109 protein-coding genes, 1 other RNA gene and 1 pseudogene (1 of these 111 only partly in view) are annotated in these 110,031 nt (G+C 69.7%); 52 read left to right on the forward strand and 59 right to left on the reverse strand.

Features of this window, described 5'->3' with window-relative positions; genetic code table 11:
* Positions 1-705 (reverse strand): histidine kinase dimerization/phosphoacceptor domain -containing protein (locus tag E8A49_RS07830; protein WP_293378607.1); only part of this gene is annotated, 705 nt, incomplete at its 3' end.
* Between the two features lie 593 nt (positions 706-1,298).
* Between E8A49_RS07830 and E8A49_RS07835 the strand changes: the two genes are divergently transcribed.
* From E8A49_RS07835 to E8A49_RS07855, 5 genes are all read left to right on the forward strand, one after another.
* Positions 1,299-1,784, forward strand: a complete 486-nt coding sequence (locus tag E8A49_RS07835) for a response regulator (protein ID WP_293378610.1) — start codon at positions 1,299-1,301, stop codon at positions 1,782-1,784.
* Between the two features lie 148 nt (positions 1,785-1,932).
* Positions 1,933-3,189 (forward strand): GSCFA domain-containing protein, encoded by a 1,257-nt coding sequence (locus E8A49_RS07840; protein ID WP_293378613.1) that lies wholly within the window; start codon positions 1,933-1,935, stop codon positions 3,187-3,189.
* On the forward strand, positions 3,186-3,938 hold the full coding sequence (locus tag E8A49_RS07845; RefSeq protein WP_293378616.1) for a hypothetical protein: 753 nt from the start codon (positions 3,186-3,188) through the stop codon (positions 3,936-3,938). Before E8A49_RS07840 ends, E8A49_RS07845 begins: the two co-directional genes overlap by 4 nt.
* Positions 3,939-3,957: 19 nt before the next feature.
* Positions 3,958-5,595 (forward strand): long-chain fatty acid--CoA ligase, encoded by a 1,638-nt coding sequence (locus tag E8A49_RS07850; protein WP_293378619.1) that lies wholly within the window; start codon positions 3,958-3,960, stop codon positions 5,593-5,595.
* Between the two features lie 93 nt (positions 5,596-5,688).
* Positions 5,689-6,621, forward strand: a complete 933-nt coding sequence (locus tag E8A49_RS07855) for an alpha/beta hydrolase (protein WP_293378622.1) — start codon at positions 5,689-5,691, stop codon at positions 6,619-6,621.
* Here the strand turns inward: E8A49_RS07855 and chrA are convergent.
* Positions 6,618-7,823: a chromate efflux transporter gene (chrA, locus tag E8A49_RS07860; protein ID WP_293378625.1), complete on the reverse strand. Its 1,206-nt coding sequence runs from the start codon at positions 7,821-7,823 to the stop codon at positions 6,618-6,620. The two genes, E8A49_RS07855 and chrA, sit on opposite strands and share 4 nt — an antisense overlap.
* A gap of 178 nt (positions 7,824-8,001) precedes the next feature.
* Here chrA and E8A49_RS07865 point away from each other — a divergent pair, with 178 nt between their 5' ends.
* On the forward strand, positions 8,002-9,087 hold the full coding sequence (locus tag E8A49_RS07865) for a Zn-dependent alcohol dehydrogenase (protein ID WP_293378628.1): 1,086 nt from the start codon (positions 8,002-8,004) through the stop codon (positions 9,085-9,087).
* 190 nt (positions 9,088-9,277) lie between these two features.
* Here E8A49_RS07865 and E8A49_RS07870 read toward each other — a convergent pair whose 3' ends face one another.
* The 5 genes from E8A49_RS07870 to E8A49_RS07890 form a co-directional block, all read right to left on the reverse strand.
* Entirely contained in the window at positions 9,278-10,090 is an 813-nt protein-coding gene (locus E8A49_RS07870; RefSeq protein WP_293378631.1) for a hypothetical protein, read from the reverse strand.
* Positions 10,091-10,103: 13 nt separating this feature from the next.
* Entirely contained in the window at positions 10,104-11,453 is a 1,350-nt protein-coding gene (locus E8A49_RS07875; RefSeq protein WP_293378634.1) for a M23 family metallopeptidase, read from the reverse strand.
* Between the two features lie 148 nt (positions 11,454-11,601).
* On the reverse strand, positions 11,602-11,952 hold the full coding sequence (gene arsC / locus E8A49_RS07880; protein WP_293378637.1) for an arsenate reductase (glutaredoxin): 351 nt from the start codon (positions 11,950-11,952) through the stop codon (positions 11,602-11,604).
* A 40-nt stretch (positions 11,953-11,992) separates the two neighbouring features.
* The gene (locus tag E8A49_RS07885) at positions 11,993-14,377 is read right to left on the reverse strand and encodes a M20/M25/M40 family metallo-hydrolase (protein WP_293378640.1); all 2,385 of its coding nucleotides are present in this window, start codon (positions 14,375-14,377) and stop codon (positions 11,993-11,995) included.
* Between the two features lie 81 nt (positions 14,378-14,458).
* Complete coding sequence (locus tag E8A49_RS07890) at positions 14,459-14,839, reverse strand: response regulator (RefSeq protein WP_293378642.1); 381 nt, start codon at positions 14,837-14,839, stop codon at positions 14,459-14,461.
* Positions 14,840-15,300: 461 nt separating this feature from the next.
* Here E8A49_RS07890 and E8A49_RS07895 point away from each other — a divergent pair, with 461 nt between their 5' ends.
* Both E8A49_RS07895 and fixJ read left to right on the forward strand, forming a co-directional pair.
* Positions 15,301-17,811, forward strand: a complete 2,511-nt coding sequence (locus tag E8A49_RS07895; protein ID WP_293378645.1) for a PAS domain S-box protein — start codon at positions 15,301-15,303, stop codon at positions 17,809-17,811.
* On the forward strand, positions 17,795-18,403 hold the full coding sequence (fixJ, locus tag E8A49_RS07900) for a response regulator FixJ (protein ID WP_293378648.1): 609 nt from the start codon (positions 17,795-17,797) through the stop codon (positions 18,401-18,403). Before E8A49_RS07895 ends, fixJ begins: the two co-directional genes overlap by 17 nt.
* 89 nt (positions 18,404-18,492) lie before the next feature.
* Here the strand turns inward: fixJ and ctrA are convergent, their stop codons facing one another.
* Entirely contained in the window at positions 18,493-19,194 is a 702-nt protein-coding gene (gene ctrA / locus E8A49_RS07905; protein ID WP_293378651.1) for a response regulator transcription factor CtrA, read from the reverse strand.
* A gap of 341 nt (positions 19,195-19,535) precedes the next feature.
* Here ctrA and E8A49_RS07910 point away from each other — a divergent pair, with 341 nt between their 5' ends.
* From E8A49_RS07910 to E8A49_RS07920, 3 genes are read left to right on the forward strand one after another with little or no spacing between them, the layout of a single operon-like run.
* Positions 19,536-20,318: an SDR family NAD(P)-dependent oxidoreductase gene (locus tag E8A49_RS07910; protein ID WP_293378654.1), complete on the forward strand. Its 783-nt coding sequence runs from the start codon at positions 19,536-19,538 to the stop codon at positions 20,316-20,318.
* 60 nt (positions 20,319-20,378) lie between these two features.
* On the forward strand, positions 20,379-21,716 hold the full coding sequence (gene fliI / locus E8A49_RS07915; protein ID WP_293378657.1) for a flagellar protein export ATPase FliI: 1,338 nt from the start codon (positions 20,379-20,381) through the stop codon (positions 21,714-21,716).
* Positions 21,713-22,129: a flagellar FliJ family protein gene (locus E8A49_RS07920; RefSeq protein ID WP_293378660.1), complete on the forward strand. Its 417-nt coding sequence runs from the start codon at positions 21,713-21,715 to the stop codon at positions 22,127-22,129. Before fliI ends, E8A49_RS07920 begins: the two co-directional genes overlap by 4 nt.
* Here E8A49_RS07920 and E8A49_RS07925 read toward each other — a convergent pair.
* The 13 genes from E8A49_RS07925 to ssrA all read right to left on the reverse strand — a co-directional run bounded on the left by E8A49_RS07925 (position 22,126) and on the right by ssrA (position 35,488).
* Positions 22,126-22,488, reverse strand: a complete 363-nt coding sequence (locus E8A49_RS07925; protein WP_293378663.1) for a DUF4282 domain-containing protein — start codon at positions 22,486-22,488, stop codon at positions 22,126-22,128. The genes E8A49_RS07920 and E8A49_RS07925 overlap by 4 nt on opposite strands.
* Positions 22,489-22,574: 86 nt before the next feature.
* Positions 22,575-23,474 (reverse strand): sulfite exporter TauE/SafE family protein, encoded by a 900-nt coding sequence (locus E8A49_RS07930; RefSeq protein ID WP_293378666.1) that lies wholly within the window; start codon positions 23,472-23,474, stop codon positions 22,575-22,577.
* Positions 23,475-23,565: 91 nt separating this feature from the next.
* The gene (flhA, locus tag E8A49_RS07935) at positions 23,566-25,662 is read right to left on the reverse strand and encodes a flagellar biosynthesis protein FlhA (protein WP_293378669.1); all 2,097 of its coding nucleotides are present in this window, start codon (positions 25,660-25,662) and stop codon (positions 23,566-23,568) included.
* A 12-nt stretch (positions 25,663-25,674) separates the two neighbouring features.
* Positions 25,675-27,045 (reverse strand): sigma-54 dependent transcriptional regulator, encoded by a 1,371-nt coding sequence (locus E8A49_RS07940; RefSeq protein WP_293378672.1) that lies wholly within the window; start codon positions 27,043-27,045, stop codon positions 25,675-25,677.
* Between the two features lie 26 nt (positions 27,046-27,071).
* Positions 27,072-27,422 (reverse strand): flagellar motor switch protein FliN, encoded by a 351-nt coding sequence (fliN, locus tag E8A49_RS07945; RefSeq protein WP_293378675.1) that lies wholly within the window; start codon positions 27,420-27,422, stop codon positions 27,072-27,074.
* 8 nt (positions 27,423-27,430) lie between these two features.
* Positions 27,431-28,099, reverse strand: coding sequence for a flagellar assembly protein FliH (locus tag E8A49_RS07950; protein WP_293378678.1), 669 nt, complete (start codon positions 28,097-28,099; stop codon positions 27,431-27,433).
* Positions 28,099-29,112 (reverse strand): flagellar motor switch protein FliG, encoded by a 1,014-nt coding sequence (fliG, locus tag E8A49_RS07955; protein WP_293379075.1) that lies wholly within the window; start codon positions 29,110-29,112, stop codon positions 28,099-28,101. Before fliG ends, E8A49_RS07950 begins: the two co-directional genes overlap by 1 nt.
* A gap of 17 nt (positions 29,113-29,129) precedes the next feature.
* Positions 29,130-30,782, reverse strand: a complete 1,653-nt coding sequence (gene fliF / locus E8A49_RS07960) for a flagellar basal-body MS-ring/collar protein FliF (RefSeq protein ID WP_293378680.1) — start codon at positions 30,780-30,782, stop codon at positions 29,130-29,132.
* Between the two features lie 125 nt (positions 30,783-30,907).
* Positions 30,908-33,187: a serine hydrolase gene (locus tag E8A49_RS07965; RefSeq protein ID WP_293378683.1), complete on the reverse strand. Its 2,280-nt coding sequence runs from the start codon at positions 33,185-33,187 to the stop codon at positions 30,908-30,910.
* 96 nt (positions 33,188-33,283) lie between these two features.
* Positions 33,284-34,069, reverse strand: coding sequence for a C13 family peptidase (locus tag E8A49_RS07970; RefSeq protein ID WP_293378686.1), 786 nt, complete (start codon positions 34,067-34,069; stop codon positions 33,284-33,286).
* 3 nt (positions 34,070-34,072) lie between these two features.
* A complete protein-coding gene (locus E8A49_RS07975) occupies positions 34,073-34,543 on the reverse strand; it encodes a PaaI family thioesterase (protein WP_293379078.1) in 471 nt (156 codons plus the stop codon).
* An 11-nt stretch (positions 34,544-34,554) separates the two neighbouring features.
* The gene (locus tag E8A49_RS07980) at positions 34,555-35,046 is read right to left on the reverse strand and encodes an SspB family protein (RefSeq protein WP_293378688.1); all 492 of its coding nucleotides are present in this window, start codon (positions 35,044-35,046) and stop codon (positions 34,555-34,557) included.
* Between the two features lie 81 nt (positions 35,047-35,127).
* Positions 35,128-35,488: a transfer-messenger RNA gene (gene ssrA, locus E8A49_RS07985) on the reverse strand.
* Positions 35,489-35,616: 128 nt separating this feature from the next.
* Between ssrA and E8A49_RS07990 the strand changes: the two genes are divergently transcribed.
* Positions 35,617-36,216, forward strand: a complete 600-nt coding sequence (locus E8A49_RS07990) for a septation protein IspZ (RefSeq protein ID WP_293378691.1) — start codon at positions 35,617-35,619, stop codon at positions 36,214-36,216.
* Here E8A49_RS07990 and ilvN read toward each other — a convergent pair.
* Positions 36,213-36,761, reverse strand: a complete 549-nt coding sequence (gene ilvN / locus E8A49_RS07995; RefSeq protein ID WP_293378694.1) for an acetolactate synthase small subunit — start codon at positions 36,759-36,761, stop codon at positions 36,213-36,215. The two genes, E8A49_RS07990 and ilvN, sit on opposite strands and share 4 nt — an antisense overlap.
* A 140-nt stretch (positions 36,762-36,901) precedes the next feature.
* Between ilvN and E8A49_RS08000 the strand changes: the two genes are divergently transcribed.
* A complete protein-coding gene (locus E8A49_RS08000; protein WP_293378697.1) occupies positions 36,902-37,270 on the forward strand; it encodes a nuclear transport factor 2 family protein in 369 nt (122 codons plus the stop codon).
* A gap of 14 nt (positions 37,271-37,284) precedes the next feature.
* Positions 37,285-37,647, forward strand: coding sequence for a DUF6665 family protein (locus tag E8A49_RS08005; RefSeq protein WP_293378700.1), 363 nt, complete (start codon positions 37,285-37,287; stop codon positions 37,645-37,647).
* Here E8A49_RS08005 and ybaK read toward each other — a convergent pair.
* From ybaK to miaA, 3 genes are all read right to left on the reverse strand, one after another.
* Entirely contained in the window at positions 37,644-38,117 is a 474-nt protein-coding gene (gene ybaK, locus E8A49_RS08010) for a Cys-tRNA(Pro) deacylase (protein WP_293378703.1), read from the reverse strand. The genes E8A49_RS08005 and ybaK overlap by 4 nt on opposite strands.
* Positions 38,114-39,907, reverse strand: a complete 1,794-nt coding sequence (locus E8A49_RS08015) for an acetolactate synthase 3 large subunit (protein WP_293378706.1) — start codon at positions 39,905-39,907, stop codon at positions 38,114-38,116. Before E8A49_RS08015 ends, ybaK begins: the two co-directional genes overlap by 4 nt.
* Before the next feature lie 168 nt (positions 39,908-40,075).
* Positions 40,076-41,005 (reverse strand): tRNA (adenosine(37)-N6)-dimethylallyltransferase MiaA, encoded by a 930-nt coding sequence (gene miaA, locus E8A49_RS08020; RefSeq protein ID WP_293378709.1) that lies wholly within the window; start codon positions 41,003-41,005, stop codon positions 40,076-40,078.
* Here miaA and serB point away from each other — a divergent pair.
* Positions 41,004-41,900 carry a phosphoserine phosphatase SerB gene (serB, locus tag E8A49_RS08025; protein WP_366928802.1) on the forward strand — a complete coding sequence of 299 codons (897 nt, stop codon included), beginning with the start codon at positions 41,004-41,006 and terminating at the stop codon, positions 41,898-41,900. The two genes, miaA and serB, sit on opposite strands and share 2 nt — an antisense overlap.
* A gap of 2 nt (positions 41,901-41,902) precedes the next feature.
* Positions 41,903-42,580 (forward strand): HAD family phosphatase, encoded by a 678-nt coding sequence (locus tag E8A49_RS08030; RefSeq protein ID WP_293378712.1) that lies wholly within the window; start codon positions 41,903-41,905, stop codon positions 42,578-42,580.
* Here the strand turns inward: E8A49_RS08030 and E8A49_RS08035 are convergent.
* Genes E8A49_RS08035 through hflK form a run of 3 tightly spaced genes read right to left on the reverse strand, consistent with a single transcriptional unit; the run spans position 42,559 to position 45,264 of the window.
* Positions 42,559-43,101 carry a GNAT family N-acetyltransferase gene (locus E8A49_RS08035; protein WP_293378715.1) on the reverse strand — a complete coding sequence of 181 codons (543 nt, stop codon included), beginning with the start codon at positions 43,099-43,101 and terminating at the stop codon, positions 42,559-42,561. The two genes, E8A49_RS08030 and E8A49_RS08035, sit on opposite strands and share 22 nt — an antisense overlap.
* A 4-nt stretch (positions 43,102-43,105) precedes the next feature.
* A complete protein-coding gene (locus tag E8A49_RS08040) occupies positions 43,106-44,029 on the reverse strand; it encodes a protease modulator HflC (RefSeq protein ID WP_293378718.1) in 924 nt (307 codons plus the stop codon).
* The gene (hflK, locus tag E8A49_RS08045) at positions 44,026-45,264 is read right to left on the reverse strand and encodes an FtsH protease activity modulator HflK (RefSeq protein ID WP_293378721.1); all 1,239 of its coding nucleotides are present in this window, start codon (positions 45,262-45,264) and stop codon (positions 44,026-44,028) included. Before hflK ends, E8A49_RS08040 begins: the two co-directional genes overlap by 4 nt.
* Before the next feature lie 119 nt (positions 45,265-45,383).
* Here hflK and E8A49_RS08050 point away from each other — a divergent pair, with 119 nt between their 5' ends.
* A complete protein-coding gene (locus tag E8A49_RS08050; RefSeq protein WP_293378724.1) occupies positions 45,384-46,496 on the forward strand; it encodes an Mrp/NBP35 family ATP-binding protein in 1,113 nt (370 codons plus the stop codon).
* A 3-nt stretch (positions 46,497-46,499) separates the two neighbouring features.
* Here the strand turns inward: E8A49_RS08050 and E8A49_RS08055 are convergent, their stop codons facing one another.
* The 7 genes from E8A49_RS08055 to E8A49_RS08085 form a co-directional block, all read right to left on the reverse strand.
* Positions 46,500-47,888, reverse strand: coding sequence for an MFS transporter (locus E8A49_RS08055; RefSeq protein ID WP_293378727.1), 1,389 nt, complete (start codon positions 47,886-47,888; stop codon positions 46,500-46,502).
* 153 nt (positions 47,889-48,041) lie between these two features.
* Positions 48,042-49,475 carry an MFS transporter gene (locus E8A49_RS08060; RefSeq protein ID WP_293378729.1) on the reverse strand — a complete coding sequence of 478 codons (1,434 nt, stop codon included), beginning with the start codon at positions 49,473-49,475 and terminating at the stop codon, positions 48,042-48,044.
* Positions 49,476-49,609: 134 nt separating this feature from the next.
* Positions 49,610-50,512 (reverse strand): SDR family NAD(P)-dependent oxidoreductase, encoded by a 903-nt coding sequence (locus E8A49_RS08065; RefSeq protein ID WP_293378732.1) that lies wholly within the window; start codon positions 50,510-50,512, stop codon positions 49,610-49,612.
* A gap of 181 nt (positions 50,513-50,693) precedes the next feature.
* A complete protein-coding gene (locus E8A49_RS08070) occupies positions 50,694-51,668 on the reverse strand; it encodes an efflux RND transporter periplasmic adaptor subunit (protein WP_293378735.1) in 975 nt (324 codons plus the stop codon).
* 10 nt (positions 51,669-51,678) lie between these two features.
* Positions 51,679-52,434, reverse strand: a complete 756-nt coding sequence (locus E8A49_RS08075) for an ABC transporter ATP-binding protein (RefSeq protein ID WP_293378738.1) — start codon at positions 52,432-52,434, stop codon at positions 51,679-51,681.
* On the reverse strand, positions 52,431-53,573 hold the full coding sequence (locus E8A49_RS08080) for an ABC transporter permease (protein ID WP_293378741.1): 1,143 nt from the start codon (positions 53,571-53,573) through the stop codon (positions 52,431-52,433). The genes E8A49_RS08075 and E8A49_RS08080 overlap by 4 nt, the downstream gene beginning before the upstream one ends.
* 198 nt (positions 53,574-53,771) lie before the next feature.
* On the reverse strand, positions 53,772-54,875 hold the full coding sequence (locus tag E8A49_RS08085) for a hypothetical protein (protein ID WP_293378744.1): 1,104 nt from the start codon (positions 54,873-54,875) through the stop codon (positions 53,772-53,774).
* Between the two features lie 182 nt (positions 54,876-55,057).
* Between E8A49_RS08085 and E8A49_RS08090 the strand changes: the two genes are divergently transcribed.
* Together E8A49_RS08090 and E8A49_RS08095 are read left to right on the forward strand one after the other, a co-directional pair.
* Positions 55,058-56,341, forward strand: a complete 1,284-nt coding sequence (locus tag E8A49_RS08090) for a nucleoside transporter C-terminal domain-containing protein (RefSeq protein ID WP_293378747.1) — start codon at positions 55,058-55,060, stop codon at positions 56,339-56,341.
* Between the two features lie 14 nt (positions 56,342-56,355).
* Positions 56,356-56,967: a glutathione S-transferase gene (locus tag E8A49_RS08095; RefSeq protein ID WP_293378750.1), complete on the forward strand. Its 612-nt coding sequence runs from the start codon at positions 56,356-56,358 to the stop codon at positions 56,965-56,967.
* Between the two features lie 22 nt (positions 56,968-56,989).
* On the opposite strand, the gene E8A49_RS08100 is transcribed toward E8A49_RS08095, so the two are convergent.
* The 4 genes and pseudogenes from E8A49_RS08100 to E8A49_RS08110 all read right to left on the reverse strand — a co-directional run bounded on the left by E8A49_RS08100 (position 56,990) and on the right by E8A49_RS08110 (position 59,841).
* A complete protein-coding gene (locus E8A49_RS08100; protein WP_293378753.1) occupies positions 56,990-57,916 on the reverse strand; it encodes an MBL fold metallo-hydrolase in 927 nt (308 codons plus the stop codon).
* A 28-nt stretch (positions 57,917-57,944) separates the two neighbouring features.
* Positions 57,945-58,922: pseudogene (locus E8A49_RS23160) on the reverse strand (MsnO8 family LLM class oxidoreductase); the annotation flags it as partial.
* 4 nt (positions 58,923-58,926) lie between these two features.
* Positions 58,927-59,283 (reverse strand): GFA family protein, encoded by a 357-nt coding sequence (locus tag E8A49_RS08105; protein ID WP_293378756.1) that lies wholly within the window; start codon positions 59,281-59,283, stop codon positions 58,927-58,929.
* A 66-nt stretch (positions 59,284-59,349) separates the two neighbouring features.
* Positions 59,350-59,841, reverse strand: a complete 492-nt coding sequence (locus E8A49_RS08110; RefSeq protein ID WP_293378759.1) for a PaaI family thioesterase — start codon at positions 59,839-59,841, stop codon at positions 59,350-59,352.
* A 136-nt stretch (positions 59,842-59,977) separates the two neighbouring features.
* Here E8A49_RS08110 and E8A49_RS08115 point away from each other — a divergent pair, with 136 nt between their 5' ends.
* The 6 genes from E8A49_RS08115 to E8A49_RS08140 all read left to right on the forward strand — a co-directional run bounded on the left by E8A49_RS08115 (position 59,978) and on the right by E8A49_RS08140 (position 65,666).
* A complete protein-coding gene (locus E8A49_RS08115; protein ID WP_293378762.1) occupies positions 59,978-60,691 on the forward strand; it encodes a hypothetical protein in 714 nt (237 codons plus the stop codon).
* 75 nt (positions 60,692-60,766) lie between these two features.
* Entirely contained in the window at positions 60,767-61,963 is a 1,197-nt protein-coding gene (locus E8A49_RS08120; protein ID WP_293378765.1) for an acetyl-CoA C-acetyltransferase, read from the forward strand.
* Positions 61,964-61,966: 3 nt separating this feature from the next.
* Positions 61,967-63,115, forward strand: a complete 1,149-nt coding sequence (locus E8A49_RS08125) for an acyl-CoA dehydrogenase family protein (protein WP_293378768.1) — start codon at positions 61,967-61,969, stop codon at positions 63,113-63,115.
* Entirely contained in the window at positions 63,115-63,435 is a 321-nt protein-coding gene (locus tag E8A49_RS08130; protein ID WP_293378770.1) for a DUF3253 domain-containing protein, read from the forward strand. Before E8A49_RS08125 ends, E8A49_RS08130 begins: the two co-directional genes overlap by 1 nt.
* A gap of 46 nt (positions 63,436-63,481) precedes the next feature.
* The gene (locus E8A49_RS08135) at positions 63,482-64,510 is read left to right on the forward strand and encodes an alpha/beta fold hydrolase (RefSeq protein WP_293378773.1); all 1,029 of its coding nucleotides are present in this window, start codon (positions 63,482-63,484) and stop codon (positions 64,508-64,510) included.
* 79 nt (positions 64,511-64,589) lie between these two features.
* Positions 64,590-65,666, forward strand: a complete 1,077-nt coding sequence (locus tag E8A49_RS08140; RefSeq protein ID WP_293378776.1) for a Glu/Leu/Phe/Val dehydrogenase dimerization domain-containing protein — start codon at positions 64,590-64,592, stop codon at positions 65,664-65,666.
* On the opposite strand, the gene E8A49_RS08145 is transcribed toward E8A49_RS08140, so the two are convergent.
* The 6 genes from E8A49_RS08145 to E8A49_RS08170 all read right to left on the reverse strand — a co-directional run bounded on the left by E8A49_RS08145 (position 65,663) and on the right by E8A49_RS08170 (position 71,909).
* Positions 65,663-66,982, reverse strand: a complete 1,320-nt coding sequence (locus E8A49_RS08145; RefSeq protein ID WP_293378779.1) for an MFS transporter — start codon at positions 66,980-66,982, stop codon at positions 65,663-65,665. The genes E8A49_RS08140 and E8A49_RS08145 overlap by 4 nt on opposite strands.
* 149 nt (positions 66,983-67,131) lie before the next feature.
* The gene (locus E8A49_RS08150) at positions 67,132-67,758 is read right to left on the reverse strand and encodes a DUF6134 family protein (protein WP_293378782.1); all 627 of its coding nucleotides are present in this window, start codon (positions 67,756-67,758) and stop codon (positions 67,132-67,134) included.
* A gap of 150 nt (positions 67,759-67,908) precedes the next feature.
* On the reverse strand, positions 67,909-68,061 hold the full coding sequence (locus E8A49_RS08155; protein WP_293378785.1) for a hypothetical protein: 153 nt from the start codon (positions 68,059-68,061) through the stop codon (positions 67,909-67,911).
* Between the two features lie 47 nt (positions 68,062-68,108).
* Positions 68,109-68,987 carry a transglutaminase family protein gene (locus E8A49_RS08160; RefSeq protein WP_293378788.1) on the reverse strand — a complete coding sequence of 293 codons (879 nt, stop codon included), beginning with the start codon at positions 68,985-68,987 and terminating at the stop codon, positions 68,109-68,111.
* A 42-nt stretch (positions 68,988-69,029) separates the two neighbouring features.
* The gene (locus E8A49_RS08165) at positions 69,030-69,737 is read right to left on the reverse strand and encodes a glutathione S-transferase family protein (RefSeq protein WP_293378791.1); all 708 of its coding nucleotides are present in this window, start codon (positions 69,735-69,737) and stop codon (positions 69,030-69,032) included.
* 81 nt (positions 69,738-69,818) lie between these two features.
* On the reverse strand, positions 69,819-71,909 hold the full coding sequence (locus E8A49_RS08170; protein WP_293378794.1) for a prolyl oligopeptidase family serine peptidase: 2,091 nt from the start codon (positions 71,907-71,909) through the stop codon (positions 69,819-69,821).
* Between the two features lie 120 nt (positions 71,910-72,029).
* Here E8A49_RS08170 and E8A49_RS08175 point away from each other — a divergent pair, with 120 nt between their 5' ends.
* Together E8A49_RS08175 and E8A49_RS08180 are read left to right on the forward strand one after the other, a co-directional pair.
* Positions 72,030-73,265 (forward strand): putative DNA modification/repair radical SAM protein, encoded by a 1,236-nt coding sequence (locus E8A49_RS08175; RefSeq protein ID WP_293378797.1) that lies wholly within the window; start codon positions 72,030-72,032, stop codon positions 73,263-73,265.
* A complete protein-coding gene (locus E8A49_RS08180; RefSeq protein ID WP_293378800.1) occupies positions 73,265-74,710 on the forward strand; it encodes a UdgX family uracil-DNA binding protein in 1,446 nt (481 codons plus the stop codon). Before E8A49_RS08175 ends, E8A49_RS08180 begins: the two co-directional genes overlap by 1 nt.
* A 102-nt stretch (positions 74,711-74,812) precedes the next feature.
* Here the strand turns inward: E8A49_RS08180 and E8A49_RS08185 are convergent, their stop codons facing one another.
* From E8A49_RS08185 to E8A49_RS08195, 3 genes are all read right to left on the reverse strand, one after another.
* Entirely contained in the window at positions 74,813-75,475 is a 663-nt protein-coding gene (locus tag E8A49_RS08185; protein ID WP_293378803.1) for a TetR/AcrR family transcriptional regulator, read from the reverse strand.
* A gap of 10 nt (positions 75,476-75,485) precedes the next feature.
* Complete coding sequence (locus E8A49_RS08190) at positions 75,486-76,670, reverse strand: VWA domain-containing protein (RefSeq protein WP_293378806.1); 1,185 nt, start codon at positions 76,668-76,670, stop codon at positions 75,486-75,488.
* A 127-nt stretch (positions 76,671-76,797) separates the two neighbouring features.
* Positions 76,798-77,253, reverse strand: a complete 456-nt coding sequence (locus tag E8A49_RS08195) for a DUF3617 family protein (protein WP_293378809.1) — start codon at positions 77,251-77,253, stop codon at positions 76,798-76,800.
* A gap of 147 nt (positions 77,254-77,400) precedes the next feature.
* Here E8A49_RS08195 and E8A49_RS08200 point away from each other — a divergent pair, with 147 nt between their 5' ends.
* Positions 77,401-78,306, forward strand: coding sequence for a LysR family transcriptional regulator (locus E8A49_RS08200; RefSeq protein WP_293378812.1), 906 nt, complete (start codon positions 77,401-77,403; stop codon positions 78,304-78,306).
* 42 nt (positions 78,307-78,348) lie between these two features.
* Positions 78,349-79,464 carry a CapA family protein gene (locus E8A49_RS08205; protein ID WP_293378815.1) on the forward strand — a complete coding sequence of 372 codons (1,116 nt, stop codon included), beginning with the start codon at positions 78,349-78,351 and terminating at the stop codon, positions 79,462-79,464.
* Here E8A49_RS08205 and E8A49_RS08210 read toward each other — a convergent pair.
* A complete protein-coding gene (locus E8A49_RS08210; RefSeq protein ID WP_293378818.1) occupies positions 79,461-80,078 on the reverse strand; it encodes a TetR/AcrR family transcriptional regulator in 618 nt (205 codons plus the stop codon). The genes E8A49_RS08205 and E8A49_RS08210 overlap by 4 nt on opposite strands.
* Before the next feature lie 105 nt (positions 80,079-80,183).
* Here E8A49_RS08210 and E8A49_RS08215 point away from each other — a divergent pair, with 105 nt between their 5' ends.
* The 3 genes from E8A49_RS08215 to E8A49_RS08225 are packed head-to-tail and all read left to right on the forward strand — an operon-like array spanning position 80,184 to position 84,417.
* A complete protein-coding gene (locus E8A49_RS08215) occupies positions 80,184-81,605 on the forward strand; it encodes an efflux transporter outer membrane subunit (protein ID WP_293378821.1) in 1,422 nt (473 codons plus the stop codon).
* Positions 81,606-81,659: 54 nt separating this feature from the next.
* Positions 81,660-82,793, forward strand: a complete 1,134-nt coding sequence (locus tag E8A49_RS08220) for an HlyD family efflux transporter periplasmic adaptor subunit (protein ID WP_293378824.1) — start codon at positions 81,660-81,662, stop codon at positions 82,791-82,793.
* Positions 82,794-82,818: 25 nt separating this feature from the next.
* Positions 82,819-84,417: a DHA2 family efflux MFS transporter permease subunit gene (locus E8A49_RS08225; protein ID WP_293378827.1), complete on the forward strand. Its 1,599-nt coding sequence runs from the start codon at positions 82,819-82,821 to the stop codon at positions 84,415-84,417.
* A gap of 11 nt (positions 84,418-84,428) precedes the next feature.
* On the opposite strand, the gene E8A49_RS08230 is transcribed toward E8A49_RS08225, so the two are convergent.
* From E8A49_RS08230 to E8A49_RS08240, 3 genes are all read right to left on the reverse strand, one after another.
* Positions 84,429-84,803 carry a YciI family protein gene (locus E8A49_RS08230; protein ID WP_293378830.1) on the reverse strand — a complete coding sequence of 125 codons (375 nt, stop codon included), beginning with the start codon at positions 84,801-84,803 and terminating at the stop codon, positions 84,429-84,431.
* A 120-nt stretch (positions 84,804-84,923) separates the two neighbouring features.
* Positions 84,924-85,424 (reverse strand): recombinase family protein, encoded by a 501-nt coding sequence (locus E8A49_RS08235; protein WP_293378833.1) that lies wholly within the window; start codon positions 85,422-85,424, stop codon positions 84,924-84,926.
* Between the two features lie 140 nt (positions 85,425-85,564).
* Complete coding sequence (locus E8A49_RS08240) at positions 85,565-86,137, reverse strand: GNAT family N-acetyltransferase (protein ID WP_293378836.1); 573 nt, start codon at positions 86,135-86,137, stop codon at positions 85,565-85,567.
* A gap of 33 nt (positions 86,138-86,170) precedes the next feature.
* On the opposite strand from E8A49_RS08240, the gene E8A49_RS08245 reads away from it, so the two are divergent.
* Genes E8A49_RS08245 through dxs form a run of 5 tightly spaced genes read left to right on the forward strand, consistent with a single transcriptional unit; the run spans position 86,171 to position 90,873 of the window.
* Positions 86,171-87,094, forward strand: coding sequence for a histone deacetylase family protein (locus E8A49_RS08245; protein WP_293378839.1), 924 nt, complete (start codon positions 86,171-86,173; stop codon positions 87,092-87,094).
* 54 nt (positions 87,095-87,148) lie between these two features.
* Positions 87,149-87,769, forward strand: a complete 621-nt coding sequence (locus E8A49_RS08250; RefSeq protein ID WP_293378842.1) for a histidine phosphatase family protein — start codon at positions 87,149-87,151, stop codon at positions 87,767-87,769.
* Between the two features lie 9 nt (positions 87,770-87,778).
* Complete coding sequence (locus E8A49_RS08255; RefSeq protein WP_293378845.1) at positions 87,779-88,021, forward strand: exodeoxyribonuclease VII small subunit; 243 nt, start codon at positions 87,779-87,781, stop codon at positions 88,019-88,021.
* Positions 88,021-88,932 carry a polyprenyl synthetase family protein gene (locus E8A49_RS08260; RefSeq protein WP_293378848.1) on the forward strand — a complete coding sequence of 304 codons (912 nt, stop codon included), beginning with the start codon at positions 88,021-88,023 and terminating at the stop codon, positions 88,930-88,932. Before E8A49_RS08255 ends, E8A49_RS08260 begins: the two co-directional genes overlap by 1 nt.
* 27 nt (positions 88,933-88,959) lie before the next feature.
* On the forward strand, positions 88,960-90,873 hold the full coding sequence (gene dxs, locus E8A49_RS08265; protein WP_293378851.1) for a 1-deoxy-D-xylulose-5-phosphate synthase: 1,914 nt from the start codon (positions 88,960-88,962) through the stop codon (positions 90,871-90,873).
* A 102-nt stretch (positions 90,874-90,975) separates the two neighbouring features.
* Here dxs and E8A49_RS08270 read toward each other — a convergent pair whose 3' ends face one another.
* The 5 genes from E8A49_RS08270 to E8A49_RS08290 form a co-directional block, all read right to left on the reverse strand.
* The gene (locus E8A49_RS08270) at positions 90,976-91,434 is read right to left on the reverse strand and encodes a hypothetical protein (protein ID WP_293378854.1); all 459 of its coding nucleotides are present in this window, start codon (positions 91,432-91,434) and stop codon (positions 90,976-90,978) included.
* A gap of 21 nt (positions 91,435-91,455) precedes the next feature.
* Entirely contained in the window at positions 91,456-92,154 is a 699-nt protein-coding gene (flgH, locus tag E8A49_RS08275) for a flagellar basal body L-ring protein FlgH (RefSeq protein WP_293379081.1), read from the reverse strand.
* A gap of 74 nt (positions 92,155-92,228) precedes the next feature.
* Complete coding sequence (gene flgA, locus E8A49_RS08280; RefSeq protein ID WP_293378857.1) at positions 92,229-93,023, reverse strand: flagellar basal body P-ring formation chaperone FlgA; 795 nt, start codon at positions 93,021-93,023, stop codon at positions 92,229-92,231.
* A gap of 3 nt (positions 93,024-93,026) precedes the next feature.
* Positions 93,027-93,815 carry a flagellar basal-body rod protein FlgG gene (gene flgG, locus E8A49_RS08285; RefSeq protein ID WP_293378860.1) on the reverse strand — a complete coding sequence of 263 codons (789 nt, stop codon included), beginning with the start codon at positions 93,813-93,815 and terminating at the stop codon, positions 93,027-93,029.
* A gap of 12 nt (positions 93,816-93,827) precedes the next feature.
* A complete protein-coding gene (locus E8A49_RS08290; RefSeq protein ID WP_293378863.1) occupies positions 93,828-94,577 on the reverse strand; it encodes a flagellar hook-basal body complex protein in 750 nt (249 codons plus the stop codon).
* A 221-nt stretch (positions 94,578-94,798) separates the two neighbouring features.
* On the opposite strand from E8A49_RS08290, the gene E8A49_RS08295 reads away from it, so the two are divergent.
* The 7 genes from E8A49_RS08295 (at position 94,799) to E8A49_RS08325 (ending at position 103,731) form a co-directional block, all read left to right on the forward strand.
* Positions 94,799-95,389, forward strand: coding sequence for a flagellar basal body-associated FliL family protein (locus tag E8A49_RS08295; RefSeq protein ID WP_293378866.1), 591 nt, complete (start codon positions 94,799-94,801; stop codon positions 95,387-95,389).
* Positions 95,390-95,432: 43 nt separating this feature from the next.
* Positions 95,433-96,503: a flagellar motor switch protein FliM gene (gene fliM / locus E8A49_RS08300; RefSeq protein WP_293378870.1), complete on the forward strand. Its 1,071-nt coding sequence runs from the start codon at positions 95,433-95,435 to the stop codon at positions 96,501-96,503.
* Positions 96,500-97,069, forward strand: a complete 570-nt coding sequence (locus tag E8A49_RS08305) for a DUF6468 domain-containing protein (protein WP_293378873.1) — start codon at positions 96,500-96,502, stop codon at positions 97,067-97,069. Before fliM ends, E8A49_RS08305 begins: the two co-directional genes overlap by 4 nt.
* A 5-nt stretch (positions 97,070-97,074) precedes the next feature.
* Positions 97,075-98,049, forward strand: coding sequence for a hypothetical protein (locus E8A49_RS08310; protein ID WP_366928803.1), 975 nt, complete (start codon positions 97,075-97,077; stop codon positions 98,047-98,049).
* Positions 98,050-98,053: 4 nt separating this feature from the next.
* Complete coding sequence (locus tag E8A49_RS08315; protein WP_293378879.1) at positions 98,054-100,981, forward strand: endoglucanase; 2,928 nt, start codon at positions 98,054-98,056, stop codon at positions 100,979-100,981.
* 226 nt (positions 100,982-101,207) lie between these two features.
* Positions 101,208-103,172, forward strand: a complete 1,965-nt coding sequence (locus tag E8A49_RS08320) for a redoxin domain-containing protein (protein ID WP_293378882.1) — start codon at positions 101,208-101,210, stop codon at positions 103,170-103,172.
* A 79-nt stretch (positions 103,173-103,251) separates the two neighbouring features.
* Positions 103,252-103,731, forward strand: coding sequence for a hypothetical protein (locus E8A49_RS08325; protein ID WP_293378885.1), 480 nt, complete (start codon positions 103,252-103,254; stop codon positions 103,729-103,731).
* Between the two features lie 12 nt (positions 103,732-103,743).
* Here E8A49_RS08325 and fliP read toward each other — a convergent pair whose 3' ends face one another.
* Both fliP and E8A49_RS08335 read right to left on the reverse strand, forming a co-directional pair.
* Complete coding sequence (gene fliP, locus E8A49_RS08330) at positions 103,744-104,541, reverse strand: flagellar type III secretion system pore protein FliP (RefSeq protein ID WP_293379084.1); 798 nt, start codon at positions 104,539-104,541, stop codon at positions 103,744-103,746.
* Entirely contained in the window at positions 104,538-104,813 is a 276-nt protein-coding gene (locus tag E8A49_RS08335) for a flagellar biosynthetic protein FliO (RefSeq protein ID WP_293378888.1), read from the reverse strand. Before E8A49_RS08335 ends, fliP begins: the two co-directional genes overlap by 4 nt.
* Before the next feature lie 91 nt (positions 104,814-104,904).
* Here E8A49_RS08335 and E8A49_RS08340 point away from each other — a divergent pair, with 91 nt between their 5' ends.
* The 8 genes from E8A49_RS08340 to flhB form a co-directional block, all read left to right on the forward strand.
* Positions 104,905-105,336, forward strand: a complete 432-nt coding sequence (locus E8A49_RS08340; RefSeq protein WP_293378891.1) for a flagellar basal body protein — start codon at positions 104,905-104,907, stop codon at positions 105,334-105,336.
* An 18-nt stretch (positions 105,337-105,354) separates the two neighbouring features.
* Positions 105,355-105,777, forward strand: a complete 423-nt coding sequence (flgC, locus tag E8A49_RS08345) for a flagellar basal body rod protein FlgC (RefSeq protein WP_293378894.1) — start codon at positions 105,355-105,357, stop codon at positions 105,775-105,777.
* A gap of 11 nt (positions 105,778-105,788) precedes the next feature.
* Complete coding sequence (locus E8A49_RS08350; protein ID WP_293378897.1) at positions 105,789-106,106, forward strand: flagellar hook-basal body complex protein FliE; 318 nt, start codon at positions 105,789-105,791, stop codon at positions 106,104-106,106.
* 21 nt (positions 106,107-106,127) lie between these two features.
* Positions 106,128-106,901, forward strand: a complete 774-nt coding sequence (locus E8A49_RS08355) for an ATP-binding cassette domain-containing protein (protein ID WP_293378900.1) — start codon at positions 106,128-106,130, stop codon at positions 106,899-106,901.
* Positions 106,898-108,457 carry an ABC transporter permease/substrate-binding protein gene (locus tag E8A49_RS08360; RefSeq protein ID WP_293378903.1) on the forward strand — a complete coding sequence of 520 codons (1,560 nt, stop codon included), beginning with the start codon at positions 106,898-106,900 and terminating at the stop codon, positions 108,455-108,457. The genes E8A49_RS08355 and E8A49_RS08360 overlap by 4 nt, the downstream gene beginning before the upstream one ends.
* Positions 108,458-108,535: 78 nt before the next feature.
* Positions 108,536-108,799 carry a flagellar biosynthesis protein FliQ gene (fliQ, locus tag E8A49_RS08365; protein WP_293378906.1) on the forward strand — a complete coding sequence of 88 codons (264 nt, stop codon included), beginning with the start codon at positions 108,536-108,538 and terminating at the stop codon, positions 108,797-108,799.
* Between the two features lie 19 nt (positions 108,800-108,818).
* Positions 108,819-109,574, forward strand: a complete 756-nt coding sequence (gene fliR, locus E8A49_RS08370) for a flagellar biosynthetic protein FliR (protein WP_293378909.1) — start codon at positions 108,819-108,821, stop codon at positions 109,572-109,574.
* Between the two features lie 4 nt (positions 109,575-109,578).
* Positions 109,579-110,031, forward strand: the start of a protein-coding gene (flhB, locus tag E8A49_RS08375) for a flagellar biosynthesis protein FlhB (protein WP_293378912.1). Its footprint extends 633 nt past the window's final position; only the first 453 of its 1,086 coding nucleotides appear in the window; its start codon is at positions 109,579-109,581; its stop codon lies beyond the right edge, outside the window.

The following is a 110,031-nucleotide window of genomic DNA, read 5'->3' on the forward strand; positions in this document are numbered from 1 at the left end:
GGTCACGTCCAGGGAGAGCTGTTCGGGGTCGTGAATCATCGAGGCGCCAAGGCTCTGACAAAGCTGTTTGAAGTAAGGCCGAAGTTCAACCTCATTGAGTGTCGAGGCCACCAATTGCTGCTGTACCGCCGCGACCGACATGACCCGCTCGTGCGCCTCATGCAGATGGGCGCGGACTTCTTCCGACTCCACCTTGCGGGCATTTTGCAGGATCACGCTGGAGATGATCTGGAGGCTGTTGGCGACCCGATGCTGAAGCTCTTGAAGGAGGATGGCCTTCTCGCGGATCAGGTCGTCTTTGACCCTCTCCGCATGGCGCGCGTCGGTGACGTCCGCCACTGTTAACAGCAGGCGAATCTGGTCGGCGTCATAGGCGAGGGCCTGCGCCTTGAGCACCAGCCGGCGAGGTTCGCGGCCTTCCGCTTCGAGGTCCATTTCGTAGGCTTCGACCGAGGCGTGCCCGGTGATCGTCGCGGTAAGCAGGGAGCGGAGCCGGCGCGCATTCCATTCCCCCTTGCCAAGGGAGAATACCGACTGGCCTGCGACGCTTGCCGGATCGATGTGGAAGGCTCCGCAGAACGAAGCGCTCGCCGCGACCACATTCAGGTCGCCGTCCAGCAGAAGCAATGGGACATCGGACGACGCCACGAGCGCCATGGCCAGTGTGAGCGCCACTTCAGGATGGGCAGGAGGCTGGGCGGTCATAGCCACCCCTTCCATGGGTTCCGGAGGCTCGCGAAGCGAAAGCCGTACCCGACAGAGGTCTCGAGGGAGGAAAGCGATCCAGGTTAGGGGCTCCGTCCTCGTTTGGCGATCCTATCACACAACGGGCTCATCGGAGCGCCTATCTCGGCGACGAGACGTCATATTGAACCGTCATCGCCACTGCAACAGTGGATTTTCGTCAATACCCATACCGATAAAATTTGATCACTTTTAATGGAACACATGTAAATCCGTCGAAATTGGTGGCGATTTCGAAATGAATATCGGAACTATATCGGACTCAACGCGCTCTATGTGCAGAGGGTACCCGTATGGATATTATAAATGTCACGATATGCCAGGAATCGAATGGTTGGTTTGTGACGGCTTACAATCGAATGGGGCCTTACAACTGCCGGGAGCAAGCCTCTGATATCGCCAACGGAATGGTTGGCGCCATCCGAATGTCGGGCGGCGAAGCCCAACTCTTCGTTCTGGACAGCAAGGCGATCCACCCGCTCGCCGCGGCTGCGGCTTTGCCGTTGGCGCCTCTCGGCTGGCGCAGCCCTTCGGCGCCGGGACCTCAGTCCTCGATGTCCGGGTATTCCGGGGATGACGCCGCGCTTCCTATCCAGAGCCAGGCGTTGCGGGTGCTCTGCGCGGAGGACAATCCGACCAACCAGAAGGTGCTGAAGGTCTTCCTGGAGATGGCCGGCCTGACCTGCACCATGGTCGAGAACGGCGCGGAGGCGGTGGCGGCTTGGCGGCGCGAGACCTGGGACATCGTCCTGATGGACATCCAGATGCCGGTGATGGACGGCCTGACCGCCACCCAGCACATCCGGGCGCTGGAGTCCGAGACCGGCCGCGCCCGCACGCCCATCCTGGCGGTCACCGCGAACGACGCGCCCGACCGGGTCGCGGCCTATCTGGCGGCGGGCATCGACGCCATCGTCAGCAAGCCCCTCACGGCCACGACGCTCCTGGCCGAAATGGGCGCCGCGCTCGATACGCCCGTCGACCTGTTCGCCAGGAACGCCACGCTCGCGGAGGCGCGGCTCGCGCCCGTCCAAGGCTGATCGCGCGCTGTCCGTCGCTCCGGCGATGTGAGGGCTACACAACCGCTGAGTTTTCCGCTTCATCCAGCCGGCGCGGGCTGCGCGGCCGCCGGACAGGGTGTTCAAGGCGCGGATGGCGGCTTAGCCTGCGGCGGCGCGAAAGACACCGATGGCGGATACGAACTACTACGGCGACAAACCGCTTTCCCTGCCCAGGCTGGCCTATCGCCGCTTGGCGAAGGGCGTGCAGGAGACTCCGGACCGGCGGGCCGAGTTGCTGGCGGCCGCGGCCGCCGAGCTGAACGGCGCTCCGGGCGACTTGCGGAAGATGAAGTTCGTCTTGCCGGACTATCTGCGACGGCTCCTGACCGCGGAAGAAGCCGCCAACCTTGAGGCCGGGATCGCGGCGCGGCACGCTCAGGCCCAGCGGTTGAAGATGGCCTTCCCGCACGCCAGCGACGAGTTCAGCCTGAAGTCAGAGTTCCTGGGAACGGTGCTCGACCTCAGCGGCGGCCCAAGCCTGCGCGGCGGCGGGCGTTTCTTCACCATCGGCTCCTGTTTCGCCCGGAACATAGCCAAGTACCTGACCTCGCGCGGCTATGAGGCCCAGGCCTTTCAAATGGCGGAGGACCTCAACTCACCCATATCCAACGCCGTGATCTTAGACCTGCTGCAGCGGCCCGAGGCCGAGCGCGGCGGGCTGATTGCCGACTGGGTCGGCCGGCTGTTCCCGGAGGCGGACGCGGCTCAGCATTCGGCGGCGGCGGAGGGCCTCCTGCGTCAGATCGGCGAGCTTGCCGTGTCCCTCGCCACGGCCGACTGCGTGGTCATGACCTTGGGCAACCTCGTCGACTTCTTCAGCGCCGATGGCGATGCGAGCCAACCGCTGCTTGAGAGAGTGTTCCCCAAGTTCGTGGCCGTCACCGCCATCGAGAACCTGGAGAGCGCGGCGAACGCGGCGGCCCGGCTGAAGCGCCTGGGCGCGGTCCTGAGGCTCGCGACGCACGACGAGGCCGAGGAGGCCATCGGGCTCTGCGTCGCCGGTGTCCGCTCGGTCACCAGCGCGCCGCTGGTGATCACCCTGTCGCCGGTGCCGGTCGACAACGTCATGGGCCTGGCCGGTCCGCTCCGCAGCGCCATCGAGATCGACGCCGTCAGCAAGGGCCGCCTGCGTTCCGCCCTGGACGAGGCCTGGCCGGCGCTCGAGGCGGCGCACGCGCCGCTGGCCTACTATCCCTCCTTCGAGATTGTCCGCTGGATCGCGCCGATGGTGACGACGCCCATCTTCGGGCGGGAGGACGGCGCGGCGCGGCATGTCTCGGCGTCGATCCTCGACGCCGTCTGCGGCCTCTTCGTCGATCGATTCGTCGCCTGGACCCCGGACGCGGCCGCGCCGGAGCCCGCTCGAGTTCTGGACGCCACATGAATCAGATCGCCCCCAAGGTGTCGGAGACAGATCCCGTCGAGCGGGAGACGCTCTACAACCTCATGAACGCGCCGATCCGGCCGTATCCCTATCCGCATTTCTACGCGCAGAACGTGCTGCCGCCCGGGTTCTACGACGAGGTCCAGGCCAACATCCCGCGCCACGAGGCCATGGCCCCGATCAGCGAGGTCCGGCCGGTCAGGGGCTATAAGGACCGCTTCGTCATGCAGCTGGGCGGGCCGCTGGAGCAGCTCCAAGGGCCTCAGCGGACGTTCTGGGAAGGCGTCGGCGCCTGGATGCTCTCGGGCCGGCTGCGCGAGCACCTGCTGGCCAAGTTCCGGCCCTTGGTGGCGCACCGCTTCAGCGGCGTGGAGGGGATCGCCTTCTATGACGAGGCGATGCTGGTGGAGGACCTCACCAACTACGCGCTGGGGCCGCACACCGATGCGATGAGCAAGGTCATCACCTTGTTGCTCTACCTGCCTCAGGACGACTCCCAGGCCCGTTATGGCACCTCGATCTACGCGCCTAAGGACCCGGCGCGCCGGTGCCCGGGCGGACCGCACTACGACCGTTCGGAGTTCGACCGCGTGACCACCATGCCGTTCACGCCGAACAGCGCCTTCGGCTTCGTGAAGTCCGACGATACCTGGCACGGGGTCGAGCCGGTGACCGAGCCGGACGTCCGGCGCTGGCTCTTGCTCTACGACATCAAGGTCAGGCGGATGCCGCCGGCCGAGACGGCCTGAGGACAGGGAGGTCGGCGCCATGCTGGGTCTGATGATGGATCGGGCGCTGACCCTGCCCTCGATCCTGGAGTACGCCGCGCAGTACCATCCGGACCGCCAGGTGGTGGCCCGCACGGTCGAGGGGCCGATCCATCGGTATGGCTATGCTCAGGCGATGGCGCGGACCAAGCGGATGGCCAATGCGCTGATCGCCATGGGGGTGCGGCCGGGCGACCGGGTGGCGACGCTGGCCTGGTCGACGCACCGGCACTTCGAGCTCTATTTCGCGGTGACCGGGATCGGGGCGGTGCTGCACACCATCAACCCGCGCCTGCACGCCGACCAGATCGTCTGGGTGGCCAACCACGCCGAGGACGCCTTCCTATTCTTCGACATCAGCTTCGCGGCCCAGGTCGAGGACCTGAAGGCCCGGCTGCCGCTGGTGAGGCGCTACGTGGCCATGACCGACCTGGCCCACCTGCCCGCCGACGGGCCGCCCGAGGCGCGGGTCTACGAGGACCTGATCGCCAGCCATTCGCCGGAATTCGATTGGCCGGAGCTCGACGAGCGGCAGGCCTCGGGGCTCTGCTACACCTCCGGCACCACGGGCAATCCCAAGGGGGTGCTCTATTCGCACCGCTCCACGGTGCTGCACGCCATAGCGCTGGGCCTGCCGGACGCCTTCGACCTCTCGGCGCGCGACGTGGTGATGCCGTGCGCGCAGATGTACCACGCCAACGCCTGGTGCACGCCCTACGCGGCCCCGCTGGTGGGCGCGAGCCTGGTGCTGCCGGGCCGGGCGCTGGACGGGGCCGGCATCGCCGGGCTGATCCAGCGCGAGGGCGTCACCTTCCTGCTGGGCGTGCCGACCATCTGGGTGGGCGTCGCCGACCACCTGGACCAGGCCGGCGAGCGCCTGACGTCTGTGAAGACCATCGCCATCGGCGGCTCCGCGCCGACCGCGGCGCTCGTCAGCCGCATCGAGCACCGGCTGGGCGGCCAGGTGCGCCAGATCTGGGGCATGACCGAGACCAGCCCGCTGGGGGTCATCAACACGCCGCTGCCGGAACATGCCGGCGAGGGCGCGGGGGCCGTTCTGCAGCGCAAGCTGAAGCAGGGCCGCGGGCTCTACGGCGTGGACCTGCGGATCGTGGGCGAGGACGGCGCCATCCTGCCGCGCGACGGCAGGAGCGCCGGGCGGCTGCAGGTGCGCGGGCCCTGGGTCGCCAGCGCCTATTTCAAGCAGGATGGCGGCGAGGTGTTCACCGAGGACGGCTGGTTCGACACCGGCGACATCGCCACCCTCGACGCCGAGGGCTATCTGCGTCTCACCGACCGGGCCAAGGACGTGATCAAGTCCGGCGGCGAGTGGATCTCCACCCTCGACCTGGAGGACGCGGTCTGCTCGCACCCCGCCGTCGCCATGGCCGCGGCGGTGGGCGTGCCGCACCCGAAGTGGGACGAGCGGCCGCTGCTGCTGGTCACCCTGCGCCCCGGCCAGACGGCGGACCCGGAGGACCTCAAGGCCCATGTGGCGGCGCGGGTGGCCAAGTGGTGGACACCGGACGAGGTGCGCATCGTCGACGCCCTGCCGATCGGGCCCACGGGCAAGGTGCTGAAGCGCGAATTGCGTGACCAGTTGGCCACGCCGGCGGCGGTTCCGGCTTCAGAAAGCTGAACAACACCGAACCAAGCCTTTCAGACGGCGTTCCACACACCCAGGTGACAGTTGGCAGGTGACCTTCGCCACCCACCTGAGGAGACCGGGAACATGCCGCGTAAAAGACCCAAGGGTGTCCTGGCCATGGGCTGGGCCAGCTTCGAGAGCGCCGCCCTGGGCCGCACCGAGCATGCGCCGACCTCCGCCGACTATCCCGAAAGCGTCGTCAGCCGCACCAGCTTCACGGCCGGCGGCGGCCTGGGCTGGCGCATCTCGGCGCTGGAGACCCCGCGGACAACGCCGGCGCCCTGGAAGATCGTGGTGATCACCGGCGCGCCGTCCTGGGCCGAGTACTGGGCTGAGACGCTGGCCGAGCTGCCGCAGGACCGCGAGATGATCGTGGTCGACCGGCCGGGCTATGGCGCCTCCGAGCCCGCCGAGCCGGTGAAGGACATCCGCACCCAGGCCCAGGCGCTGGCGCCGGTGCTGGAGGCCGCCAGGGGCCAGAAGGTGATGCTGGTCGGCCAGAGCTATGGCGCGGCGATCGCGACCCTGATGGCCGAGGCCAATCCCGGCAAGGTGCAGAGCCTGGTGCTGCTCTCCGGCTTCTTCGGCGAGACGGGCCCCACCTCGCGCTGGCTGATCGACGTCGGCCTGAAGGCGGTGAAGATGATCCCGCGCGACCTGCGCCACGCGGTGCTGGAGGCCTCCGGCCAACGCCCGCAGTTGGCCTACGCCAAGCGCGCCCTGGCCCGGCTGACCATCCCGATCCACATGGTGCATGGGGACAAGGACGACTTCGCCCCCATCGAGGCCGCCGAGCGGCTGGCGGCCGAAACGGTCACGCGCCATCCGATCCAGTTCCACCGGGTGGCCGACGCCAACCACTTCCTGAACGACGGGCCGGCCGAGGCGCTGATCGCGGCGCTGGAGGTCTGCATCCCGGCGACCAAGCGCTGGACCTTCCGCTGGCCGAGGCTGCCAGCCTTCGACCTGCCGCGGGCGCTGGGCCTGGGCGGTTCGAGGCAGGCGGCGGGCGCTTAACGGCTGACCACGCCCACGAAGGCCGCGAAGCCCAGCACGACCGTCCACGGCGGCAGCTTGGCGACCTGCAGGAAGACGAAGGCGATGGCCGCCAGCGCCCAGTCGCTGGGCCGGCGGATGGCGGTGGTCAGGACCGGATTCCACAGCGCCGCGGCCAGCACGCCCACGACCACCGCATTCAGGCCCGCCATGGCCCCGCGCGCGGCAGGCGCGGTCTTGAGGCGGTCCCAGAACGGCAGGACGCCCAGGATCAGGAGCAGGCTCGGCAGGAAGATGGCGCCGAGCGCCACGAGGCCGCCGCGCCAGCCGCCGGGCGCCACGGTCTGCGCCGCGCCCACGAAGCCCGCGAAGCTGAACAGCGGGCCGGGCAGGGCCTGCGCCGCCCCGTAGCCGCCCAGGAAGCTGTCGAGGTCGAGCCAGCCGCGGTTGACCACCTCGCCCTGCAGCAGGGGCAGCACCACGTGGCCGCCGCCGAACACCAGGGCGCCGGCCCGGTAGAAGACGCTGGCGAGGCCGAGGCTCGGGCTGTCCAGCCATGCGGCCAGGACCGGCAGCAGGCCCAGGAGCAGGACGAAGAGCGCCAGGGCCGCGCCGGAGACCGCAGGCGCCACCCTGTGCATCGCCGGGTCGTCCGGCGCCGTGGCGCCTGGCGGCTCGCGCAGGAGAGCCAGGCCGAAGAGCCCGCCGGCCGCCAGGGTCATCGCCTGGACCATCGGCCCGTGGGCGATCAAGAGGCCCGCCGCGCCGCCGATGGCGATGCCCGCGCGGATAGGCCCGACCGCCAGGGTGCGGGCCATGGCGACGAGCGCCTGCAGCACCACGGCCGCCGCAGCGATCTGCAGGCCATGCAGCACGCCTTCGCCCAGGCCGCCCTCGATGCGCGGCGCGACATAGCCCAGCGCGATCATCGCCGCGCCCGCCGGCAGGGTGAAGCCCAGCCATGCGGCGAACAGGCCCAGATAGCCCGCGCGGCGCAGGCCGATGGCCATGCCGAGCTGGCTGGACGCGGGCCCGGGCAGGAACTGCGCCAACGCCAGCAGGTCGGCGAAGGCGTCCTCGGTGAGCCAGGCGCGGCGCTCGACGAACTCGCGGCGGAAATAGCCGATGTGGGCGACCGGTCCGCCGAAGGCGGTGAGGCCCTGGGCCAGGAAGGCGGCGAACACCTCCCCGACGCGGCTTGCCGGCGGCGCGCGCTCGTCCATCAGGTCTTGTCTTGCGGCGCTCCGCAGCACGTGTCGATTCCTTATGCGGACAAGGAAGCCGGGCTTTTGGGCGGGCTCAGGGCGAAAGCCCCTTGGCCGGGCAAGCTGATCGGCGATAAGGCTTTGCCCCGAAAGCCCGGGCCGCGGGCTCATCCCAGGGATCAGCGAGAGGAACGTCATGAAGGCCGCCGTGCTGCGCGAAGTGGGCAAGCCGCTTCAGATCGAACAGGTGCAGATCAACAAGCCCGGCCCGCATGAGGTGCTGATCCGCACCGCCGCGGCCGGCCTCTGCCACTCCGACCTGCACTTCATGCAGGGCTCCTATCCGCATCCGCTGCCGGCGGTGCTGGGCCACGAGAGCGCCGGCATCGTCGAGCAGGTGGGCTCGGAAGTGCGCACGGTGAAGCCGGGCGATCATGTGATCACCTGCCTGTCGGCCTTCTGCGGCCACTGCGAGTTCTGCCTGCAGGGCCACATGAGCCTGTGCGTCTCGCCGGAGACCCGGCGCGGCAAGGAAGACGAACCGCGCCTCTCGGCCGAGACCGGGCCGATGATGCAGTTCCTGAACCTCAGCTCCTTCGCCGAGCACATGCTGATCCACGAGCACGCCTGTGTGGCGATCCGCAAGGACATGCCGCTGGACCGCGCCGCCCTGATCGGCTGTTCGGTGACCACCGGAGTCGGCGCGGCGATCCACACCTCCAACGTGCGCCCGGGCGAAACGGTCGCGGTGATCGGCTGCGGCGGCGTGGGCCTCTCGGCGATCAACGGCGCGGCGATCGCCGGCGCGGGCCGGATCATCGCCATCGACATGGTCTCGTCGAAGGGCAACCTCGCCATGGAGTTCGGGGCCACCGACTTCATCGACGCTTCCCAGACCGACGCGGTCAAGGAAGTGATCGAGATGACCAAGGGCGGCGTGCACCACGCCTTCGAGGCCATCGGCCTCGCCAAGACCGCCGAGCAGGCCTTCAACATGCTGCGCCGCGGCGGCACGGCCAACATCATCGGCATGATCCCGATCGGCCAGATGGTCAGCGTGATGGGCGCGGCCTTCCTGGGCGAGAAGAAGCTGCAGGGCTCGCTGATGGGGTCGAACCGCTTCCCGGTCGACATGCCGCGCTTCGTCGACATGTACATGGCCGGCAAGCTGAAGCTCGACCAGATGATCTCCCAGCGCATCAAGCTGGAGGACGTCAACGAGGGCTTCGAGGAGATGAAGAAGGGCGAACTGGCCCGCTCGGTCATCGTGTTCGACACCTGAGGTCTGGTCTGATCGTTCCTCCTCCCCTGCTGGGAGGAGGTGGCCCGCGGAGCGGGTCGGAGGTGGGGTTTCTCAGGCGTCGCAGCAGCGGCGGAAGCTTCGTATCGCGGAGAGGTGAGCGCGACCCCACCTCCGTCAGCCTTCGGCCGACGCCTCCTCCCATAAGGGGAGGAGGAGCAGCGCGTACTGCTCAGGCGTTGGGCGTCTTCGGCGTCATCACTAGCCACGGCGTCGGACGTATGCGCCATTCCCAGACCGCCAGCAGCTGGTCGAGGTGCGCGAAGGACTTCAGCCAATCCGGCATGTCGAAGGTCTTCGGCTGTTGGTCGACGCGGACGATGTCGTGGGTCGGCGAGAACCGCTGCAGCAACGTCGCCATGGCGCCAGGCCGGTAGAGGTCGTGGGTCTCGACGATCACGTGCATGCCGCCGAGCGCCGGGCTCAGCGCCGGCTGCAGGATGTCGACCTCCGCGCCCTCGGCGTCGACCAGCACCAGCGCGCGGCGGCCGGCGAAGGCCTCGAAGCCGTCCGGCTTGAACTCCGCGCCGACCCGCACCCGGTCGCCCACCCCGTTGCGCCGGGCGAGGTCGGCGCAGGCGGCGCGCGCCTTCTCGTCGATGTCATAGGCGTGGACGGTGGCGTCCGGCATCAGCCGCGCCAGGCCCACGGCGTAGTAGCCCTCGGCGCAGCCCACATCGATCACGTCGTCCACCGCGCCGATCAGGGCGGCGAAATGCGGATGCAGCTCCGATTCGTAGGTCCCCAGCAGCTTGGGGATCAGCGCGCCCTCGGTGGAGGACTCCACAAAGTCCATGCCGGCGAACGGACCGCCCCAGATACGGGGGCCGTGGTGGGAGATGTAAGTCCTGGCGAGGGCTCCGGACCGCCAGCGGGCGGCCAGGCGCAGGAGGTTGTTCAGGTGGTCGATATCAGGCTCAGGCGGCCAGCCGGCCACCATCTGGCGCACCAGGCCGGCGGCACGCGCCGTGAAGGGGCCGGCCACGGCGCGGCGGTCCTCAGCGGTCCAGGCGGACGGGGCCGGAAGCCGCGGCGGAGGCGAGCGTCGGGCCCGGCCGTTCGGCGCGGGCCAGCAAGAGGCCGTCGATGCGGGCCTTCTCGCCGTTGAAACGGGTGAGGTCGCCGCCCGCCAGCACAGAGCCCTGCGGCACCTTGGCGCCGATGGGGTTCACCCGCTCGCCGTTCTTCCAGATCTCGTAGTGCAGGTGCGGACCGGTCGCGAGGCCCGTGGCGCCGACATAGGCCACCACCTCGCCCTGGCGGACGTGGACGCCCGAATGGATGCCGGCGGCGAAACGGGAGATGTGGCCGTAGCCGGTGTCCCAGCCCTCGGAATGGCGGATGCGCAGCCAGTTGCCGTAGCCGCCCCAGGGCCCGGCCTGGGCGACCACGCCATCGCCCGCCGCCAGGATCGGCGTGCCCATGCCGGCGCCGAAGTCGATGCCCTGGTGGGCGCGGGTGTAGCCCAGGATCGGATGCTTGCGCATGCCGAACAGCGAGGTGATGTGCGCCCCGTCGACTGGCGTCTTCAGCAGGAAGCCTTTGATGTTCTTGCCGAACTCATCGAAGTACTCGACGTCGTCGCCGCGCGCGAAGCGGTAGAACTTGACCCCGTGCAGCTCGGCGTACTGCAGGTCGCCGGCCTCGACCGTACGGCCGGCCTCGGTGACCTTGCGGTCGAACACCAGCTTGAAATCGTCGCCCGGCTGCAGGTCGCGCTGGAAGTCGAGCTTGTGGGAGAACAGCTTGACCACCTCCGCGGTGATCTGCGGCGTGGCGCCGATGCGCTCGGCGCTCTCGTAGAGCGAGCCGGTGATGGCGCCGTCGGCGACGGTGGTCTCATCGCGCAGCTTCTCGTCCAGCTCGCGCAGGCGAAGCGCCCCGTCGAAGCTGCGCGAGAGGGTGATGGCGGTGGCCGGGCCGGTGCGCAGGGATAGGCCGATCAGCTTGGCGTCGCCGGCGCTGGGCTGGGCGATGGCGGTCTGGATCAGCATCCCGGCCTTCAGGTGGACCGTGTCCATGGCCTTGGACAGCATCTCCACCGCGAGCTGGGCCTCGGCGGGGCCGACGCCGGCGCGGCGCACGGCGCCCTCCAGGGTCTCGCCGCGCTGCAGCTTGACCGGCACATTCTGCGGCGCAGCCAGGCCCGGCTGGACCTGGGCGCGGGTGAAGGCGGCGTTCTGCAGGGCGGCGACGGCGGTGGGATCGAGCGGCGGCGGGGCCTTGGGCGCGCCGTGGGTCAGGAGAGCCCCGGCGCCAACGCCGGCGGCGATCATGACGGCCGCGCCAGCGGTCAGGAGGGCCGGAACCGGCCGAATGAGGAGCCGCCGCAGATCGAGTTGTCGCATCACGCCCCCACGCTGGATCAGTCTGGTTAAGGCCTCGTCGCCGTGAAGCCAAGTCTTCCGCAGCCCTAAGCCATCGCCGCGTCGGCGCCGAAAAGAAGGCGCGGCGGGCGAGAAGCTCCGTCCTCGGTCGATTTGCCGCGCGGCGGCGTCAGATCAGGCTGAGCACCAGCTCCGCGGGCCGGCAGAGGGCCGCGCCCCTGGGCGTGGTCACGATCGGCCGCTCGACCAGCGCCGGCTGCAGGATCATCGCCGCGATCAGCATCTCGTCGGACGCGTTGGGGTCGGTGAGCCCAAGCTCATGGGCCTCGGTGCCGCGCACGCGCAGCACCTCATGAGCGGTTTTGCCCAGGCGTTTGAACAGGTCCTGAAGCTGCGGCCGGGTCCAGCCGACCTTCAGGTATTCCACCACGGTGGGCTCGATCCCGCGCTCGCGCAGCAGGGCCAGCGTGTTGCGGGAGGTCCCGCAGTTGGGGTTGTGGAAGATCGTGACGTCGCTCATGGCGGGCTGGCTTAGCGCGGCTTCCGGCAAGGGAAAAGCGTCACCAGGAAAAGCTCCGCGTTCCGGTCAGGACGGTGGAGTCGGAGGTGTCGAACGCCATGACGTCCGCCGGCCGGCGCGGCAGGGGCGGCGCGGCGGCGGGCCACTGCTCGACGGTGGCGGCATAGGCGACGGTCAGCCTGCCGGGGCCGGCCGGGCGCAGGATCAGATCGAAGCCATCGGGAGCCGCCGACCAGTTCACCCCGGCCGACTTGCCGGGCGGGATCGCCAGATGCACGGCCGCGCCGCCCACCGAGGTGACGGTGGCCACGGTGTTGCTGGTCAGGCGAAGCCCGATGGTCCGCGCGCCCGGCGGCGGGACCACATGCAGGACGAGGTCGCCGTCCGCGCCCCTGGCCAGCGACATCTGCGGGCCGGGCAGGTCGAGGTAGGGCGCGCTGGCCGCGTCCATCGGCCTGGTGAAACGCCAGTTGGAAAATTTGGTCAGGCTCGCCCCGCCGGTCTTCAGCACGCCCGCCGACCAGGGATCGAGCCCAGGCGTCACACTGACCCGCCAGGCGCTGCGGGCGTCCTGGTCGATCTGGTAGACGACGTCGGTGGCCAGCGGATGGCGCGCATCATAGGGGTGGTTCAGGCGTACGGCCGCGGTCAGCGCCAGGCCCGCGACCAGCAGGATCGGTCCGACCAGCCGGGCGGGCGGCGCGCCCTCGTCAGGCTGGGCCAGCGGCCAGATCACCGGCAGGGCGATCAGCAGCGGCAGGGCGAGCAGCTCGGGCAGGTCGAGGCTGAGGTAGGACGAATGTGCGAAGCCGGCGGCGAAGGCCAGGCCCACCGCGCCCAGGATCCCCAGGACGATCAGGCTGGCCGGGCCCCGGCGGGCGGCCAGGGCGGTGGCGGCGGCGCCCAAGGCGCCTAGCGTCAGCGGCCAGGCGAGCACGAAGGCGGCGGGCGGGGCCAGCGCCTGGGCGACGGCGCCCAAGACGAGCAGCAGGACCATCGCGCCGGCCCAGGCGCCCGCGCGGCTGACCGGGCGGCCATAGGCCAGCGCCCCGACCACGGCGGCCGCGGCGGCGATCTCCAGGGCCAGGACGTCGAGGCCGCCGGCCAGGCAGCTCAGGAGGGCCGCCAGCAGCGGCAGCAGGATCACCCGGCGCCGCCCGCGGGCCGCCTCGGCGATGGCCAGGAGCAGCATGCCGAGGCCGGTCAGGACCAGGGCCGCCTCCCAGCGCGGCGCCTGGGCCAGCAGGAACCGCTGCGCCAGGAAGCCGAACGCGGCGCCGGTGGCGCGGCGGGTGAAGTGCATCAGGACGACGGCGCTCAGGACCGCGAACAGGGCCGCGCCGGCCCCGCGCGCCAGGTCGAGCCACGGGAAGGCCTCGACCCGCCGGGCGCGCATGACGCCCCAGGCCAGCAGGGCCGCGGAGACCGCCAGCACCAGCCAGCCCACGGCCGGCGGATAGGCCAGGGTCAGGCCTCCCGGCGTCTGGCCGAAGACCACGTCCGGCGCGCGGGCCGGCAGGACGGGCGAGAAGGCCACGGCGGCGGCGCTCGCCAGCACCTGCTGGCCGAGGTCCTGCAGGGTCCCGCGGTCGGTGGTGGCCGGCGTCGAAGAGGGCGAGTGGTAGTCGAACTGATGGCCGATGAAGGCGTAGTTCATCCCCGCCACGCCGGCCTTCCGCGACACCGTGAAGTCCGTGTCGTTGGGCATGTGCTGGTAGACGAAGCCGGTCAGCGACGAGGCCTGCGGCCTTACGGCGGTGCGCTGCAGCAAGGCCACGGTCTGGCCGTTGTCCTGGCCGGTCTGGAACATCTGCGCCCGGCCCGCCGAGCCGCGGGCCTCGAGGTTGATGAGGAAGCCGATGCGCTTCGCCGACGGGTCACTGGCGAAGAAGGCGTTGGCGCCCAGCAGGCCGGCCTCTTCGCCGTCGGTCAGCAGCACCATGACGTCGCGGGCCGGGACGCCGCGCGCCTGGATCGCGCGCACGGTCTCCAGCACGGCGGCCACGCCCGCCGCGTCGTCGGCGGAGCCCGGCGAGGCCGGCACGCTGTCGTAGTGGGCCATGAGCGCCAGCGCCGGCAGGCTGCGGTCCTTGCCGGGCAAGACGCCCACGATGTTGTCGACGAAACCGCCGGCGGCGCGGGTGGGGTCGAAGCGGGAAACCTCGACGCCGGCGCCGCGCCGCACCTGCGGATCCAGGCCCATGGCGGCCATGCGTTGGACCAGCACGTCGCGGGCCGCGCGGTCGGCGGGCGAGCCTATCGGATGCGGGACCGAGGCGATGGCGCCGATGTCGGCCATCGCCCGCTCGGCGGAGAAGTCGGCGGCCGCGGCGGCAGCCGGCGCGGGCGCAGGCGTGCGCGCGTCCGCCCAGGCGATCAGGGCCGCGGCGATCAGGGCTGCGGCCAGCGCAAGCAGTCGTCCCAAGGCGTCCCTCCGACGCGATTTTGCGCGGGAGCCTAGCCTCAGGGCCGGAAAACGGAAGCGTGCTTCGCCGACGGGCGAAAATCAGTGGCCGAGCAACTCGCGGATGCAGGCTGGCAACTCGCCGCCCAGCAGGGGCTTTTCCAGGATCCGCGCGCCGAGCGCCTCGGCCTGGCTGCGCACCGCCGGCTTGGGCTGGGTGGTGATCAGGATGGCGGGGCAGGTCAGGCCGCGGCGGCGCAGCTCCGCCAGGGCCTCGACGCCCGTGCTCCCCGGCAGGTGCTGGTCCAGCACCAGACAAGCGGCGGCCAGCGGCCCGCAGCGGTCCAGCAGGGTCTCCGCCCGGTCGTGAACCTCGACGGCGAACCCCTCGATCTTCAAGGCGAATGTCAGGGCTTCGCGGACGGAGAGATCGTCCTCGACCAGCAGGATCAACGGTGCGGGCAGATCGCGAGCAGGCTCCATCGTCTCCACCGTGGGCCCGCGATGCGCTTCGGATCCCGACCGCTTTCCATGGGCGTCTTCGACGGCGTTCGGCCGCCCTGAGGTCGCGTACTGCGCCCTTTAGCCCTCGGTAGCACCTGCCCGGGGCGGTCCAAATTTGGGACCGATCCCTAGGGAAATCTACGTACCGGGACCCGCGGGGTACTCGAATTGCCCAGAGATATCATTGGTTTGCGGCTTCCAATTCCAGCGCGGAAAAGCAAGATTCCGCTCGACAAAAGGCCGCATCGGCTTAGGGAAGCAAAGAGAGATTATTCAACCCTGGGGGGAAATAGGCAACTGGGTGGCGTGACATGTGATCAAGTCGTCCTGATGCGTCGGCCATTGGGGCGCGTCGGCCTTCGGCTCCGCCGGTTTTCGGCGGGCGCCGACGTGGGCCGAGTTGTGCGTTCTCCAGCCGCCGACCATCGCGGAGGGTCGGCATGAACGACATCCACCGGACAAGTCGGTGGGCCTCGCGCTTGCTGCTGACCCTTGCCGTCATCCTGATCGCGGCGGGGGCGGCGATCCGGGTGCATGCCTGGAACGACAGCGACCGCGCCCTGCAGTCCGCCGTGCGGACCTTCCGGACCATGGACAGCGCCGAGGAACTGGCGATGCACCTGGTGCTGGCGCGGGCCGCCGGCCGCGGCGGGGCCGGTTTCGGCGACGACGTCCGCCAGGTCCGATCGCACGAGGCCGCGCTGGTCCGCCTGACGAAGAGCCAGCCGGCGCAGGCGGCGCGGGCCGCCCGCGCCACCGCCCTGGCCGAACAGGAGATCGCCGACCTTACCCGCGGCGCGCCGGTGGCGGACTCGGCCGCGGCGGCGCGGGCCGCCGGGGACATCGTCGAGGCCGAGCGGGCCAAGGCCGGCGCCTACAGCGGCCAGTTCCGCGCCCAATGGGTCCAGACCATCCTGGCCTTGGCGGCGATCTGCGGCGGTTTGGCGGCCGGCTTCGCGGCTCTGCTGCTGTTCCTGCGCCGCATCGACCGCCAGGAGAACGCCCTCGCCCAGGCGGCGGAGGACCTGTCGGTCGCCGGCCGCGAGGCCCAACGCAACGCCGCCTTCCTGGAGGGCGTCGGCGCGGCGACGCCGGACGTCATCTACGCCAAGGACCGCGACCTGCGCTTCGTCTACGCCAATCCCGCCGCCGCCGCGGCCATCGGCCATCCGCTGAGCGAGATCCTGGGCCGCCGGTCCGGCGAGCTGGCGACCGACCTGATCGAGCTGGAGGACCATGAGGCCGCCGATCTCGAGGTGCTGCAGACCGGCCGCCGGCGCGCGGTGGAGGGCCGGTTCACCGGGCCGGACGGGACCGTGCGGTTCCTGCGCTCGACCAAGTTCGCCCTGCGCGACCCGGCGGGCGCGATCACCGGCGTCGCCGGCCTGACCATCGACGTCACCGAGTCCTACGCCTTCCGCGAGGCCCTGGTGGAGTCGGAGGCCAAGTACCGTTCGGTCGCCAACGCCATGCCGGCGCTGGTCTGGTCGTCGGACGCCGAGGGCGAGCGAGACTTCTACAACGACCGCTGGCGCCAGTTCTTTGGCGAGGACCCTGAGGTCACCATGGGCTGGCGGTGGCTCTCCAAGGTGCATCCCGACGACCGCGCGCGGGTCGAGGCCCACGCGCGCGACAGCATCGCCGCGCGCGAGCCCTATGACATCGAGTACCGCCTGGTGGGCTCGAACGGCCCACGCTGGTTCCTGGAGCGGGCGGTGCCGGTGCGCAATGAGGACGGCCACGTCCATCTCTGGAAGGGCGCCTGCATCGACATCGAGGAACTGGTCCAGAGCCGCCGGGCCAAGGAGCAGGCCTTCGCCGACCTGCAGGCGCGCGAGGCCCACCTGCAATCGATCCTGGGCGCGGTGCCCGACGCCATGATCGTCATCGACGACCGCGGGGAGGTGCAGTCGTTCAGCGCCGCGGCGGAACGCCAGTTCGGCTGGTCCGCGGCCGAGGCCATCGGCCGGAACGTCAGCTTCCTGATGCCCAGCCCCTACCGCGAGGGACACGACGGCTATCTGGCGCGTTACCTCGTAACCGGCGAGCGCAAGGTGATCGGCATCGGCCGGGTGGTGGTGGGCTTGCGCAAGGACGGCTCGACCTTCCCGATGGAGCTGTCCGTGGGCGAGATGCAGTCGGGCGAGCGGCGGTTCTTCACCGGCTTCGTCCGCGACCTGACTGAGCGCCAGGCGGCCGAGCGCCGCTTCCAGGACGTGCAGGCCGAACTGGCCCACGTCTCGCGCCTGTCGGCCATGGGCGAAATGGCCTCGGCCCTGGCGCACGAGCTCAACCAGCCCTTGTCGGCGACCGCCAACTACATCCAGGGATCGCTGCGCCTCCTGAGGGAGGACCCTGTCGACGTCGTCATTGTCACAGAGGCGCTCACCGTCGCCGGCGAACAGATGTTCCGGGCCGGCGATATCATCCGCCGGCTGCGGGATTTCGTCTCCAAGGGTGAGACCGAGCGACAGATCGAAAACCTGCCGCAATTGCTGGAGGAGGCCGGCGCGTTGGCCATGGTCGGCGCCAAGGACCGCGGTGTGCGCCTGACCTATGACATTTCGCCCAAGATCGACCTGGTGATGGTCGACAAGGTGCAGATTCAGCAGGTGGTGCTGAACCTGATGCGCAACGCCGTCGAGGCGATGGCCGACAGCGAGCGCCGCGAACTGGTCGTGGCCGCCGGCTCGGCGCCCGACGACATGGTGCTGGTCTCGGTCAGAGACACCGGCAGCGGCCTCAACCCCGAGGTCGCCGCCCAACTGTTCCAACCCTTCGTGACCACCAAGCAGCAGGGCATGGGCGTGGGTCTGTCGATCTCGCGCACCATCGTCGAGGCGCACGGCGGCCGCATCTGGGCCGACAGCGAGCCCGGGCAGGGCACCACATTCCATTTCACGGTGCGAGCCGTGCGTGAGGAGGAGATGGCCGATGGCGAACTCGTCTGAGGTCTATGTCGTGGACGACGATGAGGCGATACGCCGGTCGCTGGCCTTCCTGTTGCGAACGGCGGGAATCACGTCGCACACCTATGAGAGCGCCGAGATCTTCCTGGCGCAGGCGCGGGACCTTCCGCCGGGATGCGTGGTCACCGACGTGCGCATGCCTGGCGTCGACGGCATCGAGCTGGTCCGCCGCCTGGGCGAGGAGAAGCTGCCGCTCTCCACCATCGTCATGACCGGCCACGGCGACATCGCGCTCGCGGTCGAGGCGATGAAGGCCGGCGCTGTGGACTTCATCGAAAAGCCTTTCAAGGACGAGGTGATGCTGGGCGCGGTGCAGAAGGCCCTGGTGGTCGACGGCCGCACCGCGCAGGACGACAGCGCCAAGCAGGCCTATCAGCAGGCCTTCGTCACCCTGTCGCGCCGCGAGCGGGAGGTGCTGGAGCAGGTGGTGGCCGGCAAGACCAGCAAGGTCATCGCCTACGACCTGGGCATCAGCCCGCGCACCGTGGAGGTCTACCGGGCCGGGATGATGATGAAGACCGGCGCCAAGAGCCTGTCGGAGCTGGTGCGCATGGCGTTGTTGGCCGGGATCTGACCGCGCCCGCAGGGTGGGAGCCCAGATAGCGAAAGGGCGCCCCGCTTGCGCGGGACGCCCTTTCATTCAGCGACAGGTGTTGGCGGGCTTCAAGCCGCCGCGACGGCGCCGATTTCCTGCGGGTCGCGCAGCACGTAGCCGCGGCCCCAGACGGTTTCGATGTGATGCTTGCCCTCGGCGGCGGCGGCCAGCTTCTTGCGCAGCTTGCAGATGAAGACGTCGATGATCTTCAGCTCCGGCTCGTCCATGCCGCCATAGAGGTGGTTGAGGAACATTTCCTTGGTGAGCGTCGTGCCCTTCCGCAGGGAGAGCAGCTCCAGCATCTGGTATTCCTTGCCGGTCAGGTGCACCCGCAGGCCGTTCACTTCGACGGTCTTGGCGTCGAGGTTGACCAGGATGTCGCCGGTCTTGATCACCGACTGGGCGTGGCCCTTGGAGCGGCGGACCACGGCGTGGATGCGCGCCACCAGCTCGTCCTTGTGGAACGGCTTGGTCATGTAGTCGTCGGCGCCGCCCGAGAAGGTCTTCACCTTCGTGTCGATCTCGGCCGAGCCGGACAGGATCATGATCGGGGTGTTGATCTTGCCGACGCGCAGGGTGCGCAGGACGTCCATGCCGCTCATGTCGGGCAGGTTCAGATCCAGCAGGATCAGGTCGTAGTCGTAAATTTTGCCAAGATCGACGCCTTCCTCACCGAGATCGGTGGTGTAGACGTTGAAGCCCTCCGACTTGAGCATCAGTTCGATGCTCTGCGCGGTGGCGCTGTCGTCTTCTATCAACAGTACCCGCATATCGCTCTCCCAGTGCGTCCCCGCGTGGCCCGCGAATTCAGAGAATCCGCCCCAAACCTCGCCGTTAACCTGCCCAAGAGTTAATTTAAGACTGGTTAATCGGGAGTATCGGCCCAGGAAGAATCGTTAATCCGATGCGGATTCGGCAGCAAGAGTCGCAGGGTAGCCAACGAGTCGCAGGGGCGTTGAATCTTTTGTGATTGGACAGTTAGGCCGAACCGGCGGGTTTGCGGGCGCCGCCGGAACAGGGCTTGGCCCGCAGCCGTTTGATCCCCAGATTCAAGCTGTCGGCGATGTCGGGAGGATGCATGCGCGGTGGGTTCAAGCCCCTGGAAGGGCAAGTGATTATCGTTACCGGAGCAGCGTCCGGCCTGGGCCTTGAGGCCGCGCGGCTGGCGGCCAAGGCGGGCGCGGCCGTCGTGCTGGCGGCTGGCGACGACCAGGCGGTGCGCGCAGTCTGCGCCGAGCTTGGCCAGTCCGGCGGCCGGGTCCATCCGGTGGCGGCCGACGCGGCGTCCGAGGCGGGCTGCGACCGTGTGGCGCGTGCGACCGCGGCGCGGTTCGGGCGCATCGACAGCTGGATCGAGGCCGGCGGCGGGGAAGCCGCCCTGGCTCACGCCGCCAAGGCGCTCTCTCTGCACCTGGGCGAACGCGACGAGCCGACCGCCCTCGTGGGCTTCGGCCGGCGCATGGGCCGTGCGGCGCGCGGCGAGCTGCGCCAGGCCAAGGGCCGTATCGCCGCGACCCTGATCCGCCTGCCGCGGGACTGGCGGCCCGACAGCCCGGCCAAGGCCGCGGCCCAAGCGGCGCTGCACGCGGTCGCCAGGCCGATGGGCTCCATGGCCGTGGCCGCCAAAGGCCAGCGGCTGAGCACTGTCACCGCGGCGCGCAAGCATCCCGGCGTGATGGCGGGGCTGGGCGTCGGCGTCCTGGCCCTGGCCGGCGTGGCGTTGTGGCTCGGGCGGGGACGGCTGTCCGGTGCGGCGGAGGCGGTGCGTCCGCGGGTGGCGCGCGCGGTGCGGCCGGCGGTGCTGGGCGCGGTGCGCCGCAGGCCACTGCAGGCGGCGAAGCTGGCGGCGAAACACCCCCGTCAGGCGCTGAAAATCGCCCGGGCGCTGCGCTGATCTTCATGACGCCTTAATCACGTTTGGGCGATGCTGCGGCCCTCAAGTCGAGGGCTGTTCGTGAAGAGTCTGGTGGCCGCGGTCGAGCGGCTCGATCCCCTGACCGTCGCCGGCCGCGTGGCCGCGGTGAACGGCCTCCTGATCGAGGCCCGGGGCGGACTGACCAGGCTCGCCGTCGGCGCCCGCGCCGAGATCGACCGCCTGGGCGAACGCCCGGTCGCCGCCGAGGTGGTGGGCTTCCGCGACACCCGCGCGCTCCTGATGCCCTTCGGCTCCGTCGAGGGCGTGGCGCCGGGCGCGGAAATCCGTATCGAGCCGCAGGGCTCGGCGGTGCGCCCCACCAAGGCCTGGCTCGGCCGCATCGTCGACGCCTTTGGCCACCCCATCGACGGCAAGGGCCCGCTGACCCAGGGGCTCGCCGCCTATCCGCTGCGCGCATCGCCGCCCAGCGCGCACGCCCGCGCCCGGGTGGGCGAGCGGCTGGACCTGGGCGTCCGCGCCATGAACGTCTTCACCACCTGCTGCCGCGGCCAGCGCCTGGGCGTCTTCGCCGGCTCCGGCGTCGGCAAGTCGGTGCTGCTTTCCATGCTGGCCAAGAACGCCGACTGCGACGCGGTCGTGGTGGGGCTGATCGGCGAGCGGGGCCGCGAGGTCCGCGAGTTCATCGAGGAGACCCTGGGCGAAGAAGGCCTGAAGCGCGCCATCGTGGTGGTCGCCACCTCCGACGAGCCGGCGCTGAAGCGCAGGCAGGCCGCCTACATGACCATGGCCATCGCCGAGTACCTGCGCGACCAGGACATGGAGGTCCTGTGCCTGATGGACTCGGTCACCCGCTTCGCGATGGCGCAGCGCGAGATCGGTCTGGCCGCCGGCGAACCGCCAACGACCAAGGGCTATACGCCGACCGTCTTCACCGAATTGCCGAAACTGCTGGAGCGGGCCGGCCCCGGGCCGATCCGGCCGGACGGCACGCGGGCCGGGCCGATCACCGGCATCTTCACGGTGCTGGTGGACGGCGACGACCACAACGAGCCGATCGCCGACGCGGTGCGCGGCATCCTCGACGGCCACATCGTCATGGAGCGCGCCATCGCCGAGCGCGGCCGCTTCCCGGCGATCAATGTCCTGAAGTCGATCAGCCGGACCATGCCCGGCTGCCATAACCCGCAGGAGCGCGAGATCGTCAAGAACGCCCGCCAGACCTTGTCGGCCTACGCCAACATGGAGGAGCTGATCCGCATCGGCGCCTATCGCACCGGGGCCGACCCGCAGGTCGACCGCGCCATCAAGCTGAACCCGGCCCTGGAAGCCTTCCTGGGCCAGGACAAGGATGAGGTCACCAGCCTCTCCGCCGGCTTCGAGCGCCTGCACGGCATCCTGAACAGCGTGGCCGCATGAGCTGGGCCGACTCCTTGATCAAGCTCTCCACCTATGAAGTCGAGAACCGTCAGCTCCGCCTGACCGAGATCGCCCGCAAGCGCGCTGACGCCGAGACCCGGCTGCGGGTGCTGATCGCCGAGGGCGAGGCGGAGAGCAAGCGCGCGACCCAGGACGCCGAGGCCGGCTGGTACCACGCGGGCTTCGCCGCGGGCCTGAAGGTCCGCAAGGCCGCCATCCAGGCCGAGATCGACGCCCTGGAGGCCGAGGAGCGTGGGGCGCGCGAGGCCCTGGCGGAGGCCTTCGAGGAGCAGAAGAAGTACGAGCAGGTGGCCGAGAACATGCGGGTCGCCCAGGTCAAGGAAACCAACCGCCGCGAGAACGCCGAGCTCGACGAGGTCGGCATGCGCGCGGCGAGGCGCCAGGCGAGCTAGGGCGCGGTGCGCTTGCGCTCGGCGTCGACGTCGGCGCGCAGGACGGCGAGGTCCTCGCTGATCTTGAAGATCGCCACGTAGAACTCGCAGAACGAGCGCCACAGCAGGACCAGCGCGCCCATCACCAGCAGGCCGCCGATCACCACCGGGACGGCCAGCAGCAGGCCGAACGGGAACGGGTCGCGGATCGCCACGCCCACCGCGGCCCCGATGGTGCCGAAGGCGCCCAGCGCGATCAGCGAGAGGCCCGCCCAATAGATCACGTGGATCACCTGGCTGGTCATCAGGTGCTCGAAGGTGAGCAGGTCCCAGAGGACCGCGGAGCCCGCGCCTTTTGGTCGGTTGAGAGGTCGCCGCATCCGTTTCCCAAGACTCGTCCGGAGCTTCGCGCGGCTCCGGCTCGCACCGCTACCAGCCTGGGCGGGCGGCGGCAATGGCGGCCGGTTCAGCCCGGCAGCTTGACGCCGGCCTCTTCGGAGAGTGGGTCAGCCGCGGCCGGGCTGCGGGCGACAGCCGCCCGCAGCATCACCGCGCCGGCGTAGGTGACCACCACGACCACGCCCCAGCGGAGCCACTCCAGCGGCAGGGACTTCACGACCAGCGCGGCGATCAGCACCGCCGGGATACCGCCGAGCGCCATGCCAAGGACGAGGCGAAGGTCGAGCGGCCGGGCCGAGACGATCCTCGCGCCGCTGGTCACCATCAGCAGCGCCGCCGAACCCATCATGATCGGGAAGGCCGCCCGCGGGTCCATGCCCAAGAGGCTGACCAGGATCAGGGTCGGCGCGAAGTTGCCGACGCCCAGGTTCATGAGGCTCCCGAACACGAAGCTCGCGGCGACCACCAGGGCGAAGGCGAGCGGCGGCAGGCTGGTGGCGACGCCGCCGTGCGGCATCAGGCCCAGGTTGGAAAGCGTGAAGCTGGCTGCGGCGATCAGCAAGCCAAGGCCCATGGTCGCGCGGATCGGGGTGATCGGCAGGCGCGCCCCCACCGAGACGCCCAGCACCGCGCCAGCCACGGAGGCGCCGATGGAGAGGCCGAGCAGCAGCGGATCCACCTGCACCGAGGTGATGAACACGAACCCTTCCGTGGCCGCGGCCAGGGCGTAGCCGGAGATCATGGTCGCCGGGATCAGCTCATCCGGCACGCGGCGGCGGAACTTGAAATAGGCGGTGGTGGGCGCGAAGCAGCCGATGCCGAGGGCGTCGAAGAAGCTGGTCACCGCGCTTAAGGCCACGCCCTCCAGCGACGGCGCGGCCGGACGGCGGCGCAACGCCAGCCCGAGCGCCACGGCGAAGACCGCGCTGGCCACGCCCAGGGCGGTGAGGAGGAGGATCAGGATCATGCCGGCTCTTCGGGCCCCCGCGCGGCGCAAGCCTCGACGGTAGCCTAAGGCTGGATGTCCGCACGGGATTTCTTGCGGGGCCGCGCCGGCGTCAGATCTGGCCGACGGTCTTCAGCTTGGCGCGGGGATGGACCTCGTTCTGGCTCATCACCGGGGTCTGGCCGCGGAAGCGCTCGATGATCGAACGGACATAGGGGCGGATGGTCGGGCTGGTCAGCAGCACCGGGCTGTCGCCGGAGAGGGCGGCGCGTTCGAACACCTCGCGGATGCCGCGCACGAAGTCCTGCAGGCGCGAGGGGGCGAGCGCCAGCTGCTTGTCGTCGCCCTGGCCCACAAGGCTGTCGGCGAAGGCGTTCTCCCACTCCGGCGTCAGGGTGACGATGGGCAGGGCGCCGTCGTCGCCGCGGTAGGCGAAGGAGAGCTGGCGGGCCAGGCGCGCGCGCACCTGCTCGACCAGCATGGTCACCGAGGTGGTGTGCGGCGCGGCCTCGCCGATGCCTTCCAGAATGGCCGGCAGGTCGCGGATCGAGACGCGCTCGCGCAGCAGCGACTGCAGCACGCGCTGGATGGTGGTGGCCGTGACCACCGCGGGGACCAGGTCGTCCACCAGCTTCTTCTGCTCGGCGGGCAGGTCCTTCAGGAGTTTCTGGACTTCCGCATAGGAGAGCAGGTCCGGCATGTTCTCCTTGAGGATCTCGGTCAGATGGGTGGTCAGGACCGTGGCCGGATCGACGATGGTGTAGCCGCGGAAGGTGGCTTCCTCGCGCAGGTTCTCGTCCACCCAGGTGGCGGGCAGGCCGAAGGCGGGCTCCTTCACGTGCTCGCCGGGCAGGTCCACCTGGCCGCCGCGCGGGTCCATGGCCATCATGTGGCCCAGGCGCACCTCGCCGGCCCCGGCCTCCATCTCCTTGATGCGGATGCAGTAGCCCTGCGAGGGCAGGCGCATGTTGTCGAGGATCCGCACGCTCGGCATGACGAAGCCGTAGTCGGCGGCCAGCGTCTTGCGCAGCGCCTTGATCTGGTCGGTGAGCCGGCGGCCCTCCAAGTCGTTGATCAGGCCCAGCAGGCCATAGCCCAGCTCGATCTTGATCTCGTCGATGGCCAGCGTCTGGGTGATCGGCTCGTCGGCCGGCGCCGCCTCGGCGGGCTTCATCTCGACCGGCGGCGGCTCCTTGGACTTCTGCGAGCGCCGCCAGGCCAGGGTCCCCGCGCCCAGCGAGATGGCGGCGAACGGGATGATCGGCATGCCCGGCACGACAGCGATGACACCGGCGGCGGCGGCCACCATGCCCAACGCCACCGGGTTCATGGCCAGCTGGGTGACCAGCGCCTTGTCCGCCGAGCCCTCGACCCCGGACTTGGAGACCAGGAAGCCCGCGGCGATGGAGATGATCAGCGCCGGGATCTGGCTCACCAGGCCGTCGCCGATGGTCATGATGGTGTAGGTCGAAGCCGCCGTGGCGATCGGCACGTGATGCTGCAGCACCCCGATCAGGATGCCGCCGATGATGTTGATGGCCACGATGATCAGGCCGGCGACCGCGTCGCCGCGCACGAATTTCGACGCGCCGTCCATGGCGCCGAAGAAGGTCGACTCCTGCTCGAGGTCCTTGCGGCGCTGCTTGGCCGTGGTCTCGTCGATCAGACCGGCCGACAGGTCGGCGTCGATGGCCATCTGCTTGCCCGGCATGGAGTCCAGGGTGAAGCGCGCCGCCACTTCCGCGATCCGGCCGGAGCCCTTGGTGATGACCACGAAGTTCACGATCACCAGGATCGCGAAGACGATGATGCCGATGACGTAGTTGCCGCCCATCATCAGGCGGCCGAAGGATTCGATGATGTGGCCAGCCCCGTGCACGCCCTCGTGGCCATGGCCGAGGATCAGGCGGGTCGAGGCGATGCCCAGCGCCAGTCGATAGAGGGTGGTGACCAGCAGCACCATCGGGAAGCCGGTGAACTCCAGCGGCTTCTTGATGAGCAGCGAGGTCATCAGGATCAGCACGGCGCTGGTGATCGAGATCGACAGCAGCAGGTCCAGCAGGAACGCCGGGATCGGCAGGATCAACAGGACGACGATGCCGACGACGCCCAGCGCGAGCGCCACCTCGCCGCGCGCGACCCAACCCAGCATCTCGCGGGCGCTGGGGGCCTCGCCAGGCCTGGACGAAGGAAGGGACGCGTCAGCCATCGTGCTCAGTCACTAGGCCGCGGAGGCCGCGCCCATCTGGGGCGGAGGCACGGCGATGCCGGCGTCGGTGTATTCCTTCAGCTTGTTGCGCAGCGTCCGGATGGAGATGCCCAGGATGTTGGCCGCGTGGGTGCGGTTGCCCAGGCAGTGCTCCAGGGTGTCGATGATCAGCTGCTGTTCGACGGCGGCCACGGTCTGGCCGACGTAGGAGCGGCTGGCGGTCTCGGCGGCGAGGCTCGCGACCTGGGCGGCGCGCGCGCCGGGGTCGACGGAGGATAGCGGCTGGCCGTCCGGCAGGCGGATGGCGTCTTCCTCGATCTCCGGGCCGCTGGCCATCAACACCGCGCGGTGCATGGCGTTCTCCAGCTCGCGGACGTTGCCGGGCCAGCGGTGGACGGCAAGGCGCCGCTTGGCCTCGGCCGACAGCGGCCGCTCGGGCATGCCGTTAGCCCGGGCGTATTTCTTGATGAAGAACTCGGCCAGCGCCAGGACGTCGCCCGGCCGGTCGCGCAGCGAGGGGATGCGCAGGTTCACGACGTTCAGGCGGTAGAGCAGGTCCTCGCGGAACACGCCGTCGCGCACGGCCTGGGCCAGATCGCGGTTGGAGGTGGCCAGGATGCGGATGTCGACCTTCACCGGCTTCATGCCGCCGACCCGGTCGATCTCGCGCTCCTGGATGGCGCGCAGCAGCTTGGCCTGCAGGCGGGCGTCCATTTCGCTGATTTCGTCCAGCAGCAGGGTGCCGCCGTTGGCTTCCTCGAACTTGCCGATGCGCCGGGCCACGGCGCCGGTGAAGGCGCCCTTCTCGTGGCCGAACAACTCGCTTTCGAGCAGGTTCTCCGGGATGGCCGCGCAGTTCACGCTGATGAACGGGCGCGCCGCGCGGCGCGACTTCTGGTGGACGTGGCGGGCGATGACTTCCTTGCCCACGCCGCTCTCGCCGGTGATCAGGATCGAGGCGTCGGAGGGGGCGATCTGGTCGGCCATGGCGATCACCGCCTGCATGGACGGGTCGCGCACCACCATCGGCCGGTTGTCGTCGGCCACCGCGGCCAGGACCGCGGCGATCAGCTCGGCGTCCGGCGGCAGGGGGATGAATTCCTTGGCGCCGGCCTTGATGGCCGCCGCCGCGCGGGCGGCGTCTGCGCCCACGCCGCAGGCCACCACCGGCACGCGGATCCGTTCGGCCTCGTTGGTGGCGATCAGCATGGCGATGTCGAGCTCGTAGTCGACCATCATCAGGTCGGCCCCCTGGCCCGCGCGGAGCGCGTGGGTCGCCGCCGCGATCGTCTCCACGTGACTGACCTTCGCGCCCGCGCTCATCGCCATCTTCACGGCGGTAGAGAGCTGCCCGTTCAATTTACCGACCACCAGTAGCCGCATGGCTCTTCTCCCTCAGACGGCGGCTCTTAAGCCTGCGCGTCGCCGTCCTTGATGATTTCCGTCATGGTCACGCCCAGCCGCTCGTCGACGATCACGACCTCGCCGCGCGCCACCAGGCGGTTGTTCACATAGATGTCGATGGCCTCGCCGACCTTGCGGTCGAGCTCCAGCACGCTGCCTTGGCCGAGCTGCAGCAGCTGGGCGACCGACAGGCTGGCGCGGCCGAGGACCGCGGAGATGTTCACCGGCACGTCGAAGACCGGCGCCAGGTCGGTGGCGGTCTTTTCCTCGTCGCCCAGGATTTCGGGCAGGGCGCCGTCGCCGGCGGCGAACTCGTCGAGCTTCAGCTCTTCGGTTGTGTCGGGGGTTTCGGACATGGCGGCTCTTAGCTTCCTTGGGCGTCAGGGGCAGGCGCGCCCGGGATCAGGGGTTCGGCGTGCAGGCCCTCGGCGGCCAGGGCCGCGTGCAGGGCCTGGGAGACGCGCTCGGCGGCGGCGGCGGGGTCGAAGCTCGCCGAGCCGTCGCCGAAGTCGAGGGTGAAGGCGTTGGCGCCCAGGGCCGGGCTCACGCGCACCTGCACGGCACCGGGGAAGCCGATGGCCTGGGCGGTCTCGTCCAGAGCCGCCTGCAGGCCCTGGGCCAGCTCGGCGTCGGCGGAGACGATCAGGCGCGGGGCGGCCTCGATCTCGCGAGCCAGGGCCTCGAGGGCTGCGCGGACCGGGGCCTGGGGAGCGGCGTCGAGGGCGGCGCCGGCGATGGCGCGGCCGCAGGCGAGCGCCAGCTCCGCGGAGCCGACGCGGTGGTCATGGGCGACGCCGGCCAGGCTGGGCAGGGCCTGCTGGACCACGTGGGCGATGACGGCCAGGGCCTCGGCCTGGCGGTTGGCGACGCTGGCCATGGCGCGGGCCTCGCCGGCCGCCTCGGAGGCGCGGCGGATCTGCTCGACCTCGTCGGTGGTGTAGGTGCGCTTGGGCCGCGGCGCGGCCGCGATCACCCGCCCGGTGGCCTCGAACACCGTGTCGAACTTGAATTTCTCGAGGGGCTCACCGGTCATCAGTACACCAGCTCGTCATCGTCGCCGCCGGCGCCGACCAGGACGATCTCGCCCTTGTTGGCCAGGTCCTTGGCGGCCTGCACCATGGCCATCTGCGCCTGCTCGACCTCGCGCAGGCGGACCGGGCCCATGGTCTCCATGTCCTCGCGCATGATCTTGGCGGCGCGCTCGCTCATGTTGGAGAAGAACATGTCGCGCAGCCCGTCGGAGGCGCCCTTCAGCGCCAGCGCCAGCTGGTCCTTCTCCACCGTGCGCAGCAGGGTCTGCACGCCGCCCGGATCGAGCTTGTTGAGGTCCTCGAAGACGAACATCAGGGCCCGGATGCGCTCGGCGGCCTCGCGGTTGCGCTCTTCCAGGGCGGTGATGAAGCGGGTCTCGGTTTGGCGGTCGAAGGCGTTGAAGATGTCGGCCATCATCTCGTGGCTGTCGCGCTTCGACGTGCGCGCCAGGTTCGACATGAATTCGGTGCGCAGGGTCTGTTCGATCTTGTCGAGGATCTCGCGCTGCACCGGCTCCATGCGCAGCATGCGGGTGACGCACTCCAGCGCGAAGTCCTCGGGCAGGCAGGTGAGCACGCGCGCGGCGTGCTCGGATTTGATCTTCGACAGCACCACCGCGACGGTCTGCGGGTATTCGTTCTTCAGGTAGTTGGCGAGCACGGCCTCGTTCACGTTGCCGAGCTTGTCCCACATGGTGCGACCCGCCGGACCGCGGATCTCCTCCATCAGGCTGTCGACCTTGTCGCCGGGCATGATCGAGGCCAGCAGCTTCTGGGTCAGCTCCACCGAGCCGGTGATCGCGCCGCCGCCCATGCCGGAGACGAACTCGACCAGCAGGTCCTCCACCACCGCGGCGGTGACCTGGCCGAGGCCGGCCATGGCCTGGGAGATCACCTTGATCTCCTCCTCCTCCAGGCCGCGCCAGACGCTGGCGTGGTCCTCGCCCAGCGCCAACAGCACCACCGCGGCCTTTTCGGGTCCGGTCAGCTTGGCGGCGTCGGCGACGCCTTTCATCTTAGGAGCGGCCATGGTCAGGCGGACTCATGCAGCCAGCCGCGGATGATCGCGACGGACTCATCGGGGTGCTTGTCGACGAACTCGGCGACGCGCTTGACGGAGCTGGCCTTCACCTGGCCCTCGATGCGGGCGATGTCGATCTTCTGCTCCAGGCCCTCGTTGACCGGGGCGGGCAGGGCCATCTGCTGGCCGGTGACCGGATCGACGCTGATCTGCATCGGCTGGCCGTCGGGGCTGGTGACGATGCGGGTCGCGCCGCCGCCGGCCAGGGCCAGCGGATTGCCGCCGCCGCCCGTCGCGCCCTTCAGGAGCGGGCGCACGATGAACAGCATCATCAGGATCGCGACGATGGCCATCACGCCCAGTTCGGCGGCGCGCATGATGTCGTTCTTGTCGAAGCCCATCAGCGGGTTGGCGGCGGTGACGCCCTCGGCGTCATCGGCGGTGGGGAACTTGACGTTGACCACGGTCACCTGGTCGCCGCGGTCCTTGTCGTAGCCGACGGCGGTCTGCACCAGGGACTGGATCTGGGCCATCTCAGCGGCCGAGCGGGCGGAGTAGGCGCCGGGCTTGCCGGTCTTCTTGTCGGCCGGGCCATAGGCGCCGTCGACGGCGACCGCGACCGCGATCTTCTTCACGGCGCCAGGCTCGCGCACCTCGGTCGTGGTGGTCTTGGAGATCTCGTAGTTGGTCGTCGACTCCTGTTTGCCGCTGGCGTTGGAGGAGTCACCGCCAGGGTCGACGGACGAGCCGCCGGGGATCTTGGCCGCGGCCGAGGACTGGGTCGTGCCGCCGCTGGAGCCTTCCTTGGAGTTCTCGTCGGTGGTGCTCTCCGAGCGGACCACCTGGCCGTCCGGGTCGAAGCTTTCCTTCTGTGTGGTGATGTGGGCCAGGTCGACGTCGGCGGTGACGTTCACCCGCGCCTTGCCGGCGCCCACAACGCCTTCGACCAGGGTCTTCACCTGCTTGGCGATGCGCTGCTCGACCTCGCTCTTGCGGCCATCGGCCTCGGCGGCCATGCCGGTGTCGCCGCCGGAGAGCGTCTTGGCGTGCTGGTCGATGACGGTGACGCGGTCGGGCTTCAGGTTGGGGACGGCGCCGGCCACCAGGTTCTGCACACCGCGCACCTGGTCGGGGCCGGGCTCGCGCCCGCCGACGCCCAGGGTGACGGAGGCCGACGGCTGCTCGGCGTCGTCCTCGAACAACTGACGCTTGGGCAGCACCAGGTGGACGCGCACGGAGGTGATGCCGTCCAGGCCGCGGATGGTGCGGCCGAGCTCGCCTTCCAGGGCGCGCTGGCGGTTCAGCTGCTGGACGAAGTCCGTCTGGCCCATGGCCGAGGAGTTGTCGAAGATCTCGTAGCCGACCGAGCCCGCGGTCGGCAGGCCCTTGGACGAGAGCATCAGGCGGGTGGAGGCGACCTGGTCGCGGTTGACCAGGATGGTCGAGCCGTCGCCCTTGACCTCGTACTTGATGCCGCCCTGGTCGAGGGCCTGGGTGATGGTCCCGGCTTCCTTCAGGTCGAGGTTGGAATAGAGCAGGGCCTTGGGCTGGCCCAGGCCCATGGTCACGGCGAACAGGGCCGCGGCCACGCCGGCGCCGATGCCGAGGATGGCGGCCAGGCGGCCGATCCCGAACCTCTGAAGCGCAGCCAGGATCTGGTTCAACGCCGGCGTCCTTCCAAAACCAATTCGCGGCCGGGCGTGCGGTTCTTGCCTAGCGCTAGGCAGGATTTACCCAGTGCTTGGTAAACGCGAGGTTTAGGCGGAGCCGTTTCGGCGGGGCTGGAGGGTCAGCCGCTCCAGGGGCTGAGCGCGCCCCAAAGGGCCAGGTCCGCCGAGAAGGCGGCGTAGATCAGCACCGTCGCCGTGAAGAAGGCTTTCCGCAGGTGCGACCAACTGTCCACCCGCCGGCCGCCGCGCCAGATGGAGGGGACGACGAGGACGGTCGTGGCGGTGAGGCCCGCGGCCACCAGGGCGCAGGCCGAGGCGGTGATCATCAGGATCCCTGGCCAACGGTACATGACCTGGGCCTGGTCGCCGCTCTTCGAGGACCAGAAGCCGAAGAGGACGAGGGCCAGGAGCCAGAGCACCGCCTGGATGTTCTGCACCAGGCTGGCGCGGCTCTGGATCTGGTTCTCGCGGAACTCCCGGCGGTTGCGGGCCGCGACGCCGGCCAGGGTCGCGACGGCGGCGGCGGCGGTGAAGGCGGCCAGCAGGGCCAGCATCCGCGGCTCGCGCCAGATGGGCGCGCGGATGAAGGCCTGGGTGCCGTTGGCGACGTGGAAGGCCCGGGCGCGGCCGTCGGCCAGGTCGAAGGCGATGCGCTCGGCGCCCTGGGTGCGGATGAAGCGGCCCTCGGCGGGATCGCCCTCCGGCGCCCAGGCGGCCATGCCGGAGCTGTCGCTGGTCACCAGATGGCCGTCGCGGCTGACGTCGACGCTGGCTCCGCCCTGCAGGGCGTCCACGAAGCCCTCGAGCCCCGAATAGGTCCGCCGAGTGGTCAGGTAGTAGCCGGCGTAGTCGCTTCGCCGTTGGGCGAGGTCGGGCGAGCCGGGGCGCGGGAACAGGTCGGGCGCGGCGTAGAAGCGCTGCACGATCCGCTCCGGCAGGCGGTTCACCAGCGACCGCCCGGTGTCGGTGTTGGTGGAGACGAAAATCCCCAGGTTCAGGTCGGGGACCACCACCATGTTGGAGAAGAAGGACAGCGTCGCCCCGCCGTGACCGTAGCCGCGGTGGCCGCCGGGCAGGTCGAAGACCATGAAGCCGTGCGCCCAGCCGTTGATCCCGATCGGCGTCTGGCGCAGCGGCGTGCGGAAGGCTTGCGCGGTCGTCGGGCCATAGACGGTGACGCCGCTGAGCTGTCCGCCGCCCAGTTGCATCAGCATGTAGCGGGCCATGTCGCCGGCGGTGGACGACCCGGCGCCGGCCGGCGCGATCTGCTCGATGAACTCATAGTCGCGGCGCTGGAAGCCGCCCGGCGTCCAGCGGTAGCCGTCGGAGACGTCCGCCGCCAGGGCGGGGCTCATGGGCGCCGGCAGGCCCGCCTTCGGATCGTGCGGCTCGCGGAAGGTGGTGTGGGCCATGCCCAGCGGGTTGATGATCTCATCTTCGACCAGCCGTTCGTAGGGCTTGCCGGCGACATAGCTCGCCGCTTCGCCGGCCAGGGCCGCGCCGTAGTTGGAGTAGGACGAGACCACGCCCGGCGCATGCACCCGCTTGGGCCGCTCCTGGCGCAGGTAGAGGTCGAGCGGCCGCACCCGGTCGAACTTGCGTTCGAAGAGCTGGCCCAGCGCCCGGTCCTCGAAGCCCGCCGAATGGTCCATCAGGTTGGCGACCCGCACCGGCTGGTCGTAGCCCTGGTCCTTCACCTGCGCCTTTTCCGGCAGGTAGAGGTTCACGGGCTGGTTCAGGCGCAGGCGGCCGGCCTCGACCTCCTTCATCACCGCGATCCAGGTGAAGGTCTTGGAGATCGAGCCCACGCGGAACAGGGTGCGGTCCGGGTCGACCGGCCGCTGCGGGTTGAGGTTGGAAAAGCCGTAGCCCTTCTTGAGCAGCACCTGGCCATTCTGCACCACCGAGACCGTGGCGCCGGCGATGTGCTCGCGGGCCATGGCGTCGTTCATCACCCCGTCGACGAAGGCTTCCAGCTCGGCGGCCGGCAGGGGCTGGCCCGGCGCGAGGCGGGCGCTGGGCGCTGGCGGCCCAGGCGGCGGCGCGGCGGGCGGGGATGCCACTGGCGCGGGCGGCGGCGCGGCGTCCGGCTGGGCGGCGTCGACGTCGGGCGCCGGAGCAGAGATGACCGGCTTCGGGGCCGCAGCGGCTGGAGGCGCGGGCTTGGGCGTCGTGGGCGGCGGCTTGGGACTGCCGGCGCTCGCCTGGGCATCCGCCGGTTTAGGTTTCGGCTTGGCGGGCTTGGCGTTCAGCTTGGCGTAGGGGATCGGCCGTTTGGGCAGGGCGGGCGCGTCGGCCTGATGCGCCGGTTTGGCCGTGTCATCCTGGGCAAGCGCAATCGTCTGCGGAAGGAGCAGCAGCGCCAGGGCGGCGGCGGCGAAGACGGCGGATCGGATCAACAGGAAACCCAGCGGCGAGCGGAACGCTGCAACCTTGTAGGGCGCCCTGCCGAGTCATTCCAAGTGTCGCTGGCCAAGCGCGGCGGAGACTGACGGTCAGTTTCGTGGCGGCGGCGCGGCCAGGGGATAGAAGGGCAGCATCGGCCTGAGCCCCGCGCCGATGAACAGCTGCGGCTCCGAGGCGGGCTTCAGGCCCTCCCGGGTCTCCCGCGCCGCGACACAGGCCTGCGCCGCCGTCCCGAGCGCCGCGAAGTCGGGGGCGTGCGGCAGGCTCTCCAGGATGCACTGGTCGAAGTAGGGGTACTTGTCGGCCTCGCCGCAGCCGAAGGACGAGCGGTCGGGCCGCGCGGCGGTCAGCACCATGCGGTTGGAGCCGGCCAGCGGCGGGACGAAGACGCCGGAGAAGCAGGCCGAGATGATCACGACGGTCGGGCGCTTGCCGCAGGTGGTGTCGACCATGTTGGCCAGCACGCCGGGCGGCAGGAACTGCTGGTCGACCACCACGCCCATCGGCGCGCCATGCGAGCTGAAATAGATCAGGCAGCCGCCCCTGGCCTTGGCCGTCAGGTCGGAGAGCGCGTCATAGATGCCCTGCGGCGCGGACTTCTCCGGATGGGCGTCGGGATAGCGCTCGGGGCGGACGGAGAACTGCTTGAGGTTGGCCGCGTCGAAGCCCGCGTCCTCGAAGGCCCGGATCACGTCGCGGCGGGTGTTGTCGAAGGCCTCCGACGGGCCGCCGGAGTGGGCGTGCCAGTCGCCGGCCACCACCACCCAGCTCCAGTCGGCGAAGGGCGAGGCGGCGGCCTCGGCGGTGCGGACGGCGCCGGCGGCGGCCATCAGCAGCGCGCCGATCAGCCAGGCCAGACGCGCGACCGACCGCACGGCTTACTTCTTGTAGGTCTGGAACGGCGTCGGGATGGCCGTGCCTGTGGCCTTGGCCAGGAGCCGGCCCTCCGCGTCGTAGAGCTCGCCCTCGGTGAAGGCCACCTGGCGGCCCCACTTGGCCACCCGGCCGACGCCGCGCAGCTTCCCCGGCAGGCCGGGGCGGAAGAAGCTGGTCTTCATCTCCAGGGTGGGCGCGACGGCGGTCATGCCCGAGGCCACCATGCAGGCCACGCTCATGCACTCGTCCAGCATGGCGCAGATGTAGCCGCCCTGGATCTGCTTCATCGGATTGAGCAGGAACTCGGCCCGGGCCTCGAACTCCACCTCGACGGTCTTGGTCGCCTGGCTCACCGACAGCATCCTGAAGCCCAGGGTCTGGGAGCCGGTGGGCGGGTTCTTGGCGTTCAGGAACCGCTGCAGGATGGCGTCGTCGGTCAGGCTCACGGGCTCAGCGGCGGCGACATCATCCATCGGCGGCAGGCTCACTTCTTCCGGAATTGGTCCAGGGAGACGATCTTGGCCTCGCCGTCGCCGCCGCCTTCGGGCGGTTCGCGGTCGGTCTCGTCGGCCGGGTCGGGCTCCGGCGTCCTGGCCTCGGCGGCCGGCGGCTCGAACTGCAGCAGGAACTGCACGCTCGGATCGTAGAAACGGGTCACCGCGGCGTAGGGCACCGACAGCCGCTTGGGCTGGCCGCCGAACTGCAGGGTCACCGAGAAGAAGGTCTCGCCCGGCGCCAGGTCCCAGTACTGGTGCTGCAGGACGATGGTCATCTCGTCCGGGTACTTGCCCAGAAGGTCGATCGGGCCGGAGACGCCCGGGGCGTCGGTCTTGAAGGTGATGTAGAAATGGTGCGCGCCGGGCAGGCCCTCGGGCGCGGCCGCCCGCTTCAGCGCCGTCTTCACGACCCCGCGCAGGGCGTCCTGGGCCATGGCCTCGTAGCGCATCAAGTCCTGGGCCGGCGGGTCCTGGGCCATGGGGTCTCCAACGAACAGGGCGCGAACGTAACGCCTGGACCGCCGGGCGCAAAGCGCTTGATGCAGGGCCGCGATGGGGAAAGTGGGAGGCTTCTGTTGGCAGGCGCCTCCCGGGCCCCGCCTAAGGATCTGAACCCCTAGGACTTAGGTGAGACTAGTCGCACCGCTTACGCGGCGAGACGGATGTCTCCAGCGAAGTTATCGTTCGCAGTTAGTTTAAAACCCGGAACGGTGGGTCAGGCCGAGAGAAAGCAACACCTTTAGACGTCTGTCGATGCTGATCGGCCCCATACCGTCTGGCGATAACCCAGGCTGGAAAATGGTGGAGCCGCCGGGAATCGCACCCGGGTCCAGTCCGCTTATTACGTGCGCGTTTATCTCCATAGACAGGGCGAACCCTGACCCGTGCAATATAGACCGGAAGGGTTCAAAAAAGAAGAAGCGTCCGTTCGCGAAGCGTGGACGGCGGGGCGTTTTCCGCCAATCGCCGCCGTGGCTTCGTGAGCGGCCTGGGGCGGCGAGGAGCGCGGCGATAGGGTTGCAGGCATAAGATTTTACTGGAGAAATTCGATGAAAGACCTGCTCTTCGCCATCCGGCCGCTGGTGTCGGACTTCTTCCCCACCATCGTGTTCGCGATCCTGATGGCCCTGCACGTGGATGTGCGCCTGGCCACCGGAGTGGCGCTGTTGATCGGGGTCGGCCAGGTGATCTTCCAGAAGGCGACCCATCGGCCGGTGGAGCTTCTTCAGTGGGCCTCGCTGGGTCTGGTGATCGTGTTCGGCAGCGTCGCTATGGCCACCAACGACCCGCGCTTCCTGATGATCAAGCCCAGCATCATCTACCTCGCCATCGGCGCGGTGATGCTGCGCCGCGGCTGGATGCTGCGCTACCTGCCGGCGGATGCGGTGGAGCTGGTCAGCGACCTGCAGATCCGCTGGGGCTACGCCTGGTCGGCGTTGATGTTCGCCACCGGGATCGCCAACGGCGTGATCGCCTGGAAGGCGCCCGCCTACTGGCCCGCCTTCATCGCCATCGTCCCGCTGGCCTCGAAGATCGCCCTGTTCGCCGTGCACTTCGGCAGCGTCCGCTACATCGGCTACCGCCGCCACGCCCGCCTCCAGCAGGAAGCGGCGGCGGAGGCGTCGATCGGGGAAGCCCAGGCCGCCTAGAACACCTCGACGCCGCGCTGGATGGAGAGCACCCCGGTGCGGGAGATCTCCACCAGCCCGAGCGGGCGCATCAGGTCGGCGAACTTGTCGATCTTCGACGGCGCGCCGGTCAGCTCGAAGACGAAGCTCTCGTGGGTGGTGTCGATCACCTTGGCGCGGAAGATGTCGGCGACACGCAGGGCCTCGACCCGCTCGGGGCCCGAGCCGCGCACCTTCACCAGCGCCAGCTCGCGCTCCAGGCCATTGGGATCGCGGGTCACGTCCTGCACGTGGCGGGTCGAGACCATCTTGGTCAGCTGGGCCTCGATCTGGCCCAGCACATGCGGGGTGCCGCGGGTGACAATGGTGACGCGGCTGGTGTGCGCGTTGTGGTCGGTCTCGGCGACCGTCAGGCTCTCGATGTTGTAGCCGCGCGCCGCGAACAGCCCGACCAGCCGGTGCAGCACGCCCGGCTCGTTGTCCACCAGGACGGCGAAGGTGGCCAGGTTCTCGGCCTCCTCAGTGCGGGCGAGGTCGTAGACGGAGGCGGGCTGGGCGTCGGTCATGGGGGGCCTTTCGTGGCGGGCCTTATAGCCTCGCCCGCGCCGCTGCTGCCAGCACGCTGTCACGATGAGGGTCCAGAAGGGGCGATGTCGCAGCCGCGCCCACCGGCGCGTCTTCCAGGCGGGACAACAAGGAGATCGTCATGACCACCACCCTCGATATCGCCAATGACCTCGTCGCGCTCTGCAAGGCCGGCAAGTTCGCCGAATGCGGCGAGAAGTACTGGGCCCCGGACGTGATCAGCGTCGAGGCCGGCGCGCCTCCCGGCGGCGATCCGGTCAGCCGCGGCCTCAGCGAGGTGCGCGGGAAGGGCCAGTGGTGGGCCGCCAACCACGAGGTCCACAGCGTCGAGGTCGAAGGCCCCTACGCCAACGGCGACCAGTTCGTGGTCCGCTTCAAGATGGAGGTCACGCCCAAGGCCAGCGGCCAGCGCATGACCATGGACGAGATGGCCGTCTACACGCTGAAGGACGGCAAGATCGCCGAGGAGCGGTTCTTCTACAACATGTAGCTTTCGCGGGGTCCGTGAGCAGGCCTCGCTTGCGCGGCGGCGGCTGGGCGCCGACATTGGCGGCCATGTCGTCGTTCCGCATGCCCCAGAGCCTGAATGCCCGCCTCGGCGTCGAGACCGGCGAGACAGTGCTGCGCCACGAGATCATCCAGGAGCAGGCCGCCTCCCTGGCGCGCATGGGAGAGAAGACGGAAAAGGCGCTGGCGGCCCTGCGCAACCATCAGGGCGAGGGCCGCGCCGAGGTGCTGAAGGCCGCCGCCGACACGGTCTGGTGCTTCCTGGTGCAGCGCGAGGTCATGGGCCTGCGCGACCGCGCCCGGGTGGTGGCCGACTACGACATCCCCAAGGAGGTGATGGTGCGGCTGGGCGCGCGCTAGGCGGCGATCTCCGCCACCGCCGCCTCCAGCACCCGCACCAGGTCCGCCGGCGCCAGACGCGCCTGCAGGCCGCGCTGGCCGCCGTTGACATAGGCTTGCGGCAGGGCGGCCGCGGCCGCGTCGATCACGGTCGGCAGGCGCTTCTTCTGGCCGAAGGGGCTGACGCCGCCGACGCGGTAGCCGGTGGTCCGCTCGGCCTCGGCGACGGGCGCCATCTCGCAGGCCTTGGCGCCCAGGGCCGCCGCCAGCTTCTTCATGGAGACCTCGCGGTCGGAGGCCAGGACCACGCAGGCGAACCGGCCGTCGGCCTTGACGATGAGGGTCTTCAGCACCTCGGACGCGGGCGCGCCCAGGGCCTCGGCCGCCGCCAGGCCGATGCGGTCGGCGGCGGGGTCGTAGGCGTAGGTCGCCAGCGTATGGGCGACGCCGGCGCGGTCCAGCGTCAGGGTGGCCGGGGTGGTCCGGCTCACACCAGCCGTTTCCCCGCCTCGTCGATGATCGTGCCCAGGTCGCGGGCTTCCTCGGCCATGATCATCTCGTTGTGGGCCTTGCCGGAGGGGATCATCGGGAAGCAGTTCTCTTCCTTGGTCACCCGGCAGTCGAAGATCACCGGCTTGTCGACGGCGATCATCGCGCGGATCTTGTCGTCGAGTTCGTCGGGATGCTCGGCGCGGAAGCCGACGCCGCCGTAGGCCTCGGCCAGCTTCACGAAGTCGGGCAGGCTGGCGGAGTAGGAGTGCGAATAGCGCTCCCCGTGCAGCAGCTGCTGCCATTGGCGCACCATGCCCATCCACTCGTTGTTGAGGATGAAGATCTTGATCGGCAGGCCGTACTGCACGGCCGTCGACATCTCCTGCATGGTCATCTGGATGGAGGCGTCGCCGGCGATGTCGATGACCAGGCTCTTGGGGTGCGCCATCTGCACGCCCACGGCGGCGGGCAGGCCATAGCCCATGGTGCCGAGGCCCCCGGAGGTCATCCAGCGGTTGGGCTCCTCGAAGCGGTAGAACTGGGCGGCCCACATCTGGTGCTGGCCGACCTCGGTGGTGATGTAGACATCCCTGTCCTTGGTCAGCTCGTAGAGCCGCTGGATGGCGTGCTGCGGCTTGATCAGCTTGGCGTCGGGCCGGTAGCGGAAGCTGTCGCGGGCGCGCCAGGCGTCGATCTGCTTCCACCAGTCGGCCAGGGCCGTTTGATCCACTCCGTAGCGCTTGGCCTTCCAGACCTCGATCAGGTCGGCCAGCACCGAGCCCGCGTCGCCGACGATGCCGATGTCGGCGCGCACGTTCTTGCCGATCGAGCTGGCGTCGATATCGACATGGATCTTGCGCGAGCCGGGCGCGAAGGCGTCCAGGCGGCCGGTCACCCGGTCGTCGAACCGCGCGCCGATGGCCACCATGACGTCGCAGTCGTGCATGGCGTTGTTGGCCTCGAAGGAGCCGTGCATCCCCAGCATGCCCAGCCACTGCGGGCTGGAGGCCGGGAAGGCGCCCAGGCCCATCAGCGTCGAGGTGACCGGCGCGCCGGTCAGCGCCGCGAACTCGCGCAGCAGCTCGGCCGCCTTGGGCCCGGCGTTGATCACGCCGCCGCCGGTATAGAGGATCGGCCGCTTGGCCTTGGCGATCATCGCCGCAGCCTCGGCGATGCGGCTGGGGTCGCCCTTGGTGCGCGGATTGTAGTTGTGGACGTGCTTGACCTCGGCGGGGCCGCGGTAGGCGCCCTTGGCGAACTGCACGTCCTTCGGGACGTCGATGACCACCGGGCCGGGCCGGCCGGAGGTGGCGATGTGGAAGGCCTCGTGCAGCACGCGGGGCAGGTCGGCCACGTCCTTCACCAGGTAGTTGTGCTTGGTGCAGGGCCTGGTGATGCCGATGGTGTCACATTCCTGGAAGGCGTCGGTGCCGATCAGGTGGGTGGCGACTTGGCCGGTGATGACGATCAGCGGAATGGAGTCCATCAAGGCGTCGACGATGCCGGTCACCGCATTGGTGGCGCCGGGGCCGGAGGTGACCAGCACCACCCCGGGCTTGCCGGTAGAGCGGGCGTAGCCCTCCGCCGCATGGGTCGCGCCCTGCTCGTGGCGCACCAGCACGTGGGTCAGGCGCGGCTCGGCGAAGAGGGCGTCGTAGATCGGCAGCACCGCGCCGCCCGGATAGCCGAACAGCACCTCGACGCCCTGATCCACAAGCGCGCGCACCACCATCTCGGCGCCGGAGAGGGTGACGGTTTCGGCTTCGATGGTCGGCGTATGGGCGGTCATGGCTGGGCTCGGGTTCGGGACAATAAAAAAGGCCCGCGAGGGGCCTGGGGCAAGCGACCGTTGACGGGCTGAACCAAGTCAGTCCGCGGCGGGCCGCCTGCCGAGTACAAGAATGATGCGCACGAGAATTCCTCAGAATTGTCGGATCAGGCGTTTCGCATGGCGCGCCTAGGGCGTCAAGCCGGGGCGTAGCGCAAGAAACTGCCTCCATTGGCCATTTGCGCCGATTTCGGAGAGCCGTGGCCAGTCCGCCATCTGGCCGCGCATCCAGGTCACCTGGCGTTTGACGTAGCGGCGGGTCTCCTGCTGGGCGGCGGCCAGGGCGTCGGCGAGGTCCGTCTCGCCGCGCAGATGGGCGGAGAACTCGCGGAAGCCCACGGCCTTCATCAGCGGCAGGGCCGGGTCGAGGGCGCGGGCGGCGAGGGCGGCCACTTCATCGAGCACGCCGGCGTCCAGCATGGCGGCCAGGCGGGCGTCGCAGCGGTCGTAGAGCGCCTCGCGCGGCGGATCGAGGGCGACGGCGGCCCAGGACCCGGCGGACAGGGCCAGGCGGCTGTCGGCCTGCCAGTCGGAGAGCGCCCGGCCGGTGGCGGCGAACACCTCCCAGGCCCGCGTCAGGCGCTGGCGGTCGGCGGCGGGAATGCGCGCGGCGGCGAGCGGGTCGGCGACGGCCAGGCGGGCGTGGAAGGCCTCGGCGCCCAGGGCCTCGAGTTCGGCGGCGGCGGCGCGGCGGGCCTCGGCGGGGATCGGCGGCACCTCGGCCAGGCCGTGGGTCAGGGCGCGGAAGTAGAGGCCGGTGCCGCCGACCACGACGGCGGGGCGGCCGCGCGCGGCGATGGCTTCGAGGGTCTCGTGCGCCGCCCTCAGCCAGCGGCCGACCGACCAGCCGTCGGCCGCGTCGACGGTCCCGAACAGGTGATGCGGCGCCTTGGCCTCGTCCTTAGGCGAGGGGCGCGCGGTCAGGATACGCAGGTCCGCATAGAGCTGCATGGAGTCGGCGTTGACGATTTCCGCGCCCAGGACCTCGGCCAGCCGCAGGGCCAATGCCGACTTGCCGCTTGCCGTGGGTCCGGCGATCAGCCAGATGCGGGGCGCCATGGAGCTTGTCCTTACCGTCGTGGCCCCGCCCGGCGTGGGGGCCGTCTCGCTGAACCTGCGCGATGTCTTCGCGAGCGTTGGCGCGCGAGGCAAGGAGTCTCGCAAGCTGGAGGCGGGCGACAGCGGCGTCACCGACGTGATCCTGGAGGCCGAGGACCTGGCCGCCGTGCGCGCCGCGCTGGCGCCGGCCATCGAGGGCCAGGGCGTCGACTGGTGCCTGCAGCCCACTGCGGGGCGGCGCAAGGCGCTGCTGGTGGCCGATATGGATTCCACCATCATCAACGTCGAATGCCTGGACGAGCTGGCCGACTTCGCGGGCCTGAAGGCGGAGATCTCGGCGATCACCGAGCGGGCCATGCGCGGCGAGCTACCCTTCGAGGCGGCCCTGCGCGAGCGCGTGGCCATGCTGAAGGGCCTGCCGGTCGCGGCCCTGCAGCAGGCCTATGACGAGCGGGTGCGGCTGAACCCGGGCGCACGGACCCTGGTACGCACCATGGCCGCCAATGGCGCGCGCTGCGTGCTGGTCTCCGGCGGCTTTTCCTTCTTTACAGCCCGCGTGGCGCAGGCGGCCCTGTTCCATGCCCACCGCGCCAACAGCCTGATCGAGGCGGATGGCCTGCTCGTGGGCGAGGTGGGCGAACCGATCATGGGCCGCGAGGCCAAGCTGGCGGCGCTGACGCAAGAGGCCGCAGCCCTGCGGCTGCCGCTCTCGGCCACGGTGGCCCTGGGCGACGGGGCCAACGACCTGGCGATGATCGAGGCCGCCGGCCTGGGCGTCGCCTACCGCGCCAAGCCCATCGTCGCGGCCCAGGCCGATGCGCGCATCGACCACAGCGACCTGACCAGCCTGCTCTACTTCCAGGGCTATGAGGCCGACGCCTTCGTGACGGACTGACGATGAGCCTGCCGCGCCCCGTCAAAGCCGTCGTTTTCGACATGGACGGCCTGTTGGTCGACACCGAGACGGTGGTGTTCGCCGCCATGCGCCATGCCGCCGCGGCGATCGGCGGGGAGATCCCATTCGCCACCTTCCAGCGGATGGTGGGCCTGACGCACGCCTCCAGCGACCTGATCCTGGCGGAGCACTTCGGCGAGGGCTTCGACCTGGAGGCCTTTTCCGCGGCGGTCAGCGGCTATTTCCGCCAGGAGCAGGCCGCCGGCATCGCGCTCAAGGCGGGTGTCGTGGAGATCCTGGACGAACTGGACCGTTTGGGGCTGCCGCGCGCGGTGGCGACCTCTTCCAGCCGTTACGCCGTGGAGCAGAGCCTTGGACCGCACGGCCTCCTGGGCCGCTTCGACGCCATCGTCCCGCGCGAGATGCAGGACCACGGCAAGCCGCACCCCGACCCCTTCCTGAAGGCCGCCGCGGCCCTGGGCGTCACGCCAGAGGACTGCCTGGCCCTGGAGGACAGCCACAACGGCGTCCGCGCCGCCCACGCCGCCGGCATGATGACCATCATGGTCCCCGACATGCTCGACCCGACCGAGGAGATGCAGACGCTCACCGTGCGCATCGCCGCCGATCTGCACGAGGTGCGGGAACTGCTGGCCGATCAGCGAAGCGCGATCCAGTAGCGCCGACCGCGCAGGCCTTCGATCCACGGATGGTCGACCTCGTCGCGGACGGCCCCGCCGTTCTTCTCGATCACCCGCATGGAGGCGGGGTTGTCGAGGTGAACAGTCAGCGTCACCCGATCCAGCGGCAGGGTCTCGCCGATGTGGTCCAGCATGGCGGCCAGCATGGCGCTGGCGTGGCCCTGGCCGCGCGCCGAGGGACGCACCGTGTAGCCCACGTGGCCGCCCCAGGCTTCCAGCGCCTCGTCCAGCTTGGGGCGGACGCTGATCGAGCCCAGGAAGGTCTCGCCCTCGACGTACCAGAGTTCAGTCTCGGGCGTGCGTTCGCCGAGGCTGCCGTCGGAGAGCACGACGTGGTGCGGCGGCTGGGCGAGGAGGCGGACGAACCACTCCGCCTGGCGTTCGATCTGGTCGATGATCGGCGGCGTCTCGGGCTGCAGAGGGTCGCGCGTATAGCCCTCGCGCAACGCCTCGACATAGCTCGGCATGAAGGCCATCGCCGGCCGCACAAGCCGTGGCATCGGCTCAGCGCTTGGCCGGGCCGCCGCCCCCGGCGCCCGCGTTCGGCCCCTGTTCGAAATACTTGAAGAAGGCGCTGTCGGGGGAAAGCACGAGGGTGGTGTCGCCCTGGCCCAAACCCGTCTCATAGGCCTGCATGGAGCGGTAGAAGGCCGCGAAGCTCGGGTCCTTGCCGAAGGCCTCGCCGAAGATGCGGGTCCGCTGGGCGTCGCCCTGGCCCTTGGTGGTCTCGCCCTCCTGGCGGGCGGTGGCGAGCGTGATGGCCACTTCCTTGTCGGCGGAGGCGATGATCTCGCGCTTCTGCTGCTCGCCCTGGGCGCGGTACTGGGCCGCGATCTGGGCGCGCTGGGTCTGCATGCGGCGGAACACCGAGGCCTGGTTGGCGGCGGGCAGGTCGGCGCGCTTGATGCGCAGGTCGATGACCTCGATGCCGAGGTTGGATTCCTTGGCGCGGCGGGTCACGTCGACCTTCGACTGCTGCATGAGCTGGTCACGGCGGAGCGAGATGATGTCGTCGGTGCTGGCCGAGCCCAGCACCTGGCGCAGGGAGGAGTTCACCAGCCGCTCCAGCCGGTCCTGCGCCGTGCGGTCGTCGCGCAGGGTGCGGTAGTACTGCAGCGGGTCGGAGATGCGGTAGCGGAGGAAGGCGTCGACCACCAGCCGCTGCTGGTTGCCGTCGACGATCTCTTCCTGGTCGGCCTCCATCGCCTGGTTGCGGCGGTCGAAGAGGATGACGTTCTCGACGAAGGGCTCTTTCAGGTGCAGGCCGGCGCCGGGCTGGCCGGGAGCGTGGATCACCCGCTCGGGCTGGCCGAAGCGCAGGACGATGGCCTCCTCGCGCTGCTCGACGACGAACAGGGAATTGTAGAGGGTCAGGAGGGCGGCGAAGGCCACGATGGCCCAGACCACAAGGACGGTGGAGCGGCTCATTGTTGCGCTCCCGGCGATTGCACCTGCGGTTGCGCCTGGCCCTGGCTCTGCGCCTGGGGCTGCGGGCTGGGCGTCGCGGTCTGCGGCTGGACGGTCTCGGCGTTGCGTGGCCGGAAGACGTCGGGCGGCAGGATCACCGGGGCGGTGATGCCCTTGCCGGAAATCACCACCTTGTTGGAGCGGGCCAGCACGCGTTCCATGGTCTCCAGATAGAGGCGGTCGCGGGTGGCTTGCGGCGCGCGCTTGTACTCGGCGTAGATCGAATTGAAGCGGGCGGCGTCGCCGGTGGCGGTGAGCACCGCCTGCTGGCGGTAGCCCTCGGCGTACTGGACGATCCGCGCCGCGTCGCCCTTGGCCTCGTTGACCACCCGGTTGCGGTAGGCGTCGGCCTCGTTGACCGCGGAGTCGCGGTCCTGCTCGGCGCTCTGCACGTCGCGGAAGGCGGCGACCACATCCTGCGGCGGGTTCACCGAGCGGATCTGCACCTCGACGATGCGGACGCCGGCGCCCCAGCTGTCGAGGGTCTTCTGCATCAGGTCGGCGGTCTCCAGCTGCACCTGGCCGCGGCCGTTGGTGAGGATCGGGTCGAGCTGGGTCTTGCCGATGACCTCGCGCATGGCGCTCTCGGCCACGGCCTTCACCGCCTCGTCGGGGCTGCGGGTGGAGAAGACGTAGCGCGCGGCGTCCGAGACCCGCCAGGTGACGCTGAAGGTCAGGTCGACGATGTTCTCGTCGCTGGTCAGCATCAGGCTTTCCTGCGGGATGTCGCTGTCGGTGGTGCCGCCGCCGCCGATGTCGATGCGGTTCAGGCTGGTGACCGGCACCTTCTCGGCGTGCTCGATGGGCCAGGGCAGGTGGTAGCGCAGGCCCGGCGCCTCGTCGCGGGAATAGGCCCCAAAGGTGGTGACCACCGCCTCCTCGTTGGGCTGCACCTGGTAGATGCCGGAGAGCGCCCAGAGCAGGAAGACCGCGCCGGCGACGGCGAGGAGCACGCCGGGACGCACGCCGCCGCCGCCCGATCCGCTGAATGCGTTGCGAAGGCGCTGGCGCAGCTGGTCCATGCCGGCGCCCAGGTCCGGGCCCGGGCCGCCGGGACGGCCGGGTCCGCGCCCGCCGCCATTGCCGCCGCCCCCGCCGCCTTGCGGGCGGCGCGGCGGGTCCTTGCGTCCATCGTCGCCACCCCCGGAAGGGGGCGAGCCCCACGGGCCGGGGTTGGCGTTGTCGTTCCAGGGCATGTGCCGGGTCGGCCTTGGTTTTGAGCTTGGTTGTTGTCGATCCAGCCGGCGGGGCCATGTAAACCGCGCCGTTCATCGGATATGAGACCCAACACCCCTCAAAGCAAGCTTAAGGCGCCATGAGCGAAACGCCCGTCCCCGACCGCGACGCCCTGATGACCGCCCTCGACGGCGTCGCCGACCCGAAGTCGGGGCGCGGGCTGGCGGCGGCGGGCCTGGTGCGGGGCCTGACGATCCGCGGCGACCGGGTGGGCTTCATGCTGGAGATCCCCGCGGCCGAGGCCGACCTCTATGCGCCGGTGCGTGACGCCGCCGAGCGCGTCCTGGCCGCCCAGCCCGGGGTCGCCGCCGCCCAGGTGGTGCTGACCGCCGAGGCCACAGGCCCGCAGCTTTCGGTCGCGCCCCGCCGCAAGCCGGCCCCGCGCGTGCAGGAGGACCCGCAGGCCAAGCTCGCGCCCATGGCCGAGGCCGAGCGGCCGCCCTTCGTCGGCAAGGTGATCGCGGTGGCCAGCGGCAAGGGCGGGGTCGGCAAGTCCACCGTCGCGGTGAACCTGGCCTGCGCCTTCGCCCGCCTGGGCCTGAAGGCCGGCCTGCTGGACGCCGACATCTACGGCCCCTCGGCGCCGCACATGATGGGGATCAAGGACGAACCCACCTTCGACGAGGACAAGCGGCTGATCCCGCTGATGGCCTGGGGCGTGAAGGTAATGTCCATCGGCTTCATCGTCGAGGACGGGACGGCCAACATCTGGCGCGGGCCGATGGCGTCCTCGGCGCTGCGCACCCTGATGAACAGCGTCTGGGGCACGGAGGCGGAACCGCTCGACGTGCTGGTCATCGACCTGCCGCCCGGCACCGGCGACATCCAGCTGACCCTGGTCCAGCGGCTGCAGCTCGACGGAGTGGTGATCGTCTCCACGCCGCAGGAGATCGCGCTGATCGACGCGCGCCGCGCGGCCACCATGTTCCGCAAGACCGGGACGGCGATCCTGGGGGTGGTGGAGAACATGGCCTGGTTCCCCGACCCGGCCACCGGCGCGCGCATCCCGATCTTCGGCGAGGGCGGCGCGGCGCGGGAGGCCCAGCGGCTGGGCGTGCCGCTGCTGGGTCAGGCGCCCATCGACATGGCGCTGCGCCAGGCCTGCGACGATGGCGAGCCCCTGGTGGCGGCCAAGCCCGAAAGCCCGGCCGCCCAGGTGTTCATGGACGTGGCGCGCCGGCTGATCGACTAGGCCTCAGCTGGCGCGCGCCGCGATGTTCTCCCCGGGGCCGCCCAGCACCTCGATCCCGGCCGCGTAGTCCCGCGATTCCAGCGCCTCGAGCTCCTGGCGGATCTCACTCTGCCGCTGGGCGGTGAGCTTGTAGCCGATCAGGCAGGCCGACCCGATGACCACCAGGATGATCGGGGCGAAGACGTAGCACATCTCCAGCCCCCGGATGGCTTCGGGCGTGTTGTGATAGCCGGGCTTGGCGACGAAGCCGACCATGTCGAGGATCGGATAGATGATGGTCACCGCCAGGGACGACCCCAGCTTCTGGGTCAGGGTGACCAGGGCGTAGAGGACGCCGGCCCGCTCCTGGCCGGTCTCCAGCCGAAGCTGGTCGGCCACGTCGGCGACCATGGCGCGGATCAGGACGATGAAGGCCGACCCGCAGAAGCCGACCGAGAACATGCTGACGAAGGTCGGCCAGAACAGGCCCGCCGGGATCAGCATCAGGATGGTCTGGGTGATCGCATAGCCGAGGCCGGCCAGTTGCACGGTGCGGTGCTTGCCCAGGCGCTGGGCGACCTTGGCCCAGACCGGCGCGCCGACGATGCCGGACGCGCCGTAGGGGATCAGGAGGATGCTCACCAGCCCGAGCTCGAAGCCCTTCGCCTCGTGGAAGAAGAACAGGTAGATCGGCGCGCTGGCGCCGGGCCCCAGGATCAGGAACAGGTCGGCCAGGACCAGGCGGAACATCGAGGGATTGGTGATGACCGCCAGATAGTCCTTCAGCGTCGTGCGATCCTTGCGGGCCACCGGCGCCGTGCGTTCCGGCGTCGACAACAGCGTGATCAGGACGGCGACGGTGGCCGCCACGATGATGATCCAGCCGATGGTCGGGATGCTGTTGGGGTCCGCCGGCTTGATCTTGCCGTGGGTGATCAGCGGCAGGGCGCTAATCATCGAGGAGCCGAAGACGCCGATGCCCAGCATCCAGCCGAACATCCGCGAGCGCTCGTTGTACTTGCCGCTCAGCGCCGCCGCCCAGGCCGAGTGGCCAAGCACCAGCATCGAGTAGGCGATGTAGAGCAGGATGTACCAAGTGAAGAGGTAGCTGGCGTCCACGCCCGTCGGCGGGTTGAACACCTTGTAGACCGCCACCCACAGCACCGGCAGGCCGGCGACGAACCACGGGCGATAGCGGCCGAACGGCGTCTTGGTGATGTCCATGAGCCAGCCGAGGAAGAGGTCGACGCCCAGGTCGGCCAGCCGCAGCGCCCCGATGGTCAGGCCGATGGCGGTCAGCGAGATGCCCATCTTGCCGGCGTAGAAGGGCGGCAGGTAGGTCGAGAGCATGCCGACGAGGAGGTAGGCCGGGATGCTGCCGGCGGAAAATGCGAGCAAACGCGGAAGGGGCATGCGGCCGTCGGCCGTTCCGGAACGGACTGTCCCCGAATGTAGGGTCACTGAACGTCTCCCTAAATCAATGGTCACCCTCTTTTGGGGTGCTTATGTGAGCAGGAGAGACCACAGACTGCCGGACGCGCAAGGGCTTTCGGACCGGGCGGGCGGTCACGGACCGGTGACAAGGGTCTCGCCCGGCGAGGCCGAAAGGCTCTCCACCACGGGGCTTTCGCCATAGACGGCGTCGCGGGCGTCGAGCTGGCGGCGGATGTCGGCGTGGCGCTCGGCGGAGAGTTTGTAGCCCACGAAGCAGGCCCCCGCGATCATCACGAAGACGATCGGGCCGATGGTGTAGGCGAGCTCCAGGCCCAGGATCTGGCGGGGGCCGTTCACCGCGTGCTCGGCGGGATTGTAGCCGACCAGGGACAGGACCCAGAAGGTCAGGGTGACGGCCAGGGCGCCGGCCATCTTGCTGGAGCCGCTGGTCAGCGCATAGAGCAGGCCGATCTGCTGCTGGCCGTTCTCCAGCCGGATCTCGTCGCCCACGTCGGCGGTGATCGAGCGGATCATCACGATGGAGCCTGCGGCGAACGCGCCCGCCACCAGCATCGTCGGGGCGGCGATCCAGAAGCTGGCCCTGGGCGACAGGAAGATCACGATCAGCATCAGCGAATAGCCGGTGGTGGTGACCATCAGCGCGCGGTGCTTGTTGATGCGGTTGGCGAGCCAGGCGGTCAGCGGCGCGCCGATCAGGCCGGCCGCCAGGTAGATCACCAGCAGGCCATTGGCTGCTGAGGTGGAGAAGCCGCGGCTGTCGGTGAAGAAGAACAGGTAGAGCGCGCTCATCCAGCCGGGGCCCAGGATGACGAAGAAGTCGGCCGCCAGGATGCGCAGCACATTGGGCCGAGCCAGCAGGCGCGCGTAGTCGCTGAGCCGCACCTGGGCCTCGGGCGCGCGCCCCACCGGCTCCGGCGTGCGCAGGGTGACGAGCGCGATGACCAGGGGCGACATGATCACCAGGAACCAGCCCACCGCCTGGATGCCCTGGGCGTCGGTCTTGTGCTGCAATTGGGCGGTGAGGATCGGGATCACCAGGACGGCGACGGCGCCAAGGGTGCCCAGGCCCTGCAGGGCGCCGAAGATCCGCGAGCGCTGGGTGTAGCTGGCGGCCAGCATCGCCGCCCAGGCGTTGGCCGCCAGCAACAGGAACGACATGCCGAGGTACATGATCAGCAGCCAGACCAGCAGGTAGGTCCCGCTCGCGCCCACCGGCGCCTCGTACATCATGTAGATGGCGACCATCAGCACCGGCGCGCCCAGCATCATCCACGGCCGGTAGCGGCCGAGCGGCGTGCGCGTGCGGTCCATCACCAGGCCCAGCAAGGGGTCCAGCGGGATGTCGATCAGCCGCACCAGGCCGAACACCGCCCCGACCGCCAGGCCCAGGCCGATGTGGCGGGCGAAGTAGTTCGGCACCTGCACCGCGACGGAGGTGTTGAGCGCGGCGAACGGCAGGTAGCAGCAGGCGAAGGTCAGGACCGAGGCCAGCGACAGCTCACCGGGCGCCGCGGATTTCCCCGTGGGCGATGGGGCCTGGGACAACGCGATCCTCCTGGTCCGCCACGCCTCTGGCGGGCGCGATCAGGAGGCAAGGTTAGCCGTTCCTCCTTGCGGGGGCGCAAGTTGATTCGGCGTAATGCGGATATCCTCCCCCCCTCGGAGGGGGAGGATTTGGTTCAGCCGCCCATCAGGCGGAAGAACTTGGCGCTCTGCTCGCCGCCGGCCTGGTAGGCCTGCTGGCCGGCCGGGTCGGTGATCTTGGCCCAGTTGTCGCGGACCTCTTCGACGGACAGGCCGCCTTCGCCCAGGTAGACGCCCTCGGTCTCGACGATGCGGGCCAGGGCGAAGGCGCCTGCGCCGGCGGTCAGGATGCAACCGGTGGGCGCCTCGTCCGAGCAGAGGAAGACCACGCCAGGGGTCACGTACTCCGGCTTCAGCCGCTCCAGGATGGCGGGCGGCATCAGGTTCTCGGTCATCCGGGTGGCGGCCACCGGAGCGATGGCGTTGACGTGGATGTTGTTCTTCTGGCCCTCGAGCTTCAGCGTGTTCATGAAGCCGATGATGCCGAGCTTGGCCGCGCCGTAGTTCGACTGGCCGAAGTTGCCGTAGAGGCCGGACGACGACGTCGTGCAGACGATGCGGCCGTAATTCTGTTCGCGCATGATCTCCCAGACCGCCTTGGCGGGCTTCACCGTGCCCATCAGGTGGACGCCGAGCACGAACTCGAAGTCGGCGATCTCCATCTTGGCGAAGGTCTTGTCGCGCAGCACCCCGGCGTTGGCGACCAGGACGTCGATGCGGCCCCAGGCGTCCATGGCCTGCTTGACCATCAGGGCGACGCCGGCGTCGTCGGTGACCGAGCTGCCGTTGGCGATGGCCTCGCCGCCCAGGGCCTTGATCTCGTCGACGACCCTGTGGCTGGCCTCCGAGCCGCCGCCGGAGCCGTCCATGGAGCCGCCCAGGTCGTTGACCACCACCTTGGCCCCGCGCCGGGCGAGCTCGAGCGCATGCTGGCGGCCGAGGCCCCCGCCAGCGCCGGTGACGATGGCCACTTTGCCGTCGAAGCGGATGTCCGCCATGAGAAGTCCTCTCTGGATAAGCCCGCGGGCCCGCGCAGATGCGGGGCCTCGAATTCGGCGGCGGTTTTGCGGGCTCACGGCAGAGGCGTCAAGGCGCGGCTGGCGTTGCTCGCCGCCCCGAAACCCAGAGTGGGCCTCCTCCGCCCGCTGGCGGAAGGCGGAGGAGGCCAGCGGACCTAGCCTATCCCACTGCAGGCGGGGTGGTTTGCGCCTGCTGCTGGGTCCGCATGAATTTGACCAGCACCCGCTGGCCGATCAGGAAGGGCGCGTCGGTGGCGCCGACCACCACCTCGACGACGCGCTCGTCGGTCTTTTCGGTCGGGTCGTCCGACTGCAGCTTGCGCGCCCCGAACACCTCGGCCCGGCGCAGCACCTTGCCGGTGAAGACCCGCGTCGGGTCGGCTTCCGGCGAGAGCTGCACGGTCTGGCCGATCTCGACGAAGGGCAGGGAGCTCTCGGTGATCTCGGCGCGCACGATGCGGCTGGACTTGGGCTCGAGGTCGAACATGTTGGAGACGTTCAGCGTCGAGGCGCCGGCGCCGGGGTTGGCGTAGCGGCGCACGATCCGCCCGTCGGCCGGGGCGCGGATGATGGTGAGTTCCTGGTTGTACTTGGCCTGGCTGAGCTTGGCCTGGGCGGTGGCGATGGCGGCGTTCTGCGCCTCCAGGCTGGCCTCGGCGCCGCGGATGGCGTCCTGCGCCTGATCCACCGACTGGCGGGAGATGAACTGCTTGTCGATCAGGCCCTGGACGCGGCCGAATTCGCGCTTGGCGGTGGAGATCTGCACCTGCAGCAGGGCGACCTGGGCCTGGGCCTGGCGCAGTTCGGCCTCGGCCTCCATGGCCTGCAGGCGAGGCTGCTCGTCCTCCAGGCGGGCCAGCACCTGGCCCTTCTTCACGTCGTCGCCTTCCTGGACGTTGACGTCCTCGACCACGCCGGAGGTGCGGGCGGCGACCTGGATCATGCCGCCTTCCACGTCGGCCTTGCCGTTGGCGATGGCGACGTAGGGGCTCTTGGGCGCGGACGCGGCGGCGGCCTTGGCCTGCTCGGCCTTCTTGGCGTTGGCCTGGTGCGACATGAAGAGGCCGCCGCCGGCCGCGAGCGCGACGAGCACGACGGCGATCCAGACGAAACGGTTGCGGAGAAAGGCGAACATGACGGTGTCCTCAGGCCTCGACGAGTTCGGGGCGGTGGTGAAGGGGATCGGCGGGGGCCTCGGCGCGGTCGACCCGGTGGTCGTCCAGGATGTGGCCGTCCTCAATGTGGATGATGCGGTCGGCGTAGGCCTCCAGCCGCGGGTCGTGGGTCACGCAGATCACGGCCGCGCCATGGCTCTTGGCGGCGCGCTGCAGGAGACGGATGACGATCTGGCCGTTTTCGCCGTCGAGCGCGCTGGTGGGCTCGTCGGCGAACAGGAGCTGGGGCTGTTTGGCCAGGGCCCGGGCGATGGCGACGCGCTGCTTCTCGCCGCCCGACATCTCGGCGGGGCGCGAGTTCATGCGCATCTCCAGGCCCACTTCGGCCAGGGCGTCAGCGGCGCGGCGGCGGGCGTCGCGCTTAGGGACGCCCTGGTACTTGAGCACGATCTCCACCTGCTGCAGGGCGGTGAGGGCCGAGAACAGGTTGAAGCCCTGGAAGATGAAGCCGCAGTGGTCGAGCCGGAAGCGGTCGATGCGGTTCTGGCGCAGGCCCCAGAGGTCCTGGCCCAGCGCGCTCACCTGGCCCTCGTCGGGCTTCAGGAGGCCCGACAGCGCCGCGACCAGGGTCGACTTGCCCGAGCCCGAGGGGCCCATGACCATGGTCACGTCGCCGTGCAGGGCGTCGAAGTCGACCCGCTTCAGCACCTCGATATGGGTGCGGCCGGTCTTGAAGCGCTTGTAGAGGCCGTGCGCCTTGATGGCGTGTTCGCTGGCAGAGCTCATCGCAGCAGGTCCGCAGGTTGGCTTCTCTTCAGCACGCCCAGGGAGAACAGTCCCGACAGGACGGAGATGACGAGGAGGAGCACGGTGACGGTGATGATCCAGGGCATGGGGAAGCCCATCGGCATGCCCAGGCTCTGGCCCAGCATGTAGACGCCGAAGGTGAAGAGCGCCGTGGCCAGGAGGCCCGCGACGCCCACCCAGAGCGCCAGCTCCAGGACGATGCGGCTGAGCGAGCCCATAGAGACGCCGAGCGCCCGCAGGCTGGCGAATTCCTTGATGCTGGCCAGGATCGCGCCGCGCAGGGTCTGCGAGGTGATGCCGACCCCGATCAGCAGGCCCAGGAACAGGGAGAAGCCCAGGAAGATGCCGATGATCTGCTCGCCCATCAGGGCGCTCTCATTGGCCTTCGAGAGGTCCTCGCGGGTCCAGGCGCGGTAGAGGCCGCCGGACACCTTGTTGAGCTGCTCCACCACCTGGCGCGCCTGGGTCGGATCGCGCAGGCGCACCATCAGGGGGCCGGTCTTGCCGCCCTTCGCGCCCATGCCCAGGAGATGCATGGTGTCCCGCGACATGTAGACCGAGGGCTGGTCGACGTTGGGATAGTTCTCCAGCACGCCGCGCACATGGACGGTCTTGCCGCTCAGGGACGCGGTCGCCCCGAGACTGGTGCCCAGCCGGGGCAGGGCGGTCTTGTCGATCACCACCGCGTAGGGCTCCATCAGCGCCAGGCGGATGGATTCTGGAAAGTCGGTCGGCAGGGTCACCGAGCCGGGGCGCGGATCGACGTCGAAGGTGTTGACGTAGGTGGTGACGGCCTTCTTGCCGGGCGCGGGCGTGTTGACCCAGCGCGCGCCATCGCCGTCGAGGCTTTCGACCTCGGCCACCTGCGGGTTCAGGTAGAGCAAGGGCTCGACCCGCTCGGGCAGGGAGTCCGGCCCGGCGTTGATCATGCTCTCGTTCTTGGGCGCCAGGACCATGATGTCGGCGCGGCTGCGGTCGATGGTGGCGGTGGCGGCCTGGACGATGCCGGTGAACATGCCGACCTGGGCCAGGATCAGCAGGCCGGAAAAGGCCAGCGCGACCATGGCGGCACTGTAGCGCTTCCATTCGAACAGCAGCGTGGCGAGAGCCAGCGACATAACCACCTCCGGGTTGAGCGCGGGAATGTCGCCGACCTGCCCGGAGGAGCCAGTTAAATCCCGGTAAGGGAGATCGCCCGGCAAACCCCGCGCAGCCGCAGCCCACGCTCACTTGCAAGGAGACGCGAGGCGCTACGCCCGGATGCGGCGGGCGGGATTAAACCTTCGTAATCCGGGCGGCGGCGAGCCGAAGCGCGGTTATTCGCCGCCTTTGGACTTCTCGGGGATCGGTGTGCCGAAGATGCCGGGGCCCATGGTGGGCTTGATTCCCTGGGCCTCCTGCTGGCGCGCGCCGCCCAGGATGCCGGCCATGGCGTAGTTGCCTTCGTGGCAGGCGTATTCGAACACCCGGTCCTTGCGCCCGTTCAGGCTCTCCTCGGCCTTCCAGGTCTGGGTGTAGTAGACCGGGTCCTCGACCTGGAACTGGTAGAAGATCTGGGTCGGCGAGGTGCGGGTGAAGCGCTCAGTGACCCGCGCCTTCTCGGAGAGGTAGATCGGCCCGGTCCGGCCCTCTTCCGGGTTCACGTTGACGGTGTCGACCACCAGGGTCTCGCCCTCCCACCAGCCGACGCTGTCGCCGAGCCAGGCGGTCATCACCGCGGGGCGGTGGTGGGCGAGCGCCGTCGCCTTGTCCTTGAACAGCGGGATGACCCGGGCGTCGTGGACCATCTCCACCTCGATCACCACGGCGTCAGGCGTCTCCACGATCTGATAGTTGTTGTTGTAGATGGTGTTCAGCATGCCCGGCCCGCCGGCGCCGGTGAAGCCGATCAGGCACCGCTCGGACACCGGCAGGTACTCCGGCCCCGCGAACAGGTTCTTGGCCCGGTCGCTGCGGTAGTCGGCCAGCAGCGTCTTGCCGGCGTCGGACAACGGCAGCTGGCCGTTGGCCGGCTCGACGATCCAGGACGTGCGGAACTCGCCCTTCACGTTGGCCAGGCTCATGCCCGGGTCGATCCAGAAGGTGTTGTAGCCGCGGTCGCTGTTGCCGTCCTTCAGGAGGTTGTCGTTGAAGTTAGAAGGACCTTCCTCGGCCGCGGCCAGCTTCTCGAAGGGGCTGTCCTTGGCGAGCTTGGCGGCCTCGTCCTTGTCCACCACCAGCTTCGCGACGCCGGGGCTGCGGGTGAGGTTGGTCACAGAGGCGTTGGACCAGACGCCGGTGAGGTCCGGCCGGCCGTAGCCGGTGCGCGGCGCGAGATAGGGCTTGGCCTTGGCGGGCTGCGCCGGCGGGTCGGCGGCCTGGGCCGCGCCCACGATCCCCAAAGCCAACGCCCATACGACAACGGAGACGCCGTTCCTCATCGTCCTGCTCCCTGTTGCGGGCGTCCTGACGGTTAGGCCGGCGCCCGTCGTTTTGAGAGAGGGAGTCTAGCAGAACCGGCGCCTTGGCGCAGGCTGCAAACTTGCGCCACCGCCCCAACTGCTCCTCTATCGGCGGCGGGGGCCGCGAGGGGGAATCGCGGCCGGCGGGGATTAGGTCGTCGATGTTCGGTCTTCAGAACGCGCAGAGCCTGGTGGGCGTCGCGCTGACCATCGGAATCTGCTGGGCGCTGTCGGAGAACCGCCGGGCCTTCCCTTGGAAGCTGGCGATCGGGGCGGTGCTGGTGCAGGCGGCGCTGGTGCTGGCGTTGTTCGGGGTCGCGCCGCTGCGGGCCGGGCTGGTGGGCGTCGGCCATGCGGTGGACGGCCTGGCCGCCAGCACCCAGGCGGGCGTCGCCTTCGTGTTCGGCTTCCTGGCCGGGACGCCGGACCAGCCCTACGCGCTGACCAATCCCGGCGGCCTGTTCATCCTGGCCTTCCGCGTCCTGCCGGTGATCCTGGTGGTCTGCGCCCTGGCGGCCCTGCTCTGGCACTGGCGAATCCTGAAGTGGATCACCCAGGGCTTCGGCCTGCTCTTCGAGAAGACCATGGGGCTGCGCGGGCCGCCGGCGCTCGCCACCGCCGCCACGGTGTTCATGGGCCAGGTGGAGGGTCCGATCTTCATCCGCAGCTACCTGCCGCGCCTGTCGCGCTCGGAGCTGTTCATGCTGCTCGGGGTGGGGATGAGCTGCGTCTCCGGCTCGACCATGGTGGCCTATGCGACGATCCTGAAGGACGTCCTGCCGAACGCCGCCAGCCACGTGCTGACCGCCTCGATCATCTCCGCCCCGGCCGGGGTGCTGCTGGCCCGCATCCTGGTGCCGCGCCAGCCGCAGGACGAGGTCTCCGAGCCGCTGAGCGAGGAAGAGGACAAGGTCTACGAAAGCTCCATCGACGCCCTGATCAAGGGCACGTCGGACGGGCTATCCATCGTGCTGAACGTCGCCGCGACCCTGATCGTCTTCGTGGCCCTGGTGGCGATGCTGAACGGGCTCCTGGGCCTGGCGGGCAGCGTCGGCGGTGCCCCGATCTCCGTGGAGCGGATGCTGGGGGTGATCTTCGCGCCGCTCGCCTGGGCGTTGGGCATCCGCTGGGCCGACGCGCCGACCGCGGGCTCGCTCTTAGGCGTAAAGCTGGTGCTGACCGAGTTCACCGCCTTCATCCGCCTGGGCACCCTGCCGGCCGGGACCATCGACGAGCGCACCCGGGTGATCATGACCTATGCGCTCTGCGGCTTCGCCAACATCGCCTCGGTCGGCATCAACGTCGCCGGTTACTCCGTGCTGGTCCCGGAGCGGCGCGCGGAGATCATGGGCATGGTCTGGAAGGCGATGATGGCCGGCTTCCTGGCCACCTGCTTGACCGCTTCGGTGGTGGGCGTCATGCCCTCCATCCTGTTCGGCCACTGACCGGAGCCTCCGCCATGAAGCTCTACGACGCCCCCGTCGCGCCCAACCCCCGCAGGGTCCGCTGGGTGATGGCCGAGAAAGGCATCACCGATATCGAGGTCGTGCAGGTCTCGATCCCGGACAGCGAGCACAAGTCTGCGGACTACCTGGCCAAGGCCGGCCTGCCGCAGTTGCCGATGCTGGAGATGGACGACGGCGCGGCGGTCACCGAGTCTCTGGCCATCTGCCGCTATCTGGAAAGCCGATATCCCGAGCCCAATCTGTTCGGCCGCACGCCGGAGGAGACCGCGGTCATCGAGATGTGGACCCGCCGCGCCGAGATGCTGGTGGCCACGCCCTTCATGCTGGGCGTCCGTCTGGCGCATCCCGCCTTCGCGCCGCTGGAGACGCCGGCGCCCGAAGTCGCCGAATGGAACCAGAAGACTGCCATGAACGCGCTGAAGGTGCTGGACCGGCGGCTGGGCGAGAGCGCTTTCCTGGCCACCGAGAGGATCACCATCGCCGACATCGTGGCCGTGATCGGCATCGACTTCGCCCGCATCGTGCGCCTGCGGCCGCCGGAAGAACTCGCCCACCTCAATCGCTGGCTGGCCGCCATGCGCGAGCGGCCGGCCGCTGGAGTCTGAGAGCCTCGGGCCCGATCGGGCGTCAGCCGCCCGGCTTCGAGGAGGGCGGGTCCGGCGGCCGGGGCGGTACGGGGGAGACGATGAAGTCGTCGTGGACGTCGCGCGCGACGCTGTCGCCCATTCGGTGCAGCGCCGCCTGCAGCTCCAGCAGATCGGAATAAGGCAGCTCCAGCACATGTTCGTTCGGATGCGCCGGCGCGGCCTGCGGATAGTCCTTGCCGGACGTGGCGGTCATCTCGATGTGGGCGCCCAGGATGTGGCTGACGTGGCGGTCCTTGGTGAAGCCCGCCACCCGGTCGATGCTGTCGCGGTAGTCGGTGAAGAGGTTCAGCGGCACATAGAGCCGGCCCGGATAGAGGCTGTCGCCGGAGAGCAGCAGCCGCGTCTTCGGGTCGAAGATCATGATGTGCGACGGATGGTGGCCGGGCGCCGGGATGACGGTCAGGGCGCGGCCGCCCAGGTCGAAGGTGACGATGTCGCGCGGCCAGGCGGCGATCTTGAAGAAGGTCGCGACGTCGCGGGCGGTCCAGCCCACCACGACGGTGTCCGGCCGGTCCTTGAACTCCGGGTCGCCGGCGGTGTGGTCGCCGTGGCTGTGGCTGTGGGCGACCACCAGCGGGATCGAGGCGCGGTGGTGCGCGGCCAGCCAGTCGGCGATCACCCCGTCGACGGTCGGGCGCACCTTGAGGCCGCCCGCGCCGGTGTCGAGCAGCAGGGCGCGGTCCTTGCCGAACAGCAGGTAGAGGAAGGGCGCCTCGAAGTCGGTCTTCACCGACTGGCGGATGACGAAGGTGTCGGCGTCGTAGCGCTGCACTTGCATCTGCGGCTCGCTGGCCGCCGTCCCGTCGATCCAGGGGGCGAACAGCGGCTTGGCCAGGGCCGTAGCGGGGAGGGCGGCGGCGGGGAAGGCCAGGACCAGGGCCGCGGCGATCAGACCGGCGAGCTTCATGTGCGCGGCTCCGGTGGGCGTCGGCGATCAGTTCAAGGGAGCGGATTCGGGCGTCGAGGGAAGGCCCGACCGCCATGACGAAGACCTCGTCGGCATGGGCCTCGCTAGCCTTGTCCACGAGCCGCGCGTGGACGGCGGGGGCGTCGGCGGCGATGGTGCGCGTCTCCACCAGGGTCCGCACCGGCGTGCTCGCGAACTCCGCCAGGAAGGTCTCGGCGCTCTCCAGGTCGAGGAAGCGGCGCCGGCGGCCGGCCAGCATGGAGACGTTGGCCGCGCGGCGCAGGGCGTCCTCGCGCCAAGCCTGCTCGGCGGTGTCGGCGGCGTAGGCGACCAACGCGATCCCGGACCAGGGCCCGCTGCGGAATTGCGACGGCTGGAAGGCCGCGCGGTAGGCCGCCACCGCCGGCCCGCCGTCGGTCCGAGCGATGAACTCGGCGAACACCATGCCGACGCCCATCTGGCCGGCGAAGGCGGCGCTCTCCTCCGAGGTGCAGAGCACGAAGACGTCCGGGTGCGAGGGCCCGGCGGGATTGGCGTGGATGTCGTGCAGCGGATGGTCGTCGCCGATCGGCGCCTTGCCCGAGGCGTCGAGCAGCCAGGTGGTCAGGAGGTGGAAATACTGCGGGAACGCCTCCGAGCCCACGGAGCGAAGCGCGCCGCCGGTGCGCGCGTCGGCGCCGAGCGCGCGGCCCAGGCCCAGGTCGATGCGGCCCGGCGCCAGGGCCTCCAACGCCATGAACACCTCCGCCACCTTCAGCGGCGAATAATTGACCAGCATGACGCCGCCGGAGCCCAGCCGCAGGGTGGTGGTCGCCTGGGTCAGGGCCGCGATCAGGATCTCCGGCGCGGCCGAGCCCAGGCCCGCGATGCTGTGGTGCTCGGACAGCCAGAGCCGATGATAGCCGAGGCGCTCGACGGCTCGGGCGATCTCGATCGTCTCGCGCACCGCCTGCGCCTGGGTGGCCTCGCCGGTCACCGGCGACAGGTCGAGGGCCGACAGGATCACCGGCTCACTCGTCCAGATACTTCCAGGTGTCGGCGCCGTCGAAGGGGCGGACGCGCGTGTTGGGCCAGTCGATGGCGTCCATCAGCCGCGCGTTGATCCCCATGCGGTCGCGGGCGCCGTCGAGGCTCTGCCAGTGGGTGGTGACGCCGCAGGTCTTGCAGCGGTGGAAGGCCAGCATCCGGTCGCCCCAGACATAGGGCTGGGTCGAGCCGGCCTTTGGCATCCCAACCTCCGATTGCTTGTAGTAGGCCCAGCGCGCCGCGAGCTTGCGGCAGATCGAACAGTTGCATTCGGTGACGGCTTCCGGCGGCTCGGGCGCGGTCAGGCGCACGGCTCCGCAGTGGCAGGCGGCCTCGATCATCGGCGGCGGCTCCCTATGGTCGCTCTTTGTTTGGACGGGGCCGCTTGGCCTGTCCCTCACGCCTACTTAGGAACCCAGTCCTGTCTTTTTGAGCACCCCGGTCTTTTTGAGCACCGAGGAGAAACTCATCATCGGGGCGCCGTCCCGCGACGCATTGGAGATGATCCCGCGCACGAAGACCATGGAGCGCGCGGCCTTCACCACCTCGCCGCGGCATTCCACGAGGTCGCCGATCCCCGCCGAGCCGACGAACTCGCCGTTGAAGGTGGCTGTGACGCTGTTCGTGCCGTCGATGGCCTCGCGGGCGATCCAGAACAGGCAGAAGTCGGCGAAGGTCATGACGCAGCCACCGTGCATGAACATCCCGCCGTTCATGTGTTTGCGCTCGGCGCGGAAGGCGCAGACCCGCGCGCCCGCTTCGTCGATCCGGCAGTAGAACGGCCCCGCCAGGTCCTCGAATGGGTCGCCGCCCGGATACGAGCTCCAGCCCGCCCACTCGCCCTCGGTCACGACCCGCAGCTTCGAGGCGTAGTTGTTGTCTTCGGCCGCGCCGTCCATGTTCCCAATCTGTTCCAGTTGAGCTAGAGGTCATATCCTCAAAGCATGGGGGAGATGCATGGGAAAGGGTGGGTTGTTTGGATTCCTGGGTCGCGGGCGCACAGCGCCGCTTACGATCGAGGAGTTCAGGGGTCGCGTGATCGCAGAGGTCTCCAGACGGGACCCGAGCGTCAAAGCGGAGACCGATGGTGAGGCCGCACTGGTCCGAGAGAACGGCGATTGGACCACGGTGACGCATCCGTATCACTTGTATCGACAACATCCGCGCGCGTTGGATTCGCTCGTGGAACAGGCTGCGAATTTCTTTTTCGACAAACCGGTTTCGGCGACGCCCGAAGGTCTCGTTGTCGTCGTGCGTTCGACGGACAGCTCAGCTGAGGACTATCAAGCCAATGACAGAGGCTTGGCTCGACCCATCTTGGGAAATCTCATCGCCATCGCTGTGATGGACACGCCAGAGCGGAGCGCATTCCTCAGAGCGAGCGTGTTGCGAAATCAGCTTGGAATGGATGACGCCGCGATTTGGGCGCGAGCTTTGGGGAATCTTCGAACCCGTGTGAAAATGGTCCCGCCCATACTAGAGCCGGGACGCGTGGCCACCCTGGCTACGAAGGTCGGACTGGCCTCCAGCCTTCTTGCGGATGACGCCTTCTGGAACCATTCCAATCTGGCGGGCGCCGGCGATCTGGTGGTTTCTCCCATCGAACTCGACAAGCTCATTGTCGCCAAAGTGAGCGAGGGCGAACTCATCCAAACCCTGAGGCGCGTCGCTGAGGGCTATAGGACGGCGAACTTCCTCAGCGACCGCCTGCTGCTTCGTCGGAATGGCGTCTGGGAGGAATTCGAATAGGGCGCGCCGAAGGGTTTGCTGCGGGCGGGTTCAAACACTAGTTTGCCGGCGCTCCAACGCCTGCGAGGACCTGTCATGAAGCGCGCCGCCATCGTCTCTCCCATCCGCACCGCCGTCGGCAAATACATGGGCGCGCTGTCGGACATGACCGCCGGCGACCTGGGTGCGGTGGTGCTGAAGGCGTTGGTGGAGCGCACGGGCGTCGATCCGGGCAGGATCGACGACGTGATCTTCGCCCAGGGCTACGGCTCGGGCGAGGCGCCGTGCATCGCGCGGTGGTCGGCGCTGGCGGCGGGCCTGCCGATCGAGGTGCCGGGCTACCAGCTCGACCGCCGTTGCGGATCGGGCCTGCAGGCGGTGGTGGACGCCGCGATGATGGTGCAGACCGGCGTCGCCGACGTGGTGGTGGCCGGCGGCGTCGAGAGCATGAGCAACGTCGAGTACTACACCACCGACATGCGCAAGGGCGCGCGGGCCGGGTCGGTGACCATGCACGACCGCCTGGCGCGCGGGCGGGTGATGAGCCAGCCCATCGAGCGCTTCGGGGTGATCAGCGGTATGATCGAGACCGCCGACAACCTGGCGCGCGACTACCAGATCAGCCGCGAGGCCTCGGACGAATACGCCGCCGAGAGCCACAAGCGCGCCGCAGCCGCTTGGGCGGACGGCAAGTTCGACGATGAGGTCGTGCCGGTCTCGGTGCCCCAGAAGAAGGGCGATCCGATCGTCTTCGCCAAGGATGAGGGCGTGCGGCCCGACGCGACGGCGGAGAGCCTCGGCAAGCTGCGCCCCATCGAGAAGGACGGCGTGGTCACCGCCGGCAACGCCAGCCAGCAGAATGACGCCGCCGCCGCCTGCCTGGTGGTCGCCGAGGACAAGCTGGAGGAGCTCGGCCTGGAGCCCATGGGCTATTTCGTGAGCTGGGCGGCGGCGGGCTGCGACCCCTCGCGCATGGGCATCGGCCCGGTGCCGGCGGTGAAGCGCCTGTTCGAACGCACCGGCCTCTCCTGGGACGACATCGACCTCGTGGAGTTGAACGAGGCCTTCGCGCCGCAGGTGTTGGCGGTGCTCAAGGGCTGGGGCTGGGACGAGCGCGACCGGCTGAACGTCAACGGTTCCGGCATCTCGCTCGGCCACCCGATCGGCGCCACCGGCGGACGCATCCTCGCCAACCTGCTGCGCGAGCTGCAGCGGCGTGACGGCAAGTATGGCCTGGAGACCATGTGCATCGGCGGCGGCCAGGGCATCGCCGCCATCTTCGAGCGCGCCTGACCCATGGCGCTGGATCCCGAAACCCGCGAACAGCTGATCGACACCGTCGCCCGCTTCGTCGCCGAACGCTTGCGGCCTTTGGAGGCGAAGGTGTCGGAAGACGACGCCATCTCGCCGGAGGTGATCGAGGAGATGAAGGGCCTGGGGCTCTTCGGCCTGTCGATCCCCGAAGCCTATGGCGGCCTGGACCTCTCGATGGAGGACGAGTGCCTGGTGGCCGTGGAGCTCGGCCGCACAAGCCCGGCCTTCCGCTCGGCCTTCGGCACCAACGTCGGCATCGGCAGCCAGGGGCTGGTGATGTTCGGCACCGAGGATCAGAAGCAGAAGTACCTGCCGGGCATCGCCTCGGGCGAGATCATCACCTCCTTCGCGCTCACCGAACCCGAGGCGGGGTCGGACAGCGCCAACGTCCAGACCCGCGCCATCCTGGACGGCGACCACTATGTGCTGAACGGGTCGAAGCGGTACATCACCAACGCCAACAAGGCCGACCTTTTCACGGTCATGGCGCGGTCCGATCCCGACAAGCCCGGCGCGGGCGGCGTCTCGGCCTTCCTGGTGGAGCGCAATCTGCCCGGCCTGTCGGTGGGCAAGCCCGAGAAGAAGATGGGCCAACAGGGCGCCCACATCTGCGACGTGATCTTCGACAATGTCCGCGTGCCCGTGGAGAACCGCCTGGGACGCGAAGGCGAAGGCTTCAAGGTCGCCATGCAGGTGCTGGACCGCGGCCGGCTGCACATCTCGGCGGTCTGCATCGGCGTCGCCGAGCGGCTGATCAAGGACTGCGTGGCCTACATGGGCGAGCGCAAGCAGTTCGGCCAGGCGCTGTCGAACTTCCAGCTGCTGCAGGGGATGATCGCCGACTCCAAGACCGAGAGCCTGGCGGCTAAGGCGCTCACCATGGAGACCGCCCGCAAGCGCGACGCCGGCCAGAACATTACGATGGAGGCCGCGGCCGCGAAGTATTTTGCTTCGGAAATGGTGGGGCGGGTGGCGGACCGGGCGGTGCAGATCTTCGGCGGCGCCGGCTATGTCGCTGATTACGGCATAGAGCGGTTCTACCGCGACGTGCGCATCTTCCGTATCTACGAGGGCGCCAGCCAGATCCAGCAGGTGGTCATCGCCCGCGAGACCCTGAAGCGGGGCGGCTGATGAGCGAGGTCCTGGAGACCGCGATCTTCGACCTCCTGGCGAAGGTCGCGCCGGGCAAATCGGTGTCGCCGGAGGAGGTGGCCCGCGCCGCCGATCCGGAGGGTTGGCGTCGCACCCTGGGCCACGTCCGCGCCGTGGCCCGCGGGCTGGCGCGGCAGGGCAAGCTCGTGATCCTGCGGCACAACAAGGCGGCCGACCCGGACGACTTCAAGGGCGTCTACCGCCTGCGCCTGCCGCTGGCGGGCGAGGGCGTGGTCGAGGAGGGCTCAGAGGGCGACCCTGGGGGCGACCTTGAGGCGGATGGCGGCGCTGCGACCTGAAGGCGCCTCGAAACCGCCGGACCGATATGGCATTGCGAAGCCGACGATGACGCATTTCGCCGCCCTGATCCTAGCCGCCCTGATGCTCGGGGCCTGCACCCCGCTCATGGTGCAGCAGGCCGGCAATCCGCCGATGGGGTTCTCAGGCCCTCGCATCGAGGCCACCGACATCGTCAGCTTCGACGGCGCCAAGCTCGGCCTGTCGGAATGGGACGCTACAAGCGGCGATCCCTGGGCGGTGATCGTCGGCGTCCACGGCATGAACGACTACGCCAACGCCTTCCACATGGCCGCGCCCTGGTGGGCCGAGCAGGGCGTCACCACCATCGCCTACGACCAGCGCGGCTTCGGCCGCTCGCCGGGCCGCGGCATCTGGGCCGGCGACGACCTGATGGTCGAGGACCTGCGCACCGTCGCCGCGCTGGCCCGCGCCAAGTATCCGCGCGCCCTCATCGTGGTGGCCGGCGAGAGCCTGGGCGGGGCGGTGGCGGCGGAAGCCTTCGCCTCCGACCGGCCGCCCACCGCCGACCGGCTGGTGCTGCTGTCGCCGGCCGTCTGGGGCTGGCGCGAGCAGCCGCTGCCCTACAAGACCCTGCTCTGGCTGGCCGCCAACTTCACCGGCCCCAAGGTCTACACCCCGCCGAGCTGGCTCACCTCGCACGTCACGCCGTCGGACAACATCGACGAGCTGATCGCCATGGGCCGCGATCCCCTGATGATCTGGGGCGCGCGCTCGGACACCCTCTATGGCCTGGTCACCACCATGGGCAAAGCGGCCGACGACGTGGGCAAGGCCAGCCTGCCGACGCTCTACCTCTATGGCGCCCACGACCAGATCATCCCCAAGGACGCGGCCTTCAAGGCGGCGAAGCAGCTGAAGCCCACCGACCGCTCGGCCTACTATGCCCACGGCTATCACCTGATGATGCGTGACTACGAAGGCCCGATGGTCTGGAAGGACATCCTGGCCTTCATCCGCGACCCGAAAGGGGCCTTGCCCTCCGGCGCGCCGAAGATCCCCACCGCGCCTTCAGCCCCGCCCGCCCCGCAGGTCCAGGCGCGCGCCGGGTCCTGAATCCGGGTTGTTCCCTTAACCGGTCAGGCGTAGAGGCTGGCCCCGCAAATCCTTCCCCAGCACCAGTGAAGTCCGCGGCATGACCTTGTTCGATTCCCCCGCCTTCGAGGGCCACGAAGGCGTCCACGCCTTCTTCGACGAAAAAACTGGCCTGAAATGCATCATCGCCGTGCATTCCACGGCCCGCGGCCCGGCCGCCGGCGGCTGCCGCATGTGGCCCTACGCCAGCGCCGAGCTGGCGCTGGAGGACGCGCTCAGGCTCTCGCGGGCCATGTCCTACAAGAACGCCATGGCCGACCTCGAGCTGGGCGGCGGCAAGGCCGTGATCATCGGCGACAGCCGCACCATGAAGACGCCGGCGCTGTTCGAGGCCTTTGGCCGCGCGGTCGAGGATGTGGGCGGCAAGTACTGGACCGCCGAGGACGTCGGCGTCTCGCCCGCCGACCTGATGCACGCGCGCAGGTCCACCCGCTATGTGGCCGGCCTGACCGGCCACGCCGCGGCCTCCGGCGATCCCAGCCCGGTGACCGCCGAGGGCGTGTTCCGGGGTGTGAAGCTGGGCGTCGAGCGGGCGCTGGGCCGCGGCCTCGCCGGCGTCACCGTGGCGATCCAGGGCGTCGGCCACGTGGGCGGCTTCCTGGCCGAGAAGCTGCACGCCGCGGGCGCGAAGCTGATCGTCACCGACGTGAACCAGGACGCCCTGCGCGAGATCGCCGACAAGACCGGCGCCCAGGTCGTCGCGCCGAATATGATCTTCGACGCCGAGGCCGACGTCTTCGCCCCTTGTGCGCTCGGTGGGGCGGTCAACGCCGACACCCTGCCGCGCCTGCGCTGCAAGGTGATCGCCGGCGGGGCCAACAACCAGCTCTCCGACCCGGAGATCGGCCGCGCCGTCTATGACCGCGGGATGCTCTACCTGCCGGACTACGTCATCAACGGCGGCGGCATCATCAATGTGGCCGGCGAGATCCGTGCGCTCGACCGCACCGAGGCTTTCGATCCCAACTGGGTGGCCGGCAAGCTCGACCGGCTGATGGAGACCCTGGCCGAGGTGCTGGACCGCTCCAAGGCCGAGCACCGCCCGACCCACGAAGTCGCCAACGAAATGGCCAAGGCCCGCATCACCCTGGCGGCGGAACAGAAGGCGGCGGCCTAGAGCGCCGCCAGCCGGCCGCCGCGCGGCTCCTTGACGGCCAGCAGCAGGATCAGCAGCCCGGCGCTGAGCATGCCGACCGAGGCGCCGAAGACGAAGCTGTAGCCAAACAGGTCGGCCATCCAGCCGCCGAGCAGCGGCCCGGCCGTGGCGGTGATGCTCTCGGCGGTGGCCGAGACCGCGATGCGCATGGGTAGGTCGTCGCGGTGGCCGAACTCCAGGATCATGGTCTGGGTCGACATCAGGTAGCCGGCTTGCGCCGCGCCCAGGCCGAAGAAGGCCAGGTAGATCGCCGGCAGGGTGTGCAACTCCAGCAACAGCACCGTGGCCGCCAGCCAGGTGACGATCGCGAACAGGAGGACCAGGCGGAATCCTGTCTTGTCGCCGAGGTTGCCCCAGATGAGGTTCGACAGCATGTCGGCGACCAGCAGGGTCGTGGTCAACGAGCCGATCAGAGTCCCGGTCAGCGGCATCAGCTTGCCGACATAAAGGATGTAAAACGGCGTCGCGATCCGCGCCGAGCTCGACATCATCTGCACCACGAGGAAGAAGGCGTACCCGCGATCCTGGGCGATGAGCTGTGGGAAGTCCCGCAGCCGCTCGCGGAAGCGCGCCTGCGGCCGGGTGGTCGGCGGTTCCGGTTCGCGTAGCAGGATCTGCAGGGCCGAGAGCCCCAGACTGGTGAGGATGAAGGCGAAGACGAAGGTCGTGGAGTAGCCGTTGCCGAACAGGTTGTGGCCGATGAAGTACTTCCCCGCCACCCAGGCCAGGACCGCGGCGATCAGACTCCCGGTGAAGCTGCGCCAGGCCTGCAGGCGCCCGCGCCGGCTGAGCGGTATCACCTTGGAGAGCAGCAGCGAGAACACCACCCGCTGGGCGCCCATGAAGAGGCCGAACATGGCGATGAAGAACAACAGCGCCGCGGTCAGCGCCGGGCCTTTCAGCACCCAGCCGGAGATCGCGATGCATAGGATGGCGATCCGGCCCAGGCCGCCCATCCACATGGCCGCCGGCATCACCTTCTTGCGGTGCTCCACCTGCGATCCGGCGAAGATCGGCGCCAGCACCCCGCCCAACTGCTGCAGCGCCAGGCCCAGGCCCACGATGGTGTTGGAACCCGACACCTGGTGCAGGTAGGCCGGCAGGAAGGTCGGCGCATTAACCAGCCTGAAGCCGGTCATCCCCAGCATGCCGTGCAGGTAGTTGCCGAGGTAGTTCCGCTTCAGGTTGTCCCAGACGAACTTCTCGTAGGCCGCTTCACGCTCGGCGAGGTCGCCTTCGGCGGCGACGGGCTCGAGGGGGTCAATCTTGGCGCTCAAATGATCCACGCCGCTCGCGGCCGTCAGGCGACCGGCGCCGGCGCCCTTCGGCAAAGGCGGGACTGCAATGCGTCCGGTCTAACAGAGTCCGGGAGGCTGGCGAAAGGGCGTAGGCGCCGCTGCCTAGAGAACCGGGCCACAAGCGCCGCCTAGATGCGGCGGTATTCCACCGTCGAGCCGTCGTCGGCCCTGGCCTTGGCGGCCAGCCAGGCGCCGGCGTCGTCGTAGGTGTCTTCCATCTCGACCTCGCCGTGGATCGCCCAGCGGTTGGGGGCGACCTTGGCGACGCGCACCTTCAGGAGCTTGCCGGTCTGCGGGTTGAACACCGGCCCGGCGAAGATCTGCTCGTTCCAGTGGGTCAGCGGGTTGGTGTCGGCGCTGAGGGTCGTCTTGCCGCTGGGGCAGTCGACCCGCACCGCGCCGCCCTCCCGCTCGGCGACCACGTGCTCGGCCCTGCCGTTGGTGGTGGTGGAGGTCTCCAGCGAGGCAAAGGCGCCGTCCTTGTGGGTCTCCACCGCATGGTGGTGATAGCGGAACACCGGCACGGGCCCGATCTTGACGTTCATGATCGCATCGGTGGTGGCGGTGAAGGCCGCGCCGTCGCCGGTGAAGGTGATGTGATGCTCGCCGATGTGGGAGTCGTTGCGGAACACCGCGAAGGTCAGGTTCCGCGGAACGGGGCCCGCCGCGAAGGTCAGGCGCGGCGCCAGCGGCAACAGGAGGCCGCCGGCCAGGACGGCGCGGCGGGACGTCAGCAGGGCAGGGCGTTCGAACATCGCAGACCTCGTCGTCGGCTTCCCTCTACGCCGACTTGCGCGGGAATACGAAACCCGAACCGCTAAGGATGCGCTAGGGTTGCGGACGGCGTCGCCGCGGGGCGCGTTGTCGCGGCCGAGGCGGGCGCTCAATCCGTGAGGATGGCGGGGTCAGTGCCCGGGGCGCGGCTCGAACGAGCGCGACGGACGCGCGGGCTTGGCGGCGCTGGCACGGTCGGGTTTCTGGCCGTGCTGCGGCGTCGGCGCGGACTTCGGGAAGTTGAAGTTCAGGCCGGGGTCCTGTTGCTGGAAGCCCTGCGTCATCGCGGCGTCTCCCTTCCTTGTTTTTGGCCCCCCGCGACAGTTTTGACTCACGCGGCGGCGGGAAGCGACTCGGCGGGCCGCACGTCTACGTGAACGGTGAGTTCGGATTGGCCACCGTCGCCGTAGATGGCGCCGGAGACCGGGGCCGCTTCTGCCGGCGTGCGGGTGACGGCGACAGGGATCAGGTCCGGGCTCTCGGCCAGCGCGTTGGTGGGATCGAACTCGGTCCAGCCCAGCTCGGGCAGGAAGACCTCGCACCAGGCGTGGGTCGCGCCGGCTCCGCGCACGGCGGCGTGGCGCGGCGAATAGAGATAGCCGGTGACGAAGCGCGCGGCGTAGCCCAGCCGGCGCAGCGCCTCTACCATCAGCCAGGCGAAGTCGCGGCATGTGCCCGAGCCCACGGTGACCGTGTGGCCGGGCTCCTGCGCCGCGCCCTGGTCGCGGCCGCGGTATTCGAAGCTGGCGTGGATCGTGCGGTTGAGCCGCAGGAGGAAGTCCAGCGCCGGCTCCTTGGGATTCTCGACCTGGTCGCGCAGCCAGGCCAGCAGCCGGCCGTCGGCGTCCTCGCTGGCCGGGTCCATGAAAGGCGCGAGCACGGCGCGGTCGCCGGCGGAATAGACGATCGGGGTCGCGGTCTGCGGGTCGGCCACGTCGCGGCGGGTCAGCGAGGCGGGATAGCGCTCGATGGTCAGGTCGCTGACGATCGACAGCGCCCGGCCTTCGCCCTGCGGCTGGAAGCAGCACACCGAGTTGCCCATGGCGTCATAGAGCCAGCGGGTGTCGCCGGGCGGCGAGAGCGTCAGGTGGGCGTCGATCACCCGGGTCGCGTGCGTGTCGCGCGGGCGCACCAGCAGGCGATGGCCCGCGAAACGGACGGGACGCTCATAGGTATAGAGCGTCTCGTGGCGGATGCTGAGGCGGACCATGACGCCTCAACAGGTAAGCGCCCGCGAGGTTCCCGCAACGCCTCAAGCCGCCCGGGCCCTCGCCATCTGCGGATAGAACCGCGCCATCATCCGGTCCCGGTAGGCGATGAGGTTCGGATGCTGCAGGACGGCGTCGCGCACCGGGCTGTCGAAATGCGGCGCGGCGGCCGCGGCGACGCCGGCGAACAGGCTGGCGTCGGCGCCGCCCATGGTCTTGCCTGCCAGGTAGGGCCCCTCCCCCAGCAGCAGTGCGGCGGCGGCGAATGACCGGCCGGCGAGATCGGCGACCTCCTCCAGGCTGTGGCGCCCGAAGCCCTGGCCGTGCAGCACCTGGCCCATGCGCTCGAAGGCGGCCTCGCGTACTTCCTCCGGCGCGCCGGCGAAGAAGATCGATGGGCCCTTGTCGAAGTTCTCCCGGACCGCCCAGCGGGCGTAGACGATGGCCCAATAGACGTGGTCCTCCATCATCCGCTCGACCGTCCAGCCCAGCGCGCGTTCGCGCGGCGACAGGCCGGCGTCCAGGTCGATCCCATAGGTCCACTGCAGGTGGTCGCGGATGAACACCGAGTCGCCGATCTTCTCCGGGCCGTCGACGATGAAGGGGACCTTGCCCTTCGGGCCTTCGGTCGGCCGCCAGCGCTCTGTGCGGTAGGCGAGGCCCGACATCTTCAGCTGAACCTCGGTCTTGATGACGAAGGGGCTAGGATCGGGCACGCCCCACAGGGGGCCGAAGGTGGACAGGACGATCATGGGAGCCTCCAGAATTCGAGGCTCGCATCGTGACGCGGGCCTGCTGACAGCCTGTTGTCAGCAAGCGTCGCTAGAGCACCATCAGGGCGTATCCGCCGCCGGCGGCCGCCCGGCGAAGGCGTCGGCCAGGAAGGCGATCATCCGGCGGCGCACGTCGTCGCCATGCCAGGGCTCGCGGGTGGATTCCGCGGCGAAGCCCCGGCCCAGGGTGGCGTGGGTCTCGCGCGGATAGGTCACCAGCACCACTGGCGCGCCGGCCTGCCGCATGGCGCGGTACATCTCCTTGGACTGGCCGAGCGGATCGGTGGGGTCGTCCTCGCCCTGGATCAGCAGCAGCGGGGTCTTGGCCTGGCCGACCTTGGCCAGCGCGCTCTGCCGCCAGGCGTCGGCGAACCGCTCCCAGGGCTTGCCGAAGTACCAGCGGTCGTAGAACGACCCGTCCTCGGTGCCGTATTCGCTGAACTGGTCGATCACCGGCGCGCCGGAGACAAGCGCCTTGAAGCGGTTGGTGCGCCCCTCGACGAAGGCCGCCATCTCGCCGCCGTAGCTGTAGCCGATCAGGCCCATGCGCTGCGGGTCGACCGGGTACTTGGCCAGCGCCGCGTCGACGCCGGTCATGATGTCGGCGTAGTCGCCGCCGCCCAGGTCGTTCTTGTTGGCCGCCTCGAAGGCCGCGCCATAGCCCTGGCTGCCGCGCGGGTTGGTCTCCAGCACCGCCCAGCCCTGGGCGACCAGCAGGTTCACCTGGTTGGAATAGCGGTCCTGGAAGAGGCCGGTCGGGCCCCCGTGAACGATCACCACCAGCGGGACCTTGGCCGCCGCCGAGACGCCCTTCGGCAGATAGATCAGGCCCTCGACGTCGAGCTTGCCGTTCTTCCAATGGACGGTCTCGCTGGGGGTCATCGGCCAGCCGGCGGGGACCATGGCGGGGCCGGCGAGGCGGGTCCCGAGGTCGCCCAGGCGTCCGGCTACGAAGACCGCACGCGGTTGCAGCGGCCCGCTGGCGATCATCGCCCAGGCGGTCTCGTTGGGATTGGTCTGGATGCTCGCCACGACCGGCAACGGGACGTCGATCCAGCTCAGCGCGCCGGTGGCGAGGTCGATGCGCGCCAGCCGCTGGCGCACGCCCGCCTCGATCGGCGTCACCAGGGTCTTGCCGCCCTTCTCGACCACCAGGTTCTCGGAGAGCGTGCCCTTCAGCCCCTTGGTCAGGCCGCGCGCCGCGCCGGCCGCGAAATCGTAGGCGTAGAGCTCTGCGCACCCCGGCGGCGCGTCCTCCTCGCATTGGGCCAGCCACACCGCGCCGGCGGCGGTCCAGAGGGCCTCGCGCACGGTGTTTGGCGCGGCGGCGATCAGGGTCGCCTGGCCGTCGGCGGCGCGCACCCGCCACAGCCGCGCGGCGGGGCCGAGGTCCTCGTCCTGCGGCGCGGTGATCACCAGGAGTTCGTCGGAGCCGGGGCTCCAGCGGGCCTGTCGGACATTGTCGGGCAGGTCGATCTCGCGCGCCTGGCCGGTGGCGGCGTCGGCCAGGTAGAGCCGGACGGTCTTGCGGTCGTCGTGGCCGACCCGGACCGCGTCGTCCTTCTTCTTGACCTCGGCCTCGCGCGCCGCGGTCTCGCCGTCGGCGGCGACCAGGGCGATCCACTTGTTGTCCGGCGAGATGTCGTAGGCGCTGGGCGCGACGTCGGCGGCGTCCTCGACCTTCAGGTTCCAGCCCGACTTCAACGCGCCGGTCGCCGGGCGGGCCAGGGTCAGGGCCTCGGCCTCGCCGCCGGCCATGGGCAGCCGGTAGAGCCGGTCGGCCTTGCCCCGCTTGGCCAGGAAGAAGAGGCCCCGGCCATCCTTCGACCACGCCGGACCGCGCTCGCCGGGATCGGCTTCGGCGCCGGTGAAGGTCGCCTGCCGCGCAGCCTTGCCGTCGGCGGAGAGCAGCCAGATGTGGGTCTTGCCGCCGTCGGCCGTGGAGTCGGCGATCGGCGCGGCCACCAGGGTCCCGTCGGGCGATAGCACCGCCTCGCGCACGTCGCGCACCTCGCGGACGCTGGCGTTCAGCGGCGGCTGGGGCGGTGCGGGCTTGGCGGTGGAAGGCGCCTCGGCCGGGGCGGCCATCGCCGGGGCGGCGGCCAGGCTGAGGACCGCCGCCGCGGCGGAGACCAGGATCGTTCGGCGCATGCGTTCCCCCCGGAAGCTGAGGCGTCCCGGATCGCCCGGCGCGGCGCGTCCGTCAACCAGGGGCGGACAATCGCCATGGCGCCGCTTGCGTGAACAAAAAGAGAACAATAGGGTCGGCGCATGCCCACTCTCGACCTGAAGCGTAAGCTCGAAATCCTGTCCGACGCCGCCAAGTACGACGCCTCCTGCGCCTCGTCCGGCGGGACCAGGCGCGATAGCCGGGGCGGCCGCGGCCTGGGCTCGGTGGAGGGCGGGATGGGCATCTGCCACGCCTATGCGCCGGACGGGCGCTGCATCAGCCTGCTCAAGATCCTGCTGACCAACTTCTGCGTCTACGACTGCGCCTATTGCGTGAACCGGGTCAGCTCCAACACGCCGCGCGCACGGTTCAGCGTCGAGGAGGTCTGCGACCTGACGCTGGGCTTCTACCGGCGCAACTACATCGAGGGCCTGTTCCTGTCCTCGGGCATCATCCGCTCGTCGGACTACACCATGGAGGAACTGGTCCGGGTGGCGCGCACCCTGCGCGAGGTCCACGACTTCCGCGGCTACATCCACCTGAAGGTGATCCCCGAGGCGTCGCCGGCGCTGATCGACGAGGCGGCGCGCTACGCCGACCGGGTGTCGATCAACATCGAGCTGCCGCGCGACGAGAGCCTGACCGCCCTGGCCCCGGAGAAGGAGATCGCCAGCATCAAGAAGGCCATGGGCGCGGTGCGCCTGGGCGTCGAGGCCAGCCAGGAGAAGGGCCGCAAGGCGCGGCCGGCGAACTACGCGCCCGCCGGCCAGTCGACCCAGATGATCGTCGGCGCCGACACGGCCCCCGACGGAGAGATCCTCAAGCGCAGCGAGACGCTCTATAGCGCCTATGGGTTGAAGCGGGTCTATTACTCCGCCTTCTCGCCGATCCCGGACGCCACCGCACGCCTGCCGCTGGAGCGGCCGCCGCTGGCGCGGGAGCACCGGCTCTACCAGGCCGACTGGCTGATGCGGGTCTACGGCTTCGCGCGCGCCGAGATCATCGGCGAACACGAGGACCTGGAGCTGGAGATCGACCCCAAGCTCGCCTGGGCGCTGAAGAACCGTGGCGGGTTTCCGGTCGACCTCAACACCGCCGATCGCGAACAGATGCTGCGCGTGCCGGGCCTGGGCGTGCGGGTGGCCGACAAGATGATCGCGGTGCGACGGCTGAAAGCGCTGCGGCTGCAGGACGTGGCGCGGCTGACGCGGGCGGTGGAGCGGCTGAAGCCGTTCATCGTCACCCTCGACTGGCGGCCGGGCGGCCCCACCGACACCGACCGGGCCGACCTGCGTGCGCGGCTGGCGCCGCCGCCCGAGCAGATGGCGCTGTTCTGATGGAGGTGGTGCGCCTGGCCTCGGAGACGGACGTCGCCGGCTGGCGTCGCGCGGCGCGGGCGTTACGGGCCGGCGGCGTGGCGCCGGAGCAGACGCTGTGGACGGTCGACGGCTCCGGCGGCGATCTCCTGGCGGGCTCGGCGATGGGCGAGGGCGGGCCGACCGGCGCAGGCCAGGCCTTCACCGTGCCCCGGGCCTTCATCGAGCTGGCGGACCTGGTGGCGCTGCACCGTTCGGACGAGCGGTTCGCCCTGCTCTACAGCCTGCTCTGGCGGCTGGGGCATGAGCCGCGGCTGCTGGAGGACGCTTCCGATCCGCAGGTCCAGCGGGCTCACCGGCTCGCCAAGGCGGTTAGCCTGGCGGCGCACAAGATGAAGGCCTTCGTCCGCTTCCGGCAGACGAGGGATGAGGCGGGCGACGAGCGCTACGTCGCCTGGTTCGAGCCGGCGCATCGGGTGACCGAACTCACCGCGCCCTTCTTCGTGGCCCGCTTCGCCAACATGGCCTTTTCGATCCTGACGCCGGACGCCTGCGTCCACTGGGACACCGAGGCGCTGGTGGCGCTGCCCGGCGCCGATCCCGCCGAGGCGCCGCGGGAGGACGCCCTGGAGGACTATTGGCGCGCCTACTACGCCTCGATCTTCAATCCGGCGCGGCTGAAGGTCGGCGCCATGCAGAAGGAGATGCCCAAGCGCTATTGGCGGAACCTGCCGGAAGCCCGGCTCATTCCCGAGCTGATCGCCAAAGCCGAAGGCCGCACCGCCGCCATGGTCGCCCACGCCCCGTCCACGCCCGCCCGACGCGTCGTCCGCCAGGTGGAGCGCAAGATGCGCGACGCCTCCTTCGAAGCCCAGGCGATGAACAACCTCGAAGAGCTGGCGGCCGCCGTGCAGATGTGCCGCCGCTGCGACCTCTGGCGCGACGCCACCCAGGGCGTGGCGGGCGAGGGGCCTGGCCGGGCGAAACTGATGCTGGTGGGCGAACAGCCGGGCGACCAGGAGGACCTGGCCGGCCATCCCTTCGTCGGTCCCGCGGGCCAGATGCTGGACAAGGCCCTGGCGGAGGCCGGCGCGCCCCGCGACCAGGCTTTCGTCACCAATGCGGTGAAGCACTTCAAGCACGAGCTGCGCGGCAAGCGACGGCTGCACAAGACCCCGAACACCGGCGAGGTGACCGTCTGCCGCTGGTGGCTGGACGCCGAGCGGCGCCTGGTGCGGCCGCGGGTGATCGTGACCCTGGGCGCCACCGCGGCGCTCGCGGTGTTCGGCAAGCCCATGGCCATCGGCGCCTCACGGCAAAAGGCGCACCAGCTCGCCGACCAGGCGCAGGGCGTGGTGACCTACCATCCGTCCTACCTGCTGCGGTTGCCGGACGCCGACGCCAAGGCGAAGGCCTATGGGCTGTTCGTCGAGGACCTCGCCTTCGCGTGGTCGCTGGCCGCCTAGGCTGGACCGACAGTCAACTGGGCCTGGGTCATCCGCGCTTCTTCCTCCATCGAGGAGGAGGGCGGCGCCCTTCCCGCCAGCGCCTTGAATGGCGATCGGTCCTTAGGCCAGGAAGCCCGCCTCGGCGAAGTCGAGCATGCGCCCGAGCAAGGCCGCCACGTCGCCTTCGCGGGTCTGGCCGCCGGACAGGTGGTGCAGGCGGTCGAATTCCACGAAGCGGTTGTTGTGCACCATGCCCAGGCAGAAGTGCAGCCGCCAGTAGACGCTCTCCGGCGGCAGGGACGGGCAGGCCTTCTTCAGCGCCTCGGCGAACCGCTCCAGGTGGCTGACGTCGTTCTGCAGCACTTCGCGGATCTCCTCGGTGCCTTCCGAGCGGGCGCGGATGATGAACTGCACGCTGACGCGGCGGTCGTTGGCCGGGTCGGCCCAGCGCAGCGGCGGGGCGAACAGCGCCTCCAGGATCTCGCGCAGCGGCGGGGCGCCGGCGTGGCGGTCGGACGCCTCGTGCAGCATCCGCGCGCGCTCGCGGTTCAGCTCGCTGGTCCGCCGGCGGAAGATCTCGAACAGCAGGGCGTCCTTGGAGCCGAAGTGGTAGTTCACGCTGGCCAGATTGACGCCGGCCTCGGCGGTGATGTCGCGCACCGAGACGTTCTGGAAGCCGCGCAGGGCGAACAGCCGCTCGGCGGCGGCGAAGACGGCGGCCTTGGTGGCGGCCTGGTCTTGCCCCTCGGCGGGCTCTAAGGCGCCGGTCTCGAAGTCGCTCATCGCATCCCGCCTAGCGGGCGAGCTCCTTCATGGCCTTCTCCAGGCCCTGGAGCGTCAGCGGGTACATCCGCTCGCCCACCAGCTGTTTGATCAGGCCGATGGAGGGCGTGTAGTCCCAGTGCCGCTCGGCCGTCGGATTCAGCCAGATCATGCTCTCGAAGATGGTCGAGACCCGGTCCATCCAGATGGCGCCGGCCTCCTCGTTCCAGTGCTCCACCGAGCCGCCCGGATAGGTGACCTCATAGGGGCTCATGGTCGCGTCCCCCACGAAGATCACTTTGTAATCGTGGGGGAATTTGTGGAGAATGTCCCAGGTGTTCAGCTTCTCGGCGTGACGGCGCCGGTTGTCCTTCCAGACGCTCTCATAGAGGCAGTTGTGGAAGTAGTAGAACTCCATGTTCTTGAACTCGGAGCGCGCCGCGCTGAACAGCTCTTCGCAGACCTTGATATGGCTGTCCATCGAGCCGCCGATGTCGAAGAAGATCAGCACGCTGATCTTGTTGCGGCGCTCCGGGCGCATCTGGATGTCCAGGTAGCCCTTCTCGGCGGTGCCTTTGATGGTGCCGCCCATGTCCAGCTCGTCGGGCGAGCCGTCGCGGACCCATTTGCGCAGCCGGCGCAGCGCCACCTTGATGTTGCGGGTGCCGAGCTCGACCTGGTCGTCGAGGTTCTTGTACTCGCGCTTGTCCCAGACCTTGATCGCCTTGCCGTGGCGGCCCTTGTCCTGGCCGATGCGGACGCCCTCGGGGTGATAGCCGTTTGCGCCGAAGGGCGAGTTGTTCCCGCCCTGGCCGCGGCCCTTGCCCTCTTTCTCGTCGCTCTCTTCCTCGGCCTGCTCCTTGGCGCGCTTGGCCAGCGCCTCCATCAGCGCCTCGAAGCCGCCCATGGCCTCGATCTGCGCCTTCTCCTCCTCGGTGAGGAACTGGTCGGAGAGCCGCTTCAGCCATTCGGCGGGGATGTCGACGGCGACGTCCTCACCCATCCGCTCCAGGCCCTTGAACACGTGGGAGAAGACCTGATCGAACTTGTCGATGTTCTTCTCGTCCTTCACCAGGGCGGCGCGGGACAGGTAGTAGAATTCGTCGACCGAGCGGTCGATGACCTGCTTGTCGAGGCCCTCCATCAGGGCGAGGTATTCCTTCAGCGTCACCGGCACCTTTGCCTGGCGAAGCTCGGTGAAGAACCGCATGAACATGCGACGGGGCCCCTGAAGGCGGAGTTTCGGGCGGCGGACGTCCGGGCGACGAACGTTCGTTTGAACGCGGAGGATGCGGCCTGGGGTCCGCGATGTCCAGTTCCCTCGCCCCTGGGACGCCTGCGTCCTAGTCGCCTTTTCGGTCGCCGGGCTTGCAGGGGCCGAGCCGGCGGAAGACCTCGGTCATGTCGGTGTCGGGAATGGCCATCGGCTTGTTGTTCCCCATCTTGAGCACGCCGCCGTGGCTGTGGATCTTGCCGGTCATGGCGTCGGGGCCGGTGACGGTGATGGCGCCGCTGGAGGTCATCTGGCTGCCGCCCACCAGGCACGACACCGTGTAGGAGAGGACCGGGCCGGTGCTGACGAAGTCGCTCACCTTGCAGTTCCCGCCGGGGATCTTCGACATCTTCTGCATGACGTAGTTCTCATCGAAGGGCGCATCGGCCGTGTAGCAGGTGAGGATCGGCTGGCCGTTGTCGATGCGGGTCTCCCACTCGCCGGCGTGCCGCACCATCGGGGCCGCGCTGGCGGAGGCGGCCGCGGCGAGGACGACAGCGGCGACCGGTGCGGCGCGTTTCAGCATGACATGAACCTCCCAGACTGAGTCGGAAGCGTAACACTGCTCCGCCAGGGGCGGGATTTCGGCTTGATGTCCGGAGTCTTTCAATCCGCTGCCGGTTTGCGCCGGCCGCCCGCATAATGCCGCGCGGACTGTGCGGAGAATCGGACAATGGACCGGATCGATCTTGGCGCCCTCGACCACTTCGCCGCGGTCGCCCGCCACGGCAACTTCCGCCGCGCAGCGGTGGAGCGCGGGGTCTCGGCCTCGACGCTGAGCCAGGCGCTGCGCGACCTGGAGGCGCGGCTGGGCGTGCGGCTTCTGAACCGCACCACCCGCAGCGTGGCCATGACCGACGCCGGGGCGGCGCTGCTGGCCTCGCTGCAGCCGGCGCTGGCGCAGATCGCCGCGGCGGTGGACGAGGCGCGCTCCGCGCAGGACGCGCCCTCAGGCGCCTTGCGCATCAATGCGCCGGAGCCGGCCGTGGCCCTGGTGCTGGCGCCCCTGGTCGCCGACTTCCTGGCCGCCTATCCAGCCGTGCGCCTGGAGATCATCGCCGAGACCTCGCTGGTCGACATCGTGGCCAAGGGCTTCGACGCGGGCGTGCGCTGGTCGGAGAGCCTGGCGCAGGACATGGTCGCCGTGCCGCTCGGCCCGCCGCAGCGCTATGTGGTGGCGGCCGCGCCGCAGACGATCGCCCGCTGGGGCGCGCCGGCCCATCCGCGGGAGCTTCTGCAACGGCCCTGCCTGCGGGTGCGCTTCCCGAGCGGGGCCGAGCCGCCCTGGGAGTTCGAGCGGGGCGGGGAGACGCTGCGCCTGCCGGTGACCGGCCCGTTGGTCAGCAACAGCATCACGCTGCAGATGCAGGCGGCCCTTGATGGCGCGGGGTTCCTGCAGACCATGGACGGCTTTGTCGCCGATCATCTCGCCAGCGGCCGCCTCATGGAGGTGCTGGCCGACTGGTCGGAGCCGTTCCCCGGCCCCTTGCTCTACTATCCCAGCCGCCGCCACCCGCCCTCGGCGCTCGGCGCCTTCGTGGCCTTCATCCAGGCGCGGCGTCGGCGGGAAGGCTGGTGAGGCGAGGAACCTCAGCTATGGTCGCGTGGGGTTGAGGGCGGCATGCGGCGCAGGGATCTGCTTCTGGGACTGGGCGCGGCGGCCGCGCCGGCGCTGGGGTTGGCCCAACCCCAGCTGCAAACGCCTGGGCCGCAGCGGTTGATCCTGCTGGGTCAGAGCCTGATCCAGCACGACGTCCGCGGCGCGCCCTGGGCCGGCCTGCAGCCGGTCCGCAAGCTGATCGAAGCCGGCGACGTGCGGTTCAGCGACCTGGAGACCGCCATCCGCGCCCGCGAGGGCGAGGTCTCGACCCGGCAAGGGACATTCCAGCACGCGGCCGAGCCGCTGGTGATCGACTGCCTGAAGGGGCTCGGGATCAACCTGCTCGCCACCGCCAACAACCACGCCTTCGACTTTGGCGTAGACGGCGTAATGGACGCGATCTCGGCGCTGGATGTCCGTGGCGTCGCCCACGCCGGGACCGGGCCGACGCTGGAGGCCGCGAGCCGTGCGGGGACCTGTGAGGCCGGCGGGCTGACCGCGCGGCTGGTCGCCTTCGCCACCGGCAACCTGAAGCCCGGCGCGGCGGCGACGTCCGACCGGGCCGGCGTCAACGAGCTGAAAGTGGCCGACGACGGGACGGTCGATCCTGCCGACCTGGCGCGGGTGACGGCTGCGCTTGCGGCGGCGAAGGCGCGGGGCGGACTGGTGATCGCCTACCACCACAACCACCGCTGGGAGAAGGACATGGCCGACACCCCGCCGTGGCAGCGGGGCTTCGCGCGGGCCTGCCTGCGGGCCGGCGCCGACGTCTTCGTCAGCCACGGCGCGCCGCTGCTCCAGGGCCTGGAGGTCTTCGAGGGCAAGCCGATCTTCTATGACCTGGGCAGCCTGTTCTTCCAGACCGTGACGCCGCCGGGCCAGTATCCGGACGAGGTTTGGCGCGGCGTCATCGTCGAGGCGCGGTTCGAGGGCGGGGCGTTCCGCGAGGCGAAGCTCACCGCCATCGACCTGGCGGCGGAAGGGCAGGGGGGCCCCAGCGACTACGCCGCCCGCGGCCTGCCGTCCGTGGCCGGGCCGGAGCGCACGGCTGGAACCCTGGACCTGATCCGGCGGCGCAGCGCCGCCTTCGGCGCATCGGTCAGGTGGCTGGACGGCGGACGGTTCGCCGCGGCCTAGCGCTTGCCGAAGGCCCGCATGAAGGTGCGGGCGGCCAGGCGGGCCTCGTCCTCGATCTGCTTTTCGGTGAGTTCGGGGATGGCGTTGCAGAGCCGGGCCTTGAAATAGCGGTTCTGCGCCAGGCCCAGGAACTGATGGGCGGCGTCCAGCGGGTCGTCGAGGTCGAGCTGACCGTCCTCGGCCATGCCCTCCAGCAACTCCGCCACCCGTTCGGCGCCCTTGCGGGGCCCCGCCTCATAGAAGGTGCGGCCGATCTCCGGTGAGCGTTCGGACTCGGCGCTGATCAAGCGGAAGTTCCTGAGGTTGAAGTCGGTCAGCACACGGGTGAGGTAGGCCCGGGCGATCCGCCGCAGGGTCTGCTCCGGCGTCTCGTCGCCCATTGGCGAGGCGAAGATTTCATCCTGCCAGAGACAGCGCCGCTCCACATAGGCGTTGAACAGATCGTCCTTGCTTTTGAAGTAGTTGTAGAGCGTGCCCTTCGACCCGCCGAGCTTGGCGGCGATGGTCGACATCGATGCCGCGGCGAAGCCCTCTTCCAAGAAGACCTCCTGCGCCACATCTAGGATCAGCTCGCGGCGCTGATCGCGGTCCAGCTTGGTCTTGGTCAGCAGCATTTTCCAACCGTACGGTATGGTCAGACTTGACGGGGCAATCTGACACTCGCTATATCGTCCCGCACAGTATATGACCGTACCGTACGGTATGACAAGAGTCGGCTCATGACGTCCAAGACCCCGCTTCTCGCCGCCCTGCTGGCGGCCAGCGCGCTCAGCGCCTGCGCCACCCTGCCGGCCCCGTCGCCGGCCCGGGTGGCCAAGGCGACGGCGAGCTATGCGACTGCGCAGTCGCTGTCGGGTCCCGCCCGCGAATGGCCGGACGACGCCTGGTGGACCGCCTATGGCGACACCCAGCTCAACGGGCTGATGACCGAGGCCCTGGCCGGCTCTCCGAGCCTGGCCGCCGCCGAGGCGCGGGTGCGCAAGGCGCGGTCGCTCGCCGCCGCCCAGCGCGCCGAGACCCGGCCGAACCTCAGCGCCGACGCCTCCGTCGAACAGGCGAAGCAGAGCTACAACTTCGGCATCCCGCCGGAATTCGTGCCGCAGGGCTACAACTGGTACGGCCGCGCCGCGCTCGACTTCAACTGGGAGCTCGACTTCTGGGGCAAGAACCGCGCCGCGGTGGCCGCCGCCGTCTCCGACACCCGCGCCGCCCAGGCCGACGCCGCCGAGGCGCGGCTGATGCTGTCCACCAATGTCGCCGCCGCCTACGCCGACCTCGCCCGCCTCTATGCCGAGCGCGACGTGACCGAGCGGTCGCTGAGCGCGCTGAGTGAGACCTCCAAGCTGGTGTCCGACCGGGTGCGCAATGGCCTGGACACCCTGGCCGAGCAGCGCCAGGCCGAGGCCGAACCGTTGCAGGCCAAGGCCGACCTGGAGGCCATTGACGAGCAGATCGCGCTCACCCGCAACCGCCTGGCCGCCCTGGCCGGCGCCGGCCCCGACCGCGGCCTGGCCATCGAACGTCCGAGCGCCACGGCCCTGAAGCCGCTGGGCGTGCCGGCGGAGCTGGCCGCCAACCTGGTGGGCCGCCGCCCCGACGTCGCCGCCGCCCGCTGGCGCGCCGAGGCCGCCGCCAGCCGCATCAAGGAATCCCGCGCTTCATTCTTCCCGAACGTGAACCTGACCGGCTTCGTCGGCGATCAGGCGCTGCACCTCTCCAAGGTGTTCGCCTCCGGCTCGGACATCGGTTCGCTGGGCCCGGCGTTGACCCTGCCGATCTTCGACGGCGGGCGGCTGCGCGCGGGGCTGCACGGCGCCGAGGCCGACCGCGACGACGCGGTGGCCAGCTATGACGCCGCCGTCACCGAGGCCTTCCATCAGGTGGCCGACGTGCTGGCCTCGAACCGGTCGCTGCAGTCACAGCTGGCCGACAGCCGCGCCTCCCTGGCCGCCAGCGAGGACGCCTTCCGCGTCGCCACTCTGCGCTACAAGGGCGGCCTTTCCACCTATCCCGCCGTGCTGCTGGTCGAGCAGGAAGTGCTGCGCCGCCGCCGCATCGTCGCCGACCTGGAAGCCCGCGGCCTTGCCCTCGACGTGGAGTTGGTCCGCGCCCTGGGCGGCGGCTACCGCGCCGCCGCCTGATCCTTCATCCTCCCCGAACGCTCCCCGAGACGCCGATCTGCAAGGACCCGACAGATGTCCAACACCGCCACCCTCGCCAAGGCCCCGGGCCTCGACACCGCCGGACCGGCCGTCCAGGGTTCGGGCCCCGCCGCGGCCAAGTCGCGCCGCCGCCAGATGCTGATCTACCTGGCCATCGTGGTGGTGGTGGCCGCCCTCGGCTACGGCGCCTATGTCTTCTTCTTCGGCGGCAAGACGGTCAGCACCGACAACGCCTACGTCGGCGCGGATGTGGCCCAGGTGACGCCGCTGATCTCCGGCCCGGTCTCCAAGGTGTTGGTCCGCGAGACCGAGTGGGTGAAGGCCGGCCAGCCGCTGATCGTGCTGGACGACGCCGACGCCCGCATCGCCGTTGAGCAGGCGGAAGCCGCGCTCGGCCAGGCGGAGCGCAAGGTGCGCGGCTATGAGGCCAGCGACACCGCGTTAGCCGGGCAGCTCGCCGCCCGCGACGCCGACATCGCCCGCGCCAAGTCCGACCTCGACCGCACCAAGACCGACCTGGACCGCCGCCAGGCGCTCGCGGCCTCCGGTGCGGTGAGCGGCGACGAGCTGACCAATGCGCGCAACCGCTACGCCGAGGCCCAGGCCGCGCTCGCCCAGGCCCAGGCCAGCCGCGCCGCCGCCGTCGGCAGCCGTCAGGCCAACCGCGTGCTGATCGAAGGCGTCAGCGTCGACCAGAACCCGGAAGTCGCCGCCGCGAAGGCCCGCCTCGACGCCGCCCAGCTGATGCTCGACCGCACCGTGCTGAAGGCCCCCATCGACGGCATCATCTCCAAGAAGCAGGTGGAAGTCGGCCAGCAGGTCGCCGTCGGCGCGCCGCTGATGGCCGTCGTTCCGGCGCTGGAGGCCTATGTCGACGCCAACTTCAAGGAAGTGCAATTGAAGAAGGTGCGCCCCGGCCAGCCGGTAGTGCTGACTTCCGACCTCTACGGCTCCAGCGTGAAGTTCCACGGCCGCGTGCGCGGGCTGTCGGGCGGCACGGGCTCGGCCTTCTCGCTGATCCCCGCACAGAACGCGTCCGGCAACTGGATCAAGGTGGTGCAGCGCCTGCCGGTGCGCATCGACCTGCAGCGGAACGAGCTGGCGCAGCACCCGCTGCGGGTGGGCCTGTCCATGAAGGCCGCGGTCGACATCTCGGGCGGCAAGTAGGCCCTAGGTCAGGAAGGCGACGGCCATGGCCGACGACAGCAAACCCATCAGCGCCGCGCCGGCCCAGGGGGCCAGGGCCGCCGGCGGTCCCGCCATGCCCGCCCCGATGACCGGCATGCTGCTGGCGGTCACCTCGATCGCGCTGGCGCTCGGCACCTTCATGCAGGTGCTGGATTCCACCATCGCCAACGTCTCGATCCCGACCATCGCCGGCAACCTGGGCGTCAGCACCAGCCAGGGCACCTGGGTGATCACCTCCTTCGCCGTGGCCAACGGCGTCTCGGTGCCGCTCACCGGCTGGTTGATGATGCGCTATGGCGTGGTGAAGACCTTCGTGGGCTCGGTGGCCCTGTTCACCCTGGCCTCCTTCCTTTGCGGGGTCTCCTGGAACCTGCCGTCCCTGATCATCTTCCGGGTGCTGCAAGGCGCGGTTTCCGGGCCGATGATCCCGGGCTCGCAGGCGCTCCTGATCATGATCTTCCCGGCCGCCCAGCGCGGCACGGCGCTGGCCATCTGGTCGATGACCACCCTGGTGGCGCCGATCTGCGGCCCGATCCTGGGCGGCTACATCTCCGACAACATCTCCTGGCCGTGGATCTTCCTGATCAACGTGCCGGTGGGCATCCTCTGCAGCCTGCTGTGCTGGCGCAACATGAAGAGCCGCGAGACGCCGACGCGCTCCCTGCCCATCGACCGCACGGGCTTCTTCCTGCTGCTGACCTGGGTGGGCGCGTTGCAGGTGATGCTGGACACCGGCAAGGACGCCGACTGGTTCAACTCCGCGGCGATCGTCGTCGAGGCGCTGATCGCCATCGTGGGCTTCATCGCCTGGCTGATCTGGGAGCTCAACGAACAGCATCCGATCGTCGACCTCAGCCTGATGAAGTCGAGCAACTTCGTGATCGCCACCCTGATCTCCTGCGTCGGCTACGCCCTGTTCTTCGGCGCCAACCTGCTACAGCCGCTGTGGCTGCAGACCCGCATGGGCTACATCGCCACCTGGGCCGGGCTGGTGGCGGCGCCCTCCGGCGTGGTGGCGGTGTTCCTGACGCCCTTCGCGGCGCGGGCGATGAGCACCATCGACGCGCGCTGGACCGCCAGCCTGTCGCTGGTGGCCTTCGCCGCCTCGTTCTTCCTGCGCTCGCTGTTCACCACCGACGTCGGGTTCTCCGCCCTGGTGATCCCGATGCTGGTGCAGGGCGTCGCCATGAGCACCTTCTTCGTCTCGATGGTGACCCTGTCGCTGAACGGGGTGCCGGGCCAGCAGGTGCCGCAGGCCTCGGGTCTCTACAACTTCATGCGGATCACCGCCGGCAGCTTCGCCGCCTCCCTGGTCAGCACGGTCTGGGACCAGACCGCGACCCTGCACCAGACCCGCCTGGCCGAGGTGATGGGCGCCCAGGACCCGGCCTTCGTGCTGGGCCTGCAGAAGCTGCAGAGCGTCGGCATGACCGCCCAGCAGTCGGTGGCGGGGGTGACCAACCAGGTGATCAACCAGGCCTATCTGCTGGCGACCGACGACATCTTCCGGATCAGCGCCGGGCTGATGCTGGTCCTGGTGCCGTTCGTCTGGGTGACCAAGAAGGCGCTCAGCGGGGCCGGCGCCGCCCACGCGGCGGACTGAGGCGCCCGGGCCTATCCGCCACGGATGGTCTCGACCTGCGATCCCGCGACCTGGCGGACTTCACAGACGCCTTCCCAGTCCGGAAGGTGCGCCTGGTGCAGGGCCATGAACTCCCGGGCGCTCTCGACGGCCGCCGCCCGGTCCGGCAGCTCGAAGAGGGCGAAGCCGCCGATCACCTCCTTGGTCTCGGCGAAGGGCCCGTCGGTGACCGTGAGCCTGCGCTTGCGCACGGCCACATCGACGCCGGTGTCCCTCGGCATGAGGCCGCCGTCGGCGATCATCCGCCCCGCCGCGATCTCCCGCTTGGCCAGGGCGTGCATGGCCTCCAGCAGGGCCGGCGTCGGGCCCATCTCACTGGCGCTCCTGACGATGAACATGAACCGCATGGATCTCTCCTGAAGGCGCGCGAGCCGCGCCGGAGCCCGAAGGACGCGCGGGGCCGATGCGGGCCGACATTCTTCGCAGGGACGGACCGATCGGGCCAAGAGCCGCCTGGCAGCGGCCGCCTAGCAGGGGCAGTCGTCCAGCGCCTTCAGCTTGCGCCAGACGGTCATGCGGCTGACGCCGAGCCGCCGGGCGATCTCCACCGGACCCACGCCAGCCTGCTGCAGGGCGCGGATCTCATGGGTCGCGGCGGGGCGGCGCGGCCGCTGGCCGCCGGCCGGCTCGACGGCGGCGACCGCCTCCAGGGCGGCGCGGAGGGCGGACCCGCCCGGGCCGCGGCTGCTGAGCTCCGGGGTCAGGACACGCAAGGCCGCGCCGCGATCCTCCAGCCGCTCCAACGCCGCCAGCATGGCGCGGCTTGAGGCGCCCAGGTGCTCCAGCCGCCCCACCACCAGCTCATCGCCGTCGCCGATGAAGTCGAGGATCGCGTGCAGGACGCCGAAGTCCTCGCCGCCGGGGCCAGCCGGCTCCTCGATCCGCACCACCTGGCAGCCGCACGCCTGCAGCATCGCGGCCTGCGCCTGCGGGTCGCCGTCCAGCCGAACATAGCCGATCGTGAGCATGCCGCCCGCGCGTCCCAGTCTGATTGTCGCCAGCGGCCTCTTGGGGAAAGGCCTTTAAGGCCAGAGTCCCAAAAGCGGAGCTTCACGCCAAGCGCTGAAGCATTAATTCTAGGCAATATTTGACCGCCGAGAACGGTGATCTAGGCGAGATTGTGTTCGCTTCGCGCCCTATTCACGGTGTCGGCGGTAAAACTCTCCGCATCTCGCCTGAGGATGTATTCATGGTCGACCGTATCTCCGACCTTGAAGCCGTACTCGCCGACTTTAACGAAGCCGTGGCGGGCGTAGAATCGCTGGGCGCCGAAGTTCTCCGACCAGACCCCGATCCAAACCGTGCGGGGCCCCTCGGCCTGCAGCCAGTCTAGGGTCTCGGCGAACAGCCGCGCGCCCAGGCCGCCGCCCTGCCGGCTCTTGCGGAAGTAGATCCGCTTCAACTCGCCGCAGGCCTGTGTCACCGCGGCGTGGGGCAGGGCGCACGGCCCGGCCTGGGCATAGCCCACCGTCTCGCCGTCGGCCTCCACCAGCCAGGCGGCCTTGGCCGGATCGGCGAGGTCGGCGCGGGTGCGCTCCAGGCCGTAGGCCTCCGCCAGGAATTGCGAAAGATCGCCGGGCGGATAGAGATGGCCGAAGGTCTCCGTGAAGGTCTCGGCGCCGATGGCCGACAGGGTCTGGGCGTCGGCCGGGCCGGCGCGGCGGATCGTGGGCTCTGTCATCGGGCGGGGTCGGACTCTGAGGTAGGATTGGGCATGACGATCGCGCTCTACACCCATCGGGACATGCTGGGCCACTCCCCGGGCGAACGTCACCCGGAGCGGCCGGAACGGCTGGCCGCGGTGACCGGGGCGCTGGACGGCAGTGACCTGCGGCTTGAGGCGCGCGACGCGCCCCTGGTCGACGACGCCGACCTGGAGCGGGTGCACAGCCGCGCCTACCTCGACGCCATCGCCGCCACCCGCACCGATGCGGGGCGGGTGAAGCTGGACGAGGACACGGTCATGTCGGCGGGCAGCCTGGCGGCGGCCAGGCGGGCGGCCGGCGCGGTGGTCTCCGCCGTGCGCGACGTGGCCGCCGGCGAGACGGCGCGGGCCTTCTGCGCCGTGCGTCCGCCCGGCCACCACGCCGAGCCCGGCCTGCCCATGGGCTTCTGCATCTTCTCCAACGTGGCGTTAGCCGCCCGCGCCGCCCAGGCGGCGGGGCTGGGCCGCGTCGCGGTGGTCGACTTCGACGTCCATCACGGCAACGGCACCCAGGCCGCCTTCGATGGCCGCGACGGCCTGTTCCTGGCTTCGATCCAGCAGTGGCCGATGTGGCCCGGCACCGGCCATCCGTCGGAGCCGGTCTCGGCGAACATCGCCAACGCCGTGTCGCCGGAGGGCGCCTCCGCGGCGGTGTGGCGCAAGGCGTTCGAGAGCCTGATGCCCAAGGTCGACGCCTTCGCCCCGGACCTGATCCTGATCTCGGCGGGCTTCGACGCCCACGTCCGCGACCCGCTGGGCGGCGGCGGCCAGGCCCTGGAGGCCGAGGATTTCGCCTGGGCCACCCGCGCCATCGTCGATGTCGCCAACCGCCACGCCAAGGGCCGGGTTGTCTCCTCGCTTGAGGGCGGTTACGACCTTCAGGCTCTGGGCTCGTCGGCGCTTGCGCACGTTCGGGCCCTTTCCGCGGGGTAGGGACTGACGGGTGAGGGCGCAGACGCCGGCTGTTCGGATGGACGGGCGAAGGCCTTGAGCGCCGATCCGTTCCTCGCCGCGTCCCGGGCCGCCTCCGCCAAGGCGGCCGGGACCATCACGCTCGCCCGCCACGGCGAACCGGCGCTGTCCCGCAAGGTCAAGCTGAACGCCCAGGAATACCGCGAGTTCTGGGCCCGCTATGAGGTCATGGGCCTGCTGCCCGGCCAGACCCCGCCGGCCGACCTGGCCGGCTTCGTCGAGCGCTGCGACGTGCTGATCGCCTCCATCCGGCCCCGCGCCATCGAGAGCGCCCAGGCGGTTGGCGGCGGCCGGACTTTCACCCGCGAGGCGTTCCTGGTCGAGGCGCCCCTGCCGCCGCCGAGCTGGCCGGGCTGGATCCGGCTGTCGCCCCGGCTGTGGGGCTTCTTCGCCCGCTTCTGGTGGTGGTTCTTCAACCACCACGAGGGCCAGGAGACGCGGCGCGAAGCCGAGGCCCGCGCCGACCTGGCCGCCGCCGAGTTGGCCGCCATCGCCGCCGACGGCCGCGACGTGGTGGTGTTGGCCCATGGCTTCTTCAACTGGATGATCGGCCGCGCGCTGCGCCGCCGCGGGTGGCGCCAGACCCTACGCGAAGGCTATAAATACTGGTCGACGCGGCGCTTCGAGCGGGCCTAGGAAGTCTCCATGTCCGAACCCGCCGACATCGCCGCCATGAGCTTCGAGCAGGCCCTCGCCGAGCTGGAGCAGATCGTGGCGCGGCTGGAAAGCGGCCAGGCGCCGCTGGAGGATTCCATCCGCATGTACGAGCGCGGCGCGGCCCTGAAGGCGCACTGCGAGACGCGCCTGGAAGCCGCGCGCCTACGCGTGGAGAAGATCGTGGTGGGCGCGGGCGGCGCGCAAGGTGTCGAGCCCGCCGAGTTCAGCTGATGGCGTCCGCGCCGTCCGCCGGGGCCGCGGCCCCCGACATCGCCCGGCGCATGGCCGAGGCCGCCGACCTGGTCACCGTCGCCCTCGACGAGCTTCTGCCGCGCGCCGATGGGCCTGAGGCGCGATTGACCGAGGCCATGCGCTATGTGGCGCTGGGGCCCGGCAAGCGGCTCAGGCCCTTCTTCGCGCTGGAGACCGGGGCGATGTTCGACGTGGCCGAGCGCTCGGTTCTGCGCGCGGCTTGCGCCCTGGAATGCATCCACGCCTACAGCCTGGCGCACGACGACCTGCCGTGCATGGACGACGACGACCTGCGCCGCGGGCGGCCGACGGCGCACAAGGCCTATGACGAGGCGACCGCGCTTCTGGCCGGCGACGCCTTGCAGACCGCGGCCTTCGAGATCCTGGCCCATCCCGACACCCACGCCGACGGGGCGATCCGCGCCGAGCTCATCATGCGACTCGCCCAGGCCTCCGGCGCCAGGGGCCTGGCCGGCGGCCAGATGATCGACATTCTGGGCGTGCGCGACGACCTGGGCGGCGTTGCACGGATGCAACGATTGAAGACCGGCGCGCTCATCGCCTGCGCCTTCGAACTGCCCCTGACCCTGGCCCGGGCGAAGGATTCGGAGCGCCACGCCATGATGGCCTTCGCCCACGATCTGGGCCTCGCCTACCAGATCGTCGACGACCTCTTGGACGCCGAGGGCGACGCGAATCGTCTCGGAAAAGCGGTAAAAAAAGACGCAGCGAAGGGCAAGGCGAACTTTGTCACCCTGCTGGGCGTGGAGGCGGCGCGCGAGCGCCTGGGCCTTCTTTCCGCCCAGACCAAGACCCATCTGGAGCCCTTTGGCGCCGCGGCCGAATTCCTGCGGGCAAGCGTCGATTTCGTGTTAGAGCGCCAAAGCTAGGTTTGTGTAATTCCGGTCTCCCTGCCCATGCCCTCCACGCCGCTCCTCGACACGATCGCTTCGCCTGCCGACACGCGCGGCCTTTCGATCGGGGAGCTCAGACAACTGGCGGACGAGGTCAGGCTCGAGACCATCGACGCGGTCTCGGTGACCGGCGGCCACCTGGGCGCGGGCCTGGGCGTGGTCGAGCTGACCGTCGCCCTGCACCACGTTTTTGAGACGCCCAGGGACATCCTGATCTGGGACGTCGGCCACCAGGCCTATCCGCACAAGATCCTCACCGGCCGGCGCGACCGCATCCGCACCCTGCGCCAGGGCGGCGGCCTGTCCGGCTTCACCAAGCGCGCTGAAAGCCCCTACGATCCGTTCGGCGCGGCGCACGCCTCGACCTCGATATCGGCGGCCCTCGGCTTCGCCGCCGCCCGCGACCAGAAGGGCCAGGACAACAAGGTCGTCGCGGTGATCGGCGACGGCTCGATGAGCGCCGGCATGGCCTACGAGGCGATGAACAACGCCTGTGAGACCACCAAGCAGCTCACCGTCATCCTCAACGACAACGACATGTCCATCGCCCCGCCGGTGGGCGGGATGAGCGCCTACATGGCCCGCCTGGTCTCCGGCGGCGGCTACCAGTCCCTGCGCAACCTCGGCAAGTCGGTGGCCAAGGCCCTGCCCAAGCCGATGCGCGAGGCGGCCCGAAAGGCCGAGGAATACGCCCGCGGCATGGTCACCGGCGGCACCTTCTTCGAGGAGCTGGGCTTCTACTACGTCGGCCCGATCGACGGGCACGACATGGACGCCCTGGTCCACGTTCTGCAGAACGCCCGCGACATCACCGACCGGCCGGTCCTGGTCCACGTGGTGACCCAGAAGGGCAAGGGCTACGGCCCGGCCGAGAGCTCGGCCGACAAGCTGCATGCGGTGGTGAAATTCGACGTGGTCACCGGCCAGCAGGCAAAGGCCGCCGCCGCCGCGCCCAGTTACACCAAGGTCTTCGCCCAGGAGCTGATCAAGCGGGCCGAGATCGACAACAAGATCGTGGCGATCACCGCGGCCATGCCGTCCGGCACTGGCCTCGACCTGTTCGGCGACCGCTTCCCGGACCGCACCTTCGACGTGGGCATCGCCGAGCAGCATGCGGTGACCTTCGCCGCCGGCCTCGCCGCCGACGGCATGAAGCCTTTCGCGGCGATCTATTCGACCTTCCTGCAGCGCGGCTACGACCAGGTCGTCCACGACGTGGCGATCCAGCGCCTGCCGGTGCGCTTCGCCATGGACCGCGCGGGCCTGGTGGGGGCGGACGGGCCGACGCACGCGGGCTCCTTCGACGTGGGTTACATGGGCGCGCTGCCCGGCATGGTGCTGATGGCCCCGGCCGACGAGGCGGAGCTGGCCCACGCCATCGCCACCGCCGTTGAGATCGACGACCGTCCCTCGGCCTTCCGCTATCCGCGCGGCGAGGGCACCGGCGTGCAGATCCCGGCCCTGGCCGACCCTATGGAGATCGGCAAGGGCCGCATCCTGCGCGAAGGCACGGCCGTCGCCATCCTGTCGCTGGGCACCCGCCTGGGCGAGGCCCTGAAGGCCGCCGACATGCTGGCCGCCCGCGGCCTCTCGGCCACCGTCGCCGACGCCCGCTTCGCCAAGCCGCTGGACGTAGAGATGGTGCTGCGGCTGGCCCGCGAGCACGAGGCCCTGATCACCGTGGAAGAGGGCTCGGTCGGCGGCTTCGGCGCCTTCGTCCTGCACACGCTGGCCCTGCACGGCGCGCTCGACCGCGGCCTGAAGGTGCGCCCGCTGGTGCTGCCCGACGTCTTCCAGGACCAGGACAAGCCCGAGGCCATGTACGCCCAGGCCGGCCTCGACGCCGACGGCATCCTGCGCGCGGCGCTCTCGGCCCTCGGCGTCGACAACGCCTCGGCGGCGGGACGCCGGGCCTAGGTCTGTTGCTGAGTTTAGGTCTCGGCGGCCCCGAACCGTTGAAAACACGAAAAACCTGGGTCTCAGCTTTCGCGGGGATGAGCGGTACTTGACTGCGGAGCCCTAAGGGCGCGCGCGGCAGGCCGTGATGAAGTCGTGTTCCGAGGCGAAGCCGTTCGGCAGAATCTGCCGCCGGGCGCCCAGGACCAGGGTCAACTCACCCGTGTCGGCCACCTGCGCGAGCACCGGGTCGTCGGCGCGCAGGTGAAACTGGATGTCCATGGCGCCGACGATGCTGTCGCCGCCGCCGATCCCCGCGCCGGCGTAGCGCTGCCAGATCTTGCCGGAATGCAGTTCGAGGACGGCCGCGTCATTGGGCCGGCCTACGATGGTGAGGCTGATCTCCCCCGACTGCGGCTCGCAGACCGCCACGAGCAGCACGTCGTCGGTATCGGGAACGCCCAGCGCGAGCTTTGCGCCCTCCTGGCGGTCGGCGCTGAACGCCCAGGTCATCGGCGTCGGCGCCGTCGCGCAGCCGCTAAGCGCGACCGCGAGCAGCGCCAAGGCCATCCAGCCGCGCATCAGGTCAAGCCTCCCTAAGCTTTAGAACGGCGAGAACTTCTCCATGATCGACTGCAGCGCCGGGGTCTTCTGGACGCGGGCGATATCGCCGCGGCCGCCGTAGTTGATGCGCGCCTCGGCGATCTGGGTATGCAGGATGGTGTTGTTGGAGGCGATGTCCTCCGGCCGCACGATGCCGGCGACGGTCAGGCGGCGCACGTCGTTGTTCGTCTGCACCTCCTGCGTGCCCTGGATCACCAGATTGCCGTTGGGCAGCACCGAGGTGACAACCGCGGCGATGGTCAGGCTGATCTGTTCCTGGCGGTTCACCGCGCCGGCCCCGTCGCTGCTAGTTTTGGAACTGGTGCTGATGGCGCTGGCCGGATTGAAGGTGCTCGGCAGGATTTTCCCCAGCGACGATTCGAAGCCCAGCAGGTTGGGGATGCCCACGTTATTGGATGTCGTTCGGCCGGCGGTGGTCTCGTTGGAGGTCTTCGCGCTGTCGTTGATGTTGATCAGCACCGTCAGGATGTCGCCGGGCCGGCTGGCCCGCTGGTCGCTGAAGAAGGTGCGCGCGCCATTGCGCCACAGGGAGTTGGCGGTGGGCGGCGGCGGCGTGTTGGCCTGGGCCAGGATCTTCTGATCCAGCGGGGCGAGCGCTGCGGGATAGCCCACGGGGGCCATCTCGGGGCCCTTCACAGCCTCCTTGATGGAGGAGCAGGCGCCCAGCGATCCCAGCATTGGGACGGCCAGGACGAGGGCGAGGGCGGCCGACGGGCGGCCAAACGGACGGGCGGACATAGTGCGGGTTCCTCTTAGCGGGCGGCGTAGCGGACTTGGTGGGTGTTGCGCATCTCGACAGCGGCGGGGCCGGCCACGGCCTGGCCGGGTCCGGTGACCACCGACTGGATGATCTTCTTGGAGGTGGTGTTCTCGACGGCGAGCACCTCGCCGACGCCGGCGGAGGCCGTGGCCGTGCCCTCCAGCGCCAGCGTGATGCCCTCGGCCTCATAGGTGACGATGACGATGTCGCCGCGCTTGATGACCTGGGCGACGCCGACATCGTGGACCAGCACCACCGCGCCGGCCTTCACCGGCCGCTTGGCGGCCTGGCCGATGATGGAGTCGGCGTCGTTCGGGGCGCCGGCGGGGGCGGCGACGGCCTTGATCCAGGCGAGGTCCGTGGGCTGGACGACATCGCCGGTGTTCAGGCTGCGGGTGTAGGTCAGGACTTCGACGTTGCCGCGGCTGGCGGCGGCCGGGGCGCCGGCGGAGGGGTTAACGGACACGCTGGCGGTCTGGGCCGCGCCTTGAGCGGAGAGCGCGGCCTCGCCGGCGCGCACGATGATCCGGTGCAGGCCCTGGGCGTTGTCCCAGTCGAGGCCGGCGCGGCGCGCGGCGGCCTGGACGACGCCCGCATCCAGCACCACGCTGGCGGCGGTGCGCTGGGCGATGGCCACGCGGCCCGCGGCGCCCGCGCCGTCGAAGAGGTCGCCCAGGGTCACGATCCCGCTGACGTTGGCCGGATCGGCTTTCAGGACGACCGGAACGCCGGCGAGCGCGGGTCCGGCCACCGCGGCGGCGGCCAAGAAGGTGAGCAGCGCTCTCATGGCCTACTGCTTCACCTGGTTGGCGACCTGCAGCATGTTGTCGGCGGTGGTGATCACCTTGGAGTTCATTTCGTAGGCGCGCTGGGCGACGATCAGCGAGGTGATCTCGGTCACCGGATCGACGTTGGAGGCCTCGGTGTAGCCCTGCATCAGGGTGCCGAAGCCGAGCGCGCCTGCGGTGCCGGTCACCGGCGCGCCGGAGGCGCCGGTCTCCAGGAACAGGTTGCCGCCCTGGGCCGACAGGCCGCCTTCGTTCATGAAGGTGACGAGCTGCAGCTGGCCCACGGTGGTGGGCGTGGTGCTGGTGGGCACGGTCACCTGCACGTCGCCGCTCTGGTCGATGGCGACGGAGGTGGCGGTCTGCGGGATCGAGATCGCCGGCTGCACCTGGTAGCCGTCCTGGGTGACGAGCTGGCCCTGGTCGTTGACCGAGAAGTTGCCGGCCCGGGTGTAGGCGGTGTCGCCCGACGGCAGCAGCACCTGGAAGTAGCCGCGGCCGTTGATCGCCAGGTCGTACTGGTTGCCCGTCTGGGTCAGCGCGCCCTGGGTGCTGATCCGGTAGACCGAGCCCGACTTCACGCCGGCGCCGATCTGCACCCCGGTGGGGACGATGGTGCCCTGGTTGGAGGACTGCGCGCCTTGCTGTTCGACCGTCTGGTAGAGCAGGTCCTGGAACTCGGCGCGCTGCTTCTTGAACCCGATGGTGTTCATGTTGGCGATGTTGTTGGAGATGACCTCGACGTTGGTCTGCTGGGCAGACATGCCGGTCGCGGCGGTGCGGAGCGCTTGCATCGCTTAGGATCCTTAGCTGGAGGTGGCCTTGCCCAGACGTCCCACGGAGGTCCGTGACAGGTCGGTCTGGGAAGACATCATCTGGGTGACTTGTTCGTAGGCGCGGTTGACCGCGATCAGCTTGGTGATCTGGACGATCTGATTGACGTTGGAGCCTTCCAGCATCCCCTGGTGCAGCTTGGCGTCGGTGGTGACCGTGGCCTGCTGGTTGGAGGCGTTCTGGTATTCGTTGTCGCCGACCTTCTCGAGCGCCGAGAGGTTGTCGAACTTGTAGACGCCGATCTTGCCGACGATCAGGTTGCCCTGGCTTACGATCCCGTCGGGCGAGATGGTCACCTCGCCGGCCAGTTGCGGGTCGATGGTCACGGAGCCGCCGCCATCGTCGGCGACCGTTTCACCGCTCTGCGTCGTGATGTGGCCCTGGTCGTCGGTGCGGAAGTGGCCGTCGCGGGTGTAGCGGTCCTGGCCCGAAGCGGTGGTGACCTTGAAGAAGCCCTGGCCCTCGATGGCCAGGTCGTAGGTCGCGGCGGTGTTGCGCATGCCGCCCTGGCTGAAGTCGCGGGCGACGCCGTCCTCGCCCACGAACTTCACCGGCCGCGGCCCGCCCTGGGTGAAGGCCGGCGCGCCGGGCTTCATCGAGGTGATCAGGGATTCGACCTTGAAGCCGTTAGTGTCGGCGTTGGCGATGTTGTTGGCGACGATGTCGAGCTGGCGCTTCAGCACCATCTGGTTCGACAGGCCGACGTAGAGGGAATTGTCCATCGAGTTCTAACAGCCCTTTGAGGCGCGACGTTTTCGCCACCAGGGACTGCAAGCCTCGGGCCAACTTGAAAGCCCAATAAAATCAACAAATAATAAAGTTAACGGGCGCCCATCGGCGGAAAATGCCGGGCAGGCTTGTCACTCATTAACGTCCGTTAAAAACCGCGCGTTAACCAACTTGGCCGCATGGGAGAGCGTGTAAGTTTATAAGGAACGCGCGGGTGGCCGAGGACAAGGTCAAGGAAGCGCCCGAAGGCGAAGCCGCGGGCGAGGGAGCTGAGGGCGAGAAGCCCAAGAAGAAGCTTCCTATGAAGATGATGCTGATCGCCGGCGCGGCCGCCCTGGTCGTGGTGGGCGGCGGCGGCGCGGGCGCCTTCTTCATGCTGAAGCCCAAGCCCGAGGCGGCGGCCGGCAAGGACGCCAAGAAGAAGCCCCCGGCCAAGAAGAAGGACGACAAGGGCAAGAAGGACGACAAGGAAGCGGCTGTCGTCAAGGAAGGCCCCGATGGGGTTCTATTCTACACGATCCCTGACGTCGTCGTGAACATGCAGACGGCCGACGGGCGGCCGACCTTCCTGAAGCTGAAGCTGACGCTGGAGCTGCCCGACCAGGCGACGGTCGATGAGCTGGAGCCGAACATGCCGAGGCTCCAGGACATGTTCCAGACCTTCCTGCGGGAGTTGCGGCCGGAGGACCTCTCGGGCAGCCAGGGCTCCTATCAGCTGCGCATGGAGATCCTGCGCCGGGTCAACCTGGTGATCGCGCCGTCCAAGGCCAACGCCGTCCTGATCGAGGAGATGCTGATCAACTGACGCGCTCCCCGCGAAGGGGGCGCGTGCGCGATCGCAGTCACGCATGGCCGACGAACCCGAAGACCAGACCGAAGAGACCCAGGCGGCGGCCGCCGCCGCCGAAGCCTCGTGGGACGATGGCGACGCGCAGAACGAGCGCATCCTCAATCAGGACGAGATCGACAGCCTCCTGGGCTTCGACCTCTCCGAGGAAGAGGGCGGCGAGCGCACAGGCATCCGCGCGATCATCAACTCCGCGCTGGTCTCCTACGAGCGCCTGCCGATGCTGGAGATCGTCTTCGACCGCCTGGTGCGGTTGATGACCACCTCCTTGCGCAACTTCACCTCCGACAACGTCGAGGTCAGCCTCGACAACATCTCGTCCATCCGCTTCGGCGACTACCTGAACTCGATCCCGCTGCCGGCGATCCTGTCGGTGTTTCGCGCCGAAGAGCTGAACAACTACGGCCTGCTGACGGTCGACTCGAACCTGATCTACTCGATCGTCGACGTGCTGCTGGGCGGCCGGCGCGGCACCGCGGCCATGCGCATCGAGGGCCGGCCCTACACCACCATCGAGCGCGTGCTGGTTCAGCGGATGGTCGAGGTGGTGCTGGCCGACGCCCGCGAAGCCTTCGAACCCCTGACGCCGGTGACCTTCAGCCTCGACCGCCTGGAGACCAACCCGCGCTTCGCCGCCATCGCGCGGCCGGCCAACGCCGCCATCCTGGTGAAGCTGCGTATCGACATGGAAGACCGCGGCGGGCGCATCGAACTCCTGCTGCCCTATGCGACCCTCGAGCCCATCCGCAAGATGCTGCTGCAGCAGTTCATGGGTGAGAAGTTCGGCCGCGACAACATCTGGGAAGGCCACTTGGCCACCGAGCTGTGGACCACCCAGATGGAGGTCCGCGCCGTCCTCGACGAACAGCAGCTGGGTCTCAAGCAGGTGCTCGACCTGAAGGTCGGCGACACCCTGATGCTCAACGCCACGCCCGACAGCCTGATCGAGCTGCGCGCCGGCGTCATCCCGCTCACCCGCGGCCGCATGGGCCGCCGCAACGCCCACATCGCCGTCCGCGTGGAAGCGCCGCTCACGCCCCACGCCCGGCAAGCCGTGCAGAGGTCGTCATGAGCTTGATCGGTCTGGCCATGAACGGCCTCCTGGCGGTGCTGCTGCTGGCGGCGCTGACCATGGGCTGGCGGTTGAACCGCCGGCTGAAGGCGCTGCGCGACAGCCAGGAGGGCTTCGCCGACGCCGTGGGCGAACTGAACCGCGCCGCCGTCCGCGCCGAACAGGGCCTGGCCGACCTGCGCGCCGCCACCGACGAAGCCGTCGACCTGCTGGCCGACCGCATCGAGAAGGGCCGCAGCCTGGCCATGAAGCTGGAGCGGCTGGTCGAACATGCCCAGGTGCCGCAGCGCGCCGCGCCCGTCGCAACCCCCGACGATCCGGTGGCCGAGCGCCGCCTCGGCGCCCTCCTGGCCGCCGCCCGCGAGGCGCGGCCCGAGCGGGCGATGCCGCCGCTGCGCGCGCAGGCCCAGCGCCTTTCCGACCGGCCGACCGACCGCCGTGTCGCCGCCGACGCGCTGCCCAACCCTTCCTATGAGCGGCCGATCGCGCGCCGCCGCTTCGCCGACGACGAGCTGTTCGACGAGGAACCCTTGACCCTTGACGTGATCCACGGAGTTCGCCGGTGAAGTCCATGCCCCGCATCCTGCCGCTGGTGGGCATCGCCGTGGGCGGCGTGCTGGCGATCAATGCGCTCGCCGGCGCCCGCGATCTGCCGGACCTCCTGAGCAGCGCCAAGGCCTTTGCTGAGGAGGCCGCCCAGCCGGTCAAGCCGGCCAAGAAGGCCGCGTCCAAGGCCAAGGCCGCCGACGCCAAGGCTAGCGCCGACGCGACCGGCGCCGCCCCGACCGCGCCCGCCCTGCCGGGCGGAGCGACCGCGGCTCTCGTCGCGGCCACCGGCGACGCGAAGGACACCGCGGGCAACGCCGCCCTGCCGCCGCCGACCATCCAGCCCAAGGCCGTCTGCGCGCCCACCGCCGCCGAACTCGCCAAGGAAGCCGGCCTGTCGCCCGCCGAGCTGAACGTGCTGCAGAACCTGGGCGCGCGCCGGGGCGAGCTCGACCAGCGCGAGCAGGATCTGTCGACCCAAGTCGCCCTGCTGGCCGCCGCCGAGGCCAAGCTCGACGCCAAGACCAAGGTCCTCCAGGGCCTGAAGACCGACATCCAGGCCCTGCTGGCCCAGGCCGACGGCCGCGAGGCCACCGAGGTCGATAGGCTGGTGAAGGTCTATGAGGGCATGAAGCCGAAGGACGCCGCCGCACGGTTGGCCATCCTCGACGACAATGTGCGCCTACCGATCGCCGCCAAGATGAAGGAGCGTTCGCTCTCCGGCATCGTCGGCCTGATGCCGCCGGCCGACGCCAAGAAGCTGACCGAGGCCCTGGCGCACCGCTTCACCGCCGCCGAGACCCTGGCGCAGACCGCCGACGCCAAGGCCGACGCCGTGGCTGCGAAGACCGCGGTCGCCGATCCCAACGCCGCGCCCGCGCCCGCCAAGGCCAAGCCGGTCCGCACCGCGAAGAAGGCCCCTGTGCGCAAGAAGCCGGCCGCCGCCGATGCTCCGGCCGACGGCGACAAGGCCGACGCCGATCCGGCGAAGGCCGGCTGATCCGGTGAACCTGCGCCAGACCCTGCGCGCAGGTGTGGCGGCCATCGCCGTCGCCAGCGTCGTCGCGCCCGCCGGCGCGGCGACGAGCGGCCTCGACGTGCGCGTCGCCCAGGCCGACAACTTCTCACGCGTGGAATTCCGCGGCGCGGCGCAGGCGGCGATGAAGCGCAGCGGCCAGGTCCTGACCTTCACCTTCGCCCACGACTCCGACCCCGACATCGCGCGCCTGCGGACCTCGCCGCCCAAGTGGATCAAGACCGCCTCGAAGACGCACGTCGGCGGCCGCCTGCAGCTCTCGCTGACCCTGGCCGACGACGCCGACGCCAAGGTGGGCTCCGCTGACGGGGCGACCTTCGTCAACGCCTTCCAGAAGACCGCGCCGCCGCCGCCGTCCGCCGCTGACGCCGCGCCAAAGGTTGAGCCCGAGCCGCCACGCCCCAATCCGATCCCGGCCGGCGGCGTCATCCACATGGCCTCGAAGGTCGACAACTCGCAGGTGCAGTTCAGCTTCACCTGGGCCAATCCGGCCGGCGCGGCGGTATTCCGCCGGGGCGATGCGGTCTGGGTGGTGTTCGACGCGCCGGCGACCATCGACGTCAGCCACGCCCCGCGCGGCCTGCCGCAGTACTCCGCAATCTCCGCCAGCCGCGGCGCCGACTACGCGGCCGTGCGCATCGAGGCGCCGCCGAACGCGCCGGTGTTCGCCATGGCCGCCGGCTCGACCTGGACCATCGCGCTCGGCCCCGGCGACGAGGGCCCGCCCAGCGTCGTGCGCCTGACCCGCGACGAGGCCGAAGGGCCCGCGACCCTGAAGGCCGCCGTCGCCGGCGCCACCCGCGTGGTGCAGATGCTCGACCCGCAGGCCGGCGACCGCGTCGACGTGGTCACCGCGCTCGGCCCCGCCAAGGGCCTGCCCAGCCGCCGCGACTATGTGCAGATGGCCGTCCTGCCCTCGGTGCAGGGGCTGGCGATCGAGAGCCACATCGACGACCTGGCGGTCAGCCGCGACGGCGACATCGTCCATATCGGCCGCAAGGACGGCCTGACGCTGTCGCCCAGCTACGCCACTCAGGAGGTGGCCCAGCTGTCGGTGGACACGCCCCGGCCCGCCATCATGCCGGGCCTGATCGACTATGACGGCTGGTCCAAGACCGGCCCTGGCGGTTTCCTCGACCGCTACCACCACCTGCTCAACGCCGCGACGATCGAGGGCGGCAACAAGGACAAGGGCGCGCCCACCGCCGCGCGTATGGCGCTCGCCCGCTTCCTGGTGGGCTCGGAGCTGTCCTACGAGGCGATCGGCGTCTTGAACGACACCGCGCGCGCCAGTCCGCAACTGCTGGAGAACCCGGAGTTCCGCGGCCTGCGCGGCATCGCGCGCGTGATGGCGCGCCGCTACAAGGAGGCCGAGGCTGACTTCTCCGCGCCCGTTCTGGTGGACGATCGTTCGAGCTCGCTGTGGCGCGCCTACATCGCCGCCCAGCTGGCCCAATGGCCCGAAGCCCGCGCCCAGTTCGTTAAGGGCGCCGAGGCCTTCAACATGTTCTCGCCGACCTGGAAGGCGCGCTTCGCCCGCGCCGACGCCCAGGCTGCCCTGGCGCAGGGCGACCTGCCGGCCGCCGATGGCCGCATCCACCTGGCGCTGGCCGACAAGACCGACGTCTGGGAGGAGCTCGCCACCCGCCTGGTCCAAGCTCGGATCATCGAGCAGGAAGGCCACAAGGACCGGGCGCTCAGGATGTACGCCGCCATCGCCACTGTGCCGCGCGAGAACCTGTCCTCGCCGGCCCTGCTGCGCGCCACCCAGATCAGGCTGGAGACCGGCAAGATCTCGCCCGTCCAGGCGGCCACGGTCTACGACGGCCTGCGCTACCGCTGGCGCGGCGACGCCACGGAGCTGGAGACCATCCGCGCGCTGGGCCAGCTCTACCTGGGCCAGGGCCGCTACCGCGAGGCGCTGGAGGCCCTGCGCTCGGCCGGCAGCCGTCTGCCGGACCTGCCGGAAGCCCTGCAGCTGCAGGCCGACCTCAACGCCGCCTTCCGGTCGCTGTTCCTGGACGGCAGCGCCGACGGGCTGGAGCCGGTGCAGGCGCTGGCCCTGTTCTACGACTTCAAGGAGCTGACGCCGATCGGCGCCGACGGCGACCTGATGGTCCGCAAGCTGGTGCGCCGGCTGGTGGACGTCGACCTCTTGGGCCAGGCGGCCGAGCTCCTGAAGTACCAGGCCGATAACCGCCTGGACGGCGTGCCCAAGGCCCAGGTCGCCACCGACCTGGCGGTGATCTACCTGATGGACCGCAAGCCCGAGCAGGCGATCGAGGCGATCAACTCCTCGCGCACCACCGTCCTGCCCGCCGCGCTGAACGCCGAGCGGCGTCTGGTGGAGGCCCGCGCCTGGATGGGGGTCAGTAAGTACGATTCCGCCCTGGAGATCATCGAGAAGGACAACTCCAAGGAGGCGCAGGAGCTGCGCGCCGAGATCACCTGGAAGCAGAAGGACTGGGCCAAGTCCGGCCCGCTGTTCGAGAAGTCCCTGGGCGACCGCTGGAAGAACCCCGCCCAGCTCTCCGCCGACGAAGAGGGCAAGCTCCTGCGCGCCGGGGTGGCCTACAGCCTGGCCGGAGACGATCCGGCGCTGGCGCGGCTCACCAGCGAGTACAAGGGCTTCTTCGAGGCCGCCCACAATCCGGAGGCCCTGCGCATCGCGCTCACCGGCGTCTCCACCGGCCGGCTCAGCGTCTCAGACTTCGGCCGGGTCAGCGCCGACAACGAGGCCTTCACCGGCTGGGTCGATAAGATGAAGGCGCACTTCAAGGAACGCCCGGCGCCGACCGGCCCGACCAAGGCCGCCGTCGCCGCGCCGGCGGCCAAGCCCGCCGCGCCCGCCAAACAGGCCGCCGCCGCCCCGCCGGCCAAGTCCGGCAAGGCCTGACCGCGCGCGACCAAGGTTTTGACGTTTCGGGCAAATGCGCCCAGACTTCAGCGTCGACTATATTCCAATTCAAGAACGCAAGAAATTTCAAACAGATAGAGTTTCGGAAGACCGGTTTCGGGACCGATCCCGCGGGCCTTCAGGCCCCGGATGGAACGGTCCGCTGCAACATTGCTGCATGGAAACCGTGGTATCCGAACCACAATCAGCCGGGAGACTGACGCCCATGAAACGCGCCCTTTTTGCCGCCGCCGCCGTCTCGGGCCTGGCCGCCGCCAGCCTGCTGGCCGCGCCGGCAGGCCTCGCCGCCGACACCCCGAACGCCACGCCCCAGCACGTGGACGACTTCCAGCTCACCGACCACACCCGTATGGCCGAGCACCTCTATTATTACAGCTACACGCCCGCGATCGTGCTGATGAGCCGCACCAATGGCTCGGCCTTCTCGAGGCAGGCCTCGGCGGCGCTGGAGAAGCTGAACACCGACTATGCGTCCAAAGGCGTCATCGTCTGGTCGCTGGACTCCAACCTGTCCGACAGCCGCGACGCCGTGGCCGCCGAGGCCAATGCCCAGGGCTTGAAGGTCCCGGTGCTGATGGACGAGCAGCAGCTGGTGGGCGAACAGCTCGGCGTGCAGCGCGAAGGCGAGGTCTTCGTCATTGACCCGAAGACCTGGACCGTGGCCTACCGCGGCCCGATGGACGCCCACGCCGGCCAGGCGGTGGACGCGCTCCTCGCGGGCCAGAAGGAAGCGGTCCGCGTCGCCGACAACGCCGGCAAGCCGATCAGCTTCCCGGAAAAGGCGCACGCCGACGAGTACGCCAAGATCTCCTACTCGACCCAGGTCGCCCCGATCCTGCAGGAGAAGTGCGTCTCCTGCCACATCAACGGCGGCATCGGCCCGTTCGCGATGAACAACTACGCCATGGTCAAGGGCTTCGCCCCGATGATCCGCGAGACCATCCGCACCCGGCGCATGCCGCCCTATTTCGCCGATCCGCACATCGGCGCCTTCAAGAACGACCAGGGCCTGACCGCCGAGCAGACCAAGACCCTGGTGCACTGGATCGAGGCCGGCGCGCCGCGCGGCGACGGTCCCGATCCGCTGCTGGCCAACGCCGGCAAGACCGCGCCGGAATGGCCGCCTGAACTCGGCAAGCCCGACGTTGTGGTCAGCCTGCCGGCGTTCAAGGTGCCGGCCAATGGCCTGGTCGAGTATCAGAACCAGCTGATCGACAATCCCTTCAAGGAAAACACCTGGCTGAAGGCCATCGCCATGAAGCCGGGCGACCGGCGGGTGCTGCACCATGTGGTGTCGAACCATGTGCCGGACCCGAACCAGCCGGCCGCGGCGATCCCCGGCGGCTCGGTGGGCTCCTACACGCCGGGCGCCCAGCCGCAGGTCATGGCCGACAACTCCGGCGCCCCAGTGCCGGCGGGCGGCAAGCTGCACTTCCAGATGCACTACACGACCATGGGCAAGGAGACGACGGACGTCACCCAGGTCGGCTTCTACACGCTGAAGACCCCGCCGGAGTACATCAAGCGCTCGGCGGTGATCTCCACCTTCGCCCTCTACATCCCGGCGGGCGAGGCCCGGCACCAGGAGGTCGCCTACCTGACCTTCCCGGCCGACGCCTACCTCTACACCCTCTATCCGCACGCCCATTACCGCGGCGCGCATGTGGAGCTGAAGGAGGTCCTGCCGGACGGCAAGGAAGCCATGCTGCTCTCCCTGCCGAAATACGACTTCAACTGGCAGCGGGACTATGACCCGGTGAAGCCGATCCTGGTGAAGGCCGGCACCAAGCTGGTGGCCACCTGGGTCTACGACAACTCCGTCCACAACCCGGCCAACCCGGACCCGAAGCGCAACGTCACCTGGGGGGAACAGACCCCGGACGAGATGATGTACTTCCGGGTCAACTACCGCTGGGCCGACGAGACCACGACCCACGTCCGCAATGACCTGCAGTCCAAGCTGTTCGCCTCGCAGATGATCGGCTCGCTGGACTCGAACCTCGACGGCTTCATCGAGAAGAACGAGCTGAAGGGGCCGCTGGCCTACCTGCAGGCCAAGTTCGACGAGCTGGACACGAACCACGACGGCAAGCTGGACGCGGCGGAGTTGGCCAAGGCCATGCCGTCGCGCCGAATGGCCAAGCAGAAAAACGACACCCCGGACGTCTAGGCGCGCCACGCGCCGTTTGACGATATGATTTACGGACGTAATATCCTCTCGGCCTCAGGGCGAGGCCGGGAGGATTTTTTTGCCCCTCGACTATGGCCAACGCCGCAAGCTGCGCGCGCCGCGCGGCCTGGCCTGGGCCGCGGGCCTCGCCGCCTTGGGTCTGGCGGCGGGTCTGACCTGGAACTGGCGGGCCCACCGGGCGATGGAGCGCGACCAGGGCTGGATCAGCGCCGCGCCGCCGTGCCCCGGCCTGACGGCCCAGGCCTACCGCGGCCGCTACGCGGCCCATGAACGGGTGACGGACTATGCCGGCGCGACGCTGGCCCGCCAGTTCGGACATGTGATGTGCAAGGACGTCGACACCGCCGGCGGCTTCGGCTTCGTCACCCACCCGGTCTGCCAGTTCACCAGCCCGACCGCCTTGCGGGTGCATGGGCCGAGCGGCGAGGCCTTCTTCGAGCCCGGCCCCGGCCATCTGGCGACGGTCAGCGTGGAGCGCCGCCGCACCCTCTGCGCGCTCGGCGGCAAGTTCACCCTGTTCGAGGACCCGACCCAGTAGGGATCGGCGGGCTCAGGTCCCCGGAAGCGTGTGGAAGCTCTGCACCAGGCTGCCGCAGACCAGCCGCCAGCCGTCCACCAGGACGAAGAAGATCAGCTTGAACGGCAGGCTCACCACCACCGGCGGCAGCATCATCATGCCCATGCTCATCAGGACGCTGGCCACCACCAGGTCGATGACCAGGAAGGGCACGAACAGCAGGAAGCCGATCTCGAAGCCGCGCTTCAGCTCCGAGATCATGAAGGCCGGCGTCACCACCTGCAGGGGCGTGTCCTGGGCCGTGGCGGGCTTGGGAATGCGCGAGAGCTTGATGAACAGACCCAGGTCGTCGCGGTCCACCTGCTGCAGCATGAAGGCTTTCACCGGCGCCGCCGAGGCGTTGAACGCCGCTGGCAGCTCCATCTGCTGGTTCATCAGGGGCTTGATGCCGTCGTTGTAGGACTTCTCCAGGGTCGGGCCCATGACGATGGCGGTGAGGAAGATGGCCAGCGAGACCATCACCGAGTTGGGCGGGCTCTGCTGCAGGCCGAGCGCCGTGCGCAGCAGGGACAGGACGACGATGATCCGCACGAAGGCGGTGGTCATGATGACGATGGACGGGGCCAGCGACAGCACCGTCATCAGGCCGATCAGCTGCACCACCCGCTCGGTCAGGCCGCCGCCGGTGCCCAGGTTGAGGTTCACCGACTGGGCCATGGCCGCGACCGGGAAGGCGAGGGTGGCGAGCGTGGTCAGGACCGCCAGGCCGGCGGCGCGGCGCCATTCCTCGGCGGGCAGGGCGCGGATCGCCTTGAAGAGCTCGCGCATCAGGAGCGGCCTTTCCGTACGTCGATCTGGGACACCACCTGGCCCTCGCCCAGCAGCAAGAGACGCTCCTGGCCGTCGCAGGCCACGATGACGAGGCGGCGGGCAGGGTCGAGCACCAGGCTTTCCACCACCGTCAGCCGCCGCTCCTTCCGCTGGATCGCCAGGCGGCCGAGCGCGTCGGGGCCGTAGCGGCGCAGGGCCACCGCCGCCAGGCCGATCAGGCCCAGGGTCAGGAGGAGCGCGAAAGCCGCTCGGGCGAAATCGGTGAAGGTCATGGCGCTTCTGCGGCCTTCCAGGGAACAGGCGCGTAAGAGACGTGCGAGTCTCTTAAGTCGGGGTTAACCCTGTTTCTTCACCATGCCGGCCATGGACCTGACCGACGTTCCAATCCTGTCGATGCTGAAAGGCCGGATGGGGTATCTCACCGAGCGGCAGCGGGTGATCGCCGAAAACGTCGCCAACGCCGACACCCCGGGCTACATGGCCCGCGACCTGAAGCCCACCAGCTTCCAGGCCCATTTGCAGGCCCAGGGATCGTCCTCGACGCCCGGCGTGGCGCCGGCCGGAACGCTGGCGGTGACCCAGCCCGGCCATATGCAGCCCCCTGGCTCGAAGCCCGGCATGAAGGCGGTGAAGGCCCCCGATTCCGAAGAGACCCTGGACGGGAACGGCGTCGTGCTCGAGGACCAGATGGTCAAGCTCACCGACACCCGGATGGAATTTGACGCGACGGTCGGCGTCTACCAGCAGGCGAACGCGCTGCTGAAGCTGGCCGTCAAGCGGCCCGGCAGCAGCTAAGACGAGAGGTAAGGACCGATGGCCAACGACCCGACCATGCCGAACGTCACCCAGTCCATCGCGGTGTCGGCCCTTCGCGCCCAGCAGGCGCGGATGCGGATCATCGCGGAGAACCTGGCCAACGCCACCTCCACCTCCAAGACCCCAGGCGGCGACCCCTATCAGCGCCAGGCGCCGGTGTTCCAGGCGACCCCGATGGCCGGCGGCGGCATGGGCGTGAAGATGACCCGCGCCGTGCCCGACAAGAAGCCCTTCGAGTCGACCTACGACCCGGGCAACCCCTCCGCCGACGCCAAGGGCTATGTGAAGAGTCCCAACGTCGATCCGCTGATCGAAGCCATGGACATGCGCGACGCGCAGCGGGCCTACGAAGCCAACCTCAACGTCATCGAGACGTCGCGCTCCATGAACCAGCGCACCCTCGACCTCTTGAAGCAGTAGGATCCTAAGCCATGATGACCGCGCTCGCGGCCGCCAAGGCCTACGCCAGCACCCAGAAGTCCGCCCTCACCGGCGAGGGCGGCGATATCGGCGCGCCCACGGCCTCGGCCGGCGGCGGCTTCGGCGACATGCTGAAGTCGGTGATGGCCGGCACCCTGCAGACCACCAAGACCGCCGAGGCCCAGATGCTCGCCCAGTCGCAGGGCAAGGGCCAGTTGCTCGACGTGGTGACCGCGGTCTCCGACGCGCAGCAAAGCCTGTCGACGGTGATGGCGATCCGCGACCAGGTGATCACCGCCTATCAGCAAATCATGCAGATGCCCGTTTAAGCTCGTGCTAGGCCATGGGCCATGGCCGGGGCGGCGATCGAGCTTTCGGGGGTTGAGAAGCGCTACGGCGGGGTCCTTGCCCTGGCCGGCGTCAGCCTTACGGTCGAGACCGGCAGCTTCACCGCCCTGGTCGGCGGATCGGGCTCCGGCAAGACCACCCTCCTGAAGACCGTCAACCGCCTGGTGAGCCCCGACGCCGGCGAGATCCGCGTGCTGGGACAGGACGTGACCGGCGCCGATCCGCACCTCCTGCGCCGCAAGATCGGCTACGTCTTCCAGGAGGTGGGCCTCTTCCCGCACCTCAGCGTCGCCGAGAACATCGCCATCACGCCCAAGCTCCTGGGCTGGGACGCGCGGCGGATCGATGGGCGGGTCGCCAACCTGCTGGGTCTGGTCGACCTGCCGCTGGAAGTGGGCCGCCGCGCGCCGGCGGCGCTCTCCGGCGGCCAGCGCCAACGGGTCGGCGTCGCCCGGGCGCTCGCCGCCGAGCCCAAGCTGATGCTGATGGACGAGCCGTTCGGAGCCCTCGATCCCCTGACCCGCGATGCGCTGGGGACCGACTACCGCGCCCTGCACGAGCGGCTGGGCCTGACCACGGTGATGGTCACCCACGATATGGCCGAGGCGGTGCTGCTGGCCGACCGGATCGTGGTGCTGCGCCGGGGCGCGGTCGTCGCGGACGGCGCGCCCGCGGACCTCCTGGCCCAAACCGCCGACGACGAGGTCCGCGCCCTTCTGGAAGCGCCGCGCCGCCAGGCGCTGAAGCTGGCCGCCAAGCTGGGCGGCGCGGCATGAGTCCGCGGCTTTCCCAGGCCTTCGCCGTCCTGCCCGAATACCTGGGCTGGCACGTGCTGCTGAGTTTCAGCGCGCTCGCCCTGGGCCTGGCGATCAGCCTTCCGCTGGCGGTGGCGGCGAGCCGCAGCGCGCGGCTGCGCTGGCCGCTGCTGGCCGTCGCCAGCCTGATCCAGACGATCCCCAGCCTGGCGTTGCTGGCGCTGTTCTATCCGCTGTTGCTGGCGGTCTCGGCGTTGAGCCGCGCGGCCTTCGGCGCCGGCTTCTCGGCGCTGGGCTTCCTGCCCTCGCTGCTGGCGCTGACCCTCTATTCCATGCTGCCGATCCTGCGGAACGGGGCGGCGGGCATCCTGGGCGTCGACGCCGCGGTGAAAGAGGCCGCCGACGGGGTCGGCATGACCGCGAACCAGCGGCTGTGGCGGGTGGAGCTGCCCCTGGCCGCGCCGGTGATCATGGCCGGCGTGCGCACCGCCGCGGTCTGGACCATCGGGGCCGCGACGCTCTCGACCCCGGTCGGCCAGACCAGCCTCGGCAACTACATCTTCGCCGGCCTGCAGACCGAGAACTGGGTCTTCGTGCTGTTCGGCTGCGCGGCTTCCGCCGTGCTGGCCCTGGCAACCGACCAACTCCTGGGTCTGATCGAGACCGGGACCAAGCGGCGCAGTCCGCGCCTCTTGTGGATCGGACTGGGCGGCCTCGTGGGCGGCGTGGCGCTCGCGGTCGCGCCCCTGGCCGCCGGCCTCGACAGGACCCAGGCCTACACCGTCGGCGCCAAGAACTTCTCCGAGCAGTACATCCTGGCCGAGCTGATGGCGCAGCGGCTGGAAAAGGCCGGCGCCCAGGTGAGCCGCAAGGAGGACCTGGGCTCGGCGGTGGCCTACCGCGCGCTCGCCGCCGGGGAGATCGACGCCTATGTCGACTATTCCGGGACCCTGTGGACCAACGTCCTCAACCGCAAGGACAATCCCGGCCGCGCGGAGGTCCTGAAACAGCTCACCGCCGAACTGAAGCGGCGCGACGGGGTCACCGTCCTGGGCTCGCTGGGCTTCGAGAACGCCTATGCGCTGACCATGCGCCCCGACCGCGCCAAGGCGCTGGGGATCGCGTCCATCGCCGACCTGGCCGGCCAGGCGCCGAAGCTGACCCTGGGCTCGGACCTGGAGTTCCTGTCGCGGCCGGAGTGGAAGGCGGTCGAGGACGCCTACGGCCTGAAGTTCAAGGCCAAGCGCTCCTACCAGCCCACCTTCATGTACCGCGCCCTGATGGGCGGCGAGGCCGACGTGATCAGCGCCTTCTCCTCCGACGGCCGGATCGCGGCGGACCACCTGGTGATCCTCACCGATCCCAAGGGGGCTATCCCGCCCTATGACGCCGTGGTGCTGATCTCTCCAAAGCGGGCGCACGACAAGCGCCTCATCGACGCCCTGCAGCCCTTGATCGGCAAGATCAACGTGGGCGTCATGCAGGCCGCCAACCTCAGCGTCGACCGTGACGCGGGCAAGGCCTCGCCCGCCGAGGCGGCGAAGGCGCTGGATCGGCAGATTCTGCCCAGCCCGTAGGCTTTCATTAACCATGCCGGACCATGCTGGCGACGTCCGCAAGAGCGCGGATTTATCCAGTTTTTCAAAGAGGTCTTTATGAGCGGCGCCGAGGTTCTTGACGTCGGGCGCGACGCCATCTGGCTGACGATCCAGCTCTGCGCGCCGGTGCTGATCGTAGGCCTGCTCGTGGGCGTCGGCATCGGCCTCCTGCAGGCCCTGACCCAGATCCAGGAAGCGACCCTGGTCGCCGCCCCGAAGATCGTGGCGATCTTCATCTCGCTGCTGGTGTTCCTGCCGTTGATGGGCGCGTTGATGAACGGCTTCATGCGCCACATCGCCGAACGCATCGCCAGTCTCTGACGGCAGGCCGGCCGCCGCCATGGAGCACTACGCCCCCGCCCAGCAGATCTACGCCGCCGGCCTGATCTTCGCGCGGCTGAGCGCCGTTGTGATGCTGATCCCGGGCATCGGCGAGACCTTCGTCCCCGTCAATATACGTCTCGCCTTCGCCGTCCTCCTGGCCCTGGTGCTCTATCCGATTGTCGGGACCCTGGTCCCGGCGATCCCCGCCGATGTGGCCGGTGTGGCGCTGGCGGTGATCAAGGAGACCGCCATCGGCCTGATGATCGGCTCCATCCTGCGGTTCTTCATGGCGTCGCTGGCCACCACCGGCGAAGTCATCTCGATTCAGACGACGCTGAGCTTCTCCCAGACCGCCAACCCGACCCAGGCCCAGCCGACCACCAGCGTCGGCACCTTCCTGGGCCTCTTGGGCATCCTCCTGGTGATGACCACCAACCTGCACCACCTGTTCCTGTCGGCGATCGTGCGCTCCTACACGATCTTCCCCTTCACCAGGCCGATCCCGCTGACCGACGCCAACACCCTGGCGATCCAGACGGTGGCGAAGTCATTCGCCCTTGGCCTGCAACTCGCCGGCCCGGTGATGGCGCTCGCGCTGATCGTCAATGTGGCGACCGGCCTGGTCGGGCGGGTGATGCCGCAGTTCCAGATCTTCCTGGTGGTCTCGCCCCTGATGGTGCTCCTCGGCCTGTCGGTCCTGGGGCTCAGCCTGGGGGTGATCGGGATGGTGTGGGTCGACCACTACCGCGACCTGCTGGCGATCTTCGCGTGACCGCATGAGCGACACGAACGACGCAGCGTCGAAAACAGAAGAGCCGACACCGCGCAAACTCCAGCAGGCGCGCGAGAAGGGCGAGGTGGTCAAGACCCCGGACCTGGGGCCGTTGGCCTCGCTGGCCGGCGCGGCCACGGTGATCGTGCTGGGCGGCGGCTACCTCTCCCGCCACCTGATTGCGACCATGACGCCGTTCCTGGCGGACCCCGACAGCATGAGTTTCGACGGCCAGGGCGGCATGCAGATCATGCGCCAGGCGCTGCTGGCCGTGGCCCCGGTGATGGGGGCGGTGATGCTGGCCGCCTGCGCCGCCGGCGTGGCGGGCAACCTCGTGCAGACCGGCCTGATGTTCAGTCCGGAAAGACTGGCCCTCAATTTCGAGAAGGTGTCGCCGGCCGCAGGCTTCAAGCGGCTGTTTGGCATCGACAACTTCGTGAACTTCCTGAAATCGCTG

The sequence above is a fragment of the Phenylobacterium sp. genome, assembly GCF_004799515.1.
GTDB lineage: Bacteria > Pseudomonadota > Alphaproteobacteria > Caulobacterales > Caulobacteraceae > Phenylobacterium.

Coding starts and splice junctions, on each gene's coding strand:
- E8A49_RS07835 (WP_293378610.1), top strand. CDS start 1,299: ATGTCCGGGTATTCCGGGGATGACGCCGCGCTTCCTATCCAGAGCCAG.
- E8A49_RS07840 (WP_293378613.1), top strand. CDS start 1,933: ATGGCGGATACGAACTACTACGGCGACAAACCGCTTTCCCTGCCCAGG.
- E8A49_RS07845 (WP_293378616.1), top strand. CDS start 3,186: ATGAATCAGATCGCCCCCAAGGTGTCGGAGACAGATCCCGTCGAGCGG.
- E8A49_RS07850 (WP_293378619.1), top strand. CDS start 3,958: ATGCTGGGTCTGATGATGGATCGGGCGCTGACCCTGCCCTCGATCCTG.
- E8A49_RS07855 (WP_293378622.1), top strand. CDS start 5,689: ATGCCGCGTAAAAGACCCAAGGGTGTCCTGGCCATGGGCTGGGCCAGC.
- chrA (WP_293378625.1), bottom strand. CDS start 7,823: ATGGACGAGCGCGCGCCGCCGGCAAGCCGCGTCGGGGAGGTGTTCGCC.
- E8A49_RS07865 (WP_293378628.1), top strand. CDS start 8,002: ATGAAGGCCGCCGTGCTGCGCGAAGTGGGCAAGCCGCTTCAGATCGAA.
- E8A49_RS07875 (WP_293378634.1), bottom strand. CDS start 11,453: ATGCGACAACTCGATCTGCGGCGGCTCCTCATTCGGCCGGTTCCGGCC.
- arsC (WP_293378637.1), bottom strand. CDS start 11,952: ATGAGCGACGTCACGATCTTCCACAACCCCAACTGCGGGACCTCCCGC.
- E8A49_RS07890 (WP_293378642.1), bottom strand. CDS start 14,839: ATGGAGCCTGCTCGCGATCTGCCCGCACCGTTGATCCTGCTGGTCGAG.
- E8A49_RS07895 (WP_293378645.1), top strand. CDS start 15,301: ATGAACGACATCCACCGGACAAGTCGGTGGGCCTCGCGCTTGCTGCTG.
- fixJ (WP_293378648.1), top strand. CDS start 17,795: ATGGCGAACTCGTCTGAGGTCTATGTCGTGGACGACGATGAGGCGATA.
- ctrA (WP_293378651.1), bottom strand. CDS start 19,194: ATGCGGGTACTGTTGATAGAAGACGACAGCGCCACCGCGCAGAGCATC.
- E8A49_RS07920 (WP_293378660.1), top strand. CDS start 21,713: ATGAGCTGGGCCGACTCCTTGATCAAGCTCTCCACCTATGAAGTCGAG.
- E8A49_RS07925 (WP_293378663.1), bottom strand. CDS start 22,488: ATGCGGCGACCTCTCAACCGACCAAAAGGCGCGGGCTCCGCGGTCCTC.
- E8A49_RS07930 (WP_293378666.1), bottom strand. CDS start 23,474: ATGATCCTGATCCTCCTCCTCACCGCCCTGGGCGTGGCCAGCGCGGTC.
- flhA (WP_293378669.1), bottom strand. CDS start 25,662: ATGGCTGACGCGTCCCTTCCTTCGTCCAGGCCTGGCGAGGCCCCCAGC.
- E8A49_RS07940 (WP_293378672.1), bottom strand. CDS start 27,045: ATGCGGCTACTGGTGGTCGGTAAATTGAACGGGCAGCTCTCTACCGCC.
- fliN (WP_293378675.1), bottom strand. CDS start 27,422: ATGTCCGAAACCCCCGACACAACCGAAGAGCTGAAGCTCGACGAGTTC.
- E8A49_RS07950 (WP_293378678.1), bottom strand. CDS start 28,099: ATGACCGGTGAGCCCCTCGAGAAATTCAAGTTCGACACGGTGTTCGAG.
- fliG (WP_293379075.1), bottom strand. CDS start 29,112: ATGAAAGGCGTCGCCGACGCCGCCAAGCTGACCGGACCCGAAAAGGCC.
- E8A49_RS07975 (WP_293379078.1), bottom strand. CDS start 34,543: ATGGATGATGTCGCCGCCGCTGAGCCCGTGAGCCTGACCGACGACGCC.
- E8A49_RS07980 (WP_293378688.1), bottom strand. CDS start 35,046: ATGGCCCAGGACCCGCCGGCCCAGGACTTGATGCGCTACGAGGCCATG.
- E8A49_RS07990 (WP_293378691.1), top strand. CDS start 35,617: ATGAAAGACCTGCTCTTCGCCATCCGGCCGCTGGTGTCGGACTTCTTC.
- ilvN (WP_293378694.1), bottom strand. CDS start 36,761: ATGACCGACGCCCAGCCCGCCTCCGTCTACGACCTCGCCCGCACTGAG.
- E8A49_RS08000 (WP_293378697.1), top strand. CDS start 36,902: ATGACCACCACCCTCGATATCGCCAATGACCTCGTCGCGCTCTGCAAG.
- E8A49_RS08015 (WP_293378706.1), bottom strand. CDS start 39,907: ATGACCGCCCATACGCCGACCATCGAAGCCGAAACCGTCACCCTCTCC.
- serB (WP_366928802.1), top strand. CDS start 41,004: ATGGAGCTTGTCCTTACCGTCGTGGCCCCGCCCGGCGTGGGGGCCGTC.
- miaA (WP_293378709.1), bottom strand. CDS start 41,005: ATGGCGCCCCGCATCTGGCTGATCGCCGGACCCACGGCAAGCGGCAAG.
- E8A49_RS08030 (WP_293378712.1), top strand. CDS start 41,903: ATGAGCCTGCCGCGCCCCGTCAAAGCCGTCGTTTTCGACATGGACGGC.
- E8A49_RS08035 (WP_293378715.1), bottom strand. CDS start 43,101: ATGCCACGGCTTGTGCGGCCGGCGATGGCCTTCATGCCGAGCTATGTC.
- E8A49_RS08040 (WP_293378718.1), bottom strand. CDS start 44,029: ATGAGCCGCTCCACCGTCCTTGTGGTCTGGGCCATCGTGGCCTTCGCC.
- hflK (WP_293378721.1), bottom strand. CDS start 45,264: ATGCCCTGGAACGACAACGCCAACCCCGGCCCGTGGGGCTCGCCCCCT.
- E8A49_RS08050 (WP_293378724.1), top strand. CDS start 45,384: ATGAGCGAAACGCCCGTCCCCGACCGCGACGCCCTGATGACCGCCCTC.
- E8A49_RS08055 (WP_293378727.1), bottom strand. CDS start 47,888: ATGCCCCTTCCGCGTTTGCTCGCATTTTCCGCCGGCAGCATCCCGGCC.
- E8A49_RS08065 (WP_293378732.1), bottom strand. CDS start 50,512: ATGGCGGACATCCGCTTCGACGGCAAAGTGGCCATCGTCACCGGCGCT.
- E8A49_RS08070 (WP_293378735.1), bottom strand. CDS start 51,668: ATGTTCGCCTTTCTCCGCAACCGTTTCGTCTGGATCGCCGTCGTGCTC.
- E8A49_RS08075 (WP_293378738.1), bottom strand. CDS start 52,434: ATGAGCTCTGCCAGCGAACACGCCATCAAGGCGCACGGCCTCTACAAG.
- E8A49_RS08080 (WP_293378741.1), bottom strand. CDS start 53,573: ATGTCGCTGGCTCTCGCCACGCTGCTGTTCGAATGGAAGCGCTACAGT.
- E8A49_RS08085 (WP_293378744.1), bottom strand. CDS start 54,875: ATGAGGAACGGCGTCTCCGTTGTCGTATGGGCGTTGGCTTTGGGGATC.
- E8A49_RS08090 (WP_293378747.1), top strand. CDS start 55,058: ATGTTCGGTCTTCAGAACGCGCAGAGCCTGGTGGGCGTCGCGCTGACC.
- E8A49_RS08095 (WP_293378750.1), top strand. CDS start 56,356: ATGAAGCTCTACGACGCCCCCGTCGCGCCCAACCCCCGCAGGGTCCGC.
- E8A49_RS08100 (WP_293378753.1), bottom strand. CDS start 57,916: ATGAAGCTCGCCGGTCTGATCGCCGCGGCCCTGGTCCTGGCCTTCCCC.
- E8A49_RS08105 (WP_293378756.1), bottom strand. CDS start 59,283: ATGATCGAGGCCGCCTGCCACTGCGGAGCCGTGCGCCTGACCGCGCCC.
- E8A49_RS08110 (WP_293378759.1), bottom strand. CDS start 59,841: ATGGACGGCGCGGCCGAAGACAACAACTACGCCTCGAAGCTGCGGGTC.
- E8A49_RS08120 (WP_293378765.1), top strand. CDS start 60,767: ATGAAGCGCGCCGCCATCGTCTCTCCCATCCGCACCGCCGTCGGCAAA.
- E8A49_RS08125 (WP_293378768.1), top strand. CDS start 61,967: ATGGCGCTGGATCCCGAAACCCGCGAACAGCTGATCGACACCGTCGCC.
- E8A49_RS08130 (WP_293378770.1), top strand. CDS start 63,115: ATGAGCGAGGTCCTGGAGACCGCGATCTTCGACCTCCTGGCGAAGGTC.
- E8A49_RS08135 (WP_293378773.1), top strand. CDS start 63,482: ATGACGCATTTCGCCGCCCTGATCCTAGCCGCCCTGATGCTCGGGGCC.
- E8A49_RS08140 (WP_293378776.1), top strand. CDS start 64,590: ATGACCTTGTTCGATTCCCCCGCCTTCGAGGGCCACGAAGGCGTCCAC.
- E8A49_RS08150 (WP_293378782.1), bottom strand. CDS start 67,758: ATGTTCGAACGCCCTGCCCTGCTGACGTCCCGCCGCGCCGTCCTGGCC.
- E8A49_RS08155 (WP_293378785.1), bottom strand. CDS start 68,061: ATGACGCAGGGCTTCCAGCAACAGGACCCCGGCCTGAACTTCAACTTC.
- E8A49_RS08160 (WP_293378788.1), bottom strand. CDS start 68,987: ATGGTCCGCCTCAGCATCCGCCACGAGACGCTCTATACCTATGAGCGT.
- E8A49_RS08165 (WP_293378791.1), bottom strand. CDS start 69,737: ATGATCGTCCTGTCCACCTTCGGCCCCCTGTGGGGCGTGCCCGATCCT.
- E8A49_RS08170 (WP_293378794.1), bottom strand. CDS start 71,909: ATGCGCCGAACGATCCTGGTCTCCGCCGCGGCGGCGGTCCTCAGCCTG.
- E8A49_RS08175 (WP_293378797.1), top strand. CDS start 72,030: ATGCCCACTCTCGACCTGAAGCGTAAGCTCGAAATCCTGTCCGACGCC.
- E8A49_RS08180 (WP_293378800.1), top strand. CDS start 73,265: ATGGAGGTGGTGCGCCTGGCCTCGGAGACGGACGTCGCCGGCTGGCGT.
- E8A49_RS08185 (WP_293378803.1), bottom strand. CDS start 75,475: ATGAGCGACTTCGAGACCGGCGCCTTAGAGCCCGCCGAGGGGCAAGAC.
- E8A49_RS08190 (WP_293378806.1), bottom strand. CDS start 76,670: ATGTTCATGCGGTTCTTCACCGAGCTTCGCCAGGCAAAGGTGCCGGTG.
- E8A49_RS08195 (WP_293378809.1), bottom strand. CDS start 77,253: ATGCTGAAACGCGCCGCACCGGTCGCCGCTGTCGTCCTCGCCGCGGCC.
- E8A49_RS08200 (WP_293378812.1), top strand. CDS start 77,401: ATGGACCGGATCGATCTTGGCGCCCTCGACCACTTCGCCGCGGTCGCC.
- E8A49_RS08205 (WP_293378815.1), top strand. CDS start 78,349: ATGCGGCGCAGGGATCTGCTTCTGGGACTGGGCGCGGCGGCCGCGCCG.
- E8A49_RS08210 (WP_293378818.1), bottom strand. CDS start 80,078: ATGCTGCTGACCAAGACCAAGCTGGACCGCGATCAGCGCCGCGAGCTG.
- E8A49_RS08215 (WP_293378821.1), top strand. CDS start 80,184: ATGACGTCCAAGACCCCGCTTCTCGCCGCCCTGCTGGCGGCCAGCGCG.
- E8A49_RS08220 (WP_293378824.1), top strand. CDS start 81,660: ATGTCCAACACCGCCACCCTCGCCAAGGCCCCGGGCCTCGACACCGCC.
- E8A49_RS08225 (WP_293378827.1), top strand. CDS start 82,819: ATGGCCGACGACAGCAAACCCATCAGCGCCGCGCCGGCCCAGGGGGCC.
- E8A49_RS08230 (WP_293378830.1), bottom strand. CDS start 84,803: ATGCGGTTCATGTTCATCGTCAGGAGCGCCAGTGAGATGGGCCCGACG.
- E8A49_RS08235 (WP_293378833.1), bottom strand. CDS start 85,424: ATGCTCACGATCGGCTATGTTCGGCTGGACGGCGACCCGCAGGCGCAG.
- E8A49_RS08240 (WP_293378836.1), bottom strand. CDS start 86,137: ATGACAGAGCCCACGATCCGCCGCGCCGGCCCGGCCGACGCCCAGACC.
- E8A49_RS08245 (WP_293378839.1), top strand. CDS start 86,171: ATGACGATCGCGCTCTACACCCATCGGGACATGCTGGGCCACTCCCCG.
- E8A49_RS08255 (WP_293378845.1), top strand. CDS start 87,779: ATGTCCGAACCCGCCGACATCGCCGCCATGAGCTTCGAGCAGGCCCTC.
- E8A49_RS08260 (WP_293378848.1), top strand. CDS start 88,021: ATGGCGTCCGCGCCGTCCGCCGGGGCCGCGGCCCCCGACATCGCCCGG.
- dxs (WP_293378851.1), top strand. CDS start 88,960: ATGCCCTCCACGCCGCTCCTCGACACGATCGCTTCGCCTGCCGACACG.
- E8A49_RS08270 (WP_293378854.1), bottom strand. CDS start 91,434: ATGCGCGGCTGGATGGCCTTGGCGCTGCTCGCGGTCGCGCTTAGCGGC.
- flgH (WP_293379081.1), bottom strand. CDS start 92,154: ATGCTGGGATCGCTGGGCGCCTGCTCCTCCATCAAGGAGGCTGTGAAG.
- flgA (WP_293378857.1), bottom strand. CDS start 93,023: ATGAGAGCGCTGCTCACCTTCTTGGCCGCCGCCGCGGTGGCCGGACCC.
- flgG (WP_293378860.1), bottom strand. CDS start 93,815: ATGCAAGCGCTCCGCACCGCCGCGACCGGCATGTCTGCCCAGCAGACC.
- E8A49_RS08290 (WP_293378863.1), bottom strand. CDS start 94,577: ATGGACAATTCCCTCTACGTCGGCCTGTCGAACCAGATGGTGCTGAAG.
- fliM (WP_293378870.1), top strand. CDS start 95,433: ATGGCCGACGAACCCGAAGACCAGACCGAAGAGACCCAGGCGGCGGCC.
- E8A49_RS08305 (WP_293378873.1), top strand. CDS start 96,500: ATGAGCTTGATCGGTCTGGCCATGAACGGCCTCCTGGCGGTGCTGCTG.
- E8A49_RS08310 (WP_366928803.1), top strand. CDS start 97,075: ATGCCCCGCATCCTGCCGCTGGTGGGCATCGCCGTGGGCGGCGTGCTG.
- E8A49_RS08320 (WP_293378882.1), top strand. CDS start 101,208: ATGAAACGCGCCCTTTTTGCCGCCGCCGCCGTCTCGGGCCTGGCCGCC.
- E8A49_RS08335 (WP_293378888.1), bottom strand. CDS start 104,813: ATGACCTTCACCGATTTCGCCCGAGCGGCTTTCGCGCTCCTCCTGACC.
- E8A49_RS08340 (WP_293378891.1), top strand. CDS start 104,905: ATGGACCTGACCGACGTTCCAATCCTGTCGATGCTGAAAGGCCGGATG.
- flgC (WP_293378894.1), top strand. CDS start 105,355: ATGGCCAACGACCCGACCATGCCGAACGTCACCCAGTCCATCGCGGTG.
- E8A49_RS08350 (WP_293378897.1), top strand. CDS start 105,789: ATGATGACCGCGCTCGCGGCCGCCAAGGCCTACGCCAGCACCCAGAAG.
- E8A49_RS08355 (WP_293378900.1), top strand. CDS start 106,128: ATGGCCGGGGCGGCGATCGAGCTTTCGGGGGTTGAGAAGCGCTACGGC.
- E8A49_RS08360 (WP_293378903.1), top strand. CDS start 106,898: ATGAGTCCGCGGCTTTCCCAGGCCTTCGCCGTCCTGCCCGAATACCTG.
- fliQ (WP_293378906.1), top strand. CDS start 108,536: ATGAGCGGCGCCGAGGTTCTTGACGTCGGGCGCGACGCCATCTGGCTG.
- fliR (WP_293378909.1), top strand. CDS start 108,819: ATGGAGCACTACGCCCCCGCCCAGCAGATCTACGCCGCCGGCCTGATC.